At 31.2% G+C, this 115,343-nt stretch carries 112 protein-coding genes and 5 tRNA genes (2 of these 117 running past the window's edge); 49 read left to right on the top strand and 68 right to left on the bottom strand.

The window, feature by feature from the left end; translation table 11 throughout:
- The 10 genes in view from H3Z83_RS08145 to kynU are tightly spaced (at most 25 nt apart) and all read right to left on the bottom strand, a layout consistent with a single transcriptional unit that may run on beyond the window.
- On the bottom strand, positions 1 to 22 hold the 5' end (the start) of the coding sequence (locus H3Z83_RS08145) for a 3-hydroxyanthranilate 3,4-dioxygenase (protein WP_182124985.1). The gene continues 509 nt to the left of window position 1, outside the view; 22 of the gene's 531 nt are visible here — the first part of the coding sequence; its start codon is at positions 20 to 22; the stop codon falls past the left edge of the window.
- A 25-nt stretch (positions 23 to 47) separates the two neighbouring features.
- Positions 48 to 824, bottom strand: a complete 777-nt coding sequence (locus H3Z83_RS08140; RefSeq protein WP_182124984.1) for an SDR family oxidoreductase — start codon at positions 822 to 824, stop codon at positions 48 to 50.
- Positions 825 to 826: 2 nt separating this feature from the next.
- Positions 827 to 1,045: a DUF6500 family protein gene (locus H3Z83_RS08135; RefSeq protein WP_182124983.1), complete on the bottom strand. Its 219-nt coding sequence runs from the start codon at positions 1,043 to 1,045 to the stop codon at positions 827 to 829.
- Entirely contained in the window at positions 1,038 to 2,480 is a 1,443-nt protein-coding gene (locus tag H3Z83_RS08130) for an aldehyde dehydrogenase (RefSeq protein ID WP_182124982.1), read from the bottom strand. Before H3Z83_RS08130 ends, H3Z83_RS08135 begins: the two co-directional genes overlap by 8 nt.
- A 3-nt stretch (positions 2,481 to 2,483) precedes the next feature.
- Positions 2,484 to 3,134 carry a hypothetical protein gene (locus H3Z83_RS08125; RefSeq protein ID WP_182124981.1) on the bottom strand — a complete coding sequence of 217 codons (651 nt, stop codon included), beginning with the start codon at positions 3,132 to 3,134 and terminating at the stop codon, positions 2,484 to 2,486.
- Entirely contained in the window at positions 3,135 to 3,545 is a 411-nt protein-coding gene (locus H3Z83_RS08120; protein ID WP_182124980.1) for a RidA family protein, read from the bottom strand.
- A gap of 4 nt (positions 3,546 to 3,549) precedes the next feature.
- Positions 3,550 to 4,074 carry a DUF1697 domain-containing protein gene (locus H3Z83_RS08115; protein WP_182124979.1) on the bottom strand — a complete coding sequence of 175 codons (525 nt, stop codon included), beginning with the start codon at positions 4,072 to 4,074 and terminating at the stop codon, positions 3,550 to 3,552.
- Positions 4,075 to 5,469 carry an FAD-dependent oxidoreductase gene (locus tag H3Z83_RS08110; RefSeq protein WP_182124978.1) on the bottom strand — a complete coding sequence of 465 codons (1,395 nt, stop codon included), beginning with the start codon at positions 5,467 to 5,469 and terminating at the stop codon, positions 4,075 to 4,077. It abuts the gene before it with no gap.
- Complete coding sequence (locus H3Z83_RS08105) at positions 5,453 to 5,920, bottom strand: hypothetical protein (RefSeq protein WP_182124977.1); 468 nt, start codon at positions 5,918 to 5,920, stop codon at positions 5,453 to 5,455. The genes H3Z83_RS08110 and H3Z83_RS08105 overlap by 17 nt, the downstream gene beginning before the upstream one ends.
- Before the next feature lie 8 nt (positions 5,921 to 5,928).
- Positions 5,929 to 7,188, bottom strand: coding sequence for a kynureninase (gene kynU / locus H3Z83_RS08100; RefSeq protein WP_182124976.1), 1,260 nt, complete (start codon positions 7,186 to 7,188; stop codon positions 5,929 to 5,931).
- 148 nt (positions 7,189 to 7,336) lie between these two features.
- Here kynU and H3Z83_RS08095 point away from each other — a divergent pair, with 148 nt between their 5' ends.
- Positions 7,337 to 8,113, top strand: coding sequence for an IclR family transcriptional regulator (locus H3Z83_RS08095; protein ID WP_182124975.1), 777 nt, complete (start codon positions 7,337 to 7,339; stop codon positions 8,111 to 8,113).
- A 179-nt stretch (positions 8,114 to 8,292) separates the two neighbouring features.
- On the opposite strand, the gene H3Z83_RS08090 is transcribed toward H3Z83_RS08095, so the two are convergent.
- The 3 genes from H3Z83_RS08090 to H3Z83_RS08080 form a co-directional block, all read right to left on the bottom strand.
- The gene (locus H3Z83_RS08090; RefSeq protein WP_182124974.1) at positions 8,293 to 8,658 is read right to left on the bottom strand and encodes a hypothetical protein; all 366 of its coding nucleotides are present in this window, start codon (positions 8,656 to 8,658) and stop codon (positions 8,293 to 8,295) included.
- 33 nt (positions 8,659 to 8,691) lie between these two features.
- A complete protein-coding gene (serA, locus tag H3Z83_RS08085; protein WP_182124973.1) occupies positions 8,692 to 10,584 on the bottom strand; it encodes a phosphoglycerate dehydrogenase in 1,893 nt (630 codons plus the stop codon).
- Positions 10,585 to 10,777: 193 nt separating this feature from the next.
- On the bottom strand, positions 10,778 to 11,590 hold the full coding sequence (locus H3Z83_RS08080; protein ID WP_182124972.1) for a UbiA prenyltransferase family protein: 813 nt from the start codon (positions 11,588 to 11,590) through the stop codon (positions 10,778 to 10,780).
- A gap of 131 nt (positions 11,591 to 11,721) precedes the next feature.
- Here H3Z83_RS08080 and gcvP point away from each other — a divergent pair, with 131 nt between their 5' ends.
- The 6 genes from gcvP (at position 11,722) to H3Z83_RS08050 (ending at position 18,421) form a co-directional block, all read left to right on the top strand.
- Positions 11,722 to 14,577, top strand: coding sequence for an aminomethyl-transferring glycine dehydrogenase (gene gcvP, locus H3Z83_RS08075; protein WP_182124971.1), 2,856 nt, complete (start codon positions 11,722 to 11,724; stop codon positions 14,575 to 14,577).
- Between the two features lie 162 nt (positions 14,578 to 14,739).
- Positions 14,740 to 14,973: a thioredoxin family protein gene (locus H3Z83_RS08070; RefSeq protein WP_182124970.1), complete on the top strand. Its 234-nt coding sequence runs from the start codon at positions 14,740 to 14,742 to the stop codon at positions 14,971 to 14,973.
- 56 nt (positions 14,974 to 15,029) lie between these two features.
- A complete protein-coding gene (locus H3Z83_RS08065) occupies positions 15,030 to 15,632 on the top strand; it encodes a MarR family winged helix-turn-helix transcriptional regulator (RefSeq protein ID WP_182124969.1) in 603 nt (200 codons plus the stop codon).
- A 2-nt stretch (positions 15,633 to 15,634) separates the two neighbouring features.
- Positions 15,635 to 16,348: an AAA family ATPase gene (locus H3Z83_RS08060; RefSeq protein WP_182124968.1), complete on the top strand. Its 714-nt coding sequence runs from the start codon at positions 15,635 to 15,637 to the stop codon at positions 16,346 to 16,348.
- 10 nt (positions 16,349 to 16,358) lie between these two features.
- Entirely contained in the window at positions 16,359 to 17,099 is a 741-nt protein-coding gene (locus tag H3Z83_RS08055) for a YggS family pyridoxal phosphate-dependent enzyme (RefSeq protein ID WP_182124967.1), read from the top strand.
- 152 nt (positions 17,100 to 17,251) lie between these two features.
- Positions 17,252 to 18,421, top strand: a complete 1,170-nt coding sequence (locus H3Z83_RS08050) for a histidine decarboxylase (protein WP_182124966.1) — start codon at positions 17,252 to 17,254, stop codon at positions 18,419 to 18,421.
- 46 nt (positions 18,422 to 18,467) lie between these two features.
- Here the strand turns inward: H3Z83_RS08050 and H3Z83_RS08045 are convergent, their stop codons facing one another.
- The 3 genes from H3Z83_RS08045 to H3Z83_RS08035 all read right to left on the bottom strand — a co-directional run bounded on the left by H3Z83_RS08045 (position 18,468) and on the right by H3Z83_RS08035 (position 21,443).
- A complete protein-coding gene (locus H3Z83_RS08045; RefSeq protein WP_182124965.1) occupies positions 18,468 to 19,565 on the bottom strand; it encodes a class I SAM-dependent methyltransferase in 1,098 nt (365 codons plus the stop codon).
- Entirely contained in the window at positions 19,566 to 21,098 is a 1,533-nt protein-coding gene (locus H3Z83_RS08040) for an FMN-binding glutamate synthase family protein (RefSeq protein ID WP_182124964.1), read from the bottom strand.
- A 93-nt stretch (positions 21,099 to 21,191) separates the two neighbouring features.
- Positions 21,192 to 21,443: a type B 50S ribosomal protein L31 gene (locus tag H3Z83_RS08035; RefSeq protein WP_182124963.1), complete on the bottom strand. Its 252-nt coding sequence runs from the start codon at positions 21,441 to 21,443 to the stop codon at positions 21,192 to 21,194.
- Positions 21,444 to 21,628: 185 nt separating this feature from the next.
- Between H3Z83_RS08035 and H3Z83_RS08030 the strand changes: the two genes are divergently transcribed.
- Positions 21,629 to 22,690 carry a glutaminyl-peptide cyclotransferase gene (locus H3Z83_RS08030; RefSeq protein WP_182124962.1) on the top strand — a complete coding sequence of 354 codons (1,062 nt, stop codon included), beginning with the start codon at positions 21,629 to 21,631 and terminating at the stop codon, positions 22,688 to 22,690.
- A 35-nt stretch (positions 22,691 to 22,725) separates the two neighbouring features.
- The gene (locus H3Z83_RS08025; RefSeq protein WP_182124961.1) at positions 22,726 to 24,222 is read left to right on the top strand and encodes a hypothetical protein; all 1,497 of its coding nucleotides are present in this window, start codon (positions 22,726 to 22,728) and stop codon (positions 24,220 to 24,222) included.
- On the opposite strand, the gene H3Z83_RS08020 is transcribed toward H3Z83_RS08025, so the two are convergent.
- Both H3Z83_RS08020 and H3Z83_RS08015 read right to left on the bottom strand, forming a co-directional pair.
- Positions 24,219 to 25,226: a hypothetical protein gene (locus H3Z83_RS08020; RefSeq protein WP_182124960.1), complete on the bottom strand. Its 1,008-nt coding sequence runs from the start codon at positions 25,224 to 25,226 to the stop codon at positions 24,219 to 24,221. The genes H3Z83_RS08025 and H3Z83_RS08020 overlap by 4 nt on opposite strands.
- Positions 25,227 to 25,297: 71 nt before the next feature.
- Positions 25,298 to 26,581 (bottom strand): metal-dependent hydrolase family protein, encoded by a 1,284-nt coding sequence (locus H3Z83_RS08015; protein ID WP_182124959.1) that lies wholly within the window; start codon positions 26,579 to 26,581, stop codon positions 25,298 to 25,300.
- A 74-nt stretch (positions 26,582 to 26,655) separates the two neighbouring features.
- Here H3Z83_RS08015 and H3Z83_RS08010 point away from each other — a divergent pair, with 74 nt between their 5' ends.
- From H3Z83_RS08010 to H3Z83_RS07995, 4 genes are read left to right on the top strand one after another with little or no spacing between them, the layout of a single operon-like run.
- Positions 26,656 to 27,336, top strand: coding sequence for an SDR family NAD(P)-dependent oxidoreductase (locus H3Z83_RS08010; RefSeq protein WP_182124958.1), 681 nt, complete (start codon positions 26,656 to 26,658; stop codon positions 27,334 to 27,336).
- Positions 27,337 to 27,355: 19 nt separating this feature from the next.
- Complete coding sequence (locus H3Z83_RS08005) at positions 27,356 to 27,955, top strand: SprT-like domain-containing protein (protein ID WP_182124957.1); 600 nt, start codon at positions 27,356 to 27,358, stop codon at positions 27,953 to 27,955.
- 38 nt (positions 27,956 to 27,993) lie between these two features.
- Positions 27,994 to 29,055: a mannose-1-phosphate guanylyltransferase gene (locus H3Z83_RS08000; protein ID WP_182124956.1), complete on the top strand. Its 1,062-nt coding sequence runs from the start codon at positions 27,994 to 27,996 to the stop codon at positions 29,053 to 29,055.
- Between the two features lie 28 nt (positions 29,056 to 29,083).
- The gene (locus H3Z83_RS07995; protein WP_182124955.1) at positions 29,084 to 31,060 is read left to right on the top strand and encodes a GTP-binding protein; all 1,977 of its coding nucleotides are present in this window, start codon (positions 29,084 to 29,086) and stop codon (positions 31,058 to 31,060) included.
- Here the strand turns inward: H3Z83_RS07995 and H3Z83_RS07990 are convergent.
- Positions 31,057 to 31,518, bottom strand: coding sequence for a thioredoxin family protein (locus H3Z83_RS07990; protein WP_182124954.1), 462 nt, complete (start codon positions 31,516 to 31,518; stop codon positions 31,057 to 31,059). The genes H3Z83_RS07995 and H3Z83_RS07990 overlap by 4 nt on opposite strands.
- Positions 31,519 to 31,574: 56 nt before the next feature.
- On the bottom strand, positions 31,575 to 32,600 hold the full coding sequence (gene lpxK, locus H3Z83_RS07985) for a tetraacyldisaccharide 4'-kinase (RefSeq protein WP_182124953.1): 1,026 nt from the start codon (positions 32,598 to 32,600) through the stop codon (positions 31,575 to 31,577).
- Positions 32,601 to 32,650: 50 nt separating this feature from the next.
- Here lpxK and H3Z83_RS07980 point away from each other — a divergent pair, with 50 nt between their 5' ends.
- The 3 genes from H3Z83_RS07980 to H3Z83_RS07970 all read left to right on the top strand — a co-directional run bounded on the left by H3Z83_RS07980 (position 32,651) and on the right by H3Z83_RS07970 (position 35,388).
- The gene (locus H3Z83_RS07980; RefSeq protein ID WP_182124952.1) at positions 32,651 to 33,745 is read left to right on the top strand and encodes a Nif3-like dinuclear metal center hexameric protein; all 1,095 of its coding nucleotides are present in this window, start codon (positions 32,651 to 32,653) and stop codon (positions 33,743 to 33,745) included.
- A 3-nt stretch (positions 33,746 to 33,748) separates the two neighbouring features.
- Positions 33,749 to 34,519 carry a zinc ribbon domain-containing protein gene (locus H3Z83_RS07975; RefSeq protein ID WP_182124951.1) on the top strand — a complete coding sequence of 257 codons (771 nt, stop codon included), beginning with the start codon at positions 33,749 to 33,751 and terminating at the stop codon, positions 34,517 to 34,519.
- A gap of 170 nt (positions 34,520 to 34,689) precedes the next feature.
- Positions 34,690 to 35,388 carry a DKNYY domain-containing protein gene (locus H3Z83_RS07970; RefSeq protein ID WP_182124950.1) on the top strand — a complete coding sequence of 233 codons (699 nt, stop codon included), beginning with the start codon at positions 34,690 to 34,692 and terminating at the stop codon, positions 35,386 to 35,388.
- A 147-nt stretch (positions 35,389 to 35,535) separates the two neighbouring features.
- On the opposite strand, the gene H3Z83_RS07965 is transcribed toward H3Z83_RS07970, so the two are convergent.
- The 5 genes from H3Z83_RS07965 to H3Z83_RS07945 all read right to left on the bottom strand — a co-directional run bounded on the left by H3Z83_RS07965 (position 35,536) and on the right by H3Z83_RS07945 (position 44,575).
- Positions 35,536 to 37,380 (bottom strand): DUF349 domain-containing protein, encoded by a 1,845-nt coding sequence (locus tag H3Z83_RS07965; protein ID WP_182124949.1) that lies wholly within the window; start codon positions 37,378 to 37,380, stop codon positions 35,536 to 35,538.
- 90 nt (positions 37,381 to 37,470) lie between these two features.
- The gene (locus tag H3Z83_RS07960) at positions 37,471 to 38,229 is read right to left on the bottom strand and encodes a shikimate dehydrogenase family protein (RefSeq protein WP_182124948.1); all 759 of its coding nucleotides are present in this window, start codon (positions 38,227 to 38,229) and stop codon (positions 37,471 to 37,473) included.
- Positions 38,210 to 39,217, bottom strand: coding sequence for a DUF368 domain-containing protein (locus H3Z83_RS07955; protein WP_182124947.1), 1,008 nt, complete (start codon positions 39,215 to 39,217; stop codon positions 38,210 to 38,212). Before H3Z83_RS07955 ends, H3Z83_RS07960 begins: the two co-directional genes overlap by 20 nt.
- Before the next feature lie 32 nt (positions 39,218 to 39,249).
- Positions 39,250 to 40,173 (bottom strand): DUF368 domain-containing protein, encoded by a 924-nt coding sequence (locus H3Z83_RS07950; protein ID WP_182124946.1) that lies wholly within the window; start codon positions 40,171 to 40,173, stop codon positions 39,250 to 39,252.
- A gap of 10 nt (positions 40,174 to 40,183) precedes the next feature.
- On the bottom strand, positions 40,184 to 44,575 hold the full coding sequence (locus tag H3Z83_RS07945; protein WP_182124945.1) for a translocation/assembly module TamB domain-containing protein: 4,392 nt from the start codon (positions 44,573 to 44,575) through the stop codon (positions 40,184 to 40,186).
- 194 nt (positions 44,576 to 44,769) lie between these two features.
- Here H3Z83_RS07945 and tsaD point away from each other — a divergent pair, with 194 nt between their 5' ends.
- Together tsaD and H3Z83_RS07935 are read left to right on the top strand one after the other, a co-directional pair.
- The gene (gene tsaD, locus H3Z83_RS07940; RefSeq protein ID WP_182124944.1) at positions 44,770 to 45,798 is read left to right on the top strand and encodes a tRNA (adenosine(37)-N6)-threonylcarbamoyltransferase complex transferase subunit TsaD; all 1,029 of its coding nucleotides are present in this window, start codon (positions 44,770 to 44,772) and stop codon (positions 45,796 to 45,798) included.
- A gap of 116 nt (positions 45,799 to 45,914) precedes the next feature.
- Positions 45,915 to 46,346 (top strand): hypothetical protein, encoded by a 432-nt coding sequence (locus H3Z83_RS07935; RefSeq protein ID WP_182124943.1) that lies wholly within the window; start codon positions 45,915 to 45,917, stop codon positions 46,344 to 46,346.
- A gap of 179 nt (positions 46,347 to 46,525) precedes the next feature.
- On the opposite strand, the gene H3Z83_RS07930 is transcribed toward H3Z83_RS07935, so the two are convergent.
- The 3 genes from H3Z83_RS07930 to H3Z83_RS07920 form a co-directional block, all read right to left on the bottom strand.
- Positions 46,526 to 47,149, bottom strand: coding sequence for a thioredoxin family protein (locus H3Z83_RS07930; protein WP_182124942.1), 624 nt, complete (start codon positions 47,147 to 47,149; stop codon positions 46,526 to 46,528).
- Between the two features lie 6 nt (positions 47,150 to 47,155).
- Positions 47,156 to 47,665, bottom strand: coding sequence for a TlpA disulfide reductase family protein (locus H3Z83_RS07925; RefSeq protein WP_182124941.1), 510 nt, complete (start codon positions 47,663 to 47,665; stop codon positions 47,156 to 47,158).
- Between the two features lie 129 nt (positions 47,666 to 47,794).
- Positions 47,795 to 48,583 (bottom strand): S1/P1 nuclease, encoded by a 789-nt coding sequence (locus tag H3Z83_RS07920; protein ID WP_182124940.1) that lies wholly within the window; start codon positions 48,581 to 48,583, stop codon positions 47,795 to 47,797.
- 122 nt (positions 48,584 to 48,705) lie between these two features.
- On the opposite strand from H3Z83_RS07920, the gene H3Z83_RS07915 reads away from it, so the two are divergent.
- From H3Z83_RS07915 to H3Z83_RS07895, 5 genes are all read left to right on the top strand, one after another.
- A complete protein-coding gene (locus tag H3Z83_RS07915) occupies positions 48,706 to 49,566 on the top strand; it encodes an SPFH domain-containing protein (RefSeq protein WP_182124939.1) in 861 nt (286 codons plus the stop codon).
- 4 nt (positions 49,567 to 49,570) lie between these two features.
- A complete protein-coding gene (locus H3Z83_RS07910; protein WP_182124938.1) occupies positions 49,571 to 49,729 on the top strand; it encodes a DUF4177 domain-containing protein in 159 nt (52 codons plus the stop codon).
- Positions 49,730 to 49,731: 2 nt separating this feature from the next.
- Positions 49,732 to 50,232, top strand: a complete 501-nt coding sequence (locus tag H3Z83_RS07905; RefSeq protein WP_182124937.1) for a hypothetical protein — start codon at positions 49,732 to 49,734, stop codon at positions 50,230 to 50,232.
- A 67-nt stretch (positions 50,233 to 50,299) separates the two neighbouring features.
- A complete protein-coding gene (locus tag H3Z83_RS07900) occupies positions 50,300 to 50,464 on the top strand; it encodes an Arc family DNA binding domain-containing protein (protein WP_182124936.1) in 165 nt (54 codons plus the stop codon).
- Between the two features lie 92 nt (positions 50,465 to 50,556).
- On the top strand, positions 50,557 to 53,757 hold the full coding sequence (locus H3Z83_RS07895) for a VPS10 domain-containing protein (protein WP_182124935.1): 3,201 nt from the start codon (positions 50,557 to 50,559) through the stop codon (positions 53,755 to 53,757).
- 60 nt (positions 53,758 to 53,817) lie between these two features.
- On the opposite strand, the gene H3Z83_RS07890 is transcribed toward H3Z83_RS07895, so the two are convergent.
- Positions 53,818 to 54,564 (bottom strand): DUF3667 domain-containing protein, encoded by a 747-nt coding sequence (locus H3Z83_RS07890; RefSeq protein ID WP_182124934.1) that lies wholly within the window; start codon positions 54,562 to 54,564, stop codon positions 53,818 to 53,820.
- 59 nt (positions 54,565 to 54,623) lie between these two features.
- Between H3Z83_RS07890 and H3Z83_RS07885 the strand changes: the two genes are divergently transcribed.
- From H3Z83_RS07885 to H3Z83_RS07875, 3 genes are read left to right on the top strand one after another with little or no spacing between them, the layout of a single operon-like run.
- Positions 54,624 to 55,286 (top strand): DUF2490 domain-containing protein, encoded by a 663-nt coding sequence (locus tag H3Z83_RS07885; RefSeq protein WP_182124933.1) that lies wholly within the window; start codon positions 54,624 to 54,626, stop codon positions 55,284 to 55,286.
- Positions 55,287 to 55,318: 32 nt separating this feature from the next.
- Complete coding sequence (locus H3Z83_RS07880; protein WP_182124932.1) at positions 55,319 to 56,626, top strand: DUF819 family protein; 1,308 nt, start codon at positions 55,319 to 55,321, stop codon at positions 56,624 to 56,626.
- A 39-nt stretch (positions 56,627 to 56,665) separates the two neighbouring features.
- A complete protein-coding gene (locus H3Z83_RS07875; protein WP_182124931.1) occupies positions 56,666 to 57,370 on the top strand; it encodes a DUF4369 domain-containing protein in 705 nt (234 codons plus the stop codon).
- A 71-nt stretch (positions 57,371 to 57,441) separates the two neighbouring features.
- On the opposite strand, the gene H3Z83_RS07870 is transcribed toward H3Z83_RS07875, so the two are convergent.
- The 14 genes from H3Z83_RS07870 to H3Z83_RS07805 form a co-directional block, all read right to left on the bottom strand.
- Entirely contained in the window at positions 57,442 to 58,275 is an 834-nt protein-coding gene (locus tag H3Z83_RS07870) for a universal stress protein (protein WP_182124930.1), read from the bottom strand.
- 87 nt (positions 58,276 to 58,362) lie between these two features.
- Positions 58,363 to 59,061, bottom strand: a complete 699-nt coding sequence (locus H3Z83_RS07865) for a sulfite exporter TauE/SafE family protein (RefSeq protein ID WP_182124929.1) — start codon at positions 59,059 to 59,061, stop codon at positions 58,363 to 58,365.
- Positions 59,061 to 59,507 (bottom strand): FixH family protein, encoded by a 447-nt coding sequence (locus H3Z83_RS07860; RefSeq protein ID WP_182124928.1) that lies wholly within the window; start codon positions 59,505 to 59,507, stop codon positions 59,061 to 59,063. Before H3Z83_RS07860 ends, H3Z83_RS07865 begins: the two co-directional genes overlap by 1 nt.
- A gap of 15 nt (positions 59,508 to 59,522) precedes the next feature.
- Positions 59,523 to 60,944 carry a cytochrome c oxidase accessory protein CcoG gene (ccoG, locus tag H3Z83_RS07855; RefSeq protein WP_182124927.1) on the bottom strand — a complete coding sequence of 474 codons (1,422 nt, stop codon included), beginning with the start codon at positions 60,942 to 60,944 and terminating at the stop codon, positions 59,523 to 59,525.
- 34 nt (positions 60,945 to 60,978) lie between these two features.
- A complete protein-coding gene (locus H3Z83_RS07850; RefSeq protein WP_246337506.1) occupies positions 60,979 to 62,109 on the bottom strand; it encodes a cbb3-type cytochrome c oxidase N-terminal domain-containing protein in 1,131 nt (376 codons plus the stop codon).
- Positions 62,110 to 62,120: 11 nt separating this feature from the next.
- The gene (locus H3Z83_RS07845) at positions 62,121 to 62,288 is read right to left on the bottom strand and encodes a CcoQ/FixQ family Cbb3-type cytochrome c oxidase assembly chaperone (protein WP_182124926.1); all 168 of its coding nucleotides are present in this window, start codon (positions 62,286 to 62,288) and stop codon (positions 62,121 to 62,123) included.
- Positions 62,289 to 62,293: 5 nt separating this feature from the next.
- Complete coding sequence (gene ccoN / locus H3Z83_RS07840) at positions 62,294 to 64,495, bottom strand: cytochrome-c oxidase, cbb3-type subunit I (RefSeq protein WP_182124925.1); 2,202 nt, start codon at positions 64,493 to 64,495, stop codon at positions 62,294 to 62,296.
- A 26-nt stretch (positions 64,496 to 64,521) separates the two neighbouring features.
- On the bottom strand, positions 64,522 to 64,689 hold the full coding sequence (gene ccoS / locus H3Z83_RS07835) for a cbb3-type cytochrome oxidase assembly protein CcoS (RefSeq protein WP_182124924.1): 168 nt from the start codon (positions 64,687 to 64,689) through the stop codon (positions 64,522 to 64,524).
- A gap of 153 nt (positions 64,690 to 64,842) precedes the next feature.
- Positions 64,843 to 65,181 (bottom strand): EF-hand domain-containing protein, encoded by a 339-nt coding sequence (locus tag H3Z83_RS07830; protein WP_182124923.1) that lies wholly within the window; start codon positions 65,179 to 65,181, stop codon positions 64,843 to 64,845.
- A gap of 95 nt (positions 65,182 to 65,276) precedes the next feature.
- Positions 65,277 to 66,638: an oxygen-independent coproporphyrinogen III oxidase gene (hemN, locus tag H3Z83_RS07825; protein ID WP_182124922.1), complete on the bottom strand. Its 1,362-nt coding sequence runs from the start codon at positions 66,636 to 66,638 to the stop codon at positions 65,277 to 65,279.
- A 52-nt stretch (positions 66,639 to 66,690) separates the two neighbouring features.
- Positions 66,691 to 67,389: a purine-nucleoside phosphorylase gene (gene deoD, locus H3Z83_RS07820; protein WP_182124921.1), complete on the bottom strand. Its 699-nt coding sequence runs from the start codon at positions 67,387 to 67,389 to the stop codon at positions 66,691 to 66,693.
- 1 nt (position 67,390) lies between these two features.
- On the bottom strand, positions 67,391 to 68,056 hold the full coding sequence (gene deoC / locus H3Z83_RS07815; RefSeq protein ID WP_182124920.1) for a deoxyribose-phosphate aldolase: 666 nt from the start codon (positions 68,054 to 68,056) through the stop codon (positions 67,391 to 67,393).
- Between the two features lie 4 nt (positions 68,057 to 68,060).
- Positions 68,061 to 68,393, bottom strand: coding sequence for a cupin domain-containing protein (locus tag H3Z83_RS07810; RefSeq protein ID WP_182124919.1), 333 nt, complete (start codon positions 68,391 to 68,393; stop codon positions 68,061 to 68,063).
- Positions 68,394 to 68,399: 6 nt separating this feature from the next.
- On the bottom strand, positions 68,400 to 70,772 hold the full coding sequence (locus tag H3Z83_RS07805) for a heavy metal translocating P-type ATPase (RefSeq protein ID WP_182124918.1): 2,373 nt from the start codon (positions 70,770 to 70,772) through the stop codon (positions 68,400 to 68,402).
- A 104-nt stretch (positions 70,773 to 70,876) separates the two neighbouring features.
- Here H3Z83_RS07805 and H3Z83_RS07800 point away from each other — a divergent pair, with 104 nt between their 5' ends.
- Entirely contained in the window at positions 70,877 to 71,563 is a 687-nt protein-coding gene (locus H3Z83_RS07800) for a Crp/Fnr family transcriptional regulator (protein ID WP_182124917.1), read from the top strand.
- Between the two features lie 54 nt (positions 71,564 to 71,617).
- On the opposite strand, the gene H3Z83_RS07795 is transcribed toward H3Z83_RS07800, so the two are convergent.
- The 24 genes from H3Z83_RS07795 to H3Z83_RS07680 form a co-directional block, all read right to left on the bottom strand.
- Positions 71,618 to 71,926 (bottom strand): DUF3467 domain-containing protein, encoded by a 309-nt coding sequence (locus H3Z83_RS07795; protein ID WP_182124916.1) that lies wholly within the window; start codon positions 71,924 to 71,926, stop codon positions 71,618 to 71,620.
- A 55-nt stretch (positions 71,927 to 71,981) separates the two neighbouring features.
- On the bottom strand, positions 71,982 to 76,253 hold the full coding sequence (gene rpoC, locus H3Z83_RS07790; RefSeq protein ID WP_182124915.1) for a DNA-directed RNA polymerase subunit beta': 4,272 nt from the start codon (positions 76,251 to 76,253) through the stop codon (positions 71,982 to 71,984).
- Between the two features lie 108 nt (positions 76,254 to 76,361).
- On the bottom strand, positions 76,362 to 80,171 hold the full coding sequence (gene rpoB / locus H3Z83_RS07785; protein WP_182124914.1) for a DNA-directed RNA polymerase subunit beta: 3,810 nt from the start codon (positions 80,169 to 80,171) through the stop codon (positions 76,362 to 76,364).
- A 235-nt stretch (positions 80,172 to 80,406) separates the two neighbouring features.
- On the bottom strand, positions 80,407 to 80,778 hold the full coding sequence (gene rplL / locus H3Z83_RS07780; RefSeq protein ID WP_182124913.1) for a 50S ribosomal protein L7/L12: 372 nt from the start codon (positions 80,776 to 80,778) through the stop codon (positions 80,407 to 80,409).
- Positions 80,779 to 80,827: 49 nt separating this feature from the next.
- A complete protein-coding gene (gene rplJ, locus H3Z83_RS07775) occupies positions 80,828 to 81,343 on the bottom strand; it encodes a 50S ribosomal protein L10 (protein WP_182124912.1) in 516 nt (171 codons plus the stop codon).
- A 21-nt stretch (positions 81,344 to 81,364) separates the two neighbouring features.
- Positions 81,365 to 82,054, bottom strand: coding sequence for a 50S ribosomal protein L1 (gene rplA / locus H3Z83_RS07770; RefSeq protein WP_182124911.1), 690 nt, complete (start codon positions 82,052 to 82,054; stop codon positions 81,365 to 81,367).
- Between the two features lie 20 nt (positions 82,055 to 82,074).
- On the bottom strand, positions 82,075 to 82,512 hold the full coding sequence (gene rplK / locus H3Z83_RS07765) for a 50S ribosomal protein L11 (RefSeq protein ID WP_182124910.1): 438 nt from the start codon (positions 82,510 to 82,512) through the stop codon (positions 82,075 to 82,077).
- Between the two features lie 66 nt (positions 82,513 to 82,578).
- Positions 82,579 to 83,127: a transcription termination/antitermination protein NusG gene (nusG, locus tag H3Z83_RS07760; RefSeq protein ID WP_182124909.1), complete on the bottom strand. Its 549-nt coding sequence runs from the start codon at positions 83,125 to 83,127 to the stop codon at positions 82,579 to 82,581.
- A 3-nt stretch (positions 83,128 to 83,130) separates the two neighbouring features.
- Positions 83,131 to 83,328, bottom strand: a complete 198-nt coding sequence (secE, locus tag H3Z83_RS07755) for a preprotein translocase subunit SecE (RefSeq protein WP_182124908.1) — start codon at positions 83,326 to 83,328, stop codon at positions 83,131 to 83,133.
- 53 nt (positions 83,329 to 83,381) lie between these two features.
- Positions 83,382 to 83,454: transfer RNA gene (locus H3Z83_RS07750), tRNA-Trp, on the bottom strand.
- A 62-nt stretch (positions 83,455 to 83,516) separates the two neighbouring features.
- Positions 83,517 to 84,704 (bottom strand): elongation factor Tu, encoded by a 1,188-nt coding sequence (gene tuf, locus H3Z83_RS07745; protein WP_182124907.1) that lies wholly within the window; start codon positions 84,702 to 84,704, stop codon positions 83,517 to 83,519.
- A gap of 81 nt (positions 84,705 to 84,785) precedes the next feature.
- Positions 84,786 to 84,858, bottom strand: a tRNA-Thr gene (locus tag H3Z83_RS07740).
- A gap of 12 nt (positions 84,859 to 84,870) precedes the next feature.
- A tRNA-Gly gene (locus H3Z83_RS07735) sits at positions 84,871 to 84,943 on the bottom strand.
- A gap of 69 nt (positions 84,944 to 85,012) precedes the next feature.
- Positions 85,013 to 85,095, bottom strand: a tRNA-Tyr gene (locus H3Z83_RS07730).
- Positions 85,096 to 85,129: 34 nt separating this feature from the next.
- Positions 85,130 to 85,203: transfer RNA gene (locus H3Z83_RS07725), tRNA-Thr, on the bottom strand.
- Positions 85,204 to 85,301: 98 nt separating this feature from the next.
- Positions 85,302 to 85,610 carry an HPF/RaiA family ribosome-associated protein gene (locus tag H3Z83_RS07720; RefSeq protein ID WP_182124906.1) on the bottom strand — a complete coding sequence of 103 codons (309 nt, stop codon included), beginning with the start codon at positions 85,608 to 85,610 and terminating at the stop codon, positions 85,302 to 85,304.
- 13 nt (positions 85,611 to 85,623) lie between these two features.
- A complete protein-coding gene (locus H3Z83_RS07715) occupies positions 85,624 to 86,511 on the bottom strand; it encodes a tyrosine-type recombinase/integrase (protein ID WP_182124905.1) in 888 nt (295 codons plus the stop codon).
- Between the two features lie 82 nt (positions 86,512 to 86,593).
- Complete coding sequence (gene rpsU, locus H3Z83_RS07710) at positions 86,594 to 86,791, bottom strand: 30S ribosomal protein S21 (protein WP_182124904.1); 198 nt, start codon at positions 86,789 to 86,791, stop codon at positions 86,594 to 86,596.
- Positions 86,792 to 86,896: 105 nt separating this feature from the next.
- Complete coding sequence (locus H3Z83_RS07705) at positions 86,897 to 88,063, bottom strand: acyl-CoA dehydrogenase family protein (RefSeq protein ID WP_182124903.1); 1,167 nt, start codon at positions 88,061 to 88,063, stop codon at positions 86,897 to 86,899.
- Positions 88,064 to 88,090: 27 nt separating this feature from the next.
- Positions 88,091 to 89,017 carry a ComEA family DNA-binding protein gene (locus H3Z83_RS07700; RefSeq protein WP_182124902.1) on the bottom strand — a complete coding sequence of 309 codons (927 nt, stop codon included), beginning with the start codon at positions 89,015 to 89,017 and terminating at the stop codon, positions 88,091 to 88,093.
- An 8-nt stretch (positions 89,018 to 89,025) separates the two neighbouring features.
- Positions 89,026 to 90,612, bottom strand: a complete 1,587-nt coding sequence (locus H3Z83_RS07695; RefSeq protein ID WP_182124901.1) for an alanine/glycine:cation symporter family protein — start codon at positions 90,610 to 90,612, stop codon at positions 89,026 to 89,028.
- Positions 90,613 to 90,699: 87 nt separating this feature from the next.
- Positions 90,700 to 91,599: an SDR family oxidoreductase gene (locus H3Z83_RS07690; protein WP_182124900.1), complete on the bottom strand. Its 900-nt coding sequence runs from the start codon at positions 91,597 to 91,599 to the stop codon at positions 90,700 to 90,702.
- Complete coding sequence (locus tag H3Z83_RS07685) at positions 91,599 to 92,603, bottom strand: potassium channel family protein (protein ID WP_182124899.1); 1,005 nt, start codon at positions 92,601 to 92,603, stop codon at positions 91,599 to 91,601. Before H3Z83_RS07685 ends, H3Z83_RS07690 begins: the two co-directional genes overlap by 1 nt.
- On the bottom strand, positions 92,600 to 92,827 hold the full coding sequence (locus H3Z83_RS07680) for a PspC domain-containing protein (protein ID WP_182124898.1): 228 nt from the start codon (positions 92,825 to 92,827) through the stop codon (positions 92,600 to 92,602). Before H3Z83_RS07680 ends, H3Z83_RS07685 begins: the two co-directional genes overlap by 4 nt.
- A gap of 111 nt (positions 92,828 to 92,938) precedes the next feature.
- On the opposite strand from H3Z83_RS07680, the gene uvrA reads away from it, so the two are divergent.
- The 18 genes from uvrA (at position 92,939) to H3Z83_RS07590 (ending at position 111,198) form a co-directional block, all read left to right on the top strand.
- Positions 92,939 to 95,767: an excinuclease ABC subunit UvrA gene (gene uvrA / locus H3Z83_RS07675; protein WP_182124897.1), complete on the top strand. Its 2,829-nt coding sequence runs from the start codon at positions 92,939 to 92,941 to the stop codon at positions 95,765 to 95,767.
- 189 nt (positions 95,768 to 95,956) lie between these two features.
- On the top strand, positions 95,957 to 96,640 hold the full coding sequence (locus H3Z83_RS07670) for a response regulator transcription factor (RefSeq protein WP_182124896.1): 684 nt from the start codon (positions 95,957 to 95,959) through the stop codon (positions 96,638 to 96,640).
- 113 nt (positions 96,641 to 96,753) lie between these two features.
- Positions 96,754 to 98,340, top strand: a complete 1,587-nt coding sequence (locus tag H3Z83_RS07665; RefSeq protein ID WP_182124895.1) for a vitamin K epoxide reductase family protein — start codon at positions 96,754 to 96,756, stop codon at positions 98,338 to 98,340.
- 117 nt (positions 98,341 to 98,457) lie between these two features.
- Positions 98,458 to 98,616 carry a hypothetical protein gene (locus H3Z83_RS07660; protein ID WP_182124894.1) on the top strand — a complete coding sequence of 53 codons (159 nt, stop codon included), beginning with the start codon at positions 98,458 to 98,460 and terminating at the stop codon, positions 98,614 to 98,616.
- Between the two features lie 2 nt (positions 98,617 to 98,618).
- The gene (locus tag H3Z83_RS07655) at positions 98,619 to 98,807 is read left to right on the top strand and encodes a hypothetical protein (RefSeq protein ID WP_182124893.1); all 189 of its coding nucleotides are present in this window, start codon (positions 98,619 to 98,621) and stop codon (positions 98,805 to 98,807) included.
- Positions 98,808 to 98,874: 67 nt separating this feature from the next.
- A complete protein-coding gene (locus H3Z83_RS07650; protein ID WP_182124892.1) occupies positions 98,875 to 101,061 on the top strand; it encodes a peptidase domain-containing ABC transporter in 2,187 nt (728 codons plus the stop codon).
- Between the two features lie 93 nt (positions 101,062 to 101,154).
- Positions 101,155 to 101,376 (top strand): hypothetical protein, encoded by a 222-nt coding sequence (locus H3Z83_RS07645; RefSeq protein ID WP_182124891.1) that lies wholly within the window; start codon positions 101,155 to 101,157, stop codon positions 101,374 to 101,376.
- A gap of 167 nt (positions 101,377 to 101,543) precedes the next feature.
- Entirely contained in the window at positions 101,544 to 101,759 is a 216-nt protein-coding gene (locus H3Z83_RS07640; RefSeq protein WP_182124890.1) for a hypothetical protein, read from the top strand.
- Positions 101,760 to 101,784: 25 nt separating this feature from the next.
- A complete protein-coding gene (locus H3Z83_RS07635) occupies positions 101,785 to 102,030 on the top strand; it encodes a hypothetical protein (RefSeq protein ID WP_182124889.1) in 246 nt (81 codons plus the stop codon).
- A 79-nt stretch (positions 102,031 to 102,109) separates the two neighbouring features.
- Positions 102,110 to 102,331 carry a hypothetical protein gene (locus H3Z83_RS07630; RefSeq protein ID WP_182124888.1) on the top strand — a complete coding sequence of 74 codons (222 nt, stop codon included), beginning with the start codon at positions 102,110 to 102,112 and terminating at the stop codon, positions 102,329 to 102,331.
- Between the two features lie 10 nt (positions 102,332 to 102,341).
- The gene (locus H3Z83_RS07625) at positions 102,342 to 102,572 is read left to right on the top strand and encodes a hypothetical protein (protein ID WP_182124887.1); all 231 of its coding nucleotides are present in this window, start codon (positions 102,342 to 102,344) and stop codon (positions 102,570 to 102,572) included.
- Positions 102,573 to 102,629: 57 nt separating this feature from the next.
- Positions 102,630 to 103,919 carry an HlyD family secretion protein gene (locus H3Z83_RS07620; RefSeq protein WP_182124886.1) on the top strand — a complete coding sequence of 430 codons (1,290 nt, stop codon included), beginning with the start codon at positions 102,630 to 102,632 and terminating at the stop codon, positions 103,917 to 103,919.
- An 85-nt stretch (positions 103,920 to 104,004) separates the two neighbouring features.
- Positions 104,005 to 104,214 (top strand): hypothetical protein, encoded by a 210-nt coding sequence (locus H3Z83_RS07615; protein WP_182124885.1) that lies wholly within the window; start codon positions 104,005 to 104,007, stop codon positions 104,212 to 104,214.
- A gap of 159 nt (positions 104,215 to 104,373) precedes the next feature.
- Complete coding sequence (locus tag H3Z83_RS07610) at positions 104,374 to 104,643, top strand: hypothetical protein (RefSeq protein WP_182124884.1); 270 nt, start codon at positions 104,374 to 104,376, stop codon at positions 104,641 to 104,643.
- Between the two features lie 23 nt (positions 104,644 to 104,666).
- Positions 104,667 to 104,870 (top strand): hypothetical protein, encoded by a 204-nt coding sequence (locus H3Z83_RS07605; protein WP_182124883.1) that lies wholly within the window; start codon positions 104,667 to 104,669, stop codon positions 104,868 to 104,870.
- Positions 104,871 to 105,038: 168 nt separating this feature from the next.
- Positions 105,039 to 105,749 carry an LOG family protein gene (locus H3Z83_RS07600; protein ID WP_182124882.1) on the top strand — a complete coding sequence of 237 codons (711 nt, stop codon included), beginning with the start codon at positions 105,039 to 105,041 and terminating at the stop codon, positions 105,747 to 105,749.
- Between the two features lie 58 nt (positions 105,750 to 105,807).
- Positions 105,808 to 108,627 carry a gluzincin family metallopeptidase gene (locus H3Z83_RS07595; protein WP_182124881.1) on the top strand — a complete coding sequence of 940 codons (2,820 nt, stop codon included), beginning with the start codon at positions 105,808 to 105,810 and terminating at the stop codon, positions 108,625 to 108,627.
- Positions 108,628 to 108,744: 117 nt separating this feature from the next.
- Positions 108,745 to 111,198: an alpha-ketoacid dehydrogenase subunit alpha/beta gene (locus H3Z83_RS07590; RefSeq protein ID WP_182124880.1), complete on the top strand. Its 2,454-nt coding sequence runs from the start codon at positions 108,745 to 108,747 to the stop codon at positions 111,196 to 111,198.
- On the opposite strand, the gene H3Z83_RS07585 is transcribed toward H3Z83_RS07590, so the two are convergent.
- Positions 111,195 to 112,469 (bottom strand): DUF2851 family protein, encoded by a 1,275-nt coding sequence (locus H3Z83_RS07585; protein ID WP_182124879.1) that lies wholly within the window; start codon positions 112,467 to 112,469, stop codon positions 111,195 to 111,197. The genes H3Z83_RS07590 and H3Z83_RS07585 overlap by 4 nt on opposite strands.
- A gap of 37 nt (positions 112,470 to 112,506) precedes the next feature.
- On the opposite strand from H3Z83_RS07585, the gene H3Z83_RS07580 reads away from it, so the two are divergent.
- The 4 genes from H3Z83_RS07580 to H3Z83_RS07565 form a co-directional block, all read left to right on the top strand.
- On the top strand, positions 112,507 to 113,334 hold the full coding sequence (locus tag H3Z83_RS07580) for a peroxiredoxin family protein (protein ID WP_182124878.1): 828 nt from the start codon (positions 112,507 to 112,509) through the stop codon (positions 113,332 to 113,334).
- A gap of 88 nt (positions 113,335 to 113,422) precedes the next feature.
- Positions 113,423 to 114,052 carry an NAD(P)H-dependent oxidoreductase gene (locus H3Z83_RS07575; RefSeq protein ID WP_182124877.1) on the top strand — a complete coding sequence of 210 codons (630 nt, stop codon included), beginning with the start codon at positions 113,423 to 113,425 and terminating at the stop codon, positions 114,050 to 114,052.
- 114 nt (positions 114,053 to 114,166) lie between these two features.
- On the top strand, positions 114,167 to 114,322 hold the full coding sequence (locus H3Z83_RS07570) for a hypothetical protein (protein ID WP_182124876.1): 156 nt from the start codon (positions 114,167 to 114,169) through the stop codon (positions 114,320 to 114,322).
- Between the two features lie 109 nt (positions 114,323 to 114,431).
- Positions 114,432 to 115,343: the 5' portion of a sodium:solute symporter gene (locus H3Z83_RS07565; protein ID WP_182124875.1), read on the top strand. The gene runs 531 nt beyond the window's last position; 912 of the gene's 1,443 nt are visible here — the first part of the coding sequence; its start codon is at positions 114,432 to 114,434; its stop codon lies off the right edge, out of view.

Here is a 115,343-nt window from a genome sequence, read left to right as displayed (position 1 = left end):
AAGGTTGTACTAGCTTACTCATAGTTGTTTGTTTTAATTTTATAAATCTACAATGATTTTGTTCTTCCTCCGTCAACTGGAACATTAATTCCGTTGATAAAACTTGCTCTTTCGCTAGCTAAAAACACCACTGCATTCGCAATCTCTTCAGGTTTTGCAAAACGTTTTGCTGGTGAAGCGTTCATCATATTTTTTGAAACTTCTTCAACAGATAATCCTGTTTTCTTTGCTTTATTATTAATTATCTCATTTAAACGTTCTGTACCTGTTGCTCCAGGCAGTACATTATTTACTGTGATATTAAACTGGCCTAACTCGTTCGCTAATGTTTTAGACCAATTAGCAACAGCACCACGAATGGTATTAGAAACTCCCAAACCATCTAAGGGTTGTTTTACTGATGTAGAAATTACATTGATAATTCTACCATAACCAGCTTCTTTCATAAAAGGAACCAATGCTTGTACCAAAACGTGATTACATTTTAAATGTTGCGTAAATGCTCTTTCGAACTCGTCTAATTGTGCATTAAATACGGGACCTCCAGCCGGACCTCCTGTATTATTTACCAGGATATGAAAATTCAAGTTACTCGCTTCTAATTTTTCTTTTAACTCTAGTGGTTTTGAAAAATCAGCAACTATATAACTATGATTTTGATTATTATTTGGTAACTCTGTTAAAACCTTTTTCAGTTTTTCTTCGTTACGAGCAATCAATGTTACATTTACTCCTTCCAGTGCTAATTGCATTGCCGAAGCCTTTCCTATTCCTTGTGTGCTTCCGCAAACTAAGGCATTTTTATTTTGTATATCTAAATTCATTTTTAGTAGTTATTCTGAATCATCGTTTTAATCTTCATTGCTTTTTCAAAATGATCTAATTGATGTGTTTCAATCCACCATTTTGCAACTTCCATTAATAATTTTGGATTGTCGTTTTTATTCTTAAAAAAAGCATAGAACGACAATCCTACATTCTCACCTTTTTTAGCAATTTTATCATCGCAAATCTGGACGATTTTTTGCCTTATTTCTTTATTCATATTGAATACAAACATTTTTAGGTTCTGTAAAAAAGCGTAAAGCTTCAAAACCTCCTTCGCGTCCTACTCCACTTTCTTTTTGCCCACCAAAAGGAGTTCTTAAATCTCTCAACAACCATGTATTAACCCAAACAATACCTGCGTGAATTTCTTTCGATATTCGCATCGTTCTATTTAAATTGTTTGTCCATAAGGTTGCTGATAAACCATACTTTACATTGTTTGCTAATTGCAATGCTTTCTCATCATTTTTAAATGGCATAATCGTAACTACTGGCCCAAAAATTTCTTCTTGATTTAATTTACAATCATTACTTGTAACTTCTATAATTGTTGGTTGTAAATAATAACCTTTTTCACTTCCATTCACCTCAACTCTATCGCCTCCAAAAAGAATTTTTCCGCCTTCTTGCTCTGCAATATCAATGTAGGATTTAACTTTTTCTAAATGTTGTTTGGACACTAATGCTCCAACATTTGCATCGGCCTCTGATGGATTTCCAACTTTTAACTGAGATACTTTCTGAACAAAGTCTTTTTTAAATTGCTCGTAAATTGACTCTTCTACAAAAATTCTACTTCCGCATAAACAAATCTGACCTTGATTAGCAAATGAAGAACGAACCGTGGTATCTAACATCTTCTCATAATCGCAATCTGCAAAAATTAAGTTCGGATTTTTCCCTCCTAACTCTAACGATAATTTCTTAAACATAGGTGCAGCAACTCTAGCAATATGAGCACCTGTTGTTGTTCCGCCAGTAAACGAAATCGCTTTAATATTTGGATGCTCAACGATTGCTTGACCTGTTGAACCTCCTAATCCATGAACAATGTTTAACACTCCTTTTGGTAAACCAGCTTCATTACATATTTCTCCTAATAAATAAGCTGTCATTGGTGTGACTTCACTTGGTTTTGCTACAACACAATTACCTGCTGCTATTGCTGGAGCGATTTTCCATGTAAATAAGTACAATGGTAAATTCCATGGAGAGATACAACCTACGACTCCAATTGGTTGACGCAAAGTAAAATTAACGGCATTCAACCCTACACTTTCATGAGCCTCAGAAGAGAATTGCGTAATCGCGTTTGCGAAAAACTGAAAATTAGACGACGCTCTTGGTATATCAATCGCTGTTGCCAAACTTAATGGCTTACCGTTGTCTTTAGATTCGGCTTCTGCTAAAAAAGATAATTTGTTTTTTATGCCATCAGCTATTTTAGACAATATTTTGTGGCGTTCATCTAAAGTTGTATTGCTCCAAATTGGAAATGCTTTTGAAGCTGCTTGATACGCTAATTCAACATCCTCTTTTGATGAATTTGGAATTTGCCCATACACTTCACCAATTGATGGATTGTAATTATCAATCCAATTATTAGAAATTGGATTTACAAATTCGCCGTTTATGTAGTTTTGAATTTTCATATTTTATAAAGGTGAACAAACTGAAATTAAAAGAACTTTTTCTTTTAAAAGTTCCTCTCGTAATTGTTTAAAATAACTATAATAATTTTCATAATTATCTTCTTTCAAACCACCTAAATTTTTGATTTTATCTTTTATTAATTTCTCTATTGTTATTTTTCTATTCATCATAGAGTCAACACTTTCTAAACTTATTATTACATAAGAACAATTTTCAAAAAAACTAATTTCCCCTTCTTCTATAACAAATTTATAATTTACCTTACTACAATTAATTATTTCAAATTCTTTATTAGTTAGTTTAATCAACCTAGAATTTGGTAAAAAAATTAAAGTCTCTAATAATTCAATGTGATTTAAATCTTTTAATTCAAAGCTTAAATCAGAATCCTTTAAAGCAAAATCATAGTTCGAGTTTAAATTAACTGTAACTATCTCTTTAAAAATATTAATATCTCTATTATGAATTGTCTTTTTTAAATACTCATAAAAACTTCTATCTACATCAAATTTATCATAACTATAATGATAAAAATAACCTTTTACTTCTTTTCCTTTTACTTCTGCCTTTATATAAAAGCGATAAGCATAACCAGCATCAGCAAAAGTTTTAACTGATAAAAAAAATATAACTAAAAACAATAATTTCTTCATCTAACTCTTTTTAAATGCCACAACCTTAATTTCTATCAACAAATGTGGATGTGGTAACTGATGTACTGCTACTGTTGTACGCGTTGGTCCTTTATAATCAAAATATTCTGCATATACTTCGTTATATCCTCCAAAATCGTTCATATTAACTAAGAAAGAACTTACATCAACGATATCTTCTAAATCAGCTCCTACCTCTTGTAAAATCCCTCTAATATTTTCAATTACAGCTCTTGTTTGCTTCTTTATATCCAAGTTCGTTGTACCAAACTCATCTACCTCAACTCCTTCAAAAGAATTATCGGGTCTACGAGAACTGGTTCCTGACACATAGATAAAATCTCCTACTTGCTTTACATGTGGAAACTTACCTCTTGGTATTGCTTTTCCTTTAATTACTTTACTATCCATATTTTTATGCCTCTGTTACCATTTCAAGTAACTTAATTGTTGTTTTATAATTACGAGTAGTAGCTATTACATTTAACTTTTTCTCGATAGTATTATTTGTTAGTTTCGTTTTAGCAAAAGTTGACGGGCAATACAAATACACCACATCGTTATCTATTTTATATTGATCTTCGTTTATTCCTTTGATTTCAATTTCTGTTTGATCGATAATTTTACTTAAAAAAGAAAACGCTACTATTTTTTCATTTTCAACTGAAAAAGGATAATTATCTATTGCTTTTCTCCATTCTTTTGGAGTTCTTATCAATACAGGAACATCATATTCGAACTTTACTAAAATCTCATCTCTTATCTTTTTACAGATTACAGATTTACTTTCTTCTGAACTAAGTAGAATATTTCCACTTTGAATATACGTTCTTACATTTTGAAAACCTAAATCATTTAATAATTCACGTAATTCTGCCATAGGAAGTTTATTTTTTCCTGACACATTTATTCCACGAAGTAAAACGATATATGTTTTCATTTATAACCCAGCTATTTTATCTTCTTCTAAAATTTCGTTCGTTTCTTTTTGCACTCTTTTTAGTACCTCTTTTAAATCGGAAACATCCCTTAAATCATTATCTGCAACCATATTTAACAAAGCTTTGTCTTGTGCTCGTCCTTTAGTCATTGCTTCATGGTAACCAATGTTTTCATTAAATGTTACCATTGAGTATTTAGAGAAATATTCATTCGGAAAATTCTTCTCTAACTCCATTTCTAATTTTCTCTTTTCTTTAAACAAAGGATTTGCTACATGATCTCGCATTTCATAATAATTCTCAACCGCTAAATCTCCAATAGCATCTGCATCCTTCTTTCTTACTTTTTGATACCCTTTAAAAGTAGCATCCCAGCTTCCTAAATTTTGATTTAAAATTTCATCTAAAACCGTTACATCTTCAAACGAAGCATTCATTCCTTGTCCGTAAAACGGAACAACCGCATGTGCTGCGTCTCCCATTAACAGAGTATTACCCTTGTAATACCAAGGGGAACATTTTACTGTTCCTAAAGCTCCTGTTGGATTATTAGCAAACTCTTCTGCTATATTTGGAATTAACTTTAACGCATCAGGAAACTGAGCCTGGAAGAAATCTTTTATTTTTTCTTCAGAATCTAATCCTTCAAAGTGATACGCTCCTTCTTCATGTCCTAAAAATAAAGTTACTGTAAAACTACCATCTAAGTTTGGTAACGCAATTAGCATATAATCACCACGAGGCCAAATATGTAAATGATCTTTACTTATTTGATGCTTTCCATTTATATCAGCTGGAATTTCTAGTTCTTTATACCCATGTGTTAAATAATTTTGCGAATAACTAAACAAGAACTTTTTTTCTAAATAATAACTCTTGCGAAGTATTGAACCTGCCCCGTCTGTTCCAAAAATAACATCGACATTTACAGAAAATTCTTCTTTTGTTTCGTAACTCTTAAAATTAGCAATAGTATTTTCTATATCTACGGATGTACATTTTGAATTAAAATGAATCGTTACATTTTCGTGTTTCTCTGCTTCAGTTAACAAAATACCATTTAAATCTCCTCTTGATATTGAATTAATATACTCATTTTCTCTTCCTGAATAATTGGATGCAAAAGTATTTCCTTCAATATCGTGAATTAAACGCCCATACATTGGAATACAAATTTCACGTGCTTTCTCTTCTACTCCCGCTAATCGTAATGCTTTGAAACCACGATCAGACAAAGCTAAATTGATAGATCTACCAGCAGAAATATCTGTAGTTCGTAAATCTGGACGACTTTCGTAAACTTCAACTTTATAACCTCTTTGTGCTAAACGTAAAGCTAGTAAGCTACCGCATAAACCGGCTCCAATAATTAATATATTATCTTGTTTTTTCATTTTTTATTGACAATGTATCTTCTGTTTTATTCAACAACTCTCTTTTCAATACTTTATTCTCCTGCCTTAATTCAAAATTTTGCTTATCATTGGTTACATTACCTATTACAATCCCTAACCCAAACAACCCCGTCAAACTTAAAGACATAATCCAGTTAGGTATCTTAGAAAACCAATTTTCAGTTACCTCTTTTTTTAATCCTATATTCTTGATTGTACTAATACAATCATAAAGGAACTTCTCTATTGTTGGCTTATATATTTCTGGTTCACTTGCAATTCCTGGTTTCCAATTAAAATCTTTAAGAAATTGCAATTGCTCAGAATCCTCTCCAAAAAACTCTTTTAAATATGTTCTTGTTTCAATTGTCCACCTATGATTAAGATTCTCTTTTTTTCCTAATTTTTTAATCTGGTTTTCTAAAATAGAAATTGCTTTATTCTTTCTCATATTATTTTCTACAACAATCCTTTTAAAATCTCAACCATTCTAAATACATCTTCAAAACTGTTATACATCGGCACTGGTGCGCAACGAATTACATCTGGCTCTCTCCAATCGGTAATAATATTATTCTCAGTTAATTTGTGATGTAAACTTTTATCAGCATTTTTTACTTGAATTGATAATTGACAACCTCTTTCTTTTGGATTAGATGGTGTAATAATCTTAATTCTGTCAGTATCTATTTCATTGATTAAAAACTCAAAATACCCTGTTAACTTCTCTGATTTTCCTCGTAAAGCTTCCATACCAACTTTATCAAACATATCTAACGACGCTTTAATTGCTGCCATTGATAATATTGGTGGATTTGACAATTGCCAACCTTCGCCACCAGCCATAACATCAAAAGGTTGACGCATATTAAAACGTGTTTCTTTATTATGATTCCACCAACCTGAAAAACGTGGTAATTCTTTATTATGTGCGTGTTTTTCATGCACAAATAAGCCTCCTAAACTTCCTGGACCAGAATTCAAATACTTATAAGTACACCAAGCTGCGAAATCCACTCCGCTATCATGCAATTCTGGAGAAATATTTCCTGCTCCGTGCGCTAAATCGATTCCAACCATGCAATCTTTTGAATGTCCTATTTCTGCAATACGCTTTAAATCTAAATACTGACCAGTGTAATAATTTACACCTCCAATTAATAATAAAGCGATTTCATCGCCTTGTTCAGAAACTATTTGCTCTAAATCTTCAATATTTAAAAGCTCTTCTCCTTCGCGAGGCTTCCATTCGATTAAACCTTCATCTGCGTCAAATCCGTGAAATTTTAACTGTGATTGAACCGCATATCTATCCGAAGGAAAGGCATCAGATTCTATTACAATTTTATATTTCTTTTTTGTGGGTTGATAAAATGATACCATTAACAAATGAAGATTCGTTGTTAGTGTGTTCATCACCACAACTTCTAGTGGTTTTGCTCCCACGATTTTCGCCATTTTCTCTGTCAAAAACTCGTGATATGGCATCCAAGGATTTTTAGCTTCAAAATGACCTTCTACACCGTAGTTTGCCCAATCGTCTAATTCTTGTTGAATATACTTTTGAGTTTGCTTTGGCTGTAACCCTAAAGAATTTCCTGTAAAATATAACCAATCGTTTCCTTCTTTATCCTTAGGTATATGGAATTGCTCTCTTAAATAAGATAACTTATCTTCTTTATCTTGCTGTTGTGCGTAATCTAATGTTGCTTTGTGCATGTCTCTTTTGTTTCAAAAAACCATTTCTTGAGAACACTAAAGATACTTGATTTATTATCAAATTAAAAACTTTAGCGTTTCACTAAATGAAACGTTGTTTTATAAATCTACACTTTTTTAATATCTTAGCCAAAACGAATTGTAAAAAATGAGCTCTGACAATAAAACTTTAAACCAATCAATTATAAAAGCTTTCACAGTACTTGATGCTTTTACAAATGATAAAAAAGAATGGGGAGTTAGAGAGTTAGCTAATAAAACCGGCTATAACAAAAGCACAACCTATCGTTTGCTAAATACTTTAACTTCGTTAAACATTGTTCATCAAAATAGTAATGAAAAGTATAGTTTAGGCAGCAAACTATTTGAATTAGGAAACAGAGTTTCCATCTATAAAACCATAGCAAAATCGACTAACAACCCGATAAAGAATGTTGCTTTAGAAATTAAGGAAACCGTGTTACTTAGTATCTTAAAAGAACATCAAGTTTTTCATATTAATAAAGCAGATAGCTTACATGGTTTAAAGATTAATACTTCTATTGGTTCTTATCAACCTATACACGCTACCGCTTCAGGTAAATTACTTCTTGCTTTTTCTGATCAAACCACCCAAGAAGACATTCTAAAAAACATTCAACTTACCAAAGTTACTCAACATACTATTACAAACGTAAAAGCATTCAAAAAAGAATTAGCTACAACTGTAAATAGAGACTATGCTTTAGATATTGAAGAATTTGAACTTGGCTTAGTTAGCATTGCAATTCCTATTAGAAATAGACAACAGAATATTATTGCTAGCATTAGCGCTTCGGGTCCTTTAAGTAGGTTTAGAACTGAAAACATTCCTAACTATATTTCCATTTTAAAAAAGGGAGCTACTCTTATTGAAGAAGAATTTAAAGATTTTGATAGTTTGTAAAAAAAAAGAACCTCATTAAATGAGATCCTTTTTTTATAGTTTATAACGTATTTGTATATGATTTTTTGTGGGAAAAGTACTCTAGTCCTTTTCCGTTGCTGCGGAAGATAATTAATAAGATTGATTTTCCGCCGAGGAAATTCAGTCTAATTAATTATACACGTTGTTAACAGTTGTTCTTATTTTATATAATCATTTTTTTTATTTATCGGATCTTCTTTCAAAACTTCAACATAATTGATGGTTTTAATTTTGTAAAACAATATCCCTTTTTCATTTGTACCCTCCGTAACATCTTTTATGATGCTATCCTTATCTATAAATCGAGCATTTGAAATCATAATCAACTTTTCAGATTTCGTATTATCTCTTAAAAAACTTAAGTGCTTTTGAGATATTTCTCCATATACAGCATCGTTATTGGAATCCTCTTTTGATCCCATTTCAAGATAAATCCATGATTTAACTTCTATAGGTTTTTCCTGTTTTTCACTTTTGCATGAAAGTAAAATACTTAAAACAATAAGACAAAGATTTTTTTTCATTACATATTTTTTCAAATTACTGCCTACTTTCTATTAATACAATACCCTAAATTTAATTGTTCCGTCTACATTACGAAGTTTTGCAATTACTTCTTGGTTGTATTCTTTATCAACATCAGTAATTACATAACCTACTTTTTCATCAGTAGATAAGTATTGTCCAGTAATATTTAACTCATATTTAGCCAATACTTTATTAATTTTCGCCATTACACCAGGTACATTTTTATGAATATGTAAAAAACGATGTGCATTGGTTTGTCTAGGCAATCTGATATTTGGAAAATTAACAGCGTCAACTGTATTACCTGAATTGATGTAAGCCATTATTTTACTCGGAACAAAATCAGCAATATCTTTCTGAGCTTCCTCAGTACTACCCCCAACGTGCGGTGTTAATATCACATTATCTAACCCTTTTAATTCAGTATAAAAATCACCGTTTTTTCTTGGCTCTTCTGGATAAACATCTACCGCGCAACCAGCAATTTTACCTGATTTAATAGCAGTTACTAAAGCTTCAATATCAACTACAAATCCACGAGAAAGATTTACAAAATGAACACCATCTTTCATCTGTTCAATTTCTTCTTTACCTATATAATTTTTATTTGCAGCATTATCATCAATATGTAAAGTGACTACATCAGAAATATTTAGCAGTTCTTTTAAAGTTGATATTTTTGTTGCGTTTCCTAAAGCTAATTTGTCTTCAACATCATAATAATACACATTCATTCCAAGTGCCTCTGCTAAAACAGATAATTGCTTACCTATGTTACCATAACCAACAATTCCTAGTTTTTTACCACGAACCTCTCTTGAACCTTGCGCTGTTTTATTCCATTGCCCGTTATGCAATTCTGTACTACGCTGAAAAACACTACGCATTAACATAATAATTTCACCAATCGCTAACTCAACCACCGAACGCGTATTACTATAAGGTGCATTAAAAACAACTACCCCGTTTTCTTTTGCAGCTACTAAATCAATTTGTTTTGTACCTATGCAAAAAGCTGAAACTACCATTAATTTTTCAGCAGCTTCTATTACTTTTTTAGTTACTTGCGTTTTAGATCGAATTCCTAAAACATGTACATCTTTTAGCTTCTCAATCAATTCATCTTCTGATAAACTTCTTGAAACAGTTTCTACAGAAAAACCATCTCCAGACAATCTTGTAAACGCATCTGGATGCACGTTTTCTAATAATAAAATCTTTATTCTATTCTTTGGATATGATATATTTCTTGGCAATTTATTTACGTATAAAAATTCATCTAAATTTGGGGTAACATGATCTGCGTTTTCAACAGTTTTTTCTCTTGACACATTCTCTGTATAAGCAAAAAATTTATCAGCCACTCCAGCTTCTTTGGTTACAGCATCGCTATATCCATCTCCTATTACTTGAATTTCTCCTTCAAGATTTAAATCTTGTAAGCATTCAATTTTTCCATTATGTTTTGACAGAGGGTTTTCAGCATCGAAACCTATAATTTGATCATCAGAATCAAACTCAAAAGTATTTGCAAATACTCTTTCTGACGGAATGTTATATTCAGCAACAATAGGATCAATAAACTCTTTAAATCCTGCTGAAATTACATAAATATCATCGGAGAAGTTTTCAAAAAACTCCCTATTACTCTCAATAGAATGAGAAACTTTTTGTTTTAACTCTTTAATTAAAAAAGTTAAATCTGATTTTTTTGCATTCAATAACTGAATACGTTTCTTTAAAGATTGAGGAAAGGAAATATCACCATCTATTCCTTGATTGGTAATATTAATAATCTCTTGGATAATTTCCTCTTTTTTGGGATTTCCCGCCAGGGTGATTTCTGCTAAAACATCTAATGCTTCTACTCTTGTGAGAGTACTATCGAAATCGAAAACGAAATTTCGTTTTACTAAACTCATGTTGTTTTTACTCTTTTTGTTGTGTTGTTGTTGAGTGAACGAATGTACAAAGGTTTTTGTTAACTGCTTAATCGCTACATAATTTAGTTACAAATAGTAGTCAATTATAAATCCATTCTTTCTTATAACAATTAAACAATCATTTTCCCGAATGTTATTTATCATATCGTAATCATTCTAAAAACATTTTTTATCAGACAATTAACAACAGTATCCACCAAATAATTGGAAGCGCTTCCACAAAAAAGGAACTGTAATATCTAGATTGGTTTTCACTTGCCTTCATCAACAATATAAAAATCAATAAAGAGAAAACTATAAATAAGGTTCTATAACCAATATTTGAAGTTATTATAAACTCTAAAATTAGGCAGATACTTAATAAGACATATCCTAACATCTTTGTCTTTTGTATTCCAATTTTTCGAGGAATGGTTTGTAAAGAAATAGAATCGTATTTCATATCTCTAATATCAAAAGGTAAAATTAACACCACCACTAAAAAAAAACGTTGAACTGCCGTTAAGCACAATTGATTTGTAAATTCCTCTTTTACATCTAAAACAGGGACAAATACAGTTGCTCCTACCCAAACCAAGGCTACTATAATAATTTTTAGATACCCAATGCTTCTCAGGTTTTTTTGAAATCCACTTAAAAAAGGAATCGCATATAACAAAGTTAACACTCCCAAAGGCACAAACAACAAAAGTGTTTTTATAGATAATTGCCAAGCATAATAACACAATAACAAAAAGCAAATCAAAGAAAAAATCTGAATTACTTTTAAGTGTGTTGCTAAACTTCTATGATGCAATTTTGCAACACCAGCATATTTTACAAAATTATACCCCGTAATTGTTCCAAAAAAAATAAAATAATCTAATGGCACATTATATGGCAAATCAAAATATAAGGCTGTTATTCTAACCAAAGCATATACTGCTAAGGCTACATGAATACTAGCATTTATATAAAAGTTAAATAGTTGTTGTAAAAAGCGCATAAAACAAAAATAATCTTTCTGTTTATAACCTTAAGTTTTGGTTAATAAAATATTGTTTTTAAACAAAAAATATACATTTAAAAACCATTCAATTTCATTATTTTTGAGCCACTTTAAACAAACAGCACAAAATGAACACAAATTCATTTCAATTAAGACATATCGGTCCTCGCACTAAGGATCAAAAGCAAATGTTAGAAACTATTAAAGTTGATAGTTTAGACCAATTAATTTACGAGACTATTCCTGATGACATTCGTTTAAAAAATGAGCTAGATTTAGCTCCAGCAATGAGCGAATATGAATATCTAAATCATATTAACGAATTAGGTGCTAAAAACAAGGTTTTTAAAAGCTATATTGGTTTAGGGTATCATGAAGCTATTGTACCAAGTGTTATTCAACGTAACATTTTAGAAAATCCAGGTTGGTATACTGCCTATACACCATATCAAGCTGAAATTGCTCAAGGTCGTTTAGAAGCTTTATTAAATTACCAAACGATGGTTTGTGATTTAACTGGAATGGAGTTAGCAAATGCTTCTTTGCTGGATGAAGGTACAGCTGCTGCCGAAGCTATGGCTTTATTATTTGATGTTCGTGAACGTGCTCAGAAAAAAGCAGGTGTAAATAAATTCTTTATTTCTGAAGAAATTTTACCTCAAACATTATCTGTATTACAAACTCGTGCAATTCCAATCGGAATTGAATTAGTAATTGGAGATCATCAAGACTTTGATTTTTCTGAAGAATTCTTCGGAGCTATTGTTCAGTACCCAGGAAAACACGGACAAGTTTATGATTATACAGAGTTTGTTGCTAATTGTAACGAAAAGAACATAAAAGTAGCCGTTGCTGCTGATATTTTATCATTAGTAAAATTAAAAGCTCCAGCTGAGTTTGGTGCTGACGTTGTAGTTGGAACTACACAACGTTTCGGGATCCCGTTAGGTTATGGTGGTCCTCACGCTGGATATTTTGCTACCAAAGAGAAATACAAAAGAAGTATTCCTGGTCGTATTATTGGAGTAACTAAAGATGTTGATGGTGGTCGTGCATTACGTATGGCATTACAAACTAGAGAGCAACACATTAAACGTGAAAAAGCAACATCTAACATTTGTACTGCGCAAGTATTATTAGCTGTTATGGCTGGAATGTATGTAGTATATCATGGTAAAGATGGCTTACAATATATAACAGATAAAGTTCATTCTGCTGCAAATACATTAGCTAAAGCATTAAACGATTTAGGCTTTAAGCAAACTAATTCATCGTATTTCGATACCCTTACTATTAATGTTGAAGCAAACGTATTGAAACCTGTTGCTGAAGCAAACGGAATCAACTTTAATTATATTGATGACAATACGGTTTCTATTTCTTTAAACGAAACCGTTAGTTTAAAAGAAATAAATGCTATTGTAGATTGTTTCGAACAAGCATTTAATGTTCAAGATATTACTGTAACAGAATTCATCTCTGAAGATGTAATTCCTGAAAACGCTAAAAGAAATACTTCATTCTTAGATAACGAAATATTCAATACGTATCAATCAGAAACTGAAATGATGCGTTATATTAAAAAATTAGAGCGTAAAGATTTAGCTTTAAATCACTCAATGATTTCTCTAGGTTCTTGTACCATGAAGTTAAATGCAGCTTCTGAAATGTTACCGTTGAGTAATCCTCAATGGGGAAATATTCACCCATTTGTACCTTTAAATCAGGCAGAAGGATATCAAACGGTATTAAAAAATTTAGAACATCAATTAAATGTTGTTACTGGTTTTGCAGGAACTTCATTACAACCAAATTCTGGTGCGCAAGGGGAATTTGCTGGATTAATGACTATTAGAGCATACCATGAAGCTAATGGAGACGCTAATAGAAACATCTGTTTAATTCCTGCTTCTGCTCACGGAACAAATCCTGCTTCTGCAGTTATGGCGGGTATGAAAGTAGTTGTTACTAAAACAGACGAACGAGGAAATATTGATGTAGAAGATTTACGTGCAAAAGCAGAATTACATAAAGATAATTTAGCGGCATTAATGGTAACCTACCCTTCTACACACGGAGTATACGAAAAAGCTATTATGGAAATCACACAGATTATCCACGATAATGGCGGTCAAGTATATATGGATGGTGCAAATATGAACGCACAAGTAGGATTAACAAACCCTGCTACTATTGGTGCAGATGTTTGTCACTTAAACTTACATAAAACATTTGCTATTCCGCATGGTGGTGGTGGACCTGGTGTTGGACCAATTTGTGTGGCGCCACAATTAGTTCCGTTTTTACCAACAAATCCTGTAGTTGCTACTGGAGGTGAAAATGCAATTACCGCAATTTCTGCTGCTCCTTGGGGTTCTGCTTTGGCTTGTTTAATTTCTTACGGATATATTACTATGTTAGGTGCAGACGGATTAACAGATTCTACCAAAAACGCCATCTTAAACGCAAACTATATTAAAGAACGTTTACACGGACATTATGAGACGTTGTATTCTGGTGAAATGAACAGAGCTGCTCATGAAATGATTTTAGATTGCCGTGAGTTTAAACAAAACGGAATTGAAGTAGTTGATATCGCAAAACGTTTGATGGATTATGGTTTTCATGCGCCAACAGTTTCTTTCCCAGTTGCAGGAACAATTATGGTAGAACCAACAGAATCTGAATCTGTTGCTGAACTAGATCGTTTTTGCGATGCGATGATTTCTATTCGTAAAGAAATTTCTGAAGCGACAAAAGAAGATGCCAACAATCCTTTAAAGAATGCGCCCCATACGCAAGAAATGTTAACTGCAGATGAATGGAACTTACCATACACGCGTAAGCAAGCAGCATTTCCTTTAGAGTATATTGCAGATAATAAGTTTTGGCCATCAGTCCGTAGAGTAGATGATGCTTTTGGAGATAGAAACTTAATTTGTTCTTGTAACCCTATTGAAGATTATATGGATGTAGAAGCATAAAAAATATTTCTAAAACTTTTAAAACCTTACCGTTTTTGGTAAGGTTTTTTTATACTCCTTTTTTTATGTTTCAAAAATTATTCTCAAATTAATTTTTATTAGTTAGGAATCCTAATTATATTTGTAACGGTAATAATGCCAAGAAAATTTAATTTAATAAAAATGGAAAAATCAATTTTTTATCATGCAGGTTGTCCTGTTTGCATTAGTGCTGAACAAGACATTGTAAATCTTATTGGAGAAGGTAACGTACAAATCATTCATATAGGTGAAGATCGTTCTAAAATATTAACTGCTGAAAATTCAGGGGTAAAATCGGTACCTGCACTAGTAACTCCAAGCGGAAATGTTTTACATATTAATTTTGGTGCATCTATAGAAGATGTAAAAGGATAATATTTTTTTGCTTCATATAGTTAGGATTACTAACTTTGTGAAGCAAATTTTTTACTATGTCTTCATTCAATTTAAAAGAACAAGAAAATAATATTGACAATAAAATAGTGGTTGCACTGGAACGTATTTCTGAAGCGTTTAAAGTATTACTTTGGAAAGAAAGCAAAGAGAATTCGTTAAGTCCAATTCAAATTCAAGTTCTCATTTTTTTACTTTTCCATTCAGAAGAAAAATGTAAGGTAAGTTATTTAGCAGATGAATTTAATCTTACCAAAGCTACTATAAGTGATAGTATTAGAGTACTCCACAACAAGGAGTTAATCTTCAAAGCATATAACGAGACAGATAGCAGAAGTTACACTATACAATTAAGCACTAAAGGAAGGGGAATAGCTAAAAAATCAGCATATTTTACTACTTCTATAGAGAAACCAATTCAGCAATTTTCAGAAGAGCAAAAAGAAGTGGTTTTTAGCAGCCTTTTACAGATGATTAAAAGTTTAAATACTTCTGGGGTAATAACGCTACAACGTATGTGCTTTTCATGTACAAATTACAAACTTCAAAACAACCAGCATTTTTGCACTTTATTACAATCTAATCTTCAAGATTCAGAATTAAGAGTAGATTGTGAAGATCATGCTTTAAAAGTATCATAAAAATGAGTTTTATAAATATTGGTATTCAATCAAAAGAAGTAACTCTTGCTTTAGAAGAACTTCATTTAAGTAACGAAAACCAAGAAGCAATAAATCAATTATTAGATGAATTTACCTATTATGCTTCTTTGAAAAAATATAATTTACCAATAGACAATAAGATCTTATTTCATGGTCATACAGGCTGTGGGAAAACTGCTACAGCAAAGTCAATTGCAAAGGCACTCAATAAAAAAATTATTGTCTTGAACTTAGGAAATTTTGTTTCTTCTAAACTTGGAGAAACATCTAAGAATATTTCTGAAATTTTTAAAAGAGCTTCTCTAGAAAAAGCTGTGCTTTTTATAGATGAATTCGATTTTATTGGAAAGACTCGTGATTATGACACTAAAGATTCTGGTGAAATGAAACGTTTAGTAAATACCGTAATTCAACTAATAGATCATTTAAATAATGATGCCCTTTTAATTGCTGCTACTAATTATGTTCAAGTAATTGATTCAGCTCTTTTAAGAAGATTTGAACTTCGATTAAAGTTTGACTTACCTAAAAATAAAGAACTGGATGTATACTATAATGAATTAGTGAATAAGTTTCCTAAAGAATTTCAAAATATCAAAAGAGATTATAACATCTCTTATGCTGAAGCTAAAAACCTTACTTACCAACAAGTAAAAAGAAAGCTTATAGCCTTAGAAAAAACCAAAGAAACATAGCTAAAACAATATGCCACAAACAACCTTAGATAATCTAAAGGTAATTCAACAACGAATCGAAAATGCTTGTAGAAAAGCAAATAGAGAAGCTAATGAAGTTAAATTATTACTTGCTACAAAAACGGTAGATGCCAATCGTATTAAAACAGTTATTGAAAAAGGAGAAACCCTTATTGGTGAAAATAAAATACAGGAAATCAAGCAAAAGTACGATAATCTTAAAAACATCTCACATCAAAAACATTTTATTGGACATCTTCAATCTAACAAAATAAAAGAAATTCTTAAATATGACATTTCATGTATTCAATCATTAGATCGAATTTCTTTAGCTGAAAAACTGCAAAAAAGATTAGAAACTGAAGACAAAACTATCAATGCTTTTATCCAAGTTAATACCTCTGCAGAAGAAAGTAAATTTGGAATTCCTCCAAATGAAGCCATTAATTTAGCAAAAGAATTTGCTAGTTTTGATAGAATTTATATCAAAGGCTTAATGACTATTGGCCTTTTTAGTGCAGAAGCAGAAAAAGTAAGAGCATGTTTCAAGTTGTTAAGGTCAATTCAACAAGAAATAATTGCCCAAAATATTCCAAATATAGAAATGAAGGAACTTTCTATGGGAATGAGTAGTGATTTAGAAATTGCTATTGAGGAGGGTGCAACCATCATTAGAATTGGAACAGCTATTTTTGGAGAGAGAATATATCCTGATAGCTATTATTGGAATGAGAAAAACACCATTCGATAGCACTAATAAATTCGTTTTAAACATAGCAACCCCTATCTATTTAGACTATTTTTCTACATTTAAGATATAAACAGAAAAATAATCTACTTTAATGAAAAATAACTGACACATAATGCTAGTTCTATTACTTTTGCCCGCTAAATTTTATGACCATGGCAGAATTAAATGATACTTCTATAAAGATTCAACAAAAGTTAGATGCTCTTAAAAAACAATTAACTTCAGCTAGAGATAGTTTTCTAGGATACCCTGTATCTAAAGATTTTGATTATTCGGTATTGAACGAGTTTTTAAAATTCCCTATCAATAATCTAGGTGATCCTTTTGAACATGGAACCTATCGTGTTCAAACCCATGAAATGGAACGTGAGGTAATTGCTTTTTTTGCTAAATTATTTAGAGCAAATCCGAAAGACTTTTGGGGATATGTAACCAATGGAGGTTCAGAAAGTAATTTATACGGATTATATCTTGCGCGTGAATTATTTCCAAAAGCAATTGTGTATTATTCAGAATCTACACATTATAGTGTTCGTAAAAATATTCACTTATTAAACATTCCTAGTATAGTAATTAAGTCTCAACCTAGTGGCGAAATGGATTATGAGGATTTTAAAAATACCGTTCGTATGAATCGTCATAAACCAGTTATTGTATTAGCTACTTTTGGAACTACTATGAAAGAAGCAAAAGATGATATCTCTAAAATTAAAGGAATATTAGGAGACATGGCAATCCAAGATCATTATATACATTGTGATGCTGCATTGGCTGGAACTTTTGGTCCTTTTATGCAACCTAAATTAGCCTTTGATTTTATGGATGGAGCTGATAGTATCTCTATAAGTGGTCATAAATTTGTAGGTTCTCCAATACCAACAGGAGTATTAATAGCCAAACGTTCCAATAGAGATCGAATTGCAAAAGGCATTTCATATATCGGTTCTTTAGACACTACTATTACTGGTTCTCGTAACGGACATTCTCCTTTATTCTTATGGTATGCGTTAAAACAATTAGGAACAGAAGGATTGCGTGACAGATATTTACACAGTTTAGAAGTTGCTGAATATTGCGAAACACAATTAAAATCTATTGGTGTAGATGCTTGGAGAAATCCGAATGCGATTACCGTAGTATTACCAAAAACACCAAAGAGTATTAAAAACAAATGGCAATTAGCTACCGAGGGTGATGTTGCTCACATTATCTGTATGCCTAATGTAACTAAAACTCAAATTGATGAGTTTATTAACGATATGAAAAATTGTAGCGAGCCAATTATAGAAGATGAATTTTCATATGATTTCTCATTAAGCTAAAAATAATACTTTACTTAAGTTATAAATAAAAAGCCTAAGAATTCTCTTAGGCTTTTTTTATGCATTCTATTATTTGAAATTTTTTATTTTGTTTAACCACATTTACTTTATCAAAAAGCTTACTTAAATGCGTACTGTAGTTTAAATGCGAATTTGCCACTAACACTAATCTTCCGTTTGGTTTTAAAACTCTAAAAACATCTTTGAACAGAGATAATGTTATCTCAATATTATTTTCATATTCAAAATGAAATGGTGGATTTGAAACTACTAAATCAAAAGAATTATCATCTAATTTCTCTAATCTATCATTACAAACAAAATTCGTTTTCTGATTTTCTAAATTCAGTTTTGACGACTCAATTGCCAAATTAAAATCGTCAACTAAAGTAACTTCAGCTTCTGAATTTTGCTCATTTACCCAACGAGCTATAACTCCATTTCCAGAAGCTAAATCTAATACCTTTTGTTCTTCTTGTTGAATTTGCATGTTCTCTAGAAAAAATTGCGTTCCTATATCAATGTTTCCAGATGAAAATACTCCGTAGTATTGTTTATACTCTTTACCTTTCCATGTAAATGAATTGATTAGTTCTTCATACTTATTTATAGATTTCGGCTGTTTTAAAATTAACAATCGTGCTTTTTTCCATGCTTTAGATTGTTCTGTTACATCAAAATATTGTTCTGCTATTTTTAAATAAGAAGGAGAAAAATATTTGGTCATAAAACCACAGACAACTTCTGTTTTATCTCCAGATACTTTATGAATCTGTTGTAAAAATAGCTCAAACAATTCTAGTGATTTTGGAATTTTGATTAAGGCTAAATCAACCTTTACTAAATCATCTAAAGGAGTTTTATAAATTACCTCATCAGGAAAATTATTCAACTGTAAATTTTGAGCAATTGCTTTTTGCTGGCTAGCATATGTCCAAACTGTAGTTAGGTTTTTGTCGTTTAAAATAGAATTCCAAACCCCAAAACGATCATTAAACAAATGAATGTTTTCTACTTTTCTATCAGCTATATAATCTAACACCAATAGTTCAGCATTACTCCATGCACGCAACGATTTTTCGTCCGTTTTTGGGTAACGTTCTAAATGATACTCAATCGAGTTAAATTCTAGTTTTACACTCATCTAGCTAACTAAACTTTCTTCTTTTAAACCGTAAATTGTATCTAACGAATCAATATCTCCAGCTTTATTTCTTCTAAAAATATGTTTAGCTTTTACATCAGCAATTGAATCTTTTCCCATAGCTGCAACTACTTCTTTAACCGCTGCTACAGTTTTATCATGATAATTTTTAACACGAATATTTTTATCACCAACTACCAATGCTTCCACCAAATCTTCATCTTGTGTTGCAACTCCTACAGGACAAGTATCTAAATTACATTCGCGTGCTTGAATACATCCAATACTCAACATAAAGCTTCGTGCCATCGCAATTACATCAGCACCTAAAGCTTTGTATTTAATAATATCGAAAGCATCAATCGCTTTACCACTCGCTATAATTTTTATTTGATCTTTTAAATTGTATTTTTTTAATGTTTTGTTTACAAAAACTAATCCTTCTAACAAAGGAGTTCCTATATAATTAGAAAACTCTAAAGGTGCTGCTCCAGTACCACCTTCACCTCCATCAACAGCTATAAAATCTGGATAATTATTTGCTTCAGCAAAAGCGTTAATCATGTTTTCTATTTCTTCATTGTCTCCTACACAGAACTTAACCCCTACTGGTTTTCCTTCTGCTAAATCACGAACCCTTTGAATAAACACAATCATTTCATCAAAATTTGAAAAAGCTGAATGACCAGGAGGTGAATCTACAGTAGTATGTGGTTCTACAGCACGAATTTTTGCAATTTCCTCTGTATTTTTCTTTGCAGGTAAAATTCCTCCATGACCAGGTTTTGCTCCTTGAGAAAATTTAATTTCAATCATTTTTACTTCTGGACGAACCGCATTCTCTTTAAAAACTGCATCATCAAAAACACGCTTACCTTTCACACTTTTTCCTGCTCCAAAATAACCTGTTCCTACTTGGAAAATTAAATCACCTCCCTGTAAATGATAAGGTGAAATTCCTCCTTCACCTGTATTATGTGCAAATCCTGCCATTTTAGCTCCTTGGTTTAACGCCATAATTGCATTTTTACTCAACGAACCAAAAGACATTGCAGAAATATTAATAATTGAGGTATTATACTTCTGAGTACATTTATCTGAACCAATCAGTACTTTCTCTCCCTCTATATGATGATGATCTTTTGGAAATAACGAATGCTTTACAAACTCGTAGCCTTTTTCGTATAAATTGTGCTGTGTACCAAATGGTACAGTTTCAACTTCTCTTTTAGATCGCTGATACACGATACTTCTTTTTTCACGATTAATTGGTGTTCCATTTAAATCATCTTCAATAAAATATTGTTGAATTTTCTCACGTTCTTCTTCAAAAACCCAACGCAATCTAGCAACCACAGGAAAAGCGCGCATTAACGAATGCTTTTTCTGAATAAAAGCATCATATATTGCTAAAACAGTTACTGCTGTTGCAATTGTTAATAAAATGTAATTCCCCATATCAGGAATAAAATATGCTAACACTCCGCATAAAACATTAACAACAATAATAACAGCTAAAATAGTATCTCTCATTTTTGTGAATTTTACAGGCTAAAATACAAGATTTTTAACATAAAAAAAGCTCTAACATTTGTCAGAGCTTTTAGATATTGTATATACTTAAAATTACTTTTTGAATTTCGCGTATTTGTTTTTGAACTTATCAATACGTCCTGCAGTATCAACTAACTTAGACTTACCTGTATAGAAAGGGTGAGAAGTTCTTGAGATTTCTAATTTGATTAATGGATACTCAACTCCTTCTACGTCTAAAGTTTCTTTAGTGTTAGCAGTTGAACGAGTTAAAAATACATCTCCGTTAGACATATCTTTAAAAGCTACCATTCTATAATTTTCTGGATGTATTCCTTTTTGCATCTTAAATGACTTTTAAATATTGTTTTAATTATTTATCAAACATGTAAAAATGGTAAGGTTTTACACTAAAAAAATATTTTTAGCTGTTTGAGGGTGCAAATTTAACCATATTTTTTAATTTTCAAACAAATAAATTGTTTTAATTTGTAGAGAAATCGAATAAATTAGAAATCAAACTATAAAATATGCGTGTTTATACATACTTTGCTTTAGCTTTATCAATTATAACGATTACTTCTTGCAGCGATGCTGGATACAAATTTAAGCTAAACACCTCAAAAAAAACAACTTTAGGAAAAAAGGCTGCTATTAAATTTGAGCAACTTAAAGGTGATAAAATTGATTCTGTTCAAATATATGTTGATAATAAACGTGTAAATAAAAACGAAACTAGTGTAGCTATAAACACAGCTGATTTTGGTGTTGGTAAACATAGTGTTACTGCCTTAGCTTTTTACCCTAATAAATCTAAAAAAATCAATAACTCTATTGAAATTTTAGCAAAGGAAGCTCCAGCGGTTTATTCTTATAAAATCGTTAATACTTTTCCGCATGATAAAGATGCATACACTCAAGGTTTAGAATATAAAGATGGTTTTTTATACGAAACTACTGGACGTAGAGGGCAATCAACTTTAAGAAAAGTGGATTTAAAAACTGGTGAAGTTTTACAAAAAGTAGATTTAGACAAAAAATACTTTGGTGAAGGAATGACTATTTTAAACAATAAAATTTATTGGTTAACATGGCAAGCTCGTAAAGGTTTTGTGTACGATTTAGATACTTTTAAACAAGTTGGTGAGTTTGACTACAACAACAGTAACGAAGGTTGGGGATTAACTCATAATGATGCTGAATTAATAAAGTCTGACGGAACCAATAAAATTTGGTTTTTAGATGCAAAAAATCAAAAAGAAAAAAGAAACATTCAAGTTTACACTCATGATAGATCAATTAATAATTTAAATGAAATTGAATTAATAAATGGAAAAATTTATTCTAATTGGTGGTATACAGATACTTCTCGAGGTAAAATAAAATCAACTATTGTAATTATCAATCCAGAAACTGGAGTTGTAGAGGGCTTGATAGGTTTAGATGGTCTTAGAGAAATAGTATCTAAAGAACAAAAATTAGATTCTGACGATGTTTTAAACGGAATTGCCTATGATACAGAAAACAACCGCTTATTTGTTACAGGTAAACATTGGGGTAAGTTATTTGAAATTGAGTTGATTAAGAAATAAAATTTCTACCTTTAAATCTTTACTAAATTTCATTTATGAAAAATGCCCTTCTTTTTTTAGCCGCTATTTTATTAATATCGATCAGTTCTTGTAGAAAAGATTTTGATACCGTTCCTAGTTTTGGAAATCTTGAGTTTTCTAAAGACACGGTATTTTTAGACACTGTTTTCTCTAATATTGGATCTGCTACTTACAATTTAAAAGTATACAACCGAAGTAATAAAGCAATTACAATTCCTGAAATAAAATTAGAAAACGGACAAACATCAAACTATCGTTTAAATGTAGATGGAGAAAGTGGGAAAGAATTTAGAGACATGGACATTTTAGCTAACGATAGCATCTATGTTTTTATAGAAACAACTATTAATGCTACTACTGTAACAAACCCTTTATATACTGATAAGATATTATTTGATAACGGAAACAATCAACAAGATGTTGATTTAGTTACCTTAGTTCAAGATGCAAATTTTATTTTTCCTTCTAGAAATAGTACTGGTATTGAGACCTTAACGATTGATGGGAGAGATACAGAACTACAAGGTCGTTTTTTAACGGATGCTGAATTAACTTTTACAGATGAAAAACCTTATGTTATTTACGGATATGCTGCCGTTGCTGAAGATAAAGTTTTAACAATTAATGCTGGAGCTAAAATTCATTTTCATAAAAACTCAGGATTAATTATTGACAAAAAAGGAAGTTTACTAGTTAACGGAACGTTAGATAAAAAAGTAACCTTCGAAGGCGATCGACTAGAACATCGATTTAGTGAAATACCTGGGCAATGGGGTTTTATTTCGATGCGAGAAGATAGCAGAAACGAAATTAATTACGCAATTATTAAAAATGCTAGTGTAGGTCTTTTAGTAGACGATAATGAAAATACTACTGAACCTACTCTTACAATTAAAAACACTGAAATATACAATAGCTCTAATTATGGTCTCTTAGGGCGAAATGCAAATATCTTAGGAGAAAACGTTGTAATTGGAAACACTGGTCAATCTTCTTTAGCATGTACTTTTGGCGGGACTTACAATTTTACACATAGTACTTTTGCTAATTATTGGAGCAATAGTTTTAGAAACTTACCTGCAGTTATTGTAAACAATCACTTTACTCAAATTGATGCAAACAATAACGAGACAATTTTAACTAGAGATTTAACTGCTGCTAATTTTACAAATTGTATTATTAACGGAAATAATAACATCGAGTTCATCTTAGACAAAGTAGCTGGAAGCTCTTTTAATTATAGTGTAGAAAATTGCTTAATTCAATTTAACGACTTTAATAATTCGTTTGCTGGTAATACTGAATTAGACTTTGACGACACATCTCATTATCAAAACATCATTTTAAATGGAAATCCAAACTTTAGAGATACTTCTAAAAACGATTTTATTATTGGTAAAGAAAGTGATGTTATAAATAAAGCCAAAGCCTCATCGGTTTCTGAAGACATTTTAGGAGTAAACAGAACCATAAACCCTGATATTGGAGCTTACCAACATATAGAGTTTTAAATATGCTTCACTAAGCTTTGTCTAAATCCATTTTTATCATCTATAAAAATAGCTAAAGAACTAGCTTTTTTAGAAAGTCCATAAAAACTATTAAATTTAATTTCTTCTGTTAGATGTAAAACTAAATTATGCCCTCCTGAACTACCTAATGGAGAGAAATATTTTATTTGTGTTTTTTCTGACAACTCTTTCGTTGTTAACTCTACCTCTTTTATTTGATTAAAAGGAATAACGGCATTAGCTAATATTCCAAACTTAAGTATTAATTGTTTTTTATCCACATCAATGTAAACTGGTCTTTTAGCTAAAGAACGTAAAATAGCTATTACTTGCAAAGCCGTATATACACTAAGTACACCTAAAATAAATGAACCTTTTACATTTCCTTGTTTCATCATAGCATGAGTAACAAACATTTCTACAACTACTACTAGCAAAAAACCAAGTATAACACTTACCGCTGTACTATCTTTATGGTAACTATACTCATTTTTTTGAAGTGTTTTCTTTTTCCAATTAAACAATCCATAATAAATTACAGAAATCTCTGATGCAAAAACACTTCCAATTCCAGCTGGTAATATATCATTACAGACTTGTTGCATCACATCAAAAAAATCAAAAGAATCATTATTACTCTTTTTAACCTTTTTAATTATTTTCCTTCCTTTAACAAATACAAAACCAACTAAAAACAACTCTACCAAAGGCAACAAATACACTTTTATTTGCGACAACAACCATTGATTTTCTTTAGGAAGTACAATACCTGCAACTGCCAAACCTAAAAAAGCAACTGTAATTACAGTTTTATTTGTTATTTCTCTTTTTCTGATCAAGAAAAAATAAACTAAAGGTATAGTAATTAAAAAGTCTACAATTACGAATGGAGAAAGTTTAGGTATAAAAAAAGATGATTTCACCACAGCTATAAGTGATAAAATCATCAATAAAGGAATTCCGAAAACTATTAAATTACTTTGTAAATTAATTTTAGAATACATATACAAATCTTATTAAATTACTTCTATTCTATTAGTAGCTCATATTCAAGTTTTGTTACCTTTTATTGAAACTATTTTTTCTTATATACTTTTCCGTTTTTCATAACAAAAACAACATTTTCCATGGTATTAATATTTTTAGTTGGATCTTCATCTACTGCAATGATGTCTGCTAAAAAACCTATTTTAATTTGTCCAACCTCATTCTCCATCTTTAAAATTTTTGCATTGGTAATTGTAGCTGCTTGAATCGTTTCCATCGCTGGCATACCAGCTTCAACCATATAACCAAACTCTTTTCCGTTATTACCGTGTTTAAAAACTCCTGCATCCGTACCAAAAGCAATACCTACTCCTTTTTTATACGCTTTGGCAAATGTTCCTTGAATTTGAGGACCAACTGCTAATGCCTTAGGCACAACAATGTCTGGATAAAATCCTTTTACTTTTGCTTTCTCTTCTACTTCTTTTCCTGCTGTTATAGTCGGAACCAAATACGCATTGTGCTTTTTCATCAACTCCATGGTTTTATCACTCATATAAGTCCCATGTTCAATTGTTTTTACACCTCCTATAATTGCACGCTGCATTCCTTCGTCTCCATGGGCGTGTGCAGCTACATGCATTCCATAATCTTTTGCCATATCACAAATTGCTTTTACTTCTTCAATTGTAAACTGAGGGTTATCTCCACTTTTAGCAACACTTAAAACGCCACCTGTTGCTGTAATTTTAATACAATCTGCTCCGTTTTTATAACGTTGACGTACTGCTTTTTTAGCATCTTCAACAGAATTTACCACTCCTTCTTTTGGACCAGGGTTTCCTATTAATTTTCTACTACTTCCGTTGGTTGGATCAGCATGACCACCTGTAGTTGCTAAAGATTTTCCGGCAGTAAAAACTCTAGGTCCAGGTATCTTACCTGATTTAATTGCTTTTTTAATTGCAATATTAACGCCAGTACCTCCTAAATCACGAACTGTTGTAAACCCGTTTAACAAAGTAGTTTCAGCAAACTTTACTGAATTAAAAGCTATATCTGCTTCATTTAAAATGTACTTATTTAATCTTGCTTTTTTATCATATTCTAACTCAATATGCACGTGCATATCAATCAAACCAGGCATCACCACTTTATCTTTTAAATCTACAACTACAACATCTCCTCCTCTTGGTACAACATAACCGTTATAAAGGTGTGTAATTTTATTACCTTTTACTGCTATTGTTTGCTTCTCTTTTACAATTCCTTTTTCAGTATCTATCAACTTTCCGCAAAGTATATGAGTTGTTTGACTAAAAGATACTGACACCGAGAATAAAAGCACTATTAAAAGATTGATTTTCTTCATAATAAAAATTATAATTAGAACTATAAATGTATGAAAAATTAAGTAGCTTGCTCCTTATAAATTTTTACCATTCGATGAAAAACATTGTTATTACAGGTACTAGTAGAGGTATTGGTTTTGAGTTAGCACAATTATTTGCTAATGAAGGACATCATGTGCTTGCTTTATCTAGAAATATAAAACCTTTAGAAACTGTAAATCATAAAAACATTACAACAATTTCTGTTGATTTATCTAAAGACTCTGATATAAAAAAAGCTACTGATTTCATTAAAGACAAATGGAAAAAAGTAGATATTTTAATTAATAATGCTGGAAAACTAATTAATAAACCTTTTACTGAATTAACTACTACCGATTTTGAAGAAGTATACAAAGTAAACGTTTTTGCAGTTGCCGAATTAACCAAACAATTAATTCCGTTTATGCAAAAAGGTAGTCATGTAGTTACCGTTAGTTCTATGGGCGGAATTCAAGGGAGCATGAAATTCCCAGGATTAGCAGCTTATAGTTCTGCAAAAGGAGCAGTTATTACTTTGTCTGAATTATTAGCTGAAGAATATAAAGAACAACAAATTGCTTTTAACGTATTGGCTTTAGGTGCTGTACAAACAGAAATGTTAGAAGAAGCTTTCCCTGGTTATGTAGCTCCGTTATCTGCTAAAGAAATGGCTGATTATATTTTTAATTTTTCATTAACAGGCAACAAGTTTTACAACGGAAAAGTTTTACAAGTTTCTAGCTCTACACCATAAAAAATAGAACAAACTAAACTTGCATAGAACTCTTCTAAAATACATACCAGAAAAAGCTGTTCCGTTAGTTGAATATTTAATTAACGAGCATAAAGTACGTCTTAAAATCGTTAATCAACGACAAACAAAACATGGTGATTTTAGAACATTTCCGAACGGACAAACACAAATTACTGTTAATAATAATTTAAATCCTCATCAATTTCTATTAACTCTAGTTCATGAAATTGCGCATCATGTAACTCATAAAAAATTCGGACGTGTACAACCACACGGAAAACATTGGAAAACCGTTTTTCAACATTTAATGCTCCCTTTTTTACAACCAGAGATTTACCCAAAAGAAATCCTTCCGCATTTAGCAAACTATCTTAAAAACCCAAAAGCGAGTACTGATACAGATGTAAATTTGTCATTAGCTTTACGAGGCGGACAAGCAGAAAACGGAAAGAGTTTTATCTTTGAAATTCCATTTGAAAGTGTTTTTCAATTTAAAAACACTTTATATAAAAGAGGTAATAAGCGAAGAACTCGTTACGAATGCTTAAATTTAACCAATAAAAAAGTATATCTTTTTAATCAAAATGCGGAAGTGAAACTAATCACTTCAAACATCTAATTCAGATTCTACTCTTCCAAGAGTAACAATAAAGCTTTATGAATAACAATTATTACGCAGTAATTATGGCAGGTGGTGTAGGCTCAAGATTTTGGCCTGTAAGCACGCAAGAATATCCAAAGCAATTTCATGATATGTTAGGTACTGGCGAATCGTTGATTCAACGTACGTTTAATAGAATTAATCAATTAATTCCTTCTGATAATATTTTAATCGCTACTAATAAACGTTACGAAGATTTAGTTTTAAAACAACTGCCAAAAACTACACAACAGCAATTATTATTGGAGCCAGCAATGCGAAATACTGCTCCTTGTATTTTATATGCTGCTTTAAAAATATACGATCAAAATCCTGAAGCAGTTATGTTAGTTGCTCCTTCAGATCATTGGATAGAAAATGAAACTGAGTTTTTAAATAATATTAAAACTTCTTTTGATGCAACAGGGAAAGATGATATTTTAATGACTTTAGGTATTCAACCAGATGCACCAAATACTGGTTATGGTTATATTCAATTTGAGCAAAATTCATCAGTAATAAAAAAAGTAAAAAATTTTACTGAAAAACCTCATCTCAAAAAAGCTCAAGAATTTTTATCAAGCGGTGATTATTTATGGAATGCCGGAATTTTTGTTTGGTCGGCAAAAAGTATTATCAATGCTTTTAAAAATCATCTTCCAGAAATGGTTGACATTTTAGACGATGGAAATAATGTATATAATACCGATTTTGAAGATGATTTTATAAAATCTAATTACGAGAAATGTGAAAATATTTCTATCGATTTTGGAATTATGGAACGTGCTAAAAACGTACATGTTTTACCTGTAGATTTTGACTGGAACGACTTAGGTACTTGGGGTTCTTTATATAATAAATTAGAAAAAGACACTCAAGAAAATGCAATCGTTGGAGCTAAAACTATTTTTAGAGATGCTAGCGGAAATATGGTTAGAACTCAAAATGGTAAAAAAGTAATTATTCAAGGTTTAAACGATTTTATTGTTGTTGAAAAAGACGATGTTATTTTAATTTGCCCAAGAAAAGACGAGCAAGACATCAAACAAATTAGTGCAGTAGCAAAAGAGAAATTCTAACTATTTTAAAAAGCATCACTTCTAATTAATGGAGTATTCTAAAATTCTTAATATTGGTATTCTAGCCCATGTAGATGCTGGTAAAACAACTTTAACAGAACATTTATTATATCATGCTGGAGCTATTAGAAGTATTGGAAGTGTAGATAAAGGTTCAGCTGTTACCGATAATCTAACTTTAGAAAAAAAACGCGGTATCTCTATTAAAGCTGCAACTACTTCTTTTGTTTGGAAAAACACCAAGGTAAATTTAATCGATACGCCTGGTCACGTAGATTTTTCAAGTGAAGTTGCCAGAACTCTTTGTGTTGTTGACGCTGTTGTTTTAGTAGTCTCAGCTGTAGAAGGTGTACAAGCACATACCTTAACTATTGTTGATGCTTTACACAAACTAAACATACCTACACTTATTTTTATTAATAAAATAGATAGACAAGGTGCGGATACAGAAATAGTTTTAAAGCAAATAAAAAGTGAATTACAATTTAAAACTGTAGCTATATATACTAGTCATGATGAAGGATTACCATCTGCTCATATCAATCCTGTATTTAATAATTCAACTGTAAATAAAGAGGGAATTATTGAGGAATTAATTGAAACCGATGAAAACTTACTAACTCAATATTTAAATGGTGTTCATCTATCTGATGAAGTGTATTTAAAAACTATTACAAAAAACACTTCTAAAGCAATAATATCACCCGTTTTTACTGGAATTGCTAAAAATAACATTGGTGTTGAGGAATTACTTAATGGAATCATCCAATTTATTGAACCAAATAAAATAAGTGATACTAAAGAGACCTCTGCTTATGTGTACAAGCTAGAGCATCATAAAATACATGGAGCTATGGCACATGTAAAAGTTTTTTCGGGTGAGTTATCTTCTAAATCTGCTATTTACAATCACACACAAGATTTAGAAACGAAAATCAATCAATCAAAAACTTTTTACCAAACCAAACATATAGACACCAATATTAAATCTGGAGATATTGGAATTGTCACTGGTGTTTTAGGTACAAAAGCAGGCGATATTCTTGGAACATCAAAAGGAATTCCAAAGTTACCACAATTAAATATCCCTGTATTAAGCGTACAAGTAATAGCAATTAACGATAAAGATTATAATGCACTTGCACAAGCTTTACAAATTATAGACAAAGAAGATCCTAGTTTACAATTTAAATGGCATAAACCTGAAAAAGAGTTAATACTCTTATTAATGGGTGATATGCAAATAGAAGTACTTACCCACTTATTACAAGAACGCTTCAATATAGATGTACGTTTTACAGAACCTCAAATTGTATATAAAGAAACTATAAGTAAAGCTGCAGAAGGTTATATTCGTTATTGGATGCCTAAACCATGTTGGGCTATCATGACTTTTTTAATAGAACCAGCACCTTTAAATTCAGGAGTTACTTATCAATCTATTGTTTCAAAAAACGATGTTCATAATAAATATCAAAACGAAATAGCTAGAACAATTCCTAAAGCTCTAGAACAAGGTTTACTTGGTTGGGAAGTCACTGATGTAAAAATCACTTTAATTAAAGGTGAAGATCATAATGTACACTCAAGACCTGGAGATTTTAACCTCGCTACTCCTATGGGAATTATGAAAGGTTTACAAAACGGTGGCACTCATTTACTAGAACCTTTATTACGTTTTGAAATAAAAACAAATGAAGAATTATTAGGCAAACTAATTTCAGAACTAACCAATAGAAGAGCTTCTATAGAAACACCAATGTTTCAGCAAGATTTAGTTTCTCTTACAGGAACTATTCCCGTAGCCACTTCTTTAGATTTAAGTATTAAATTAAATGCTATTTGTAGCGGACGCCTTCGCTTACGCATGGTTTTTCATGAATACACAGTATGCCCAGAAGGAGAAGGTAAATCGAAAGAATTTAAAGGTGTAAATCCTTTAGATGAAGCCCAATGGATTTTACACCGTCGCGGTGCTTACAAAGCAGATGAAAGAGTTATTTAATTGTTTTTTACAATTTCTTCTAAAAAAGGATAGTAATATTCTGTCATATAAGCTCCTTTTTTTTGACCTAAAACATCACCTTCAGCATTTACAACAAGCATTGTAGGAAAAGAACTAACACCGTATTTAAACTTCAACTGTCCGTTTTCTTTTCTTGCAGATTCAGTAACTAAATCTCTATTTCTTGGAAAATCAGCTTTATATAACACTAAGTTTTTATCAGAAAAACCTTTAAACTTATCTGTTTCAATCAACTCTCTTTCTATCCTTTTACATGGAGGACACCAATCTGAACCTGTAAAAAATACTAACACAGGCTTCTTTTCTTTCTTTGCCTTTTTAATTGCTTTTTCAAAAGACATTTCCCACTTCACATTTTCATTAGCAACAACATGTTCTTGAGCAAAAGCTACATTCACTCCAAAAAACAGAACCAAAATCAAAAGTATTTTTCTCATTGTTATAATTGTTTACCGCTTCAAAAATATCAAAAATAATACCACAAATAAAAATTTTAACTTTTTATTTGACTGAAAATAAAGTCGTTAAATATTTCACTATTATTTAAAAACTCAGATTGTATCGAAATATAATACAGATTTTCAATTTTACCACTTAAACGCATAAAATCTTTTTCTGTTGTTAAAACAATTGATTTTGACGATGAAAGCTCTTGTTTTGTTTTAACCACTTTATCAATATCATCTTTTGTAAAGTTATGATGATCAGGATAGTTTAAGTGTTTATACTTAATTTCTTTAGCATCTAAATAATTAAGTAATGGCTTCGGGTTTGCAATACCTGTAACCAACAAAACTTCTTTGTTTTTTAGTTCAGAAATAGAAAGCTTACTCTCTCCTTTTAAATCCTCATTATAAGAAATCGTAGTAAAAAACACTTGCTGATTTTTCGCTGGCTTTATCTTTTTAAGAATATTCTTCTGATCTAGTTCTGATAAATCTTCAGGGCATTTTGTTACAATAATTACATCGGCTCTCTTCGCTCCTCTTCTATCCTCTCTTAAATTACCCGTTGGCAACATAAAATCATCAGAATATAGATCGTTGTATTTTGTTAGCAGAATATACGTACTTGCTTTTACTTTTCTATGCTGAAACGCATCATCTAATAAAACTACTTCTGCTGGATTTTTACTTTTTAATAATTGTTGAATCCCATTCGTTCTATTTGCATCAACTGCAACCGTAATCTTATTCCTAAACTTTTTATAAAACTGAAGTGGTTCATCACCAACATCAATAGCCTGATGGTTGTCGTTTACAATTTGAAATCCTTTTGTTTTACGCTTATACCCTCTACTTAAAACAGCAATCGAATAATCATCTTGTAGTAAACGTATCAAATATTCTATTTGAGGAGATTTTCCAGTACCTCCAACACTTAAGTTTCCAACGGCTATTACAGGAATATCAAAAGAAGTAGATTTTAAAATTCCGATATCGAAAAACCAATTACGAATCGTCGTAATTACATCATATAAAACTGCAAACGGAAATAATAAAAATCGAAGTAACTTCATTATATCAAAAGTAATAAAAATCTTAACTTTGATTCAAGATATTTTACACTATGCAAATAAAAGACGTTACAAGTTACATTGAGCAATTAGCTCCACTATCATATGCGGAAGATTTTGACAATGTTGGTTTATTAATAGGAAACTACAATACCGAAGTAAATGGAGTTTTAGTTACGCTTGATACTTTAGAAGAAACTGTAGATGAAGCTATTGCTAAAAATTGTAATTTAATTATAAGCTTCCACCCTATTGTATTTGGCGGATTGAAAAAAATTAACGGCAGTAATTATGTTGAACGTGTGGTTTTAAAAGCCATTCAAAACAATATTGCCATTTACGCAACACATACAGCTTTAGACAATGTTAACAATGGTGTTTCGGCTAAAATGTGTGAAGTTTTAGGTTTGCAAAATTGTAAAACATTAATTCCTAAAAAAGGAATTATAAAAAAGCTAACCACCTATGTTCCTTTTGCGGAAGCTAATAATTTAAGAAATAAACTTTTTGAAGCTGGAGCAGGAAATATTGGAAATTATGAAAACTGCTCATTTAATGTAGAAGGCAAAGGAAGTTTTAAAGGGAATGAAGATTCTAACCCTGTGGTTGGACAAAAAGGGGAATTACGCTTTGAAGAGGAAACTTGTATTTCGGTTACTTTTAATAGTTTTTTAGAAGGTAAAATATTAAATGCCCTGTTTAAAAACCATCCATATGAAGAAGTTGCTTACGAAATTATTACGTTAGACAACAGTAATCAAAATGTAGGTATGGGAATGATTGGTGAGCTTCCATCAGAAATGAACGAAAAAGACTTTTTACAATTTGTAAAAAAGACTTTTAAGACTGATTGTGTGCGCCATTCAGAACTACTAAATAAATCAATAAAAAAAGTGGCTGTTTTAGGAGGTTCTGGTAGCTTTGCTATTAAAAATGCCATACGTGCAAAAGCTGATGCCTATATAAGTGCGGATTTTAAATATCATGAGTTTTTTAAAGCTGAAAAAAGAATATTATTGGCAGATGTAGGACATTATGAAAGCGAGCAGTTTACAAAAAACCTTTTGGTTGATTATCTTAGTAAAAAATTTAGTACTTTTGCCATTATTTTAAGCGAAAAAAGCACAAATCCAATACACTATATATAACAGATGGCAAAAAAAGAAGTAACGGTAGAAGAAAAGTTAAGAGCGTTATACGATTTACAATTAATCGATTCTAGAATTGACGAGATTAGAAACGTGCGTGGTGAATTACCTTTAGAAGTAGAAGATTTAGAAGATGAAGTTGCCGGATTAAATACTAGACTTTCTAATTTAGGAGAGGATGTTAGTAATTTAGATACTGATATTAATAATAAGAAATTAGCTATTGAAGAATCTAAAACTTTAATTGCTAAGTACGAGGAGCAACAAAAAAATGTTCGTAACAATCGTGAGTTTGATTCTTTAACAAAAGAAGTTGAATACCAAGAATTAGAGATTCAATTATCTGAAAAAAGAATTAAAGAATACAAGGCTAAAATAGCTCAGAAAAATGAAGTTATTGATGCAACTAAAGAAAAATTAGCTCAGCAAGAAAACCACTTAACTCACAAGAAAAACGAGTTAGATGCAATTTTAAAAGAAACTGAGAAAGAAGAGCAATTATTAAAAGAAAAGTCTATTGAATTTTCAAAATCTATCGACGAGCACTTATTAAATGCTTACACAAGAATTCGTACTAAAGTAAGAAACGGATTAGCAGTTGTTGCTATTGAGCGTGGAGCTGCAGGAGGTTCTTTCTTTACAATTCCACCACAGGTACAATTAGAGATTGCAAATCGTAAGAAGATTACAATTGATGAGCACAGTGGTCGTATTTTAGTAGATGCTGCTTTAGCACAAGAAGAAAAAGATAAAATTGACAGCTTATTTGCTTAATATTTTTCTAACATATATAAAAAGCTCTCGATATCGAGAGCTTTTTTTATTATCTTTATTAAAAATAACGCATGAAACTAAAATCTTTCTCCAAAGAGCTACCTAATAGTTTTAAATATTTTAATTTTCTCGTTCTTCTACCTATTTTAATATGGCCTTTGATATTCTTTATGAGTATTTTTATTTTTGATGCTCCAAGTAGTAATTCTGAGATAAAAAACTATATCTTATTTTTTGGAATGAACTCTTACCCATTAATTCTATTATTAATTGCCGAAATTAATGCTAGAGTTTTTATAAAATTAAAATACGCAGCTTATATACTTCCTCTATCTTCTATAATTTTGATGTTTATTGGTTATTTAAATATTTTTGGTACAGATGAAAATTATCAATCTGAATTTTTGTCTGAATTAGAAAAGAAAAAGGAAAAAGGTTACATTGGCTTTTGCGATTCATACAGAATTAAAAATGACAGCGTTTTTTATAAAGACTTCTACTTAAAAAAGGCTAATTACAAAACATTTTTTTATTTAGATTGTAGCTTAGCAAAAGATAACAACTTTGTTTTTTTTGGAAGTGATATAATCAAAGATTGTGACCCTAATACTTTCCAGATCATTAATGAATTATGGGCTAAAGATGAGCGTAATTTTTTTTACGAAAACAAGGTTTTCGACGGTATTGATTACAATACGTTTAAAGTTTTAGAAGCAAATTACTCTAAGGATAAAAACAATGTATATTATCATAGAGAAATTATAAAAGATGCTGACCCTGACAGTTTTATAATTGACCCCACAACAGAAATTGCTTCAGACAAAATCAATCATTACAAGCAAGGCAAAAAAAAGAGAAAAAATCAATAAAGTTTCTGAACAGTAAATAACTTTTAAACATTTACTTCTCTAATACTTGAAATTCCCTTAGTAATAACAAGCATAAGGGAAGAAAAAACAATAAGCCTCCTGACATTATATAATCAAGAGGCTTATTTTGTCGTTTATTAAATTTTATTAATGATCTAATTTCTTTACATATTCTAGTTTCGCTTGCCAAACATCTAATTGGTCTTTAAACTCTTGAATTCCTTTACGTACGTTCTGTACTAGAGGATTATCTGCTGTTGCGTTAGAAATAAAACTTAAGTTATTTTCTAATTGTTGCATTTCACGAACAGTTTCGTCTATTCTTTTGCGGATAAAATATTGTTCTCCATCTAACTTTCTATAGTCTTCTTGCGCTAAATAAGTATCCACAACATTTTTAAACTTCATCATTTCAATGTCTGCTCTACTCATGTTTAATCCACCTAAATGAGCATCAATTGCTTTGTTAAATTTCTCATCTAAATGACGTGCATTTCTAGGTAAAGATCCTAATTCTCTCCACTTTAAAATAGCCTCTTTAACATTATCTAAAGTAAAACTTTCGCTAGCTTTAATTTGCTCGATGTATTCTTTCTTCGCTTCAACAACAGCTAATTGCTCTTTATTTTGCTCGTTTTTCTGAGCATGTAATCTATCAAAATAAAAATTACAAGCATTTTTAAAACGCTTCCAGATATCATCAGAAAATTTTCTTGGCACGTGTCCTATTTTCTTCCAATCAGCCTGAATACGCTTCATGGTATTGGTAGCCTCGTTCCAATCATCGCTATCTTTAATACTTTCTGCCAACTCAACCAATGCCATTTTCTTTTTTAAGTTGTCATTCTGAGCACTTTTTTCAAACTTATAAAAAGTATTTTTAGCAGTATTAAATTTTTTGGTAGCTGCTTTAAATTGTTGCCACACCGATTCGCTTTTACTATATGGAAGCTTACCAATATCGAAATATTTTTTTCGCATTGCTTCTATAGCTACAATACTTTTTTGCCAATCGTTATGTGTTTTATTATTAGATGTATCGTACGCATTAATTTCTGCAACAACTTCTAATTTAGCATCAATCATATCTTGATACTTCGATTTTAATTCTTTAAAATACTGGTGACGCTTGTCGTGTATTTTTTTAGTTGCTTCACTAAATTTTCCCCAAACTTCTTCTCTATGATCTTTACCTACAGGACCAATTTCTTCTTTCCACATACGGTGCAATTCCTGTAAATCTTTAAATGCTGCATTAACATCTGCTACTTCATTTAAAGCTTCTGCTCTAGAAATTAACTTTAATTTCTCTTCTAAATTATGTTTAAAATCTAGTTCTCTAAAATCTTTATTTAAATGTAATAAATCGTAGAAACGCTCAACATGGTGGTGGTAAATTTTCCAGGTATCATTGTATTTTGTTTTTGGAACCGCCCCAATAGATTTCCATCGCTTTTGTATTGCTTGAAAATCGTTATACATTGTTTTAGGATCCGCATTTGTAATTAACGACTTTAACTCATCAATTAAATTATTACGTTTCTCTAAATTATCTTTTAATTGACTTTCTAACTGAGAATAATACGCATCTCGCTTAGATTTATATTCTCCTAATAACTTATTGTATTCTGATTTTACTGGGCTAGAAAATTGAAAATCGATTGAATTACCTCCATCTGCTAAAAAAGCTGCTTTTTTCTCTGCTAACAACGCACCAAATTTTGTATTAAAAGCACTTTTAAGTGCTTCTACATTTGACTTTAATTGTTGAACAGGATGTCCTTTTAACAACTTGCTTAATTCATCAACCAAACTATCCAACTCCATTGAAGCGTAGTCAAGCATTTTTATTTCATGCTTCTCTTCAGCTTTTTCAGCTTCATTTGCTACTTCATTCTCAACTTCATTTACAGCACTTTCTATTTCTGAATTTGCTACTGTATTCTCCTCAACTATAGGTTGTTCTACTTTTTCCTCGTTATTTTCTAACATATATACAATGTTTAAGTTCCAATTAATTTAGATTATAAAGATACGGATTCTTATAAAATACCAAAGTTTATTTTAGGGCAATAATCTCTTTTATTCATTCCAAATTTCCCAAGCTTTTTCGGCTTGTTGCTCTAACATTTCTAATCCGTTTTTTATACTTGCCCCTTTTTCTTTTCCTTTTCTTAAAAAAGTGGTTTCAGATGGGTTGTATATCAAATCGTATAACAAATGATTTTCTGTTAAAAATTCATACGGAATATCCGGGCAACTATCAATATTTGGATGAGTACCTAACGGTGTGCAGTTAATTATTAAATGATGAGAAGCTATACTTTTTTGAGTTAGTTCTTTGTATGATATTTGTTTTTTACCTTCTGGATTTCTCGAAACAAATTTATATTTGATTTCTAATTTATCAAGCACGAATGCTACTGCTTTAGATGCTCCTCCTGTTCCTAAAATCAGCGCCTTTTTATGGTTGCTTTTTAATAAGGGCTTTAATGATCTTTTAAAACCATAAACATCGGTATTAAAACCTTTCAATCGTCCTTTTTTAGTAATCTTTATTGTATTAACAGCTCCAACTTTTAGGGCTTTCTTATCAATCTTATCTAAATAATTAAACACCTCTAGCTTATAAGGAATTGTAACATTTAATCCTTTTAACGACTTCTTATTTTCTTTTATTTTTTGAGGAAGCTCTTTAATATCCTGAATATCTAAATTGATATACTCATGAGTATTAAAATTTAGCTCTTTAAATTTATTCGTAAAATATCCTTTAGAAAACGAGTAAGAAATATTTCTACCCACTAAAGCAAAAAGCGCTTTATTTTTTTCTTTTCCCATAAAAATCAATAATTAAAATTAAAGCGATACCGGAGCATATAAATCCTATTGAAATCCATGTTTCGGTTGAAGAAAAATCTGGAATATAACGTTGATAATTTTCTACAACTTTATTTCCGTTTTGATCCAATAAAAAATTAGTCCCTTCTGTTTTATAAATTGTTTTTTTCCAAGGCCAAACTATTCCTAAAGATCCTGTAATAAAACCAATAATAACAGCCGTAACTATTTGATGCCATCTTTTTAAAACATATCCTAACACATGAGATATTGATACTAAACCAAAAGCTGACCCTGCTGTAAAAACGCCTATGATTTTCAGGTAACGTACTTTAGTTTGATCTTTCAATACTTCGAAGTCTCCTGAAAACAAACTTTTTATTACGCTACCAAAAACATTTACACTATCAACTAAAAGCAACACATAATTACCCAATAAAATCAAAATAAAAGAACCTGAAAGCCCAGGTAAAGTCATTCCAGAAACACCAATAATTCCACAAATAAAAACAAACCAAAGATTATCGTTTTCTTTAGCAGGAGTCATAAAACTAATAGCAATCCCTATAGAAGCTCCAATAATTAAAGCGAGTATGTTTTTAAGTTTCCAATCCCCGAAATCCTTAGAGATATAATAAATCGAACCGATTATCATTCCGAAAAACCACGCCCAAACATATAGCTCGTAATTCTTTAAAAAATAATCTAAAATTAATGAAACACTAAAATAACTAAACATGCTTCCTAGCATTACAAATGCTAAAAAGGATAGATTGGTATATTCAACAAAACTTTTAAATCGTCCGTTAAAAAGTAACTTAAACGCTTTGAGATTTATTTTTTGAAATGTGTAAATAAGTTCTTCGTAAAACCCCATTACAAAAGCAACCATACCTCCAGAAACTCCGGGTACTTTGTTTGCTCCTCCCATAGCCAACCCTTTTAAAAAAAGATTTACTTTTTGTAATAGTGTACGTTGCTTATACATACTGTTTCATTAGAAGACTAAGGTACTTATTTCTAGTGTTTCTTAACAGCTAATTTTTCTAATAATAAAATTAAACTGAATCCAACAATTGCTAATAAACTTGCATACAATAATTGTGAGTCTCCATTAAAATTTTGAGGCAGAATACTTTTTTCTAAAAGTGGTTTTACGACACCATGCCTATCAGTATACGTTGAAATTACACTTTTCCAAGGCCATACTTTATTCAATGACCCAATCATAAGACCAGTTAATGCAATCAACATTTCATTCTTGTAATTAGTAAATAACCATTTTAATAGTTTAGAGAATGTTGTTAATCCAATTATAACTCCTACTGCAATTGCTGAAATCACCTTCACGTCTCTATCAGATATTGCAGTCATTACCAATGGGTAAATTCCAATCAACAATAATATATAAGAACCTGAAATACCTGGTAATATCATTGCGCAAGATGCTATTGCCCCAGAAAAAACTAAAAACAAATAACTAACCTCTTGAGTGTTAACAGATGGAATAACTGTAATTAAGTATCCTAAAACAGCTGTTAAAACACCTATACCAATACTTAACACACTCCACTCTTTTACCTGTTTTACTATATAAATAATACTAGCTAATACTAAACCAAAAAAGAAAGCCCATAGTAAAATTGGCTTATACTCTAGTAGCCATTTAATCATTTTCGCTAACGAAACAATACTTATAAATATTCCAACAAAAAGAGAGGCTAAAAAATTACCGTTTAATTGTTTCCAAGCAGCTTTAAACCCGTCTTTTTTAAGCGTTTTAAAAAGATCTAAATTTATATTGCTAATTGAACCCAATAACTCTTCATAAATTCCTGAAATAAATGCTATTGTTCCTCCTGAAACTCCAGGAACAACATCTGCAGCTCCCATCGCAATTCCTTTTAACATTACTACTAAGTAATCTTTATTAGTTCTATTCATATAAGTTTGGTTATTCTTTCTTTTCTTCTTTAGTTTTAAACTTAATTAAATTGTTCTTTTTAGGCTTTAAAGTATCTTTTTTAACCTCTTTTTTCTTTTTCTTCTTCAGTCCAATTTTTTTACCTAGCTCAGATAAATTATTAAAGTTTACCTGATACGATATACCAACTCCTTGTGTGTATCCTTCTTCTTCTGTTGAATTCTGAATTTCATTTTGACGGTTAAAAACATTTGCTCTTAAATTTCCTTCTTCATTCAACAACACCTCAACTTTTACTTCACCTACCACACTAGTTTGTGTATTTGCTCCTACTGGAACTCCCACTTTTCCGTTTACTAAAACTCGATCTCCAAACTGGGTTGAAAAGGAAACATCTACCTGATCATCAGAATTTAAATCATCAACGTTACTTCTATCACCTTGTACATACCCTAATCCTAATTGAAATTTATTTCCTTTAGAGTTTAACATATTGGTTAAGATACTAGAAGCAATTTGAGATGCCGTTCCTGTTAATCCTGAAGCAGCACTATTACCGATAGTCTCTTGGTTATAAAAAGTACCAAATGCTAATAAAAATGAGAAATGCTGCATTTTAGTATTCAAATCATTTCCGTTTAAAATAAACTCTAACTCAGATGCTACAGTTGAGTTTGCATTAGGTATTTTAATATCAAATTCTTGCTTTGAATCGAATAAGCTTCCTGTAATTTTTGTATATAAATCTATAGGAATTTTACGATTAGAATTGATATTATCTAATAATTGTGCAGGATTTGCTTTTGTTCTATATATCGCTGTTAAATCTAACTCGGCATTATAAGGATCTCCATCCCAAGATATAGTTCCTCCTTTTTGTACTATAAATGGTTTCGTTATACCAGCATATTTAAAATTGTACAATCCGTTATCAATCTTAAAATTACCATACATATTAAACTTACCAAGCGTATTTATGTCAATTCTTAAATTACCTTCTCCACTACCTTTTAATTCACTTCCAGAAACTTTATCTATTACCACTTGAGCAACTGCATCTTTAGTAACATCTAAATTAATCTCTAGCTCTAAGCCTTTAATATCTTTAGTTTTTTTATTCTTTTCTTCATTTTCAGACTTTCCTGTTTTAAAACGAATTAATTTATAATTATCAATCGTTTTTACATCACTAAGAGGAATAACGAATTTGGTTCCTCTATTAGTTTTTCCATTTAAACGAATGAAAAGATTACTTGTTTGTCCAGTTATTTTTGCGATACCATCTAAAAATCCTGTGCCATAATATTGTACCTCTTCTTCTTCTTGTGTATCTAACACTAGTAAATTATTCGTATTAATTTTAAGATTTAAAAACCAGTCTTTAAAATTTTGATGTGCTATACTTCCTGACAAATTTCCTCTAGTTAAATATTTTGTATCTTCTAATACAATATTATTTAATTGAAATTCATTACGATTTAAAACAACACTTGTGTTTCCTTTTAAATTAAAATCAACGTTTAAATAAGGAAAAGTTAAACCAGCGTCTTCAAAATTTAAAACTCCTTGAAAATCAGGATTACTCAAAAAGCCTTTGGCTGTAAAATTACCCGTAACTTTTCCCCTAAGTTTATTTAAAACTTCTTCTCCTAACGGACTAAATGCTGCAATTTCATATTCTTTTAAAAAGACATCTAAATCAACAGTAGGTCTATCTTTTGAAAAATCAACTCCACCAACAGCCGAAATATTTTTAGCTCTATCGTTTGCTAAAGAAAGATTTACTTTAAACTTTTCGTATGAGTTATCTCCAGATACATTTAAAGCTAAATCACCTTGAGGTAAATCGTTTATTTTAAAGTTTTCGATTAATAAATTTCCTTTCGGAGCAAACCTTTTTCCTTCCTGTTTAAAATCAACAATTCCGTTTAAATTTCCGTTCAATTTTAAACTATCTACAGGCGGTAAAAAACTCGCTAATTTTACGTTCTCAAAATTAGCTTGTACATCTTTGTAAGTGCTATCTCTAACAATTCCTTTAAATCCTATTTTTTGATTTCCTGACTTGAATTCAAACGGACTTATCTCAAAATTATCTTCTTTTAAATTAAAAGAAACTTTATTATTTAAATCGCTTTTTGGATTGATGACCCAATCAAATCCTTTATAGTTAAAAGTTGATTTCTGTATCCCTACAACAGATTTTTGTAATTCGTTTATCGTATAGAAAAAATCGAGATCATAAGTTTCTGTATAATTCTTTCCTCCTTTAAAAACCGATTTAAAAAACAATGTATCATTTTTTGTACGGTTTAGTAAATTCAGTTTTTCAATATTATAATATTTTGTATTAATCTTACCTGCTGTTAAGTGGGTATTATAGAGTGGGTTTTTATTATCTAATCTCAGCACCATATTCTCAATAACATTCTTATACGCATCAATTTCAGGAGATGAGAATGTTAACTTAACAGAATTCTTATCTGAATTTATTCGTCCTTTTAATTTTGTGTTCTTTCCTATAGAAACTTCTGGTAAAAACACATCGATTATTTGATTGTAAATTGTAAAATCGAAATCTAAAAACTGATTAGGAGCTACCTTATGCGGTTGATAATTAGTATAAACACTACCCAAGGCATTTTGAGTAATTGGTATCAACTCATCAAAAGAAAACTTACCTTTTAATTGCCCTTTTACAATATCTTCAGAATCTACATTAATTGTTTTAATACTATCTTTTACAGATGAGTTTACCTCGAATCTTTTAAAGGCGTAGCTCTGCTTTTGATTTTTATATATTAAGTTTTTAAATGTTGCTTTACCAACGATATCATCAAAAGTATTTCCTGAGATATTTAAGTTTACATTTCCTTTTAACTCCGCAATACTATCACGAGTAAATAGATTAGTCTTTTTTAAATCTATTCGGTCGATATTGGCAACGAAATCAAACTTATTTATGGCTGATGAAAAATCTGCTAACCCTTCAAATTTCAATTTAAAATTGTCATCCTTAGCACTCAATAAACCATCAAATTTTTTGTTTTGAAACTGCCCATTTACATTTAACTCTTTATACTCATATTTATTAAATGTTAAGCTACTTACCTTACCAATAATTGTTGTGTTGATATTATCTACATTAAAACCGCTACCGTTTACATCAGCTTTTAATGAGATTTTTCCTAAAATAGGATCGTTGGTAAATACGCCTAAATCAAAATCTTTAAACTCTACTTCACCGATATAAGTAGCTTCATCAATATTATCGATATTGGTAAGTTGAAGGTCGGAAATTGTAGTTCCTATTTCTGAATCAACAGACAGCGTTGCATCCATTTGCTCAGGTGTAACTTTTACAATTCCTTGCATTGTAAAATTCCCTAATCGCTGAAATTCTGAAGGCAAACTTTTACCTAGTAGATTAGGTAACACACTTTTTAATTGTTGGTAATTGGCTGTTACGTTATCTAAGTCAGCATCAAAAACAAATCCTCTACTGGTTTTTATCGCATTAACAAATCCCATATCACCAATAATTCTCATTCCTCTTTTAGAATGTAATCTTATATCATTAGCACTAAAGTTATTTAGTACTCCGTTAATATTTCCAGTAAAATACAATACATCATTACCACTTAGTTCGCTATATAACTTGCTTAAATCTTTAACTGCGAGAGCACTCTTTACAAACTTCGCTTTAATCTTAACTTTATCATTAAAATTGGCTAAATCTTTACGGTTATATGTAAGCTTTATATCACCAATTATTTTAGATTTATTATCTGTTTCGAGCGTTGTTTTCTCAAAAAGCATTTGCTTTAGTGTGTAAGAGAAATCAGTAGATAAATTAGATACATTTACTCCCCTATTTTCAGTAAAGTGCATCCCTCTAATTTTCAGGGATACATCAGGACCAATAATTGAAAAATCATTCAGCTCTCCACCTGCCTTATAAGCCGCAAATTGAAGTGGGTCTTTTTTATTTTCGTCTAACAACTTAAAAGTTAAATCATCTAATGAAATCTTATCACTTCGTAAAATAAACGGATTAGATAAGCTATCTCTTGGTTTACCATCTTCAAAACTATCTATGAAGATTGACATATTATCGTTTTTTTCGCCTTTATATGTTTTCATATAAAAATGAATTCCTGACAAAGAAGCTTCTCCTAAATCAACTCTGTTTTCAATAACTCTTTTAGCATTTAAAAGCGAAGTACTTAAGTTTTTTACAAAAATAAGTGTGTCTTTATGGTGATCTCTAATTTCAATCTCTTTAAGTTGCAAAATACCTAACCACGATAGGTCAACTTTTTTAACAACAATATTAGTATTAAACTCTTTATTAAGTAAAGTTGTTGCTTTCTTCGCTATTCTAGTTTGAACAGCTGGTAGTGAAAGTAAAATAAAAAGCAAGAGTAAAAAAAGTAGTATATACTTTACAATTCTCCATATTATTTTACCTGTTTTTTTGATACTATTCCCCTTTATAAACTAACTAACAAATGTAATCAGCAAACTGCAAAAATGCTGCCTTATTTTAAAGAAATGTCAATTTTAACGAAAATCTAACGCAATATCGATATTTTTGCTGTCTAATTTGATATAAATTGAGTACAAAAAACATTTACATTTTAGGAATTGAAAGTTCTTGTGACGACACAAGTGCTTCGGTAATTTGCAACGGAAAGGTATTAAGTAATGTGGTTGCTAACCAAGAGATACATGCTAAATACGGTGGTGTTGTTCCTGAGTTAGCTTCGAGAGCACATCAACAAAATATTGTTCCTGTTGTACAACAAGCTATAGAACAAGCTGGAATTACAAAACACGATTTAAATGCTATTGCTTTTACTCGAGGTCCTGGTTTAATGGGTTCTTTATTGGTAGGTACATCCTTTGCTAAGTCGCTAGCATTAGGTTTAAACATTCCTCTGATAGATGTTAATCATATGCAAGCCCATATTTTAGCGCATTTTATTAAAGAAGAGGATAGCATAATTCCTCCTTTTCCTTTTGTTTGCTTAACTATTAGTGGTGGTCATACTCAAATTGTAAAAATTACCAACCATTTTGAAATGGAAATTTTAGGTGAAACAATTGATGATGCAGTAGGGGAAGCTTTTGATAAATCTGCCAAAATTTTAGGTTTACCATACCCTGGAGGACCTTTAGTTGACAAATACGCACAATTAGGAAACCCTAAAGCATTTCCTTTTACCAAACCTAAAGTAGGTGATTTAGAATTTAGTTTTAGTGGTTTAAAAACAGCCATTTTATACTTTATTAGAAAGCAAGAAAAAGAAAACCCAGATTTTATTAAAAAAAATCTTTATGATATTTGCGCTTCGATACAATACACTATTATCGAAATTTTAATGGGCAAATTAAAAAATGCTGTAAAACATACTGACATAAAACACATTGCTATTGCTGGTGGTGTATCTGCAAACTCTGAAATTAGAAAACGATTACAATTAGCTGAAAAACATTGGGGTTGGGCTACATACATTCCTAAGTTTGAATACACAACCGATAATGCAGCTATGATTGCTATTGCTGGATACTTGAAATACTTAAATAATGATTATTCTGATATCTCAGTTACTGCACAAGCTCGATTAAAAGTTACTGAGTAATTTAACTTGATTCTTAAACTAATTTCTAATACCTTTCGCTAACGCTGAATATAAATCATTAAAACGGATTCATATTCCCAAACTAGTTGTACGCAAGCTAAGAAAACCTATAAATAATGAATTATAAGCGAATTGAAATAATCTTTTTAGGAATAGTCTCTTTGATTAGTCTAGTTTTATCTCAATCTGTTATAATTTACAAAACTGAGTACATCGGATTATTTGGGCTTGATCAAAACGCTCCATTCATTTCTATTGTCTTAATAGTTGGAATAAGCTTTATAATGTTTAATCATCTGATTTTAAAAATTTCTGTTTTTAAGAATTTCTTTTATTCTTTAGTTGGAATTACTCTGACTTATATATTTGCAAAAATTATTTTTGGAATTATAATCGGTTTTTTTGTTCGACTAGATAACGGAAAAACACCATTAGGTTGGGAATTTCAATATATGTGGAGCGTGATTCCAATTATGACTGGACTTTTAATCATATTGACAAAATTTTATGGAAAGAGACTTAAAAAGCCAGTGAAAAAAAATGTATAACCGCAATTAAGGCGGATTCAACTACGCTCGGATCCACTCGGAATTGCTCAGACCTGAGCTAACCAAATATAAAAGAAACAAACCCGTAAAAGACGGTTATATGAACCGTTAGCGAAAACTAATAAAAAAAGCCCAAGTTTTAAATTTAAAACTTGGGCTTTTTATTGGTAAGAAGTAAATTACTTCCAGTTTCTTTTATCTTTAATAGAGCAACCTATAGCACGAGTATTATTCTTTTTAGGTTTTTTTCCTTTTATTAAAGCTTCCACTGCATCTTCAACAAAACGTTCTGATACACTATTCTCATCCCTAGAAGAATCATCAATTGCTCCAATATATGCTACCACCAACTTATCGTTATCTTTATTTAAAATGTATACATGTGGTGTTTTTGTTGCTCCATACATTGGATATACTTTTTGTCCCTCGTCAAACAGATAAGGAAATGTAAATCCTTTTTCTTTTGCTCTTGTTTTCATTCCTTCAAAACTATCTCCTCTAGACACTTTTGGGTCGTTAGGATTAATCGCTATTACAGGATACCCCTTTTGTTTATATTTTTTATCTAACGCTATTAATCTATCTTCATTTGCAACCGAGTATGGACACATATTACAGGTAAATACAACAATAAATCCTTTAGCTTCTTTAAAATCGGCCAAAGAGACCATTTTACCATCAATGTTTTTAAGTTTAAAATCAGAAGCGGTATCTCCAACTTTATATCCTTTCGAAGTATTTAATGTAAATGCAGAAATAGCTATAACTACGACTAGCATTACTACTGTTTTAAAAATTTTCATAATTAATTAGTTTAAAAAGGTTTGTAATTCGTTTTTTAACGTTTCGTAATGAAACGATTGCTCATAAAACTTTCTCTTTTTCGAATTATAAATAATTGTTGCAGGTATTGATCCTGACCAATTATCTGCAATATCTTGAATCCAAAATTGTTCATTTTTATCTTCAAAATGAATCACTTTAGATTTTATGTTCTTATTTTTTAAAAATGGAATTAGGTTCGTTTCTAACTGTCTTGAAAAATCTAAACTCACCAAAATAACCTCAACATTTTTATCTTTATACTCTTCATTTAACTTCTCGAAAGCTGGTAATTCTTTTACACACGGCAAACACCAAGTAGCCCAAAAATTAATTACATATGTTTTTTCATCATCCTTATGAAGTAATGGCTTTAACTGCTCATAATTCAAAGTCTCTAGCTTTGCTTTTTCAATATCTTTACTTGAAGCGTTCTCTTTATTTTTACAAGAAAAAGCAATAAAAACTAATAAAATTAATATTCGTAGTTTATACATTCATCAAATTATTTATCTCAAAATTAAGTGATTATCACATTCAAAAAACTGAATTAACGAAACATTAACAAGAAAAAAGTCCTAAAGAAAATTCTTTAGGACTTTAAATTTTTATTAATATACTTATAATTAACAGAAAATTTCGTTTAATAATTTTGCTAAACGTAAACCTCCTTTTTGTAATTGCTCTCTAACAATTGGAAAGTAATCGTAAGAATATCGGTAACGTAACTTATCTCCTGACTTAACTGAACCATATACTTGTTTCGTTAATTTGTGTGTATCGTACATCCAATCGATAACACTTCCTTTTTGAATTGCTTTAATTTGTTCTTTTGATAAATGCTTCGCGTTATCTGCTAACTCCACATAACTCATTCCCCATTTTTCAATTAAGTTTTCATCCCAAACTCTATGTAAGTTAGAACCTTTACCATGCCATTGTACTTGAATCGTATTCCCTCCTTTATCTTCAGATTGACCAATATGCATTGGTTGATGCATATCACCAACTAAATGCACCAACATTTTTAAGTAAAAACGTTTATCAGCAGTTGAACTATTTTTATCTTTTAAGATTTTAACACATTCATTAATTCCTGTGATTAAATCTCCTTTCGGATTTTTTTTCGAATCCTCATATTTTGTATCTAAAGGCATGTTTACATAATGCCAAGTATAAAACTTACCATACGTTTTTCTATCAGATTTTATTTCATCTGCATATGTTGATACAAAAGCTAAACTTTCACCTTGTAATAACTTTTCTATTTTCTTTTTTGCTGATTTCGTTAAATGTTTTTCTGCAATTTTACCTGTAGCTCTATGACCAGTTGGCCCCCAAACATCATTGTTATTTGCTATAGATGAAACACTTATAAAAAACACACTAAGCAATAATAAAACCTTGATTTTCATAAATAAATTTCTGTTAATTTTTCGCTAAAGTATAAAAATATTCATTCAAAAATTTGGTTTTAACATAAAATTACATATATCTTTGTGATATCATTTTAATATCACTTTAATTCAAAACAAACATGAAATCAGAAAAAATCATCAAACCAGCAAACGGTTATTTAATGTTCTTTATAGTATTAGTATTTATTGTAGGCGGTATTATTTTAACCATATCTAACGAAAACCCTATTTATCTACTATTTGTCTTAACAGGTTTTATTACTGCTCTTGGATTTATCTTGGTAAACCCTAATTCATCTAAAGTTTTATTGTTTTTTGGAAAATATGTAGGTACAGTAAAACAAAACGGATTGTATTGGGCGAATCCGTTATACAAAAAGAAAACAGTTTCTTTAAGAGCGAGTAACTTTGATAGTGAACGTTTAAAAGTTAACGACAAATTAGGAAACCCAGTGATGATTTCCACAATTCTAGTATGGCGAGTTACCGAAACATATAAAGCAGCTTTTGATGTAGATAATTACGAAAACTTTGTACGTGTACAAACTGATGCTGCGGTTCGAAAACTTGCAAGTATGTATCCTTATGACAATTTTGCTGATGAAGGTCATGAAGAAGATATTACATTACGTTCTAGTGTAAATGAAGTTTCTGAAGCCCTAGAAAAAGAATTAGAAGAACGTTTAGCAATTGCAGGAATAGAAGTATTAGAGGCTCGTATCGGTTACTTAGCTTATGCTCAAGAAATTGCCAGTGCTATGTTAAAACGCCAACAAGCAACAGCAATTGTGGCTGCTCGCCATAAAATTGTACAAGGTGCTGTAGACATGGTAGATATGGCTTTAGAAGAGTTAAATAAAAAAGAAATTGTTGAGCTAGACGAAGAACGTAAAGCAGCTATGGTTAGTAACTTATTAGTTATTTTATGTGGAGACAAAGAAGCTTCACCGGTAGTAAATACAGGAACTTTAAGTCATTAAGAATATGAAGGAATATAAAGTAGTAAGTTGGAAAGCCGGACTTACAAAGAATAACCAAAAATTAGAAGACACATTAAATCAATATGCTAGAGATGGATGGGTGGTTAAACATATTGCCGAACAATATCCAAGAATAGTTTTTGAAAGAGATAAAAATAGATAAATATGAAAGTTTTTAAAGAAGAACAACGGTTTACGCAAACTTGGTTAATTGCTTTATTAGGAATTAGTATTGTCATACCAATAATATTAATTACAAAGGAGTACTTAGAGAAAAACTCTAGTATGACAACCAATGAGTTTTTATTAACCTTAGGAGGAATTATCGTATCTCTTTCATTTATTTTCTTCTTTAAACTAACTACTAAAATTGACGAAACAGGTATTCATTATCAATTTTTCCCATTTCATTTTTCTTTACGATTGATTAAATGGTCAGAAATTGATAAAGCTTATGTAAGAACATATGACCCAATATCAGAATATGGTGGATGGGGGTTAAAAGGAGGTTCTCTTTGGAATAAAAAGAATGGAACAGCAATCAATGTATCTGGAGATATTGGAATTCAATTAGAACTAAAAAATGGAAAAAGAATATTAATTGGCACTCAAAAAGAAAATGAGGCTAAACGTGTTTTAGAAAACTATAAAAACAAATTATTATGATACGAGTTATAACATTCACTATCATTTACATTTTTAGTATTATTGTTTCTTTTATAAATTAAAAATAATGGCAAAAAAGAAAGCATTTGCACTTCGTATAAATGAAGACATGATAAAAGCCATTGAAAAATGGGCTTCAGACGAATTTCGTTCTACAAACGGACAAATCGAATGGATGCTTATGCAAGCACTTAAAGAAGCAAAACGCGAACCTAAAAAGAAAGAAGAGTAAATTTAATTTCTTAATAAAATGTTAAAAGCCATTCAGTAAATTATTGAGTGGTTTTCTATTTTGTACCTTGTCTTCTTATCAATAATATATCAATGAAAAAACTACTACCAATCTTTTTTTTACTTATAACTCCATTACTATTTTCTCAAGAATTCTCAATGGATTTAGTTAAAAAAATGAAACCAAGAAACATCGGCCCAGGAGGAATGTCTGGTCGTGTAACAACAATTGACGTTGTACAATCAAACCCAGATGTTATGTACGTAGGAACTGCTTCTGGCGGTATTTGGAAATCTACATCAGGCGGAGTTAAATGGAAACCAATTTTCGAAAAAGAAGTTACAGCATCTATTGGTGCTTTAGCTATTCAGCAATCAAACCCAAGTGTTATTTGGGCTGGTACAGGAGAAGGAAATCCTCGTAACAGTTTAAACGGAGGTTATGGAATTTATAAATCTTTAGATGCTGGAAAAACATGGAAAGCCATGGGGCTGGAAAAAACACGTCATATTCATCGTGTAATAATTGACCCTACAAATCCAAACATTGTTTATGTTGGCGCAATAGGCTCACCTTGGGGAGAACACAAAGAACGTGGTGTTTATAAAACTACTGATGGTGGTAAAACATGGAAACAAATTTTATACAACAACATAAAAACTGGAGCAGCTGATTTAATTATGGATCCAACAAATCCGAATAAATTAATTGCTGCAATGTGGGAACACAAACGTGATCCTTGGTTTTTTAATTCAGGTGGAAAAGGAAGTGGATTATATATTACTCATGACGGTGGAGAAAACTGGAAAAAAATCACAGATAAGGAAGGTTTTCCTAAAGGAGATTTAGGAAGAATTGGTGTTGCTATTTCTCGCTCAAACCCAAATGTAATTTATGCTTTGGTTGAAGCTAAAAAAAATGCACTTTACAAAAGTGAAGACGGAGGCTTTAAGTGGAAAATGATTAATAATAAATCAGGTAATAGAGGTATTGGAAACAGACCTTTTTATTATTCTGAAATCTATGTAGATCCTCAAAACGAAAATCGCCTATACTCTATTTACACCTATGTAAATGTTTCACAAGACGGTGGTAAATCTTTTAAACAATTAATGCCAGCTTATGGCGTAGACAACGGGGTTCATCCAGATCATCATGCTTGGTGGATAGATCCAAATAATGGTAAATATATGATTGATGGAAATGATGGTGGATTAAACATTACCAAAGATGGAGGAAAAACATGGCGCTTTATCGGAAATTTACCAGTAGCTCAGTTTTATCATATAAATGTTGATAATGAATTCCCTTATAATGTTTACGGCGGAATGCAAGACAATGGTTCTTGGCGTGGTCCAGCTTATGTCTGGAAAGCCCAAGGAATTCGAAATTCTTATTGGCAAGAAATTAGTTTTGGTGATGGTTTTGATGTAGTACCAGATAGAGATGACTCTCGCTACGGTTGGACAATGAGTCAGCAAGGATATGTTTCTCGTTATGATTATAAAACAGGTAATAATTATACAGTTCGTCCAACGCACCCAGATGCAAAAGTTAAATTGCGTTTTAATTGGAATGCTGCCATAAATATTGATCCATTCGATAATTCAACTTTATATTTCGGAAGTCAGTTTGTGCATAAATCAACCGATAAAGGATTAACTTGGAAAGTTATTTCTCCAGATTTAACAACCAACGATCCTAGCAAACAAAAACAATCAGAAAGCGGTGGATTAACAATGGATGCGACTGGAGCAGAAAATCATACTACTATTTTAGTGATTGAACCTTCTCCTTTAGAAAAAAACATGCTTTGGATAGCCACTGATGATGGACAAATACAAATCACAAAAAACGATGGTGCTACCTGGAAAAATGTTTCAAAAAACATAAAGGGTTTACCTACAAACAGCTGGATTACACAAATAAAAGCATCCAACAAAAACAAAGGTGAAGCTTTATTAGTAGCAAATGATTATCGTCGTTTTAATTATTCGCCTTATGTGTACAGAACCAAAGATTATGGAAAAACATGGGAACGAATTGTTGATTCTAACGATGTAGAAAGTTATACATTAAGTATTGTAGAAGACCCTATTGAAGCTAACTTATTATTTTTAGGTACTGATGATGGTTTATACATTTCTATAGATGCTGGTAAAAAATGGACAAAATGGACGCAAGGTTTTCCTACTGTTTCTGTAAAAGATTTAGTAATTCATCCACGTGAACACGATTTAGTTATCGGTACTTTTGGTAGAGCTGCTTGGGTTTTAGACGATATCAGTCCACTACGAGAAATCGCTAAAAATCAAAACACACTTAAAAATAAGTTAGAATTATTTAAACCTCCTACGACTTATATGACAGCTTATCAGCAACCTACTGGAAGTAGATTTGGTGGTGATGCGTTGTACAATGGTGAAAACAGAAAACGTGGTGCAGCGATTTCTTACTATATCAATAAACCAAAAAAGAAAATTGATACTTCAAAAAAAGTAAAAGAAGTTAAAAAAGAAGAGACTCCAAAAATAAAATACGATTCGATTAAACTTGAAATTTTTGATGGCACAAGATTAATTAGAACATTAAAACATAAAACTCCAAAAGAAAATGGTATTCATAAAACCTATTGGTATTTAAATGAGAAAGGTGTAGCAAGACCATCTAGAACTATTAGAAAACAAAAAAGAGAACCTAGTGGTGTTCGTGTAAAACCAGGGACTTATCGTTTAAAAATGACTTTCGGAGATCAAACTTCAGAGCAAAGCATTAAAGTTGAATCTGACCCAAGACTTACCACTTCTGAGGCCGCTATCAATCAAAAATATAATACCAGTAAAGAGTTACAAGAATATCAAAAAACTATAGCTGATGCAGTAAAACAATTAGTTGAGAGTAAAAAAATTGTTAAAGGCTATAAAACAAAGTTTACCAAAGAAGATAAAAAGAAATATAAAGAGCAAATAAAAGCATCTGCCGATATTACTAAAAAAATAGATACACTAATTGCCGTCTATTTAGGTAAAGTTGACAAGAGACAAGGGATTATTAGAAACCCAGAAGTTACAGTTAACCAACGTTTAGGAACTGCTCGCTGGTATGTTGGTTCTCGATTTGGAGAACAAACTGATACTGAAAAACAACTAATTGATCAATTAAAAATTTCTTTAAAAGAAGCACTTGAAAAAACCAATACGTTTTTTAATACTGATTGGAAGGAATATCAAAAATCTGTTGAAAATATAACTATTTCTCCTTTTAAGAAAACCAAAGTTTTTTCAATAAAATAAAAGTAAGTAATTTTTTATCTATAAAAAGAAATCTCCTTTTCAGGAGATTTCTTTTTATTTTTAAGTAAATAAAAGGTAATAAAAAAATATAGCTAATAAATAAACCTGTGTAACGATCATAAAAATGAATGCCAAGAGTATTTGAACACCAATAGCTGTTATCCATTTAATTTGATAAATATGCTTCATCAAATATACAATGAGCATAAAAGTGATTATCATTAAAAACAACATAAAACCTCCTGAAAAATTAAAAAGCAATGTTATTAATACTAATAGTAAACTTGTCCAATTTGCAGTTCCGAATAAGTAACAATGTATGGCTAAATTCTCTGCATAATTATATTTTTTTCTAAAAAACAAATAAGTCACTAGCCCTACAACAGGTACAGCAAAAAGATAAATTATATTCATCGAAGACATATAAAACTCTTGAGCTAATAAGAATTTTTCGAAAAGTTCAGCATCGAACATTTTTTCAAGTCCTTCAAACATCTTTTTATTCCCTTTATTAGCATTAGTCATAAAGTCTTTAAATCCTTTATGATAATTAACAAACAAGGTATAAACTGCTACACTAAACAATAAATATTTTAATGGATTAGTTAAATATTTTCTATCTTTTGAAGTGTACGTTTTTATTGCTTGAAACGGTTTCTTAAATAATGTAATATAGGTAAACGGAATTCCTTTCTCTAAATTTAAAAAAGCAAATAATTCAGTTTTTAACTCCGCAATTGATAAATTTTCAATCTCTTCTTCCATAGTTTTTTCATAAATAAATGTAGGTAAATGTACTATTTTCATATAAGTTTTAAAAAATTCTTCTTTTCCTTACTTTTGCACTCTTAATACAATATCTAAAAATGAAAAAAACAATAACCTTTTTATTATTCTTATTAACCATTAGTAGTCATGCTCAATCAAATCCAGAAAAAGAATTTGGAGCTTGGTATATGTATAATGGCTCACATAAAGTCGCATATAAATTCAGCTTAAAAACTATGGCACATTTCCGTTTTTTTGAAATTGGTGATGACATGCAACAATTTATTGGTCGATTAGGTGGTAACTATCAATTTAATAAAACTGTTAGTGCTACTATTGGGTATGCTTATTTGAGCACCGACCGTACATTTAATGTTTCGAAAGGTGATTTTAGTGATCATCGTATTTACGAAGATTTAAATGTAAAACATAAATTATCAGATTTAGGTATTGCTCATCGTTTAAGAGCTGAGCAACGTTTTTTTGAATCAAGAACAGGTCATTTTATTCGTTATCAATTAGGTTTAAGTTATCCATTATCTAAAAAATGGTCAACTTATTTATATGACGAAATCTTCTTTGATTTTGACGGACAATCTTACAATCAAAATTGGTTTGGAACTGGTTTTAAATATAAACTTTCTGATGTTGTAAAATTACAAGTTGGTTATATGAATATTTCAAATGACGCTAGTAGAAGCTTTGACAGAATTCAATTAGGAATTGCTATAAGTACTGACCACAGAAAAAAGACTAAGTAATTTTCATACTTTAGCAAAAAACTAACATTAAAATGACTGCACCTACTTTTACAAACGATGCTATTGTATTCGGAATCTTGATGATATCGTTAGGATTTGTATTTTATACTGAATCTAAAACTTCAGGCTTTTGGCATAAATTCTATAAAATAGTTCCAGGATTATTCATGGCTTATTTTATTCCTGCAATATTCACTACTCTTGGAGTTATTGCTCCTGAATGGGAAACATTGAATACAGCTGGCGAAGCTGTAAAAGGGAAATCTCAATTATACTATGTTGCTAGTAGATTTTTATTGCCTGCTGCTTTGGTTTTAATGACCTTAAGCATCGATTTAAAAGCAATATTTAATCTAGGTTCAAAAGCATTAATTATGTTTTTTACAGGAACTGTAGGTATTATTATTGGTGGCCCTTTAGCAATTTTATTAATTTCAATATTTTCTCCAGAAACAGTTGGCGGAGTTGGGTTTGATGCTGTATGGAGAGGTTTATCAACTCTAGCTGGAAGCTGGATTGGTGGAGGTGCTAACCAAACTGCGATGTTAGAGATTTATCAATATAATCCAGCAAAATATGGAGGTATGGTATTTGTTGATATTGTAGTTGCTAATATTTGGATGGCTATTTTGTTAATCGGAATTGGTAGAAAAGATAAAATTAATAAATGGTTAAAAGCAGATACTTCAGCTATTGAAGAGTTAAAAGAAAAAGTATCTAGCTTTACACAAAGTGTAAAAAGAAACCCTTCGTTAACAGATTTAATGATTATGCTTGCCATAGCGTTTGGAACCGTTGGTTTTGGCCATTTTGCAGCTTCTTACTTAAGTTCTTTATTTAGCGATCTAGTTGCCGGAATTGAATCAGAAACTTGGAAAAATGTTTTCACCTTTTTAGGGTCTAGTTTCTTTTGGTTAATTAGTATTTCAACAATTATTGCAATTATTTTATCGTTTACAAAAGCTAAGAACTACGAAGGCGCTGGTGCTAGTAAATTAGGAAGTGTATTTATTTACATCTTAGTAGCTACTATTGGAATGAAAATGGACTTAGCAATGATTTTTGATAATTTAGGCTTAATCGCAATTGGTCTTGTTTGGATGAGTATTCATGCTGGTTTATTAATATTAGTCGCTAAACTAATTAGAGCTCCTTACTTCTTTTTAGCAGTTGGTAGTCAAGCAAACGTTGGTGGTGCTGCTTCTGCTCCTATTGTAGCTTCTGCATTTCACCCATCTTTAGCAACTGTTGGTGTTTTATTAGCCGTATTTGGTTATGCTATTGGAACTGTTGGAGCTATCTTGTGTACAATTTTAATGGAAATAGCCTCTAAAGTTTAGTAGATTTCTGCATATTTGCAATTCAAAATTTTATTTCAGATGAAAAAACTTTTAGCCATTTTCGTATTGGCAATTATAGCTATCGCATGTTCTTCTAAAAAAGAAGGAAACATGATTGTTAAAGGTCAAATTAAAGGATTAAAAAAAGGTACGCTTTATCTTCAAAAAATGAATGATACCCTTTTAGTGTCTGTCGATTCTATGGCTTTATTAGGTAGCGATAAATTTACATTAACAGATAATGTAGACACTCCTGTTATGTATTACTTAACTTTTGATGGTAATACTAAAGACAAACACTTAATGTTTTTTGGAGAAAAAGGAGAAATTACCATTAATGATGATGTTGAAAACTTTGGTGTTAATCCAGAAATAAAAGGATCTAAAAATCAAGAAGTAATGGATAAGTTCCGTGAAATTGATGCTAGGTTTAGAGACCAACGTTTAGATTTTATTAAAAAAGATCTTGAAGCACGTCAAAGTGGTGATGAAGAATTAATAAAACAACTAGAAGCTGATTATAAAAAAATGATGCGTCGTCGTTTCTTATTCTCAACAAACTATGCTATTGCAAATGCTGATAGTGAGGCTGCTCCTTACATTGCTTTATCAGAATTATTTGATGCTAACATTCAATTATTAGATACTATTAATAATAGTTTAACTGATAAAGTTAAAGCTTCAGATTACGGTAAACGTTTACAAAAGTTTGTAAGCAATATTAAGGCTAAAGAAGCTAAGTAATTTTACTTTTCACATAAAACAAAAAACTCGATACAAATTGTATCGAGTTTTTTGTTCTATAATTATTGATATTAAATTTTAAATGAAAGTACCGGTAACTTACTGTGATTCGCAATGTCCTCTGAAATACTTCCTTCAAAAAAGTGAGAAATTCCTTTTCTACCATGGGTGGCTACAGCCAAAATATCCGACTCACTTTTGTTGGTATAATATAACACTCCCTTTTCTACTGAATAATCAGAGATTACTTTTACTTTAGAAACTTCATTTATATCTTCATTAGTTTTATTAAAAAACTGAACCATCTTTTCTTCAATCTCTTTTGTACTTTTAAACTTTGTATTTGGTGTACTAACATACACTAACTGTAAACTGCAATTCAATTTTTCGAAAAAAGTTTTCGCTTCTAAATAAGGACTAACATCATCATCAGAAAAATCACATGCGAAAACTGCTTTCTCTAATTTACTAACTATCGGAGTGTCTTTTACCACTAATACAGGTACATGAGCGTAACGAATTACCTTTTCGGTATTAGAACCAATAAACATTTCTTTTAGTCCGCTAGTTCCTTTAGATCCCATAACTATTAAATCGGCATTCTCTTCTCTTGCTAGTTCATCTAATTCACTAAAAATTTTAAAGTGTTTTATAATTGGTTTTACCTTTACTTCTGATAAATAATCTTTTTGCAAAAATTTATTAAACCTCTTTTCAGCTAGTTTTAAATAGAACACAGTTTCTTGCTGAGCGTAACTTTCTGATTGACTTATAATAGCATTCGAAAGTTCTAGCATATGAACAACTAAAACCTCAGCATCAGATTGTTTTGCTAAAAAAGCAGCGGTTTGTAAAGCGTTTTCTGAATATATTGAAAAGTCGACTGGTACAATTATTTTTTTCATAATAGGGTAATTTATTGGTTTAACTTCTAGTATAAAGTTACTTTACATTCTTAAAAAATAGTATGATTTATATCATGTTAAAAAGTATTAATGGCATCCTTCTACTGAAGTTGCTAAATCCGAAACTGGCACTGGAGACACATAAGGAATTCCTAACCCTAAACCACGAAGCACAAATAAAACTCCTATAAAAACTACTACAAAAGGTATTATTTGTTGAATCCTTTTTCTTACCAATCCGTTAGCGAAATTACCAACATACACTACAGTTGTCATTAATGGTATGGTTCCTAATCCAAAGATGAACATATATAAACTTCCTGAGAACGAATTTGTGGTTGCTAAAGCGCCGAAAACAGCCATATAGACCAACCCACAAGGAAGAAATCCGTTTAAAAAACCAATCGTAAAAAAAGTATCGTTTCCTCTTTTCTTTAATTCTTTTCCTAAAGCTGATTTTACTTTCATTACCAATCTATTAATCGATTTTGAAAAATTATATTTCTGAAAAGTTTTAGGTAAAAGAATAACCAAGATCATTAAAACTCCGACAATGATAGAAAGCTGTTGTTGAAATCCGAAGAAATAAAACCCTTTTCCTAAAAGCCCAAATAACAACCCTATTAAACTATACGTAAATAAACGACCTAAATGATAACTTACTATTTGTAAAACTTGTTTTGCTTTATTAGTTCTATCTACCGGTAACATAAAAGCTATCGGTCCGCACATACCTATGCAATGAAAGCTTCCTAATAAACCAAATATGAGTGCCGAAATAAACATTAGTAAATCAACTCTTTCTGATAAAAATAAGCTGTATTATTGTAGTTCCAAGAAACACTAATGTTCCAACGACCACCCAATAAACGTTTCTCAGGCACGAGCAAATATGTTTTAGATAGTGAAATAGGAATTTCAAAATCTAATTGTTTATTAGATGGTCTGTATAGGAACACTTTTCCTGAGATTTTGGTATAATCAAAATCTTTTGGGAAATTTACAATCAGTCCCCCGATTGATTGTTCTATTGATATGTTTTCTTTTAATGCTTTTGCATTTTTAGTAGCTGTTATTGTTTCTTGATATTCTAGTTCTTTTTGATAATATTTATCAGAGACTAAATCGTGATTATAACTTTTACCAGTACTCATCGATATAACGAAATACATGATAAAACTTATAAATCCAATAATTGCAATTACTATACCCGTGCCCCAGTTTAGTTTCATTTTTATTGTTTTAAATTATCTATAACTTCTTGGTCCTAAAAAATTAGTTTTAGTAGTTTCTATTAATCTATCGCCACTATAAACTCCTATTTTTAAGTCTATTTTTTCTTTTTTCATTTCAGATTGATGTACCTCTATGAATAAGGTTCCTTCTGCCAATCCTTGTTTTGGAATTTCAAAATTTTGATGTGTTACCGTTTCTATTTTTCCTTTATGTGAGACCAACTTAAAACTAACATCATCAAACTGTCTTGTAGTTTTATTGATTACTTTGTAGGTGTAAATATTACTAATAATTCCGTTTTCTTTATGCTGATATAATTGCCCTGGTAATCGTAAAATAGTTGCTTCAACATCATTTCTTAAGAATAACATTCCGATTAACACCGTTATTAAAATTCCTAATACAGCTGAATATCCTTTCATTCTTGCTGAAAACAGAAAAGGTGCTTTCTTTACAATGTTCTCTTCACTAGCATAACGAATTAATCCTTTTGGTAATCCAACCTTTTCCATCATATGATCACACTCATCGATACAAGCGGTACAGTTTACACATTCTAACTGCGTACCGTTACGAATATCAATTCCAGTAGGACATACATTTACACACTGAAAACAATCGATACAATCTCCTTTTCCAGTGGTTGCTCTCTCTTCTTTTTTATTGAATTTTGCTCTCCCCTTTTCTCCTTCTCCACGAACATGATCGTACGCAACATTAATGGTTTTATTATCAAGCAAAACTCCTTGTAATCTACCATACGGACAAGCGATAATACATACTTGCTCTCTAAACCACGCGAAAATAAAATAGAAAACTCCTGTGAAAATTAATAAGGAAATTAACGTATTTAAATTATCAAAAGGATTTCCTGTTACATATTCAATTACAGTATCACCTCCTATTAAATACGCCAAAAACACATTGGCAATTAGGAACGAAATAATGAAAAAGATAAACCATTTTAATAATCTCTTTCTAATTTTCTCTGCATTCCACTTTTGTTTTTCTAAACGAATTTGTTTTCCTCTATCACCATCAATCCAGTATTCAATCTTTCTAAAAACCATTTCTAGAAATATCGTTTGCGGGCAAATCCATCCACAAAAAATACGCCCAAAAACAACAGTAAACAGAATAATAAAAACAACTCCTACAATCATTGAAACCACTAACAAATGAAAATCTTGTGGCCAAAAAGGAAATCCGAAAATATTAAACTTACGTTCTAAAACATTAAACAGTAAAAACTGATTTCCATTAATTTTAATAAAAGGAGCTGATAATAAAAATGCTAATAAAAAGTAGCTTACATAGCTTCTATATTTATAGAATCGTCCGCTTGGTTTTTTAGGATACACCCAAGCACGTTTACCTTCTTTTGTAACAGTACCAATACTATCTCTAAATTGTTCGTTCTCGGGTGTTTCCATGATCAACTATTAAAAACCAAACCAATGTTCAATATTATTGAACACTATCTTTTACTTGTTCTATAATTTCTTCTTTTACTTCTTGAGTTTCGTCTTTATACAACTCTCCTTGTGGTGGTTTTGGTTTTGCAGGTGTAGTACCTTGCATACCCATAATATAACTTGCCACTTTTTGGATGTCTTTTGGCTTTAAAGTTTTACCCCAAGCAACCATTCCTTTTCCGTCACGACCTCCATTGGTAATTGTTGTGAAAACATTTTTAATACCTCCACCTAAAATCCAATATTCATCGGTTAAATTAGGTCCAATACCTCCACCTCCATCAGCTATGTGACAAGCGGCACAGTTTAAATTATATACTGCTTTACCTCTATTTAAATCACTTTCATCGGTTAAAATCGTTACTGTTTCAGCATCGATAATTGCTTCTTTAGAGGTTGATCTAAAAGCTGCTAATTCTCTCTTAGCTTGTGCTACAGACTGTGCATATTCCATATCTTGATTTGGAGCTCCCATCATTTCGTATTTTACTAAATATACTACTGCGAAAATGATTGTTGCATAGAACATATACACCCACCAAGGCGGTAAATTGTTATCTAACTCTTTAATTCCATCGTAATTATGATCTAAAACAATCTCTCCTTCTTCTTCAATAGCTTTGGCTTCAGTCCATTTATTAATTAGCTTTTTAGCCCAAGCCCAATGATCTACTTCTTCAGGATTAATTCCTGCTTTAATCATTTCAGCTTTTTCAATTTTTGCTACTCCAGTTATCGTTAGCATTTCTTTTGCTAATACTACTAAACCAAAAGCTATCAAACCAATCCATATTAATGGATTTTCTAAAAAGTTAAACGGATTTTGATATGAACTAATCGCTTTTGCTAACGCCAAAGGTGTTAAAAACAAAAACAAAAAAGAAATAACTGTTTGTACTCTTGTGTAATTTTTCGGCATTAATTCATTCGCCTTATTTACAACTGTAGCTGCTAAAACTTCTTTTAAAAGCACTACTAAACCAAATCCTATAATTACAAACCAAACTACCGGGTTTTCATATAAACTAAATGGATCTTTATATGCCATAAAAGCTTTCGCTAAAATAAATGGCATTGAAAAAACAAAAAGAAATGATACTATAGATTGAATATATTTTTTCATCTTATTTTATTTTAATCGTTTAATGGTATATCGCTTACTCTACTGATGTATTCTTTTTTAGCGGTAAACACCCACCAAAACAGTACTACAAAAAATGTAAAGAAAATAGTTAGTGAAATGATTGGATATATTTCAATACCTACAATACTCTCCATATGATTTTTTACGAACTTTAACATAATTTCTAGTTTTTAGCGCTTAATTGTTTTTGAACATCTTTTACTTTAATGTCTGTTCCTAATCGTTGTAAGTATGCAATTAAGGCAACAATCTCTCTATCCTTCATTTCTATAAAAGTCTGTCCGTTTTCTTGAGCATACTTTTTATCTGCTTCATAATTGGTAGCAAAATCAGGATCTTGTTTTAAATTCTCTTGAATTTTTGCTCCTTGTGCATCCATACTGGCTTGCGCATTTGCAATCTCATCTTCAGTATATGGAACACCTAATGTTACCATGGCTTCCATTTTTCCTTCAGTATCACTTTTGTCAAGCTTATTTCTAACTAACCATTGGTATGCTGGCATAATAGAACCTGGTGATGTACTTTGTGGATCATACATATGATTTAAGTGCCAACTGTCAGAATACTTTCCTCCAACTCTTAAAATATCTGGACCTGTACGTTTAGATCCCCATAAGAATGGATGATCGTAAACAAACTCTCCTGCTTTCGCATATTCTCCGTAACGCTCAACCTCTGATCTAAATGGACGCACCATTTGCGAGTGACATCCTACACATCCTTCACGGATATAAATATCACGTCCTTCTAACTCTAAAGGTGAATATGGTTTTACGCTTGAAATCGTTGGAATATTAGATTTTACTAATAAGGTTGGTACAATCTGAACAATACCTCCTATTAAAATAGCTACTGTTGCATAAATTGTTAATTTGATTGGTTTTCTTTCTAACCAAGTATGCCATCCTTCTCCTTTAGTCCTATGCTTAGAAACTTTTGTTAATGGTGCTGCTTCTGCTAAATCATCAGTAACCTCAGTACCAGATTTAACCGTTCTAATCATATTGTATAGCATTACAAATGCACCGATAATAAACATACTTCCTCCAATAGCACGCATCCAATACATTGGTACAATTTCGTTTACTGTTTCAAGGAAGTTACCGTAAGTTAAAGTTCCGTCTGGATTGAATTGTTTCCACATAGATGCCTGTACAAATCCTGCAACGTACATTGGTAACGCATACATAATGATACCTAAAGTACCAATCCAAAAATGGAAATTTGCTAATGCTCTAGAATATAATTTTGTTTTAAATAATTTTGGAACCATCCAGTAAATCATACCAAAAGTGAAAAATCCGTTCCAAGCTAACGCTCCTACGTGAACGTGTGCAATAATCCAATCACTAAAGTGAGCAATTGCATTTACATTTTTTAATGATAACATTGGTCCTTCGAAAGTTGCCATACCATAACCTGTAATAGCTACTACAAAGAATTTTAAAACAGGGTCTGTACGAACTTTATCCCAAGCTCCACGCAGTGTTAATAATCCGTTTATCATACCACCCCAAGATGGTGCTAATAGCATAATAGAAAATGCAACTCCTAGGTTTTGCGCCCAATCTGGTAATGATGTATATAGCAAGTGGTGAGGTCCTGCCCAGATATAAATAAATATCAGCGACCAAAAGTGTACAATTGATAATCGATAAGAATATACAGGTCTGTTTGCTGCTTTAGGAACGAAATAATACATCAATCCTAAAAACGGTGTGGTTAAGAAAAATGCTACCGCATTATGACCGTACCACCATTGTACCAAAGCATCTTGAACTCCTGCATAAACCGAATACGATTTTAAGAAACTAACTGGTAATTCTAAACTGTTGAAAATATGTAATACTGCTACCGTAACAAATGTTCCTAAATAAAACCAAATAGCTACATATAAATGACGTTGCCTTCTTTGAAGAATTGTCCAAATCATGTTTACACCAAAAGCTACCCAAACTAAAGCAATGGCAATATCAATTGGCCATTCTAATTCTGCATATTCTTTTGATGTTGTATAACCTAAAGGTAATGTTATAGCTGCTGCAACAATAATTAATTGCCATCCCCAGAAATTAAAATTACTTAAAAAATTACTCGCCATACGTGCTTTTAATAGTCGTTGTAACGAATAATACACACCGGCATAAATTGCGTTACCAACAAAAGCAAAAATTACTGCGTTGGTATGTAGCGGACGTAAACGACCAAAACTTAACCACGAAATTCCGTCAGTAATGTTTGGGAATAAAAACATGAAAGCCAACAATAATCCTACTGAGAAACCTACGATTCCCCATAGAAGTGTGGCGTAGATGAATTTTTTTACGATTTTATTATCGTAATAAAATTGTTGCATTTCCATAATCTATTTGAATTTAATATCTATTGTTAGTTGTTAATTTTATCCTCTTTTACTAGTTCATCATCAAATAACATACGAACTGAAGGTGTGTACGAATCATCGTACTGCCCTTTTTTTACCGAAACGATAAATGCAATAAAAAAAACAATTGCCACTAAAATACTTAGTGTAAGTAGTAAGTAAATAACGCTCATATCTTGCCTGATAATTATAGAACAAAGATAGATTTGAGTGTTTTCTTAAAATATGATAATTGTCATGTTTCAAGATTTTTTTGAAGTTTTGTGCATAAAAAAATGAGTCTCATTTTTACATAAAACTCATTTCTTTATTAGAAATATACACTTTTAATTAAAAAGTCTTTTTAACCCTGTCATTAAGTTTCTTTCTAATATTTCATACTTTCCATCTGACAAGAATAACTCTTTAATTTCATCAAATAGAGTCTTTATTTCTTCTTCAGAATAATTTAATTCATTAATTGATGTTTGGAGCTTTTGAATACTAACGTAATCATTATCTTTTTCAAATTCTGAATGCATTTTTTCATATACAGCTTCATTACTTTTTACTGATATAGTTTTAAGCTCTTCTTTAGTTTCTTTATAATCTGCATTCATACAAAAAATAAAAAGATACGTTTGAAATTCTTGTTTTGTCCAATTTGTTTTAACTGTTGATTTCATGATACCTGAGTTTTAAGTTATTATCAAAGCTATTAAGAAATTGAATTAAAAAACATGATAAAAATCATAACACACTGATAATCAATAACAAAACATTAGATAGTCATAGAAAATAATTTCGTTTCTGGTTGTTTTTGATGCAATTTTTTATCGAAAGCCATACAAACATTTCGTACATAAGGTCTTGCTTTTTCTGGAACAGATAAACTATCTCCATCAACATAAACTAAGCCGTCATCAATCATTTCTTGTAATTTTAAAATATGGTCTTCTATATTTTCTATTTCTAAGGATTCATCGCTCCATGAAGTAGAAAAGTGACACATAATATTTAAAATATGCTTTCTGATAATTAAATCTTCTTCTGATAAAATGTGTCCTCTAAATACTGGAATCTCACCTTCATTCACCAACTTTTCATATTCCTTTACTGTTTTTACATTTTGTGCAAAACCATACCAAGAATCAGAAATTGATGACATACCTAACCCAATCATCAATTGGGTTTTATTTGCTGTATATCCCATGAAATTTCGGTGTAGTGTTTTTTCATCTGTAGCTTTATAAAGACTATCGGTTGGTAATGCAAAATGATCCATCCCTATTTCTACATATCCCATTTCTGCGAATAATTCTTTTCCTATTTCGTACAGTTCTCTTTTTTCTTCATTCTTTGGTAAATCTTGCTCATTAAATCCACGTTGACCAACACCTTTTACCCAAGGCACATGTGCGTAACTATAAAACGAAATTCTATCAGGTTGTAATTCTTTGGTTTTATTAATCGTGTGAATTACATTCTCTTTAGTTTGAAACGGAAGTCCAAAAACCAAATCGTGACTAATTGAAGTGTACCCTATTTCTTTAGCATAATTATGAGCTTTCTCAACATTTTCAAAAGGTTGTACTCTATGAATTGCTTCTTGTACTTTTGGGTTATAATCTTGTACACCAAAACTTACACGAGTGAAACCTAAATTATATAAACTTTGTAAATGTTCTTTGGTTGTATTATTTGGGTGCCCTTCAAAACTAAATTCATGATTTTCATGTTTTTTAGCTCGCTTTAGAATCCCGTTAATTAGTTTTTCTAATTGCTCTACTGAAAAGAAAGTTGGTGTTCCACCCCCCAAATGAATCTCTTTTATAATTGGAGTTTCATCAACTAAATCAACATATAAACCCCATTCTTTTAAAACTGTTTCTATGTACGGATTTTCAACTTCATGACGTTTAGTTATGTGTTTATGACACGCACAAAACGTACACAAGCTTTCACAAAATGGTAAATGGATATACAAACTAATTCCCTCTGATGAATTACTTTCTATAAACGATTGCTTAAAAGTTTTAATCCAATTTTCTTTTGAAAATGTTTCGTTCTCCCAGTACGGAACTGTTGGATAACTTGTATATCGAGGTCCTGGAATATTATATTTTTGAATGAGTGTGTTCATGTTTTGGTTTTTGAGATGAGATTTCTCTCTATCGCTAGTAATAACAATGATATTATGCCAATTCTAATGCGATTTCAATCATTTCTTTAAAGGTTTGTTCTCTTTCATCAGCAGTAGTTCTTTCTCCAGTAACTAAACTATCAGATATTGTTAAAATAGATAAGGCATTTACTTTATGTTTGGCTGCTACTGTATATAAGCCATTGGTTTCCATCTCTACACATAATACGCCATAATCTGCCCATTTTTTATAACTTTCAAATTCATCTGCATAAAATTCGTCTGAACTTAAAATATTTCCAGCTTTAATTGCAATACACTTTTTATTAGCGGTATGTAATGCTTTTTCAAACAATTCAAAACTAGCAGTTGGAGCATAATCAGCTCCGTTAAATCGAATAGTATTTAGCCCTGAATTTGTTGAAGCAGCCATCGCAATTACAATATCACGGATTTTCACTTCTTTTTGATAAGATCCAGCAGAACCAACACGAATCAAATTTTCAACTCCGTATTCATTAATTAGTTCGTGTGCATAAATCAACGTTGACGGAATTCCCATTCCTGTTCCTTGCACTGAAACCTTCTTTCCTTTATAAGTTCCCGTAAACCCTAGCATTCCACGTACATCATTATAACAAACTGGGCTTTCTAAAAATGTTTCAGCAATCCATTTTGCACGCATTGGATCTCCTGGTAACAAAACCGTTTCAGCAATCTCTCCTTTTTTTGCTTCTAAATGAACACTCATCTTAATATTGATTTTTATCTGAAACTCCTTTAGTAACTAATGAAACTCCTGAAGAGGTTCCTAAACGGGTTACTCCCATTTCAATGTATTTAATAGCAGTTGCTGTATCTCGTACTCCTCCAGCTGCTTTTATTTGAGCATTCTTTTTTACTACATCTTTCATTAATTGAACATCCTCAAAAGTTGCTCCGCCTGTTCCAAATCCTGTAGATGTTTTTACAAAATCTGCCCCTGCATTTATAGCTAATTGACTTGCTGTTTTAATTTGTTCTTTTGACAAATAGCAGTTTTCAAAAATTACTTTTAAAACACTCTCTCCTATAGTTTGTTTTATCAATCGGATTTCATTTTCTACATACTCATTTTCACCATCTAATAACTTTCCGATATTGATAACCATATCTATTTCTGAAGCTCCGTTTTCAATACAATTTTTAGCTTCAAAAACTTTAGCTTCAGTAGTCATCGCACCTAATGGAAAACCTATTACTGCTGCTACTTTTACATCAGAGTTTTCTAATTCTTTTGCCGCCAATTCAACATAACCACCATTTACACAAACTGCGTAAAAATTATACTCTTTGGCTTCAGCACATAATTTTACAATTTGCTCTTTGGTTGCTGTTGCTTTTAATAATGTGTGATCTATATATTTATTGATTTTCATAAGTCTATACGTTTTTTACTCTTTTTAAAGTATCCGATTTTGATAAAGACAAACGTACAATACTTTCTTCAGTAGCTGTTAAATTATGTACTACTTGTGGTTTTAATGAAATGATATCTCCCGTGTTCATTTGTTTCACTTCTCCTTCTACTCCAAAATCAATACTTCCCTTTATCACCTGAACAATAATTGCAAACGGAGCTTGATGATCTTCCATTGTTTGCCCTTTTTTAAAGACAACTCGTATTTCTTTTGAAAAGTCTGTATCTAATAATAATGAAACTGCTGGTTTCATTTCGTTAAACTTTATATCTTCTAAAAATGAGGCTACTTTCATAATTTTTTATTTAATTTTTCTTGCTAATAAATTAGTTGCTATCGTTGTAAAAACTACAATACTAATTGAACTTAAAGGCATTAATATTGCTGCTATTACAGGCTTTAATTGTCCTGTTGTTGCAAAATACAACCCGATAACATTATATAATAAAGATAATACAAAACAATATTTTATTATCTGAACTGCTTTTTTTGAAACGTTAATATATGATCCTATTTTACTAAATTTTGATGCATCTAAAATGGCATCACAAGCTGGTGAAAACACATTAATATTTTCTGACAATGCTATCCCAACATTACTTTGTGCTAAAGCACCTGCATCGTTTAATCCATCCCCAATCATAATTACACTTTTCTTACCCTTTTGTAACTCTTCAACGTACTCTAACTTATCATTAGGTTTTTGGTTGAATAAAAATGATGTCCCTTTAGGTAAAATTTCTTCTAAATATTTCTTTTCTCCTTCATTATCTCCAGAAACAACTGCCAAATTATAATTAGATTTTAATTCAGAAAACAAACTTTCTACTCCATCTCTGTAGGCATTTTTAAAAACGTATTTCCCTTTGTATTCATTATCAATGCTGATATGAACAGAAGTATCTAAATTCGTTTTTTCAGATTCATCTTTTACAAATGATGAAGAACCAACCTTAATTTTAGTTTCTAAATACTTGGCTTCAATCCCTTTTCCTGTATATTCTTTAAAATTTTCTATTTCTAACGATTTCTCTTTTAAAGAACTATATAGCATTCTACTCAACGGGTGATTAGAAGCTCTTAAAGAACTCTTCAAAATTGACTTTTCGTTAGAATTCAACTCTTCTCCTTGATAAACAATCGAACTCTCTTTACTAGTTGTTAAAGTTCCTGTTTTATCAAAAATTACCGTATCAATTGCGGCTAATTGTTCAACAACCGTCGCATTTTTTAAATAGAATTTCTTCTTACCGAAAATACGCAACATATTACCTAAAGTAAACGGTGCTGCCAATGCAATTGCACAAGGACACGCAATTATCAATACAGCGGTAAATACGTTTAAGGCTTTGCTAGAATCTACATATAACCAAAATACTGTAGCTACAAATGCAATTAATAAAACTGTAATTGTAAAATGCTGACTTATGTTATCTGTTAAGGTTTTAAAACTTGAATTTTTATCTTTCTTAAAAACATCATTACTCCAGAGTTGAGTTAAATAACTTTGTGAAACTGAACTCAATACTTCCATTTCTATAACTCCTGCCAATTGTTTTCCTCCAGCAAATAATTTATCTCCAGACTTTTTTGAAACAGGAACTTCTTCACCAGTAACAAAGCTATAATCTATTTTAGCTTCTCCGTTGATAAGAATTCCATCTACAGGAATTAATTCTTGGTTTCTAATTAACAATCTATCTCCTTTTTCTACCTCATAAATCTGAGTATTCTCTTCTTCCCCATCAGAAGTAATTCTAGTAACAGCTATTGGGAAATAGGATTTATAATCACGTTCAAATGATAAAAAATTATAGGTTTTTTGTTGAAAGAATTTCCCTAGCAATAGAAAAAAAACTAATCCTGTTAATGAATCGAAGAATCCTGTTCCTAAATCAAAAATGATTTCTGCAGAACTTCTAATAAACAATACTGTTATTCCTAAAGCAATAGGTACATCAATATTTAAAATTTTAGAACGTAGTCCTTTATAAGCAGAAATAAAATAGTCTTGAGAAGCATAAAAAACAACTGGTAGAGAAAAGAAAAACATTAACCAACGGAAGATTCCTTTGTATTGTTCTAACCAAAATCCTGACACTTCGAAATACTCTGGAAATGATAAAAACATCACATTACCAAAAGCAAAACCAGAAATTCCTAATTTATAAATTAAACTACGATCTACTTTCTTTTTTCCAACTTCATAATCCTCTAAAGAAATATAAGGTTCATATCCTATAGAGCTTAATAACAACACAATCTCTTTTAATGAAGTAATATCAGAATTAAAAGTTATTCGAACTGTTTTCTTTGGAAAATTAACTTGTGATGAGGAAACATTTTTTTGCAGTTTATGCAAATTTTCTAACACCCAAATGCAAGAACTACAATGAATATGTGGAATATATAAATTAACTACTTGAACATTACCATCGTTGAACTCTAGTAATTTATCAACAATAGGTTCATTCTCAAGAAAATCATATTTTCCTTGAATCTCTTCTGGAATTGCTCCAGGGTTATTTTGAAAATCGTAGTAACAAGTTAAATCGTTTTCAGAAAAAATTTCGAAAACGGTTTTACAACCATTACAACAAAAAGATTTCTCCTTTATTGTAATTATTTCAGTATCGCACTCGTTACCACAGTGAAAACATTGTGTGCTTTCCATATTTACTCTTTTGCCTAGTGCAAATATCTAATAAGAATATATTTAAAAATATGATATTTATCAGCTTTTGGTTATCTTTGAAGTATACACAAAAGCACGATTTTATGAGCAAATGTGAACAATGTATTGTTCGTCAATTTAATTCTTTAAAAGCACTTACAAAAGATGAATTGGTTAGAATTTCTAGTTGTAAAACCTCTAAAACTATAAAAAAAGGTGAAATACTTTTTGAAGAAGGAGAACATATTAATGGTGTTTTTTGCGTGAAAGATGGAATTTGTAAAGTTTCTAAAATGAGTGATAATGGTCGCGATCAAATTGTTAATTTAATTAAAAAAGGAGACTTATTAGGTGAGCGAAGTTTGATAAATGATGAAGTTTCAAACTTAAAAGCTATTGCGGTCAACGATATGGAAGTTTGCTTTATTCCAAAAGAAGAAATTGTTCGTGATTTAGAAAAGAATCCAAAATTTACCATGGATATTCTTAAAAACATGGCTTCTTCACTTAAAAATGCAGATAATGTAATTGTTGATATGGCACAGAAAACTGTAAAACAAAGACTAGCTGCTACACTTCTTTATTTAGATGGTAAGTTTGAAAAGGATGCTGATGGTGCGATAGATGTTAACTTATCAAGAGAAGATATTGCTAATATTATTGGTACTGCTACTGAAAGTGCTATTCGTTTACTTTCTGAGTTTAAAAAGAAAGGACTTATCAATTTAAAAGGAAAACAAGTTTTTATACTCGATACTCAGAAGTTAAAAGATATTTCTACTGGTTTTTAATTAAACCTAAATATTACTCATAAAAAAAACGTCTATAATAGACGTTTTTTATTTTTAAGCTTCTCCTGTAGTTCCTCCAAAATTCATTGGAATAGGCACTTGCTCGTAATCTTTTATTTCACCATGAGCTTGTTCGAATCTACGAACATTCTCAGCTAATGCTTTTGTTAGTCTTTTAGCATGTTGCGGTGTTAAAATAATTCTTGATTTTACTTTTGCCTTGGGTACTCCTGGCATAATGTTAATAAAATCAACAATGAATTCTGATACCGAATGATTAATAATTGCTAAGTTACTATACGTACCTTCTGCAACTTCTTGATCTAATTCGATATTTAATTGTGGGTCTTTTTTATCTTCCATTTATACGAATTTAAAAAGAAAGACCTCTAAAAATTTAGAGGTCTTATCTTAGAAATTATAAACTTTGTTCCATTTCATCTTTAGGTCCTACGATTTGATCATCGTAAGATCTCATTCCTGTACCAGCTGGTATTCTCTTACCAACAATTACATTTTCTTTCAATCCTTCTAATGTATCAACTTTACCATTTACAGCGGCTTCGTTTAATACTTTAGTAGTTTCCTGGAATGACGCAGCCGAGATAAATGATTTCGTTTGTAACGAAGCTCTAGTAATACCTTGTAATACTTGCTCAGCTGTTGCTGGTTGAGCATCACGTGCTTCTACTAAATTCTTATCTGATCTACGTAATAATGAGTTTTCATCTCTTAACTGACGAGCAGAAATAATTTGCCCTTCTTTTAAGTTATCAGAATCTCCAGCGTTTTCAACAACTTTCATTCCGTAGATAGCATCGTTTCCTTTGATAAAGTCATTCTTATGAGCTAATTGATTCTCTAAGAAAAGAGTATCACCAGAATCGATAATTTTAACTTTACGCATCATTTGACGTACTACTACTTCGAAGTGCTTGTCATTAATTTTCACCCCTTGTAAACGATATACTTCTTGAATTTCGTTTACTAAGTATTGTTGTACTGCAGATGGTCCTTGAATATTTAAGATATCAATCGGAGTAATTGCTCCATCTGATAATGGCATACCTGCTTTAATGAAATCATTTTCTTGAACTAAGATTTGATTAGATAACTTAACTAAGTATTTTTTAATCTCACCTGTTTTAGATTCAATAATAATCTCACGATTACCACGCTTAATTTTACCGAAAGATACAACTCCATCAATTGCAGCAACTACTGCTGGGTTAGATGGGTTACGTGCTTCGAATAATTCTGTTACACGTGGTAAACCTCCTGTAATATCTCCTGCTTTACCAGACTTACGTGGGATCTTAACTAAAGTATGACCAGACTCTACTTTATCACCATCATTTACCATTAAATGAGCTCCTACTGGTAAACTGTACGAACGTAAAGCATTACCATCAGCATCTTCAATAATTAATGAAGCAATAATTTTTTTGTTTTTAGAGTCAATCATTACTTTCTCTTGGAAACCTGTTTGCTCATCAATTTCAACAGAGTAGTTAATACCTTGCTCTAAATTATCGAACTTAACTCTTCCTCCAAACTCAGAAACGATAACTCCGTTAAATGGATCCCATTGACATACTGCATCTCCTTTCTTAATTGTCTTTCTTTTCTTATCGAAAATAACAGAACCATAAGGAATAATGTTAGTACTTAATGTAATACCTGTCTTTTTATCTGTAATTTTAATTTCAGCTGTACGAGAGATAACGATTTCAATTTCTTTACCTTCTTTATCTTTCCCTATTACAGTACGTAAATCTTCAATCTTAACATTACCGTCGAACTTAGCGATTAGCTTGTTATCTTCAGAAATGTTACCTGCTACCCCACCAACGTGGAACGTACGTAATGTTAACTGTGTACCAGGCTCTCCAATAGATTGTGCTGCAATTACACCAACTGCTTCACCTCTTTGAACTTTTTTACCTGTTGATAAAGATTGACCGTAACATTTTTCACATATTCCTCTTTCAGATTCACATGTTAATGCTGAACGAACTTCAACTTTATCGATACCTGATGCTTGAATTTTCTCTGCTAAAACTGGTGTAATTAATTCACCAGATGCAACTAATAATTCTTCAGAATTAGGTACGAATACATTATGTAATGCTGTACGACCTGAAATTCTATCGCTTAAAGATTCTACGATTTCATCGTTTTTCTTTAATGGTGCAACATCTAAACCTCTTAATGTACCACAGTCTACTTCGTTTACGATTACATCTTGAGATACATCAACTAAACGACGCGTTAAATAACCTGCATCGGCTGTTTTTAATGCCGTATCTGCTAAACCTTTACGAGCACCGTGTGTTGAGATAAAGTATTCTAAAATCGATAATCCTTCCTTAAAGTTAGATAAAATCGGGTTTTCAATAATTTCTCCACCACCAGCAGTCGATTTTTTAGGTTTTGCCATTAATCCACGCATACCTGTTAACTGACGAATCTGTTCTTTCGATCCACGTGCTCCAGAATCTAACATCATAAATACAGAGTTAAATCCTTGTTGATCTTCACGTAAACGTTTCATCGATAGCTCAGTTAATCTGTTGTTGGTAGATCCCCAAACATCAATTACCTGATTATAACGCTCTTTCTGCGTTAACATACCCATGTTATAGTTTGCAACAATACCATCTACTTCCTTATTTGCTTCAGCAATCATTGATTGTTTTTCAGCAGGAATAATGATATCTCCTAATGAGAATGATAAACCTCCTTCGAAAGCGTATCTATACCCCATGTTTTTAATTTCATCTAAGAAATTTCCTATTGCAGGAATATCAGTAACTTTTAAAATATTACCAATAATACCTCTTAATGACTTTTTAGTTAAAACCTCATTAATATAACCAGCAGCTTTAGGTACTTTTTCGTTAAATAAAACTCTACCAACTGTAGTTTCTATAATTCTAGTTACAGCCTCACCATCTACTACATCATGCGTACGAACTTTAATACCTGCATTTAAGTCTACTCTTTCCTCATTTAAGGCAATAATTACCTCTTCTGGAGAATAGAAAGTTAATCCTTCACCTTTTACAGGTACTTCAGGAGTTGACTTTCTTTCTTTTGTCATATAGTAAAGACCTAATACCATATCCTGAGATGGTACCGTAATAGGCGCACCATTTGCAGGATTTAAGATATTATGAGATCCTAACATTAATAACTGAGCTTCTAAAATAGCTTCTGGTCCTAATGGTAAGTGAACCGCCATTTGATCCCCATCAAAATCGGCATTGAAGGCAGAACATGCAAGTGGATGTAGTCTAATTGCTTTTCCTTCAATTAATTTTGGTTGGAATGCTTGAATACCTAAACGGTGTAACGTAGGAGCACGGTTTAATAAAACTGGATGTCCTTTAATTACGTTTTCTAAAATATCCCAAACAACTGGTTCTTTTCTATCTATAATCTTCTTTGCAGATTTTACAGTTTTAACAATACCTCTTTCAATTAACTTACGAATAACGAAAGGCTTGTATAATTCTGCTGCCATATCTTTTGGCAATCCACATTCAAATAATTTTAACTCTGGTCCAACAACAATTACCGAACGTGCAGAATAATCAACACGTTTACCTAATAAGTTTTGACGGAAACGTCCTTGTTTACCTTTTAAACTATCAGATAAAGACTTTAATGGTCTGTTAGATTCAGTTTTTACTGCTGATGATTTACGCGTATTATCGAATAATGAATCTACAGATTCTTGTAACATACGCTTTTCGTTACGTAAGATAACTTCTGGAGCTTTAATCTCCATTAATCTCTTTAAACGGTTATTACGGATGATTACACGACGGTATAAATCATTTAAATCAGAAGTAGCGAAACGACCACCATCTAATGGAACTAATGGACGTAACTCTGGTGGAATCACCGGAACTGCTTTCATTATCATCCACTCTGGGTTGTTTTCTCTATTCTTTTGAGAATCTCTGAATGCTTCAACAACATTTAAACGCTTTAATGCTTCGTTTTTACGTTGCTTAGAAGTTTCAGTATTTGCTTTGTGACGTAATTCAAATGATAAGGTGTCTAAATCGATTCTTTCTAATAAATCAATTAAACACTCAGCTCCCATTTTAGCGATGAACTTGTTAGGATCTGTATCATCTAAATATTGATTGTCTTGAGGTAATTCCTCAGCAATGTCTAAATATTCTTCTTCAGTTAAGAAATCCATTTTTTGTAATGGTTCTCCTTCACCGTTTTTAGCGATACCTGGTTGAATTACTACATAACGCTCGTAGTAAATAATCATATCTAACTTCTTAGATGGTAACCCTAAAAGGTATCCCATTTTGTTAGGTAACGATCTAAAATACCAAATATGAGCTACAGGTACTACTAAGTTAATGTGACCTACTCTATCTCTACGTACTTTTTTCTCAGTAACTTCAACACCACATCGATCACAAACAATACCCTTATATCGGATACGCTTATATTTACCACACGCACACTCATAATCTTTTACAGGTCCGAATATTCTTTCACAGAATAATCCGTCACGCTCAGGCTTATGAGTACGGTAGTTTATTGTTTCTGGTTTTAAAACCTCACCTCTTGAAGCTTCTAAAATAGATTCAGGTGACGCTAAACCAATTGAGATTTTGTTAAACTTCTTAACAGTGTATTTTTCGTTTTTTCTTGCCATAATAAGTAATGGATTCGAATTAAAAATTTGTCTCTAAAGAGACGTATATTTAAAATGATTTATCATTAGGTAGAAAATCAATTCTACCTAATGATATTTCACTGTTTATTATTCTTCTAATTTAACGTCTAATCCTAAACCTTTCAGTTCGTGCATTAATACGTTAAATGATTCAGGTAATCCTGGTTCTGGCATAGTTTCACCTTTAACAATACTTTCGTATGTTTTAGCTCTACCTAATACATCATCAGATTTTACAGTTAAGATTTCTCTTAAGATACTAGATGCACCATATGCTTCTAGTGCCCAAACTTCCATCTCTCCAAAACGCTGACCACCAAACTGAGCTTTACCTCCTAATGGTTGTTGTGTAATTAATGAGTAAGGTCCGATAGAACGCGCGTGCATCTTATCTTCAATCATGTGACCTAACTTAATCATATAAATTACCCCTACCGTTGCTGGTTGATCGAAACGCTTACCTGTACCTCCATCATATAAATATGTATGACCATATCTTGGAATACCTGCTTCGTCTGTTAAAGCATTGATCTCGTTAATGTTTGCTCCATCAAAAATTGGTGTTGCATACTTTTGATCTAATTTTTGACCTGCCCATCCAAGAACTGTTTCATAAATCTGACCAATATTCATACGAGATGGTACCCCTAATGGGTTTAATACGATATCTACTGGTGTTCCGTCTTCTAAGAAAGGCATATCTTCTTGACGTACAATACGTGCAACAATACCTTTGTTTCCGTGACGTCCTGCCATCTTATCTCCTACTTTTAACTTACGCTTTTTAGCAACATAAATTTTAGCAAGTTTTAAGATTCCTGCTGGTAATTCGTCTCCTACAGAAATTGTAAACTTCTCACGACGTAAAGAACCTTGTAAATCGTTTACTTTAATTTTATAGTTATGAACTAATTCAACAACTAATTTGTTTAAATCTTTATCAGTAGTCCAAGTACCATGTAAGTGTGTAAAATCTTCAACAGAATTTAACATCTTTTGAGTAAACTTTTTACCTTTTGGTAATACTTCCTCCTCTAAATCGTTAAATACTCCTTGAGAAGTTTTTCCAGCAATTAAGTTGAATAACTTTTCTACTAATCTGTCTTTTAAACTTTCAAACTTATGTACATAAGATGCTTCTAAAGTTGCAATTGCTTCTTTATCGCGAGCACGCTTAGTTTTATCTTTTACTGCACGTTTGAATAACTTTTTATTAATTACTACCCCTCTTAATGATGGAGAAGCTTTTAATGATGCATCTTTTACATCACCTGCTTTATCACCAAAAATAGCACGTAATAATTTTTCTTCAGGTGTCGGATCAGATTCTCCTTTTGGTGTAATTTTACCAATTAAGATATCACCTGGATTCACTTCAGCACCAATACGAATCATTCCATTTTCGTCTAAGTCTTTTGTAGCCTCTTCAGAAACATTTGGAATATCGTTTGTTAATTCTTCAGCTCCTAATTTCGTATCACGAACATCTAATGAATATTCATCGATATGGATAGAAGTAAAGATATCTTCACGAACAACTTTTTCAGAAATTACAATCGCATCCTCAAAGTTATACCCTTTCCAAGGCATAAAGGCTACTTTCATATTTCTACCTAAAGCTAATTCTCCTTTTTGTGTTGCATAACCTTCACAAAGAACTTGACCTTCTTCAACTCTATCACCAGCTTTTACAATTGGCTTTAAGTTAATGTTTGTTCCTTGGTTGGTTTTTCTAAACTTAATTAAGTTATATGATTTTTCGTCTGAATCGAAACTTACTGTACGCTCATCTTCAGTTCTATCATACTTAATTGTAATTTTATTTGCATCAACATATTCAACAACTCCTGCTCCCTCAGCATTTATTAAGATACGAGAATCTTTTGCAACTCTACGCTCTAAACCAGTACCTACAATTGGAGATTCTGGACGTAATAATGGAACTGCTTGACGCATCATGTTCGATCCCATTAACGCACGGTTGGCATCATCATGCTCTAAGAAAGGAATTAATGACGCTGATATAGATGCAATCTGGTTTGGAGCAACATCCATATAATTAATTGCTTGAGGAGTTTCAACTGGAAAATCTCCTTCTTCACGAGCAATTACTCTATCTGCTGTAAATGCACCTTTAGTGTCTACTTCTAAGTTAGATTGTGCAATTTTCATTCCTTCTTCCTCCTCAGCAGATAAATAAATTGGATCCTGGTCTAATACAGTACCTTCTTCTACTTTCTTATAAGGAGTTTCGATAAATCCTAAATTGTTCACCTTAGCAAAAACTGCTAATGAAGAAATTAAACCAATATTTGGTCCCTCTGGTGTTTCAATCGGACATAAACGACCGTAGTGTGTATAGTGAACATCACGAACCTCGAATCCTGCTCTTTCTCTAGATAAACCTCCAGGTCCTAAAGCTGATAAACGACGTTTGTGTGTAATCTCTGCTAATGGATTCGTTTGATCCATGAACTGAGATAATTGGTTGGTACCAAAGAATGAATTAATTACTGAAGATAATGTCTTCGCATTAATTAAGTCGATCGGAGTAAATACTTCGTTATCACGAACATTCATTCTTTCACGAATAGTACGTGCCATACGAGCTAAACCTACACCAAACTGACCTGCTAATTGTTCACCAACAGTTCTTACACGACGGTTAGATAAGTGATCGATATCATCTACTTCAGCTTTAGAATTGATTAACTCAATCAAATACTTGATAATAGTAATAATATCAGTCTTAGTTAATACTTTTTGGTCTATATCTTCATTAAGACCTAACTTCGTATTCATTCTAAAACGTCCTACCTCACCTAAAGAGTAACGTTGCTCTGAGAAGAATAATTTTTCAATAATTCCTCTTGCAGTCTCCTCGTCTGGCGGTTCAGCATTACGTAATTGTCTATATACATGTTCTACTGCCTCTTTTTCAGAATTGGTAGGATCTTTTTGTAATGTATTGTGAATGATTGCATAATCTGCCATGTCATTATCTACCTTATGTAATAAGATAGTTTTTGCACCAGCTTCGATTATTTCATCAATATGCTCTTTTTCTATAATTGTATCACGGTCGAAAACTATTTCGTTACGCTCAATAGATACTACTTCTCCAGTATCCTCATCTACGAAATCTTCATGCCAAGTTTTTAAAACTCTTGCTGCTAATTTACGCCCTAATACTTTCTTTAATCCTGCTTTAGAAACTTTTACTTCTTCAGCTAAATCAAAGATCTCTAAAATATCTTTATCTCTTTCAAAACCTATGGCTCTGAATAACGTTGTTACTGGTAATTTTTTCTTACGATCAATGTAGGCATACATTACCTGATTGATGTCTGTTGCAAATTCAATCCAAGAACCTTTAAAAGGAATTACCCTTGCAGAGTACAATTTAGTACCGTTTGCGTGGAAAGATTGCCCAAAGAATACACCTGGTGAACGGTGTAATTGTGATACCACAACTCTTTCTGCTCCATTAATAATGAAGGTTCCAGAATTTGTCATATAAGGAATTGTACCTAAATATACGTCTTGAACGATTGTTTCAAAATCTTCATGTTCAGGATCTGTACAGTAAAGCTTTAATCTAGCCTTTAAAGGAACACTATGTGTTAATCCTCTTTCTATACATTCTTGAATGCTATATCTTGGTGGATCTACAAAGTAGTCTAAAAATTCTAATACAAATTGATTACGGGTATCTGTAATCGGAAAGTTATCCATAAAGGTTTTATACAAACCTTCTTCTCCTCTTTCTTCTGCCTTAGTTTGCAATTGGAAAAAATCTTGGAAAGATTTTACCTGAATATCTAAAAAATCTGGATAATCAGCTCCTAAGCGCGAAGATGCGAAGTTAATCCTTTCAGTAGTGTTTATCGTTGCCAAAAGAGATGCTATTTTTAAATTAAAAATATATTTTCTGAAACTTCCTAGTTTCTATACTGCAATTTTAATTGCTCTTACTGATTAAAAATCAGCGCTTTATAATCGTATTTTCACGATTTAAAAAAAGTGAAAAAATAAATAACGAATATATACACAAAATGGTTTAGGACTAAAAACTTACGTTTCTAGTACCTAAACCTTAATTGTTGTTTCCCGTTTTAAATCGGGAGTATGCTTACTTAAGCTCTACTTCAGCTCCAGCTTCTTCTAAAGACTTTTTAAGACCTTCAGCCTCATCTTTAGATACACCTTCTTTTACTGCTGCAGGAGCGCTATCTACGATACCTTTAGCTTCTTTTAATCCTAAACCAGTTAATTCTTTAACTAATTTTACAACAGCTAACTTAGAACCACCTGCTGCTTTTAAGATTACATCAAATTCAGATTTTTCTTCTGCTGCATCTCCTCCTGCTGCTGGACCTGCTACTGCTACTGCTGCTGCTGCTGGCTCGATACCATACTCATCTTTTAAAATAGTAGCTAATTCATTAACCTCTTTTACTGTTAAGTTAACTAATTGCTCTGCGAAATCTTTTAATTCTGCCATTTTAATTGTTTTTTGAAATTTTATTTATTTAGTTTATTAGTGCGCGTAATTATTTTTCTGATAAAGTTTTAACAATACCTGAAAGTGTTTGACCTCCTGATTGTAACGCTGAAATAACGTTCTTAGCAGGCGATTGTAATAATCCAATAATGTCTCCAATAAGTTCTTCTCTAGACTTAATGTTAACAAGAGCGTCTAATTGGTCATCTCCAACATAAACTGCCTCTTCTACAAAAGCACCTTTTAATAAAGGCTTATCAGATTTTTTACGGAACTCTTTAATTAATTTTGCTGGTGCATTTGCTGCTTCAGCAATCATTAATGAAGTATTACCTTTTAATACATCTTGTAATTCTCCAAACTCTTTATCAGAAGCTTCCATTGCTTTTGCAAGCATGGTGTTCTTTACAACAGCCAATTGTACGTTTGCTTTAAAGCAAGCTCTACGTAAGTTAGAAGTAGTTACAGCATCTAAACCAGAAATATCTGCTAAATAGATGGTATTTGTATCTGCTAACTGTGCTGTTAAATCTTGTATTACTTGTGATTTTTCCTCTCTAGTCATAATGAATAAGTTTTAACTGCCTTACAATATAGATTTTTCCTCTACAGCAATACTTGGACTCATTGTTGAAGACATAAAAATACTCTTAATATATGCTCCCTTTGCCGCTGTTGGCTTTAATTTTAATAACGTTTGAAGTAATTCGTTTGCGTTCTCTTGGATTTTTTGAGCATCAAAAGATACTTTTCCAATTGCTGCATGTACGATACCAGTTTTATCAACTTTAAAATCGATCTTACCAGCTTTTACTTCTGTAACTGCTTTTGCAACGTCCATAGTTACTGTACCAGTCTTTGGGTTAGGCATTAAACCTCTTGGTCCTAAAACACGACCTAAAGGACCTAACTTACCCATAACACTAGGCATAGTAATAATAACGTCAACGTCAGTCCATCCTCCTTTAATTTTTTGAAGGTATTCATCTAATCCAACATAATCAGCACCAGCTTCTTTAGCTTCTGCTTCTTTATCTGGAGTAACTAATGCTAATACTTTAACATCTTTACCTGTTCCATGTGGTAATGTAACAACTCCACGTACCATTTGATTTGCTTTACGAGGATCTACTCCTAAACGTACTGCTAAATCTACAGATGCGTCAAACTTTACATTTGTAATTTCTTTAACTAAAGCTGATGCCTCATTTAAGCTATAAACTTTAGAGCTATCTATCTTAGCACGAGCTTCTTTTTGCTTTCTAGTAATTGCCATTTCTAAATATCTTTTAAAGTTTAAGCAGGTGCATCACCTGTTACTGTTAATCCCATAGAACGAGCAGTTCCGGCGATCATTCTCATTGCAGACTCAACTTTAAAGGCATTCATATCTACCATTTTGTCTTCTGCAATTGTTCTGATTTGATCCCAAGAAACTTTCGCTACTTTTTTCCTATTTGGTTCTCCTGAACCTTTCTTAATTTTGGCCGCTTCTAATAATTGTACTGCAGCTGGTGGTGTTTTTACAACAAACTCGAAAGATTTGTCTGTATAAACTGTAATAACAACAGGTAATACTTTACCTTGTTTGTCCTGTGTACGAGCATTAAATTGCTTACAGAACTCCATGATGTTAACACCGGCAGCACCTAAAGCGGGTCCAACTGGTGGCGACGGATTCGCAGCACCTCCCCTAACTTGTAGTTTAACTAATTTACTTACTTCTTTTGCCATTGTTTAAGTTTTAATCAATATGTTTAAAATGGAAGCTTTAAACACATCTAAATATAGGTGTAACAATTATATTTTCTCTACTTGTGTGTAACTTAGTTCTAATGGTGTTTTTCTTCCAAAAATCTTAACCATTACCTCTAACTTACGTTTTTCCTCATTTACTTTTTCGATTGTACCATCGAATCCGTTAAAAGGACCATCAATTACTTTTACTGTTTCTCCAACATTATAAGGAATTGCAACATTTTCATCTCTAACAGAAAGCTCATCTACCTTACCTAACATTCTGTTTACTTCAGATTTACGCATTGGTACTGGCTCTCCTCCTTTTGTTTCACCTAAAAAACCAATAACATTAGTTACCGATTTTATTACGTGAGGAACTTCACCTGCTAAATTAGCTTCTATCATTACGTAACCAGGAAAGTAAACTCTTTCTCTGTTAACTTTTTTACCGTTTCTTACCTGAATTACTTTCTCGGTAGGAACGATTACTTGATTTACATAATCAGATAATCCAAAACGAGCAATTTCAGTCTCGATATAGGTTTTCACCTTATTCTCTTGACCTCCAACAGCTCTAACTACATACCACTTCATCACCGACTCAGCCATAATCTAGTTATTAAACATTTGGAAAAAATTATCTAATCCTGTTTGAAAAACTTTATCTATAGCTGCAACTGCTAACGCAAAAGCAACAGTAAATGCTGCAACAACTACAGTTGACTTTTGAGCCTCTTCACGAGAAGACCAAGTCATGTTTGTGTTTAATTCTTCAAAAGAATCCTTGATGTATTGTATAAAGTTGTTCATGTTTTTATCCTTTTAACGAGTTGTGATTAATATCGCAACTCGCTTTAGTTTTGCACGGATTGAGGGACTCGAACCCCCGACACCTGGTTTTGGAGACCAGTGCTCTACCAACTGAGCTAAACCCGTATTTCATTTTAAAAGGAGTCTTTCGAAAAAGACTCCTTTTTTATATGATATAAACTAATTAATTAGTCTAAAATTTCAGTTACCTGACCTGCACCTACTGTTCTACCTCCTTCACGGATAGCAAACTGTAAACCTAAGTTTAATGCAATTGGCTGGATTAAATCAACTGTAATAGTTAAGTTATCTCCAGGCATTACCATTTCTACTCCATCAGGTAAGTTAATGTTACCAGTTACGTCAGTTGTACGTACGTAGAACTGTGGACGGTAGTTATTATGGAATGGAGTGTGACGTCCACCTTCTTCTTTCTTTAAGACATAAACCTCAGCTTTAAATTTAGCATGTGGTGTTACAGATCCTGGCTTAACGATTACCATTCCTCTTTTAATATCTTCTTTTGCAATACCTCTTAATAAGATACCAGCGTTATCTCCAGCCTCACCTCTATCTAAGATTTGACGGAACATTTCAATACCAGTTACTGTAGAAGTTAATTTCTCAGTACCCATACCGATGATCTCAACAGGATCTCCAGAGTTGATGATACCAGTTTCAATACGACCAGTAGCAACAGTACCACGACCAGTAATAGAGAATACATCTTCGATTGGCATTAAGAAATCTTTTTCAGTTTCTCTTGGCGGCTCTTCGATCCACTCATCAACTTGGTTCATTAATTCTAAAACAGTGTCAACCCATTTTTGCTCACCATTTAAAGCTCCTAAAGCAGAACCTGCAACTACAGGACCATTATCTCCATCATACTCATAGAAAGATAATAATTCTCTAACTTCCATTTCTACTAATTCTAAAAGCTCTTCATCATCAACCATATCAACTTTGTTTAAGAAAACAACGATACGAGGAATACCTACCTGACGACCTAATAAGATATGCTCACGAGTTTGTGGCATTGGACCATCTGTAGCAGCAACTACTAAGATAGCTCCATCCATTTGAGCAGCACCAGTTACCATGTTCTTTACGTAATCGGCGTGACCTGGACAGTCTACGTGCGCGTAGTGACGGTTTGCTGTTGCATATTCTACGTGAGAAGAGTTAATTGTAATACCTCTTTCTTTTTCTTCAGGAGCGTTATCGATTTGATCGAAATCTCTTTGTTCTGAAAATCCTGCATCTGCTAAAACCTTAGTGATTGCAGCAGTTAATGTAGTTTTACCGTGATCTACGTGACCGATAGTACCAACATTTAAGTGTGGTTTCGAACGATCATAAGTTGCTTTTGCCATGATTATTAATTTTAATTCTTAGTTAAATATATTTAGTGTTACTTTTAAAAATTCTTCTATACTCTTTTTCACTAAAAAAAGAGCCAATGACCGGATTTGAACCGGTGACCTCATCCCTACCAAGGATGCGCTCTACCAACTGAGCTACACCGGCTTGGAATTTTAGAGCGAGAGACCGGGTTCGAACCGGCGACATTCAGCTTGGAAGGCTGACGCTCTACCAACTGAGCTACTCTCGCGTATTTTAAAACCTTTTTCTAATAGTCAAAAATTGAAGCTTAACATATTAGATACTCAGTTTTAAAAAGTGGGGAGAGCAGGATTCGAACCTGCGAAGTCGTAAGACAACGGAGTTACAGTCCGTCCCATTTGGCCGCTCTGGAATCTCCCCAATACTTTAATAAATTAAAGAACTTGTTTTTTTGAGCCGATGAGAGGACTCGAACCTCCGACCTGCTGATTACAAATCAGCTGCTCTAGCCAGCTGAGCTACATCGGCAATTGCTTATAAAAAAACAATCCGCTATTTCTAACGGACTGCAAATGTATAAAGTAATTTTTAATTTTTAAAACTTTTTTAAATTATTTTTCTTCTTTTTACGACACTAAAGAATCTCTATGTTTCTCTTTTGATTTTTTTAGACTTCTTTTTAATGAATCTACCGCAATACTAACACCCTCTTCAAAGGTTTTAGTTACCTTTTTTACCATCAACTCATTCCCTGGAATATTAATCTTAACCTCTGTAATTTTATTTTCTTTTTCGCTTGTTTTTTGAACTTTTAAAAAAACCTCTGCATCAACAATTTTATCATGAAACTTCTCTAACCCTTCAATCTTTTTATCAATATAATCTAATAACTTTTTATCTGCCGTAAAGTTTACTGATTGCGTGAATACTTTCATAATTATTCCATCTTTATTTTGACTCTCTAGGATGAGCCTTGTTATACACTTTTTTTATCTGCTCCAAGCTATTATGCGTATACACTTGGGTCGAGGCTAAACTTGAATGCCCTAGTAATTCTTTAACCGAGTTTAATGACGCACCATTATTTAGCAAGTGTGTTGCAAAAGCATGCCTTAATATATGTGGGCTCTTTTTCACCTTTGAAGACACCCTACTAAAGTACAAATTTATTATTCGATAAACAAGAGTTTCATAAATTTTAACGCCCTTTTTAGTCACTAAAAGCTCCTCCACACCTTCTATTTCATATTCTTTTTTTAGAGCCAAATACTTAACTAAAGTATTTTTAACAGATGGTAATAACATTACAAACCTTTCTTTGTTTCGTTTTCCTAAAACTTTAATCACTCCTTTGTTACAATCAATATCTTTTTCTTTGATATTAATTAACTCCGTTCTCCTAATTCCTGTTGAATACAACAACTCCACAATCAACCTATTTCTAACAGACTCAAAATCGAGATCATTACTCATACCTTTTATTACTTGCTCTATTTCATTTTCATCAAAAGGTGTTTGTATTTTTTTTTTAATTTTTAATGCTTTATGCTTTGCTAATGGATTTACCTCTATCTCATTAATTTTCTGTAAAAACTTATAAAATGACTTTAACGACGAAACCTTTCTATTAACACTTCTATTTACGACTCCTCTATTAACCAAATCAACAATCCACGTTCTAATTTGATTATAATGAATATTTTCAATATCATCTTGATCAAACTGAACATCACAGAAATCTTTAAATTCTACTAAATCTGTTTTGTAAGCCAATATGGTATGCTTAGAATATTTTTTTTCATATTCTAAATAATCTAAAAAAGCTTGTATAAGCATTAACTCTTAATATTTAATTTGAAGATACAAAAAAACCTGTATTGAAAAACAATACAGGTTTTATATTTTTAGTAAATTATTTCTAACCTACTTCTTCTTGTGTTCTTAATCTCTGAACGTAAGATGCTTTGATATTTTGAGCTCTTTTTACTACAGATGGCTTATCAAATTGCTTTCTGCTACGTAATTCTCTCATCGTTTTAACATCTCTAAACTTTCGTTTATAACGTTTTAACGCTCTATCGATATTCTCTCCTTCTTTAACTGGAATGATTAACATGTATTAGCACCTCCCTTCATTGTAGTCTCTAAATTTTGTTTTTAGGACTGCAAAGATACTGAGTCTTTTTCAATTAACAACCTAATAAATAATAATTTTTATACTTTAAGTTGCTGGCTTGTACTCTTTCTTGTCAATTACCATTTTAGCGATAATCTCTTTTAAGATTTCTGAAGTACCTCCACCTATTGGACCTAAACGACTATCACGTAATAAACGCGCCATTGGATATTCCTCCATATAACCGTAACCTCCTAATAACTGAAGCGCTTCGTAAATTACCTCATCTGCCATTTTAGTTGACAACAACTTAGACATACTTGCTTCTTTAACTACATACTGACCATCATTTAATCGCTTAGCAATTGAGTAATTGTATTCTCTACACATATCTACCCTACTCGCCATTTCAGCAATCTTATGACGTAATACCTGAAACCTATCTAAAGATTTACCAAAAGCCACACGCTCTTCCATATACTTTACCGCATAATCTACCGCGTATTCTGCTCTAGCATGTGCATTAATTCCCATTACTAATCTTTCTAAAGCGAAATGTTGCATGATATAAGGAAATCCTTTCCCTTCTTCTCCCATTAAGTTTTCAGTAGAAATTTCTACATTGTCAAATGCAATTTCAGCTGTGTCAGATGCTCTCCAACCCAACTTATCTAATTTAGTTGCAGAAATACCAGGTGTATCTCTATCCATTACAAAAATAGACATCCCCTTATACTTATCTTCTGGATTTGTTTTTGCCGCTACAATTAAGTAATCTGAATACACTCCATTTGTTATAAAAGTTTTAGATCCGTTTATAACATACTTATCTCCTTTTTTAACAGCAGTTGTTCTCATTCCTGCAACATCAGACCCTCCGAAAGGCTCTGTAATACATAAACATCCTATTTTATCACCATTAATACTTGGTGTTAGATATTCTTTCTTTATGCGATCATCACCTTCTTTATTTAAGTGTGTCATTGCTAAGTAAGCATGCGCCCACATATTGGCTGCAAATCCTCCTGAATTTACTTTTTGTAATTCTTCTAAAAAGATAACTGTATAAAAAAGATCTAATCCTAAACCTCCATATTCTTCTGGTTGATTTAATCCAAAGTATCCCATTTCACCGAATTTCTTCCAAATAAAACGCTCTACGGTTCCTTCTTTTTCCCACTTATCTATATGTGGCACTACTTCTTTTTGTAAAAACTCCTTGAAACTTTGACGAAAAGACTCATGTTCTTCTGTAAAATACATACTATTCATTAGTCGTAAACTTAATTTGTTGTTTGTTTATTTTGCATCCAAATATAAAACTATTCTCTCGTATTTATCTAACGGAAAATCTTTAATATTTCTTAATTCTGATATTTGCTGTAATTCAGCAACTTCATCTCTGTATTCAAATATCTTTTTACATAGTTCGTAATCTATATATGGATTTTTAAGAACTTGTTTAAAAGTAGCTGTATTTACATTTATTTTTTGAATTGTTGGCTTTTGGTAAATTTTAAAAACTTTTAAAATTTCTTTTATTGTTGATTTTTCTAGTCTCGAAACTTCATACAATTGACTCGAATATGAATATCCTTGTAATTTATTCCTGTATTTTATTATTCTTTCAGAAATTACTTCACCTACTCCATTTACAGTTTCAAAATCTTGCTGAGTTGCTTTATTTATATCAGAAGTAGAAATCGTTCTACTCTCTTTTGAAATTTCTTTAAGAAAATCTTTTTTTGACTCAATTGAAATATTGGATTTTAAGCTTTGTTTCTTTTTTTGATTTTGCTGATTACGTTTTACAACCCAATCTGGAAATTTAAAATAAGGAGATATTTTATTCAGTAGAGTATCAGATACTTTAGTAACCTCCTGAAATTCCTTTATAGAGTTTACATATCTATTCTTCTTTCTGAAGGAATGCAATCTGTCAATTTCTTCAATCGACATTCCTAATTGATACCCTTTAAAATCTGTTATGAAATTTGGGTTAAAAGGATATATCTTAGGTTTTCTTTTTTCTAACTCAATTCTTTTTAAACTATCTAATTCTTCTGTAAAAGCAAGCAACTCTTCTCCTTCAATAGCTATTTGATTCTTTGAAAAGAAATCTACATAAACATAAATAGCTTGCAAGATTACAATGAGTAGTAATAAAAAGAAAATCCCATTTCTTTGGCGTTTGTTATACCAGAAATGGGATTTAAATATTTTCATTTTTTCTTTTAGCTCTTTATAGCCTCAAGATAACGTTTTAATTGCTTTTTAACAACTGGCATTAAGAAATACAATCCAATCATGTTTGGAAACACCATTGCAAAAATCATAGCGTCTGAGAATGCCCAAATTGAACTCATACTTGCAGCTGCACCAATTACAACAAAAGTTAAGAATAAAACTTTATATGTTAAATCTGCTTTTTTACCTCTACCAAATAAAAATTTCCACGATTGTAATCCATAATAAGACCAAGAAATCATTGTAGAAACTGCAAATAAAACCACTGCCACAGTTAAAAATATATTTGAGAATGGAATGTATTGAGCAAAAGCTCTAGATGTAATTCCAGCTCCTTCATACGCCACTCCATCAATAAATACAGATCCAGATCCGTCTCCTCCATATTCGAAAGCTCCTCCAAAATTAAAAATAACAATAACTAAAGCAGTCATTGTACATATTAATACTGTATCAATAAATGGCTCTAATAATGCCACTAATCCTTCTGAAGCAGAATACTTAGTTTTAACCGCAGAGTGTGCAATAGAAGCAGATCCTGCACCCGCCTCGTTAGAGAACGCTGCTCTTTTAAACCCTACTAATAACACTCCTATAATACCACCAACTCCAATTGCCGTTGGATTAAAAGCTTCACTTATGATTAGAGAAATTGCATCATCCACTAATGAGAAGTTTACTCCTAAAATATAAATACACGCTAATAAATATAGTACAGCCATAAAAGGAACCACCTTTTCTGTTACAGTAGCAATTCTCTTAATTCCTCCAATAATAATAATTCCTACTACTATTGCTAACACAACTCCAATCATTGCTCCAGCACCAGCACTTTCTAAACCTAATAACTCTTTAATTACAATAGTAGCTTGATTAGACTGAGCAGCGTTACCACCACCAAAAGATCCACCAATACAAAAAATTGCAAAAAATACTGCAGAAATTTTACCTAATGTCTCGAAGCCTTTTTCTTTAAGTCCTTTCGATAAATAATACATTGGACCTCCGTACACAGTTCCATCTTCACCAACATCACGATATTGAACTCCTAATGTACATTCAACAAATTTCGTTGACATACCTAACAATCCACAAACTATCATCCAAAATGTTGCACCTGGACCTCCTAAAGCAATTGCCAAAGCAACCCCTGCTATATTCCCATTACCAACTGTACCAGATACGGCAGTTGCTAACGCCTGGAAGTGAGAAACCTCACCTTCTTGACTTTCATCTCTAATTGTTTCTATTGAATCTCCTCCTGGAGTTACATCACCATAAGCAGGCTCTACAATTGCATGATCCACATGATCATACTTCCCTCTTACAACATTAATAGCTGTAAAAAAGTGACGGATATTTGGAAACCCAAAATAAATTGTAAAAAACAAAGCACTTGCTACTAATAAAATCAACACAAATGGAGTGCCGAACACTGGAAAGAAAATAACATTGCTAAAAAAATCTGATATTGGCTTAAAGGCTTCGTCAATCTGTTGATCTAAACCTTTTTCTTGTGCGAAAGTAAACATCGGTGTTATTAATAATAACAACGTTAGTAGTCTTTTATTCATAATATAAACTGTTTGTTTTTTGAATTTGATAGCGCAATATCCTAAAAAATTGCACTTTCAACAAGTTTTAATCGTTAAATGTAATTTTTACGCTAACTTTTCTTTAAATCTTTGCAAATCCTCTTTAAAGGATTCTGGATAAAAGTTCAATTCTGCATTCGTTTTTGTTAAATCAAAACCTGTTACTGGGGGTCTTAATGCTTTTTGATTTAATGCTTTTGTAGAAATTGGTTTAATTAAGTTTTTATCCAATTCAAAAACCTCAGCTACTTGTTGAGCTATTTCATAGATGCTTAATAACTTATTAGAAGATATATTGAAAACACCAATAGATTTCTTGTCTATAGCAATTCTACAAGCCAATGCTAAATCATTTACATAAGTAGGCATACGAAACTGATCGTTAACAATAGTAATTTCTTTTTTCTCTTCTAACGATTTTTTCACCCAAAGAACAATATTGTTACGAGTCATATCATATACTTTTCCGTACACCAAAATTGTTCTTAAAATCGTAAAATCAATTTTGGATGTAGTTAAAATGTTTTCCGATTTCAATTTTGATAGCCCATAGTAACTTAATGGATTCGGTGCATCTGTTTCTTTATATGGCCCATCTTTTCCATCGAAAATAAAATCAGTTGATATATGTACCAAATGTGTATTATTTATTTCGGAATACTCTTTTAAATATTTTACAGTTTCAATATTTAAAACATCACATGCTGCTTTATTTTCCTCACAAGCATCAACATTTGTCATCGCCGCTGTATTTACAATTACATCAGGCTTATATTTATTTAATTCTTCAAATAGTAAATCTTTATCTGTAATATCAATCGATACAAATTCAAAATCATTTCGTCCGCTTCTATTTAATCCTCGAGAAAAACCTATTACTTTATATTTTTCATTTTCCTCCAACAATAAATTAGTTAGAGTTTGACCGAGCAATCCATTACTTCCAGTAATTACAATCTTTTTCATTAAAACAACTCTCTCAATTTAGTTATTTGTTCAGGTTTACCTAAAACAATTAAGTTAGCTCCTGCTGTTAACGTTAATGAAGCATCAGGATTTATAACATACTCTTTTTCTGGTGTTCGATAACCAATAACAGTACAACCTGTTTTCTTTCGTAAATCTAAATCTAAAATCGTTTTATCCAGGTATTCTTTAGGTAAATTATCAATCGCTATTTCTTCAAGATTTGCAGTTGTATCTCCTTCAATTGTTAATCTATCTACAAACTCAATAACATCTGGAGTAACAACCAAAGAAGCCATATGTGCTCCACCTAATTTATCTGGCATAATTACATTTTCGGCTCCAGCAATTTTCAATTTATTATATGAAGTTTCTTTTGATGCTCTACTTATTATCTTACATTTTTTATTTAACTGACTCGCAGTTAACACCACAAACAAGTTGTCGGCATCTGAAGGTAATGCTGTTATTAAATAATCAGCATTTAAAATACCCGCTTTAATTAATGTTTCATCAATAGTAGCATCGCCTTCTATATTTAAAATTTCTTTTTCATCTAAGTGTTTTATAATAGCCTGATCTCCTTCAACTACTACAAATTTTTTATTGTAACTATTTAATTTCGAAATGGCTTGTTTTCCGTTTCTACCATAACCACAAACAATAGTATGCCCCTTTAACTGATCTATTCTTTTTTGCACTCTTTTTATTTTTAGTTGATGAAAAAATTGTCCACTTATTAAATATTCTGAAAAAGAAGATACTGCATATCCAAATATAAATAAGCTTGATAATATAAGTCCGATTGTAAACACTTTCTCTCCTGTTCCAAACGGATGCACTTCACCAAAACCAATTGTAGTAATGGTAATAATTGTCATATACAAGGCGTCAATAAAAGAATATCCAAATAGTAATAAATATCCTCCTACTCCGATTAATAAAATTAAAACCGAAAAGAATATAGCCTTATATAATCTTGATTGAAATACGGTCTTTATCATAAATCGAAAACAGAAGTTCTTTTAGTATAAAACATATCTTTTAATCGCAGTAAAAATGCAAGCGTTAAATACAACCCAAAAGACAACCCTACAGTTACAAAAGAGATGTAGATAAAAAACAAACGTACATTAGTTGCACGCATCCCTAAACGGTCTGCAAAACGTGAAGACACATTAAAACCATGACGTTCAAAAAAATGTCGAACCGAATGAATAAGTTTCATATTTACCTATTTTTAACTGCAAGATACCAATTTACACTCATTTGTTTATAACATGAGCTTTAAAATAAATTTGGTTTTGGTAACTTTGCTTTTTTCTGTAAAATACTGACCTTGAAAGAGCAAGAATATATTGAAGTATACGGAGCTAGAGCTCATAATTTAAAAAACATTGATGTTAAAATACCTCGCGAAAAACTAGTAGTTATTACCGGTTTAAGCGGAAGTGGAAAATCCTCTTTGGCTTTCGATACTATTTATGCTGAAGGACAGCGTCGTTATATAGAAACTTTTTCCGCGTATGCACGTCAGTTTTTAGGAGGATTAGAAAGACCTGATGTTGATAAAATTGATGGATTGTCTCCTGTAATTTCTATAGAACAAAAGACCACAAATAAAAGTCCACGTTCTACCGTGGGTACTATTACAGAAATCTACGATTTTTTACGTTTGCTTTTTTCAAGAGCTTCAGATGCTTACTCATACAACACCAATGAAAAAATGGTAAGCTACTCGGATGAACAGATCAAAGAACTTATTTTAAAAGATTTTGATGGAAAACGCATTGCAATTCTTGCTCCTTTGGTAAAATCTAGAAAAGGTCATTATCGAGAGCTTTTTCAGCAAATATCAAAACAAGGTTTTGTTCGCGTTCGTGTAGATGGAGAAATCCGAGAAATTGAAAAAGGCATGAAACTAGATCGATATAAAACACACGATATTGAAGTTGTTATTGATCGATTAGTTGCAAATCCATCAGCAGAAAAAAGGTTAGAAGAAACTATTAAAACAGCGCTGTATACTGGTGATAATATTTTAATGGTTATTGATGTTGATGATGAAAAACCTCGTTATTTTAGTCGTGAATTAATGTGCCCTACAACAGGAATTGCTTATCCGAATCCTGAACCTAATACATTTTCATTTAACTCACCAAAAGGAGCTTGTTCAAAATGTAATGGTTTAGGGATTACAAATGAGATTAACGAACAAAAAGTAATTCCAGACACATCTAACTCGATAAAAAGTGGAGGAATTATTCCTTTAGGAGAACAAAAAAATAGTTGGATATTTAAGCAATTGCAAACTATTGCTGATCGATACGAATTTAAACTTACCGACCCTATCAGCAAGATTCCATCAGAAGCTATGGATATTATTTTACATGGTGGAAATGAAAAGTTTGAAATTCAATCTAAAAATTTAGGCGTTACTCGTAATTACGAAATAGACTTTGAAGGAATTGTTGCTTTTATCGAAAACCAATACAAAAACTCAGACAGCACATCAATAAAACGCTGGGCTAAAGATTTTATGGACGAAGTTACGTGCTCTTCCTGTGAAGGAAAACGTCTTAAAAAAGAAGCCTTGCACTTTAAAATCACTGATAAAAATATTAGTGATTTAGCAATGATGGACGTAGTAGAATTGGCTACTTGGTTTAAAAATATTGAAAAACAACTTTCTGAAAAACAACTTACCATTGCTTCAGAAATTTTAAAAGAAATACGAACTAGAATTCAGTTTTTATTAGATGTTGGCTTAGATTATTTAACGTTAGACAGAACTTCAAAATCTTTATCTGGTGGAGAGGCGCAACGTATTCGATTAGCAACTCAAATAGGATCTCAATTAGTAGGAGTTTTATATATCTTAGATGAACCAAGTATCGGTTTACATCAAAGAGATAATCAGAAATTAATTGACTCTTTATTAAAACTTAGAGACGTAGGTAATTCAGTCTTGGTTGTAGAACACGACGAAGACATGATTAAAAAAGCTGATTTTGTATTAGATATTGGTCCTGGAGCTGGAAGACACGGTGGAGAAATTGTTAGCGAAGGTACTTTTGATGACTTAAAAGACCATGATACTTTAACTGCTGATTATTTATCGAAAAGAAAAGAAATTAAAGTTCCTAAAAAACGAAGAAAAGGTAACGGGAATAATATTAAATTATCAGGTGCTACTGGAAACAATTTAAAAAACGTAACGGTTGAATTTCCTTTAGGTAAAATGATTTGTGTTTCTGGTGTTTCTGGAAGCGGAAAATCCACTTTAATTAACGAGACTTTATACCCTATTTTAAATGCTCACATCTATAGAGGTGTAAAAAAACCAATGCCTTATAAAAAGATTAGTGGTTTAGAACATATCGATAAAGTGATTGACATAGACCAATCTCCTATTGGTAGAACACCACGCTCAAATCCTGCTACTTATACTGGTACTTTTGGTGAAATTAGAAGTCTATTCGCAAAAACTCCAGAGGCTGCGATTCGTGGCTATAAACCAGGGCGATTTAGTTTTAATGTTAAAGGAGGTCGTTGTGAAACTTGTCAAGGTGGTGGAGTTCGTGTGATAGAAATGAATTTTTTACCAGATGTTCATGTTGAATGTGAAACTTGTCAAGGAAAACGTTTTAATAGAGAAACTCTAGAAATTCGTTATAAAGGAAAATCTATTTCTGATATTTTGAAAATGACTATTAATGAAGCTACTGACTTCTTTGAAAATATTCCTAAAATCTATCGAAAATTAAAAACTATTCAAGATGTTGGTTTAGGATATATTACTCTTGGGCAACAGTCTACCACGCTATCTGGAGGTGAAGCACAAAGAATAAAATTAGCTTCAGAGTTATCAAAACGAGATACCGGTAATACTTTTTACATTCTTGACGAACCTACTACCGGGCTTCATTTTGAAGACATTCGTGTTTTAATGGAGGTTTTAAATAAATTAACAGACAAAGGAAACACCGTGTTAATTATTGAACATAATATAGATGTAATAAAACTTGCCGATCATATTATAGATGTTGGTATGGAAGGCGGAAAAGGTGGGGGAGAAATTTTAGCAACAGGAACTCCTGAACAAGTTGCTAAACATAAAACAAGTTATACTGCTAAATTCCTGAAGAAAGAGTTAATAGACTCATAGTCAAACAACCAACTCACAACCTTTTTAAACCCTTAGCTAAAGTGTTAACAAAATGTTAAAGGAAATAGGGTTACCCCTATCTTCTAAGGGTTACCCCTAACTTTCAAATAGGGGTATTGGGTATTGACCAATGATTTATTTTCTTCTAGTTTTACCATATTAAAAATTATTTGCTATAAGTTTTTATATATGAAAAAAGAAAAAAAATCAATTCTAATTATTGATAGTTGCCCATTAATTTGTGAGGCTTATAAAAGTGTAATCAACTCGACAAATAAAAATGAAGATTATTTATTTGACATTAATTTGGTACACTGTGGAAAGCAAGGTCTTGAAATAATCAATAATGCATCTAAAAATAAAACCTTCTTTAATCTAATAATTTTAGAATTAAAATTTTCTATAAACTACCAAAAAGAAAGATTATCTGGCGAAGATTTAAGCATGACCATTAGAAAAACGTTTCCTAATACAAAAATAATAATATCAACTGCTTTAGATGATAATTTCAGGATTCATAATATATTCAAAACAATAAATCCTGAAGGTTTTATTTTAAAAAAAGATTTAACTTCTAAAGATTTTAAAAATGCTATTTGTTCTATTTTTAATAACGAACCTTTTTATAGCAAATCAATTCTTAAACTTTTAAGAAAAGAAATCTCATCAACCTTATTAATTGACCGCATAGACAGAAAAATTTTATACGAACTATCTATTGGTGCAAGAATGAAGGACATGCCTAATTACGTTCCTTTATCAGCTGCCAGCATTGAAAAAAGAAAACGCCACTTAAAGAAAATATTTAATGTAAAAGATAAAGGCGGAGATAGAGAGTTAATACTTGTAGCTAAAGAAAAAGGGCTTATATAAAACAAAGAGTAAGGGTATGCCTTACTTTTTTTACGGTTTTTTCTCACTTTTTTAATTCTTAAAAAAATAGCTTTGGAGGAAACTAAAATTAGCTATTCTAAAAAATATAACTTTTGAAAGACACATTAATCAATTTAGTAAGTAGATTATTAAAACAAAATAGAATATCATTTGATAAAGAAGAGTTAGCTTTTCAAATTCAAAGTCATCCTTCATACCCTAGCTTACATGCTATTACAGGAGTGTTAGATCATTTCAACATAGAAAACGTAGCAGCTGATGTACCTACAAATACAGAAACACTTTTACAGTTACCTGACTGCTTTATAGCACAAGTAAATAATGAACAAGGTAAAGATCTAGTTGTTGTAGATCGAAAAAAATTAGACTACAACATTTATAATACTGAAAACAAAAAGGAAAAACTTACAGAAAAGGATTTTCTTGGAAAATTTACAGGGATTATAGTCGCTGTTGAACAATCTCAAGAAAATTCACAAACAAAATCTAAATCTAAAATAACAAGGTTTGTTGCTTTAGCTCTTTTAACTCTTTTTGCTTCCTTCTTAATTTATAACAATTCAACTTCTTGGTATAATATTGCATATATAGCTTTATCAATTTTAGGAATAATAACAAGTATAGCAATAGTAAAACAAGAGTTAGGGTTAAAAACTGCTATAGGTGATGCGTTTTGTTCTGGCTCAGATGATAAAAAAGATTGTGATGCTGTACTAACATCTAAAGGAGCTGAGTTAATTAAAGGATACAAATTAAGTGATTTAAGTATTTTATACTTTTCAGGACTAACATTATTAACACTATCTCAGATTACCAATCCTGTACACTCTTATACTATTAGTCTTTTAGCTATCCCTATTACCTTATACTCGTTATACTACCAATACGCTGTTGTTAAAAAATGGTGTTTGTTATGCCTGAGTATAGTTGGCATATTATGGTTGCAAGCGGTAGTTCCGTTAATTACAAGTACATTTATAGAAAGTTTTTCTATAGTTGATTTTACTACACTTGGATTGATAACATTAGTAACTTGGCTTACTTGGAATTATTTAAAGCCTTTAATACATCAAGTAACAGAATTAAAAAAAGAAAAAATAGAGAATGTTAAATTTAAACGTAACTATACTTTATTTAGTAGTCTTCTACAAAAATCTCCTCAGATAAACACTCAAATTGAAAATAGTGAAGAAATTGTTTTTGGTAATCCAAATTCACCACTAGAATTAACCATTATAACTAACCCTTTTTGTGGACACTGTAAACCTGTCCATATACATATTCATGATATTTTAAACCGGTATAACGATAATGTGAAGATTAAAATTCGTTTCAATGTAAATACTGAAAACATTGAGAATGATCTTTTTAAAATAACAAATAGTTTACTTTCTATTTATCACACCAAAGGAGCACAAAAATGCTTACAAGCTATGGATGAAATTTATAACGGTGAAAAACCTGATAAATGGCTTAATAAATGGGAAGATAACACTAAAAAAGATTTGTATAAAAAAGAGCTAGAAAGAGAAAGCTCTTGGTGTAAAGAAAACGCTATCAATTTTACTCCAGAAATTTTAGTAAACGGAAAATCATTTCCTAAAGAATATAATAGAACAGATCTAATCTTCTTTATTGAAGAACTTGAAGAAAACTATCAACAATTAGTAACTGTATAAAAGCAACAAAGCCCTAAAAAGGGCTTTGCTTTTTGAACAATATTCTCTCGCGAAGAATAGACACATAGGTGAGTGTCTTTAAATGTTCGCCGCAAAAGTAACCTTAATATTTTAATTATGAAAAAATCAATCTTAAACTTGGGTAAAGCTTTAAATAAAGCGGAGCAAAAAACAGTAAACGGAGGTAGAAAACAATGTGATTCAAACGGTGACAGAATATGTGAAGACAGAGGAAGACATTGCGCAGAGTTTTACTGTCAGTTAATGCCTTTTTAATTATGAAAAAACAAATTTTAAACTTAGGAAAAGTTCTAAATAAGGTAGCGCAAAAAGAAATATCTGGAGGTAAAGTTGGAGGTCAATGTAGAACAGCAAGAGATTGCTGGCACGCAACAGGCGGGATAGGTTCAATAAATGACTATTTATGCACAAATGGTCATTGTACTTTCAGCCCTAATCCTTTTTAATATCAAAATAGCGGGTCGATCTAACCCGCTATTTCTTATTTATTAGCTTAAAAACAAAATCTACTACTTGAAAAAATTTCCAAATTACAAACAAACAGAGGCTAAAGATTGTGGGCCTACGTGTATTAAAATCATAGCTAAACACTATGGCAAAACAATTAATACCCAACAACTACGTAGCTTAAGTGAAACTACCCGAGAAGGTAGTAGTCTTTTAGGCTTAAGCGAAGCTGTAGAATCTATGGGATTCAAATCTTTGGGTATAAAACTAAGCTTCAATAAATTATTGGAAGCTCCGCTACCTTGTATTATACACTGGAATAAAAATCACTATGTAGTTCTTTATAAAATTAAAAAGGACACTGTTTATATTTCTGACCCTGCTCATGGATTGATCTCTTTTACCAAAAAAGAATTTATTCAACATTGGATTGGAAATAATGCTGATGAAAATACTGAAGAAGGAATTGCTCTATTAGTAGAACCAACTCCTCGTTTTTATAGTGAAGAATTTGAGGAAGATGAAAAATTTGGGTTTGGTTTTATTTTCAAATATCTTTTTAAGTATAAAAAATTTATAGTCCAATTGATAATTGGATTACTGGCTGGAAGCTTACTTCAATTAATTCTACCTTTCTTAACACAAAGTGTCGTTGATGTAGGGATTAAAAATCAAGATTTAAATTTTGTGTACCTTATCCTTTTTGCGCAATTATTTCTTTTCATAGGAAAAGCTTCTCTTGAAATTATTCGTAGTTGGATTCTTCTACACCTTAGTACACGAATCAATATATCATTAATCTCTGATTTCTTTATCAAATTAATGAAACTACCTATCTCCTATTTTGATGTACGCATGACAGGAGATTTATTACAAAGAATAAACGACCATAAACGTATTGAACGTATTCTAACCACCTCTTCTTTAACTGTTTTATTCTCTTTTTTTAACCTGATTATCTTCAGTTTAGTTTTAGGATATTATAGCTTACAAATCTTTGGAGTATTTGTTTTAGGAAGTGTTTTATACTTCGGATGGGTATTATTCTTCTTTAAAAAACGTAAAGAATTAGATTATAAAAGATTTTCACAAGTAAGTCAAGAACAAAGTAAAGTGATTGAACTTATCAATGGAATGCAAGAAATTAAGCTGCACAATGCAGAACGTCGTATGCGTTGGAATTGGGAATATGTACAAGCCCGATTATTTAAAGTCGCTACTAAAAGCTTAGCATTAGAACAAACTCAGAGTGTAGGTTCAAACTTTATCAATGAACTTAAAAATATGTTCATTACCATTCTATCTGCAAAATTAGTTATCGATGGTGATATTACTTTAGGTATGATGATGGCCATTAGTTACATTGTAGGTCAATTAAATGGACCAATAACACAACTAATCAACTTTATGCGTGATGTACAAGATGCACAAATATCTATTGATAGATTAGGAGAAATTCATAATATGGAAGATGAGGAAAAACCTGGAGATGAAAAAGTAAATCATATTCCAGAAAATGCCTCTATAAAATTAAATAATATTTCATTTAGATACACAGGAGGTTTAGAACCTGTACTTAACAACTTATCCTTAGAAATACCAGCAAATAAAACTACTGCCATCGTTGGTGTTAGCGGAAGTGGGAAGACAACTTTAATGAAATTATTACTTGGTTTTTATCAAGTAGACAAAGGAGATATTATGATTAATAATTTCAATCTAAAAAACATCTCTCAAAAAGAATGGAGAAGAAACTGCGGTGTAGTAATGCAAGAAGGATATATTTTTAATGATTCTATTGCTAAAAATATCGCTGTAGGTGAAGATTATGTTGATAAAGAAAAATTGGCTCATGCTATAGATGTAGCTAATATAGGTGATTATATTGAAGCACTACCTTTAGGTTATAACACTAAAATTGGTAGTGAAGGAAATGGACTTAGCACTGGTCAAAAACAACGATTATTGATTGCTAGATCTGTATATAAAAACCCTAAATTCTTATTTTTTGATGAAGCAACTAGTGCCTTAGATGCTAATAACGAAAAAGTAATCATGGGAAAACTAAACGAATTTTTCTCTAATAAAACAGCAGTAGTTATTGCTCATCGATTAAGTACGGTTAAAAATGCACATCAAATTGTTGTGTTAGAAAAAGGAAAAATTATTGAAAAAGGATCCCATGAAGAACTTATAAAATTAAAAGGAAGTTACTATCACCTAGTTAAAAATCAACTTGACTTAGGTAAATAAAATATATAAAACATTCTCTCGCGAAGAATAGACACAACCCTTGAGTGTCTTTAAACCGTTCAAGGGTTTAATTAAATTTAAATCATTAAAAAAATGAAAAAAACAATTTTAAACTTAGGTAAAAACCTAAACAAATCAGAGCAAAAAAACGTTTTTGGTGGAGGGTTTAAAAACCCATGTCCTTGTTCTTCTGAGTATACTAACGATGGAGCTGGTACATGTTCATACCCTGCAAACGGAACAATTTTCGGAGCCCCTTTTCCAGGAGGTAGATGTTCAGGGCAAATTCAAAATGGATTATGTTGTGTAAATTAAAATACAGAAATATGAAAAAATCAATTTTAAACTTAGGGAAAACTTTAAATAAAACTGAACAAAAATCTGTTGCAGGCGGTCGGTTTAAATGCTTCATAAATGGTGAATGTATAAAGACTAGCCATTTATGTGCCGAATTTCAATGTAGATAATATTAAAATAACAAAATGAAAAAATCAATATTAAATCTAGGAAAAGCTCTTAATAAATTAGAGCAAAAAATAATTAATGGTGGTAGAGAGCGTGGTGAAGGAGAGAATAATGATGGACCTAACAGCAAAGGTTGTTATGAACAACCTGTCGCTAATGTAAATTGCATAAGTCCTTGGGTATATGTTGCTGGTTGTGGGTATACTTGTATGACAGCTCCAATGAATCCATAATTATAACTTTTAAAAATAACTCAAGATGAAAAAATCAATTTTAAACTTAGGAAATGTCTTAAATAAAACTGAACAAAAAGCAATTAACGGTGGTGGGCCTATAGGATTTTGTGATGCAGACGGAGATTGCCCTTCTGGAAGCTATTGCTCCAATCATTTTTGCCACTCAAATGGATCTGGACCTGGACCTGGATCAGGTAATGGTGGAGGATGCACTATCCCTACAAGATTTTGTATTGATGAACATGACACTTGCTGTATATACATTTAACAACAAGTTTCTAATAAATACATATACACCTTGAACATCTTAAACCTTTCAAGGTTTTAATAAATTTTAAATCAAAGAAATGAAAAAATCAATTTTAAATTTAGGTAAAGCTTTAAATAAAGCGGAGCAAAAAGAAGTTAACGGAGGGAAAGTTTTTGGTCCATTCTGTAAATCAGGAGCATGTTATTCAAATAATTGGGTGTCTGCTGGGAACGAAAACGGAGATGTATGCGCTGTCCTATTTGGATACGGAGATCATTGTAGAGGGACTATAAATAATAATCAATGTTGTCTTAATTAATACTAAAATTATGAAAAAATCAATTTTAAATTTAGGAAAAGCTTTAAATAAGGTAGAGCAAAAACAAATTAACGGAGGAACTGACCCTATATCAGGCGACGGCGGAGGCTCTGGAGGTGGAAGCGGAGACTCAGGTAATTGGGGTGTTTGTAGAGAATATGGAAAATTCGGAGGCTTCTGGGTAAGAACTCATTGTGATGACCTGTGTTCTAATGGAACACAACCTATTTGCGCTTTATAATTTCAACACATAATCATAAGGGAGTTAGTTAATTTATAACTCCCTTTAAATAAAAATATGCCACATACTAGTCAAGATATAGAAATACGCAGCGAAGAAGTACAAGAAATTTTAAGTCATGTTCCCAATTGGATGATTCGTTGGGGAAATACTTTATTCTTAGGATTAATTGTGATGCTTTTATTCATCTCATGGTTTGTAAAATATCCAGATGTTATTTCTACTCAAGTAATGGTAACAACATCTTTTCCTCCTGAAAAAATATATGCTAAATCTACTGGGCAATTTCAAACTTTTTTAACTACTGATGAAAAGAGCGTTTCAAAAAATGAAGTATTAGCTATTATAGAAAATAGTGCATCCTACAAAGATGTATTACTTTTAAAAAGTATTACCGACACTATAGAAATTCATCAAGAAAACTTTTCTTTTCCTATCGAAAAACTACCTTTTCTTATCTTAGGTGATATTACTTCTAGCTTTTCTCAGTTTGAAAATGATTATTCTGAATACACATTAAACAATAAACTAGCACCCTATAAATCGGAAACTTTTGCTAACAGAATGTCAGTTATTGAAGCTCGTGGAAGATTACAAATTTTATTATCTCAAAAAGATTTAAACAAAAAAGAATTAGAATTTAAAGAAATAGACCGTGAACGTAGTATAAAACTATATGAAGAAGGAGTTATTTCTGCTAAAGAAAAAGAATTAAAAGAAATCGAATTATTACAAGCAAAAAGATCTTATAAAAGTTTAGAGAACTCCATTTCTCAAATGAGAGAGCTAATTAATAACTCTTCTAAAAACCTAGAAGGTACTTCTATTAAAAAAACTCAAAATGATAGTAGGCTTAAAAAGAAAGCTATTCAATCGTTTTTATATTTAAAAAAGGCCATTAAAGATTGGGAAAAACAATATGCTTTAATATCATCTATAAACGGAAAAGTATCTTTTTTATCTTTTTGGAGTAAAAATCAAACAGTAAAATCCGGTGAATTAATTTTTACCATTATTCCTGATGAAGAGAATTCATTTGTTGGTAAAATAAAAGCGCCTGCTGCTAATTCAGGAAAAATAAAAAAAGGACAAAAAGTGCAAATAAAATTATTGAATTATCCTTCTGATGAATTTGGTGAACTTAACGGAAAAGTAAAATCAATTTCATTAACTCCAGATGAAGAAGGTAATTATTTAATTGATGTAGAACTACCTCAAAACTTAAAAACTACCTACGATAAAACAATTGCATTTAGACAAGAAATGAAAGGTACAGCAGATATCATAACTGAAGATTTACGGTTGATAGAACGTTTTTTCTATCAACTAAGAAATATTGTAAAATAAAAATATTTTCTCGCGAAGAATAGACATAAACCTTGAGTGTCTTTAAATGATCAAGGATTTAATCAATTTAAATTATTTTAAAATTATGAAAAAATCAATTTTAAACTTAGGAAATGCTTTAAATAAAGCGGAACAAAAATCAATTAACGGAGGAATGTTTATAAATCCTTGTAACGGTTCTAGTATTTATAATGATATTGGTGGTGGAGAGTGCACATATACTCCAAAAGGAATGGATACTAGAAAGTTATGCTTAGGGCAAATTTCTAACGGGTTTTGTGCTCCTTTAATTTAAATTATTTTAAAATGAAAAAATCAATTTTAAACTTAGGGAATGCTTTAAACAAGGCTGAACAAAAAGCAGTTAATGGTGGCTTTTTTAGATGTACTAGCTCTGAACAATGCTCTGGAAGGTATGATTGTTGCTCTCAAGGAACTTGTATAGATACTACTCATGCTTTTTTCCAACCATACTGCTCATAAAATGAAAAAATCAATTTTAAATTTAGGAAAAGCTTTAAATAAAGCTGAACAAAAAAGCATTAATGCTGGAGACGGTACTCTACCTAGCGATTCACTAATTGACTGCCTTGAAACAATGTGCATTAATATGCCAAATCCTGACTATAACATGGGACCTTTTGATCCTCTTGGTGGGCCAGATCAAAATGGATTAGTTTTTGTTACAGGTGTTTGCAGAGATGGTAAATGCTATTATGTTTAGATTTAAAAATCATTTATAGTAAAATGAAAAAGTCAATTTTAAACTTAGGAAAAGCTTTAAATAAAGCTGAACAAAAAGAAATTAACGGAGGTTTACGCCCTCCTACTGGACCTTGTACAGATTCTTACAAACCTTGTTCTGGGAATCACGATTGCCCTAGAGGTCAAGGACGTTATATTATGTCTGATAACATACCTGTAGAGGCTGTGTGTTTGTGTCTTATTTAAAGACCTATTAAACAGCATTAATATATAAAAGCGAAAGGTTACTTTCGCTTTTTTAATTTTATACTATTATTATTTCATCTATCATTAAAAAAAACTAAATTAGCAGGCTTGCTAAAAAAGTAAATTTAGCAAGATAAATTGTTTAAATTAATATAAAAAGTTTGAGATATGAGTCCGAATGATGATAGAAAAATAAAAGAAAAATTACAGACAAAAACCTGGAACGAAATAAAAACAAACGACTCTTGGGCGATATTTAAAATTATGGCTGAGTTTGTTGAAGGATATGAAAAACTAAGTAAAATAGGACCTTGTGTTTCTATTTTTGGTTCTGCACGTACAAAAACAGATCACCCATATTATAAATTAGCTGAAGAAGTTGGTTATAAATTAACTCAAAACGGATTTGGAGTTATTACCGGTGGTGGGCCAGGTATTATGGAAGCAGGTAATAAAGGTGCAGATAGAGGAAAAGGAACTTCTGTTGGATTAAACATCGAGCTACCTTTCGAGCAGCACGACAATCCTTGGATTGATCATGACAAAAACTTAAACTTCGATTACTTTTTTGTTCGTAAAGTAATGTTTGTAAAATATTCACAAGGATTTGTAGTAATGCCAGGAGGTTTTGGAACTTTAGATGAACTTTTTGAGGCAATCACTTTAATTCAAACGAATAAAATAGGACGTTTCCCGATTGTTTTAGTAGGTAAAAAATTCTGGGGTGGTTTAATCGACTGGATTAAAAATACTTTATTAGAAGAAGGAAATATTAGCGAAAAAGACTTAAATTTATTTAGAGTTGTAGATACTGCAGATGAAGCTGTTGAACATTTCAATAAATTCTATGCTAAATACGATTTAAAACCAAATTTCTAAAAATAACTCTTATATTTAAAGCTCGTTGAATATTCAACGAGCTTTTTTTATTTTTAAATTGAAACAATTAAAACTCCTCTTCTTATTTCTTTTACTGTGCTGTTTACATGCAACAGCGCAAACCAATTCAATTGAAATAAACGCAAAATTAGACGTTGAAAACGATCTTTTACACATTCAACAAAAAACAGTTTATTTCAATAATTCCTCTTCTAATCTTACAAGCTTATTCTTACATAATTGGGCAAATAGCTATAAAAACAATAACACTCCCTTAGGTAAACGATTTATTGACGACTATAGAAAAGATTTCTATTTTTCTGATGCAAAAGATCGCGGATATTCTAAAATTAAAAATCTAACTATAAACTCTAAACAAGTTTCTTTTAAAGAGAAAAAAAATCAATCTGACATTATTGAAGTAATACTAAACAAAACTTTACTACCTAAAGATAGTTTGGTTTTATCTACTACGTACACTGTAAAAATTCCTAATGCAAAATATACCGGATACGGAAAAATTAAAAATGGTTATCATTTACGTTTTTGGAATATAGTACCAGCTATTTTTAAAGAAAAATGGCAAACAATGAGCAATTTAAACCTTAACGATTTATACCAAGAACCTGCTAATTACAGCATAAACATTGATGTTCCTAAAAACTACACTGTTGAAAGCAATCTATATCAATACAAAACAAAAAGAGAAAATGATATCAATTACTTTCTTATTGGAACAAAGAAAAAAGATATTATCCTAAACATAAGTACTCAAGGAAGGTTCACCTCTTTTAAAATCAAAAACAAAGAAATTAAAACCGATGCTTACATAAAGAGTATCCCAACTAAAGTAACTACAGAAATAATTAATCAACAAATTAATTTTATTGAAAGTTATTTAGGAAAACACCCGCTTCCTGAAATTTTTGTGGATGCAAGAACCGCTAATAAAAATTCATCTCATGAAATTTACGGGTTACCAAGTTGGTTAAAACCATTTCCTAAAAACTTTAAATGGGAAATAAAACTCTTTAAAGCTCTAACTCAAAAATATACCGATGATGTATTTACAGTAAATAAAAGAACCAATTACTGGCTTATTGATGGGTTACAAACTTTTTTAATGATGGAATACATTAAAAAACACCATCCTAATGTAACTGTTTTAGGAAAGTATTCTAAATACTGGCCTATTAGAATTTACAATATTTCTAAACTAAAACAGAACGATAAATTCGCTTTTGTTTATCAATTTAGTGCTCGTAAGTTTTACGACCAAGCTCTAAACACCCCTTCTGATTCTCTTTCTAATTTTAACAGAAGAATTGTAAGTAAATACAAAGCAGGTTTGGGCTTACTCTATCTTCAAGATTATTTGGGTGATGATGTTTTAAAAAAATCAATAAAAGAGTTTTATACAGAAACAAATTTCAAAACAAGTAATAGTGATATTTTTGAAAAAATCCTTAGAAAAAATACATCAAAAAATTTAGATTGGTTTTTTAACGATTACATCAAAACAAGTAAAAAGATAGATTATAAAATTAAAAAAGTAAAGTATTCAAAAAATAAAGATTCACTAGAAGTTACGATTAAAAACAAAAGAAGCTTTTCTGCTCCTGTTGCTTTATACGGGATTCATAAAAAGAAAATAAAATATAAAACCTGGATAGACGGAACAGATTCTACCAAAACTATTAAAATTAAAAGAGGTGACTTTAATAAGCTTGCATTAAATTACGAAAGCATTTACCCTGAATACAATTCATTAGATAATTTTAGAAACGTAAATAATAGTTTAATTAACAAACCGTTACAATTTCGCTTCTTTAAAGACGTAGAAAACCCTTATTATAATCAACTTTTTTATTACCCTGATTTAAAATACAATTTATATGACGGACTTATATTAGGTGTAAATATTAATAATCAATCAGTAGTAAATCATAATTTTGAATTCAGCTTAACACCTAATTACAGCACAAAAAGCCAAAACTTTACAGGTTCTTATTCATTTGCCTATAATCACTTTTTTAAAGAATCTAGTATTTACAAAATACGTTATGGTATTGGAGGAAGTAATTTTCATTACGCTCCTGAACTCGAATATAATACGCTTACACCTTTTGCTAGTATTCAATTTAGAAGGAATACTCTTAGAGATAATGGTATAAAACTTTTAATTGCCAGATTAATTAGAGTAGATAAAGAGCTCGCTCCTGATGCTATTAAACAAGAAAGCGACAAATACAATATTTTTAATTTAAGATATATTCAATCTAAGTTTGATGCAATTAATAGAACATTGTACGCTGTAAATACTGAGTTCCATTCAAATTTCTCAAAAATAACTACAGATATTCGTTATCGTAGATTTTTTAAAGCCGATAAAAGTTATGAAATCCGATTTTTTGGAGGTTACTTTTTATCAAACAAAACAGAAGGAGACTATTTTAGCTTTGGATTAAATCGTGGATCTGATTATTTATTTGAACAAAACCTATTTGGTCGTTCAGAAAATGAAGGAATTTTCAGTCAACAATTCGTTGTTGGCCAAGGTGGTTTTAAATCTAAATTTAATGAACCGCAATTTTCTAATCAATTAATCACTTCTATAAATACAAGTTTTACTGTATGGAAATCATTAGAAGTATATAACGATTTTGCCATGCTAAAAAATAAAAATACTTCACCAAAGTATTTTTACGAAAACGGAATTCGACTAAATTTTCTACCTAATATTTTCGAATTTTACTTTCCAATTTATACAAATGAAGGATTTGAAGTTACAAAACAAAGATATCCTTCAAAAGTTAGATTTATAATAACCACAGACATCGACCGAATCTATAATTTTTTTAGAAGAGGATTATTATAGATACTTCAATAATTTTCATTTTTTTTCTATTTTTTTGAAGATAATTCAGTAAAAATTGAAATTTTTAAATTTCAACTAAAAAAACTATCTTTGTAACCATACCAAAAATAGATGATTATGACGCAAAAGACCGAAGTAGCTAACACTCAACAACTTTCTTTTCAAGATTTCAAAAATGAAGTTTTAAACGATTATAAAATTGCTCGTATTAGTAGAGAATGTAGTTTGCTAGGACGAAGAGAAGTTTTAACAGGTAAAGCGAAGTTTGGAATTTTTGGTGATGGTAAAGAAGTACCTCAATTGGCAATGGCAAAAGCTTTTCAAAATGGTGATTTCCGTTCAGGTTATTACCGTGATCAAACTTTTATGATGGCCATAGATCAATTAACACCTCAACAATTTTTTGCAGGGTTATATGCGCATACAGATATTGAGATTGAACCAATGTCAGCAGGTCGTCAAATGGGAGGGCATTTTGCTACTCATTCAATTGATGAAAATGGAAATTGGAAAAATTTAACTGCTCAGAAAAATTCATCAGCAGATATTTCTCCTACAGCTGGTCAAATGCCTCGTTTATTAGGTCTAGCACAAGCTTCTAAAATTTATAGAAATGTTGAAGATTTAGAGAGTTTTACAAATTTCTCAAACAAAGGTAACGAAGTAGCTTGGGGTACTATTGGTAATGCAAGTACAAGTGAAGGTTTATTTTTTGAAACCATCAATGCGGCTGGGGTTTTACAAGTACCTATGGTAATGAATGTTTGGGATGATGAGTACGGAATTTCGGTACACGCAAAACATCAAACAACTAAAGAAAGTATTTCTGAAATTTTAAAAGGGTTTCAAAAAGAAAACGATACAAACGGATACGAAATTTTTGTAGTTAATGGTTGGGATTATGTACAACTGATAGACACCTATAACAAAGCTTCAAAAATTGCTAGAGAACAACATATTCCTGTTTTAATTCACGTAAAAGAATTAACACAACCTCAAGGGCATTCAACTTCTGGTTCACACGAAAGATATAAATCTCCAGAGCGTTTACAATGGGAACAAGATTTTGATTGTATTGCTCAAATGCGTAAGTGGATTTTAGAGTTTGAATTGCAAGATGAAAATGGCGACACTTTAAAATTTATTGATTCTGAAGAAGAATTAATAGCAATTGAAAAAGAATCTAAAAAAGAAGTTAGTAAAGCAAAACGTGCTGCTTGGAGTGCTTTTACTAATGAGATAAAAGCTGAAGTTGCTACCGCTGTTAACCTATTAGAAAGAGTAGCTCAAAAAAGTAATAATGGCTCATTCATTACTAAATATAAAAATGATTTAGCTACTATCGACGAACCTATTCGTAAAGATATTTTAGTAGCTGCACGTAAAAGTTTACGCTATTTAAAAGATGAAAATTTTGCAGAAAAAGTTGAGTTGCAAAATTTCATTAAAACATCTATTGATAATGCTGCTGTAAAATATTCTGCTCATTTATTAAGCGAAACAGAGCAAGCCACACAAAATGTTACTGCAGAATTACCTACATATGCTTCTGAAAAGAACATGGTAGATGCACGTATTATTATGCGTGATAATTTTGATGCTATTTTTAGCAAATATCCAGAAACTTTAATCTTTGGTGAAGACGCTGGTTATATTGGTGATGTAAACCAAGGATTAGAAGGCTTACAAGAAAAGCATGGGGAATTAAGAGTTTCAGATGTTGGAATTCGTGAAGCTACTATTTTAGGGCAAGGTATTGGAATGGCTATGCGTGGTTTACGTCCGATTGCTGAAATTCAGTATTTAGATTACTTATTGTATGCTTTACAAATTATGAGTGATGATTTAGCAACACTTCGTTACCGTACATTTGGTAAACAAAAAGCTCCGTTAATCATTCGTACTCGTGGACATCGTTTAGAAGGGATATGGCATTCAGGTTCTCCAATGGGAGGAATTATAAATAACATCAGAGGTATTCATGTTTTAGTTCCTAGAAATATGACTAAAGCTGCTGGATTCTATAACACTTTATTAGAAGGTGACGACCCTGCTTTAGTAGTTGAATGTTTAAATGGTTATCGTTTAAAAGAAGAGTTACCAACAAATTTAGGTGAATTTAAAACACCTATCGGGGTTGTAGAAACCATAAAAGAAGGAACTGATATTACCATTATATCTTATGGTTCAACTTTAAGAATTGTAGAAGAAGCCGCTAAAGATTTAGCTCAAGTAGGTATTGATGTAGAAATTGTAGATGCACAAAGTTTATTACCTTTCGATATAAATCACGATACAGTTAAATCGGTTGCTAAAACGAATCGTTTATTAGTAGTTGATGAAGATGTTCCTGGGGGAGCTTCGGCATATTTATTACAAGAAATCGTTGAAAATCAAAATGGATATAAGCATTTAGATAGCAAACCTGAAACTTTAACAGCAAAAGCACATAGGCCTGCTTACGGTACCGATGGAGATTATTTCTCTAAACCATCAGCTGAAGATATTTTTGAAAAAGTATACGAGATTATGCACGAAGCAAATCCTGCAAAATTTAAGAGTTTATACTAGTTAGTTTTTCTTAATAAACTATTACCTATTGCGCACTGTAAACAACGTTTCTTTGCGCAATAATTGCTTTTAAGCTCCAATAAAGCTTGACTTTCGAAAGCGTTTTTTGCTTTTATCTTTAAATCTAAAAATTTCGAAATAATTGAATTCTTCTCTGGTTTAAATTGCTGAATCAACTTTAATATTTTTTCTTGATCTTCCTCTCCTCTACTTTTATAATAAACAAACTTTAATGGAATAATTGTATTTATTATCAACAAATCAATAAACGATTTTGTGAGTTTCTTATTCGATTTTTTTGATGCAGTTTCAAACGTGTAATGTGTTTTCCAAAAATCATTAACCTCAACAGAAAGTAACTTATAAAAATCTTCTAATTTTTCTAACTCCATCAACTTCGAAAACAAATTTTGATGCTTATGGAGTAACGCAACCAACTGTGCTAATCTTATGGTTGGAAAATTATTTGGTCGCATTCTAAAAAATTGAAAGCCATTAGCAATAACATGCAAGCTATATTTATGTTGTAAATATTTGTACTCTTTCTTTAATTGTAATTGATCTACATTTTGAACATCTCCATCTAAAAATCCTGCTTGCCCAAACAACAGAGCTTCTAACTGTAATTTATTAAATCGAACCTTTCTTAAAATTGAAAAATCAAAAGAAGTAGCTAATTGCAAAAACGCTTCTCCGTTCACTTTTAACCCAAAGTTTTTAGCTAATAACTGAAACAATACAGCTTCATAATCATTATTCGATTGTTCTAATAATTCTTTAATTAAAACAGACTTACTTTCTAATCGCTCAAAATATAATCGCTCTAACCAATTTTTTATCACAAAAACATCAACTTCTTTAATCTGATTTTCACAAGGAATCCAACGTTGTTGTTTAGAAAATAAATTATGATAATTACCTAGCAATTCTTTGCTCACAAAATGCTTCAATTCTAAAGTTGGTATTGGTTTATTATTTTTCATAAACACATCTACATCATTACTCCAAACTACATGTAAAATTACTGCGTCGTAATTTTCATCTCCTTCATGTTTGTGTAAATACCAATCTGAAGAGTTTATATGAATTTCAACATTCCCAACCCATAATTGATTGTTTATTCTTACTTGAGAGTTAAAAAAATCAGGTCCCGAATTTTTATTATAATTACCAGATTTTAGAATTTGTACATCTTCATTCTTCGTTGTTTTTAATACGTTTACATCAAACAATTTGTATTGCCATAAAAAATGTAGAAATTCTTCTTTCATAACCGTAAATTAGCAATTCTTTTACGACTATTAAGATATGAAAAATTTCACTAAATCACTTTTCATCAGCGGATTCCCTGTTGTTGCATTAATCATTTTTGTAAAAACAGTTATTGATGCTAATTTCAACATTAGCAATATTGGTATATTAATCTCATCAATTACTGTTGTTGTATTTTTTAGTATGCTTTTTATAAAACCTGTTGCAAGAACAACTAAAACATTAACCTTCTATTCTACTTTAATTGTAATCGGATTAGCTTTAAACCTTTTTAATTTTGAGCAAAGATCATTATTAATTTCTGTAGGATTAGCTTTAGGCTGGCTAGCTTATTTAACTTGGTACTCTTCTTTTAATTCAAGAAATACTGCTGTTTTAGATTTTGGAAAAACACTTCCTAATTTTACTCTTGAAAATGGTGAAAAAGAAAAAATTTCACTTAACGATTTATCTGGTGATTTTAAGATATTCATATTCTATCGTGGTAATTGGTGTCCTTTGTGTATGGCACAAATAAAAGAAGTGGTAAATGAATATAAAGAACTTGATAAACGAAATGCGGACATGGTTTTGGTGAGTTCTCAACCTCATAAATTCACTAAAAGTTTAGCTAAGAAACATAAAGTTCCTTTTCATTTTTTAGTTGACTCAGAAAACAAAGTCGCTAAAAAATTAGGAATTCTTCATGAAAACGGATTACCAGCAGGATTTCAAATTTTAGGTTATGAATCTGATGTGGTATTACCCACTGTAATTATTACTGATAAAAACAACAAAATTATTTTTGCTGACTTAACAGATAATTATCGTGTTCGCCCAGAGCCAGAAACGTTTATGAAAATAATTGACAACTATAAAGGTTAAATTGATTGAACCATCAATTTTTACAATTATTAAACATTTATCATTCTTAAAAGCAATTGTATTTTTGTTGCATAAATAAATTCAAAAGATGAATAGTATAGAAAGTTTACAATGGCGTTATGCTGTTAAAAAATTCGACGAAAATAAATCACTTTCAGCAACTCAAATAAATACTTTAAAAGAAGCTTTTAATTTAACCGCTACTTCATACGGTTTACAACCAGTTAAAATGGTTGTGATACAAAATAAAGCAATTCAACAGCAATTAGTTAAACATTCTTGGAATCAGCCTCAAGTAGCGCAAGCATCACATGTATTAGTTTTATGTATTCCAAAAGAATACACGGTAAAAGATGTTGAAAATTATTTTTCTTTGGTAAAAAACATCAGAAATACACCAGATGAAATTTTAGATCCTTTTAAAATAATGCTTACTTCTTCTATTGGCAACAAAACGCAAGAAGAATTAAGTAACTGGAACAAAAATCAAGCTTATATTGCTTTAGGAAATTTAATGACAGTTGCAGCAAATGAACAAATTGATTCTTGCCCTATGGAAGGTTTTGTTCCTGAGAAATATAATGAGATTTTAGAATTAGAGAAACACAATTTAACATCTGTTTTAGTATTACCTGTTGGTTTTAGAGCTGAAGATGATTATATGAAAGATTTGAAAAAAGTTCGTAGAGAAACTTCAGAAGTTATTATCGAATTATAAACTACTTCTTATAAAATTTCATTTTTACGTTTTCACCATACTTTTTTTATGGTTTTTTCAAGTCTAACTTGTTTTTAAGTATTTAGATTTGAGAAACTTAAAAAAAATTAAATTATGCTAAAGAACATTTCAAAATTAGGTACTACACTTAACAAAACTGAACAAAAAACTATTAATGGTGGAGGAGCTGGTAAGTATTGTACAAAGAAACAAACTAGTCTAGGATGTGTAGATGTATTCTCTCAACGAGTATGTCTTTGTCCATTTTAATTTCAAGCGACCTTCGGGTCGTTTTTCTTTTTTTCCTTTATTCCATCTATTTTAAATTATAAATTACGAATAAGAAATTTAGTACATTCGTAATTCATAATTTAACTGTATGCAACCACTACATATATTACTCCTTATCCTTGCTTATTTCGGTGTATTAATTCTTATTTCTTACCTCACTGGAAAATCAGCAAATAACAACACCTTTTTTAAAGCAGATAATTCATCCCCTTGGTATTTAGTTGCCTTTGGTATGATTGGAGCTTCGCTCTCTGGAGTTACTTTTATTTCGGTTCCAGGTTGGGTAGAAGGACAACAAATGAGCTATATGCAAATGGTACTAGGTTATGTTGTTGGATATGCAATTATAGGTTTAATATTACTCCCACTCTACTATCGACTAAACCTAACGTCTATTTATACCTATTTAGAAGATCGTTTTGGTAGATACTCTTATAAAACAGGAGCTTCATTCTTTCTATTATCAAGAACAATTGGTGCCGCTTTCCGATTATTTTTAGTAGCCGATGTCTTACAAGATATTTTATTCAATGCCTACGGAATACCGTTTTGGTTAACCGTAACCATTACTATTTTACTCATTTGGTTATATACTTTTAAAGGAGGAATTAAAACTATTGTATGGACAGACACATTACAAACTCTATTTATGCTAATTGCTGTAGGAGTTTGTATTGTGATGATTAAAGATGCAATGCAAATAGACAGTTTGTTCTCTTATATTACTGACAATAAACTATCAAAAATGTTCTTTTTTGAAGACATAAAAGCAGGAAGTTATTTTTGGAAACGCTTTTTTGCAGGAGCTTTTATTGCCATTGTAATGACCGGATTAGATCAAGACATGATGCAGAAAAACTTGACCTGTCGTAATTTAAAAGATGCTCAAAAAAACATGTTTTGGTTTACTATCGTATTGGTAATTGTTAACTTTTTCTTTTTAGCTTTAGGAGTTTTATTAACTGACTATGCAGCTATCAATGGAATCGATGCTCATAAA

Source organism: Tenacibaculum pelagium, assembly GCF_014062345.1.
GTDB classification, from domain to species: Bacteria; Bacteroidota; Bacteroidia; order Flavobacteriales; family Flavobacteriaceae; genus Polaribacter; species Polaribacter pelagius.
This window is presented reverse-complemented; position numbering and strand designations above follow the sequence as displayed.

Bases quoted from the DNA above. Each gene is read 5' to 3' on its own strand.
- H3Z83_RS07970 (WP_182124950.1), top strand. From the start codon at position 34,690: ATGAGTATTTTTATTTTTGATGCTCCAAGTAGTAATTCTGAGATAAAA.
- H3Z83_RS07660 (WP_182124894.1), top strand. From the start codon at position 98,458: ATGAAAAAATCAATCTTAAACTTGGGTAAAGCTTTAAATAAAGCGGAG.
- rpsU (WP_182124904.1), bottom strand. From the start codon at position 86,791: ATGTTAATCATTCCAGTTAAAGAAGGAGAGAATATCGATAGAGCGTTA.
- H3Z83_RS07590 (WP_182124880.1), top strand. From the start codon at position 108,745: ATGACGCAAAAGACCGAAGTAGCTAACACTCAACAACTTTCTTTTCAA.
- H3Z83_RS07955 (WP_182124947.1), bottom strand. From the start codon at position 39,217: ATGTATAAGCAACGTACACTATTACAAAAAGTAAATCTTTTTTTAAAA.
- H3Z83_RS07935 (WP_182124943.1), top strand. From the start codon at position 45,915: ATGAATTATAAGCGAATTGAAATAATCTTTTTAGGAATAGTCTCTTTG.
- H3Z83_RS08120 (WP_182124980.1), bottom strand. From the start codon at position 3,545: ATGGATAGTAAAGTAATTAAAGGAAAAGCAATACCAAGAGGTAAGTTT.
- tuf (WP_182124907.1), bottom strand. From the start codon at position 84,704: ATGGCAAAAGCAACTTATGATCGTTCGAAACCACACTTAAATGTTGGT.
- H3Z83_RS07805 (WP_182124918.1), bottom strand. From the start codon at position 70,772: ATGGAAAGCACACAATGTTTTCACTGTGGTAACGAGTGCGATACTGAA.
- H3Z83_RS07880 (WP_182124932.1), top strand. From the start codon at position 55,319: ATGACTGCACCTACTTTTACAAACGATGCTATTGTATTCGGAATCTTG.
- H3Z83_RS08020 (WP_182124960.1), bottom strand. From the start codon at position 25,226: ATGTATTCTAAAATTAATTTACAAAGTAATTTAATAGTTTTCGGAATT.
- H3Z83_RS08060 (WP_182124968.1), top strand. From the start codon at position 15,635: ATGAGTTTTATAAATATTGGTATTCAATCAAAAGAAGTAACTCTTGCT.
- H3Z83_RS07895 (WP_182124935.1), top strand. From the start codon at position 50,557: ATGAAAAAACTACTACCAATCTTTTTTTTACTTATAACTCCATTACTA.
- H3Z83_RS08105 (WP_182124977.1), bottom strand. From the start codon at position 5,920: ATGAGAAAGAATAAAGCAATTTCTATTTTAGAAAACCAGATTAAAAAA.
- H3Z83_RS07850 (WP_246337506.1), bottom strand. From the start codon at position 62,109: ATGAAAAAATATATTCAATCTATAGTATCATTTCTTTTTGTTTTTTCA.
- lpxK (WP_182124953.1), bottom strand. From the start codon at position 32,600: ATGAAGTTACTTCGATTTTTATTATTTCCGTTTGCAGTTTTATATGAT.
- secE (WP_182124908.1), bottom strand. From the start codon at position 83,328: ATGAACAACTTTATACAATACATCAAGGATTCTTTTGAAGAATTAAAC.
- H3Z83_RS08140 (WP_182124984.1), bottom strand. From the start codon at position 824: ATGAATTTAGATATACAAAATAAAAATGCCTTAGTTTGCGGAAGCACA.
- H3Z83_RS07860 (WP_182124928.1), bottom strand. From the start codon at position 59,507: ATGAAACTAAACTGGGGCACGGGTATAGTAATTGCAATTATTGGATTT.
- H3Z83_RS07640 (WP_182124890.1), top strand. From the start codon at position 101,544: ATGAAAAAATCAATATTAAATCTAGGAAAAGCTCTTAATAAATTAGAG.
- H3Z83_RS07585 (WP_182124879.1), bottom strand. From the start codon at position 112,469: ATGAAAGAAGAATTTCTACATTTTTTATGGCAATACAAATTGTTTGAT.
- kynU (WP_182124976.1), bottom strand. From the start codon at position 7,188: ATGCACAAAGCAACATTAGATTACGCACAACAGCAAGATAAAGAAGAT.
- H3Z83_RS07685 (WP_182124899.1), bottom strand. From the start codon at position 92,603: ATGATAAAGACCGTATTTCAATCAAGATTATATAAGGCTATATTCTTT.
- H3Z83_RS07610 (WP_182124884.1), top strand. From the start codon at position 104,374: ATGCTTTTTTCCAACCATACTGCTCATAAAATGAAAAAATCAATTTTA.
- H3Z83_RS07795 (WP_182124916.1), bottom strand. From the start codon at position 71,926: ATGGAAGATAAAAAAGACCCACAATTAAATATCGAATTAGATCAAGAA.
- H3Z83_RS07690 (WP_182124900.1), bottom strand. From the start codon at position 91,599: ATGAAAAAGATTGTAATTACTGGAAGTAATGGATTGCTCGGTCAAACT.
- H3Z83_RS07720 (WP_182124906.1), bottom strand. From the start codon at position 85,610: ATGAAAGTATTCACGCAATCAGTAAACTTTACGGCAGATAAAAAGTTA.
- H3Z83_RS07670 (WP_182124896.1), top strand. From the start codon at position 95,957: ATGAAAAAAGAAAAAAAATCAATTCTAATTATTGATAGTTGCCCATTA.
- nusG (WP_182124909.1), bottom strand. From the start codon at position 83,127: ATGGCTGAGTCGGTGATGAAGTGGTATGTAGTTAGAGCTGTTGGAGGT.
- H3Z83_RS07680 (WP_182124898.1), bottom strand. From the start codon at position 92,827: ATGAAACTTATTCATTCGGTTCGACATTTTTTTGAACGTCATGGTTTT.
- rplJ (WP_182124912.1), bottom strand. From the start codon at position 81,343: ATGACTAGAGAGGAAAAATCACAAGTAATACAAGATTTAACAGCACAG.
- H3Z83_RS08040 (WP_182124964.1), bottom strand. From the start codon at position 21,098: ATGAGAGATACTATTTTAGCTGTTATTATTGTTGTTAATGTTTTATGC.
- ccoG (WP_182124927.1), bottom strand. From the start codon at position 60,944: ATGGAAACACCCGAGAACGAACAATTTAGAGATAGTATTGGTACTGTT.
- H3Z83_RS08130 (WP_182124982.1), bottom strand. From the start codon at position 2,480: ATGAAAATTCAAAACTACATAAACGGCGAATTTGTAAATCCAATTTCT.
- rplK (WP_182124910.1), bottom strand. From the start codon at position 82,512: ATGGCAAAAGAAGTAAGTAAATTAGTTAAACTACAAGTTAGGGGAGGT.
- H3Z83_RS07645 (WP_182124891.1), top strand. From the start codon at position 101,155: ATGAAAAAAACAATTTTAAACTTAGGTAAAAACCTAAACAAATCAGAG.
- H3Z83_RS07615 (WP_182124885.1), top strand. From the start codon at position 104,005: ATGAAAAAATCAATTTTAAACTTAGGAAATGCTTTAAATAAAGCGGAA.
- H3Z83_RS07960 (WP_182124948.1), bottom strand. From the start codon at position 38,229: ATGGGAAAAGAAAAAAATAAAGCGCTTTTTGCTTTAGTGGGTAGAAAT.
- H3Z83_RS07810 (WP_182124919.1), bottom strand. From the start codon at position 68,393: ATGAAAGTAGCCTCATTTTTAGAAGATATAAAGTTTAACGAAATGAAA.
- H3Z83_RS07700 (WP_182124902.1), bottom strand. From the start codon at position 89,017: ATGAAAATATTTAAATCCCATTTCTGGTATAACAAACGCCAAAGAAAT.
- H3Z83_RS07885 (WP_182124933.1), top strand. From the start codon at position 54,624: ATGAAAAAAACAATAACCTTTTTATTATTCTTATTAACCATTAGTAGT.
- H3Z83_RS08125 (WP_182124981.1), bottom strand. From the start codon at position 3,134: ATGAAGAAATTATTGTTTTTAGTTATATTTTTTTTATCAGTTAAAACT.
- deoC (WP_182124920.1), bottom strand. From the start codon at position 68,056: ATGAAAATCAATAAATATATAGATCACACATTATTAAAAGCAACAGCA.
- H3Z83_RS07950 (WP_182124946.1), bottom strand. From the start codon at position 40,173: ATGAATAGAACTAATAAAGATTACTTAGTAGTAATGTTAAAAGGAATT.
- H3Z83_RS08050 (WP_182124966.1), top strand. From the start codon at position 17,252: ATGGCAGAATTAAATGATACTTCTATAAAGATTCAACAAAAGTTAGAT.
- H3Z83_RS07930 (WP_182124942.1), bottom strand. From the start codon at position 47,149: ATGAAAATTTTTAAAACAGTAGTAATGCTAGTCGTAGTTATAGCTATT.
- H3Z83_RS07865 (WP_182124929.1), bottom strand. From the start codon at position 59,061: ATGTTTATTTCGGCACTCATATTTGGTTTATTAGGAAGCTTTCATTGC.
- serA (WP_182124973.1), bottom strand. From the start codon at position 10,584: ATGAGTTTAGTAAAACGAAATTTCGTTTTCGATTTCGATAGTACTCTC.
- H3Z83_RS07705 (WP_182124903.1), bottom strand. From the start codon at position 88,063: ATGAATAGTATGTATTTTACAGAAGAACATGAGTCTTTTCGTCAAAGT.
- ccoS (WP_182124924.1), bottom strand. From the start codon at position 64,689: ATGAGCGTTATTTACTTACTACTTACACTAAGTATTTTAGTGGCAATT.
- H3Z83_RS08010 (WP_182124958.1), top strand. From the start codon at position 26,656: ATGAAAAACATTGTTATTACAGGTACTAGTAGAGGTATTGGTTTTGAG.
- H3Z83_RS07630 (WP_182124888.1), top strand. From the start codon at position 102,110: ATGAAAAAATCAATTTTAAATTTAGGTAAAGCTTTAAATAAAGCGGAG.
- H3Z83_RS08035 (WP_182124963.1), bottom strand. From the start codon at position 21,443: ATGCAAAAAGGAATACATCCAGAAAATTATAGAATGGTAGCTTTTAAA.
- H3Z83_RS07870 (WP_182124930.1), bottom strand. From the start codon at position 58,275: ATGAAAAAAATAATTGTACCAGTCGACTTTTCAATATATTCAGAAAAC.
- H3Z83_RS07800 (WP_182124917.1), top strand. From the start codon at position 70,877: ATGAGCAAATGTGAACAATGTATTGTTCGTCAATTTAATTCTTTAAAA.
- H3Z83_RS07925 (WP_182124941.1), bottom strand. From the start codon at position 47,665: ATGTATAAACTACGAATATTAATTTTATTAGTTTTTATTGCTTTTTCT.
- H3Z83_RS08115 (WP_182124979.1), bottom strand. From the start codon at position 4,074: ATGAAAACATATATCGTTTTACTTCGTGGAATAAATGTGTCAGGAAAA.
- H3Z83_RS08110 (WP_182124978.1), bottom strand. From the start codon at position 5,469: ATGAAAAAACAAGATAATATATTAATTATTGGAGCCGGTTTATGCGGT.
- H3Z83_RS08095 (WP_182124975.1), top strand. From the start codon at position 7,337: ATGAGCTCTGACAATAAAACTTTAAACCAATCAATTATAAAAGCTTTC.
- hemN (WP_182124922.1), bottom strand. From the start codon at position 66,638: ATGAACACACTCATTCAAAAATATAATATTCCAGGACCTCGATATACA.
- H3Z83_RS07890 (WP_182124934.1), bottom strand. From the start codon at position 54,564: ATGAAAATAGTACATTTACCTACATTTATTTATGAAAAAACTATGGAA.
- H3Z83_RS07900 (WP_182124936.1), top strand. From the start codon at position 50,300: ATGGCAAAAAAGAAAGCATTTGCACTTCGTATAAATGAAGACATGATA.
- H3Z83_RS07655 (WP_182124893.1), top strand. From the start codon at position 98,619: ATGAAAAAACAAATTTTAAACTTAGGAAAAGTTCTAAATAAGGTAGCG.
- H3Z83_RS07605 (WP_182124883.1), top strand. From the start codon at position 104,667: ATGAAAAAGTCAATTTTAAACTTAGGAAAAGCTTTAAATAAAGCTGAA.
- H3Z83_RS07845 (WP_182124926.1), bottom strand. From the start codon at position 62,288: ATGTTAAAGTTCGTAAAAAATCATATGGAGAGTATTGTAGGTATTGAA.
- H3Z83_RS07905 (WP_182124937.1), top strand. From the start codon at position 49,732: ATGAAAGTTTTTAAAGAAGAACAACGGTTTACGCAAACTTGGTTAATT.
- H3Z83_RS07625 (WP_182124887.1), top strand. From the start codon at position 102,342: ATGAAAAAATCAATTTTAAATTTAGGAAAAGCTTTAAATAAGGTAGAG.
- H3Z83_RS08065 (WP_182124969.1), top strand. From the start codon at position 15,030: ATGTCTTCATTCAATTTAAAAGAACAAGAAAATAATATTGACAATAAA.
- H3Z83_RS07575 (WP_182124877.1), top strand. From the start codon at position 113,423: ATGAATAGTATAGAAAGTTTACAATGGCGTTATGCTGTTAAAAAATTC.
- H3Z83_RS08080 (WP_182124972.1), bottom strand. From the start codon at position 11,590: ATGCGCTTTTTACAACAACTATTTAACTTTTATATAAATGCTAGTATT.
- H3Z83_RS07875 (WP_182124931.1), top strand. From the start codon at position 56,666: ATGAAAAAACTTTTAGCCATTTTCGTATTGGCAATTATAGCTATCGCA.
- H3Z83_RS07620 (WP_182124886.1), top strand. From the start codon at position 102,630: ATGCCACATACTAGTCAAGATATAGAAATACGCAGCGAAGAAGTACAA.
- H3Z83_RS07830 (WP_182124923.1), bottom strand. From the start codon at position 65,181: ATGAAATCAACAGTTAAAACAAATTGGACAAAACAAGAATTTCAAACG.
- H3Z83_RS08015 (WP_182124959.1), bottom strand. From the start codon at position 26,581: ATGAAGAAAATCAATCTTTTAATAGTGCTTTTATTCTCGGTGTCAGTA.
- gcvP (WP_182124971.1), top strand. From the start codon at position 11,722: ATGAACACAAATTCATTTCAATTAAGACATATCGGTCCTCGCACTAAG.
- ccoN (WP_182124925.1), bottom strand. From the start codon at position 64,495: ATGGAAATGCAACAATTTTATTACGATAATAAAATCGTAAAAAAATTC.
- H3Z83_RS08090 (WP_182124974.1), bottom strand. From the start codon at position 8,658: ATGAAAAAAAATCTTTGTCTTATTGTTTTAAGTATTTTACTTTCATGC.
- H3Z83_RS08070 (WP_182124970.1), top strand. From the start codon at position 14,740: ATGGAAAAATCAATTTTTTATCATGCAGGTTGTCCTGTTTGCATTAGT.
- deoD (WP_182124921.1), bottom strand. From the start codon at position 67,389: ATGAGTGTTCATTTAGAAGCAAAAAAAGGAGAGATTGCTGAAACGGTT.
- H3Z83_RS07910 (WP_182124938.1), top strand. From the start codon at position 49,571: ATGAAGGAATATAAAGTAGTAAGTTGGAAAGCCGGACTTACAAAGAAT.
- rplA (WP_182124911.1), bottom strand. From the start codon at position 82,054: ATGGCAATTACTAGAAAGCAAAAAGAAGCTCGTGCTAAGATAGATAGC.
- H3Z83_RS08030 (WP_182124962.1), top strand. From the start codon at position 21,629: ATGCGTGTTTATACATACTTTGCTTTAGCTTTATCAATTATAACGATT.
- H3Z83_RS07980 (WP_182124952.1), top strand. From the start codon at position 32,651: ATGCAAATAAAAGACGTTACAAGTTACATTGAGCAATTAGCTCCACTA.
- H3Z83_RS07920 (WP_182124940.1), bottom strand. From the start codon at position 48,583: ATGAAAATCAAGGTTTTATTATTGCTTAGTGTGTTTTTTATAAGTGTT.
- H3Z83_RS07965 (WP_182124949.1), bottom strand. From the start codon at position 37,380: ATGTTAGAAAATAACGAGGAAAAAGTAGAACAACCTATAGTTGAGGAG.
- H3Z83_RS07570 (WP_182124876.1), top strand. From the start codon at position 114,167: ATGCTAAAGAACATTTCAAAATTAGGTACTACACTTAACAAAACTGAA.
- H3Z83_RS07990 (WP_182124954.1), bottom strand. From the start codon at position 31,518: ATGAGAAAAATACTTTTGATTTTGGTTCTGTTTTTTGGAGTGAATGTA.
- rpoC (WP_182124915.1), bottom strand. From the start codon at position 76,253: ATGGCAAGAAAAAACGAAAAATACACTGTTAAGAAGTTTAACAAAATC.
- H3Z83_RS07915 (WP_182124939.1), top strand. From the start codon at position 48,706: ATGAAATCAGAAAAAATCATCAAACCAGCAAACGGTTATTTAATGTTC.
- H3Z83_RS08025 (WP_182124961.1), top strand. From the start codon at position 22,726: ATGAAAAATGCCCTTCTTTTTTTAGCCGCTATTTTATTAATATCGATC.
- H3Z83_RS08000 (WP_182124956.1), top strand. From the start codon at position 27,994: ATGAATAACAATTATTACGCAGTAATTATGGCAGGTGGTGTAGGCTCA.
- H3Z83_RS07975 (WP_182124951.1), top strand. From the start codon at position 33,749: ATGGCAAAAAAAGAAGTAACGGTAGAAGAAAAGTTAAGAGCGTTATAC.
- H3Z83_RS07995 (WP_182124955.1), top strand. From the start codon at position 29,084: ATGGAGTATTCTAAAATTCTTAATATTGGTATTCTAGCCCATGTAGAT.
- H3Z83_RS08055 (WP_182124967.1), top strand. From the start codon at position 16,359: ATGCCACAAACAACCTTAGATAATCTAAAGGTAATTCAACAACGAATC.
- H3Z83_RS07635 (WP_182124889.1), top strand. From the start codon at position 101,785: ATGAAAAAATCAATTTTAAACTTAGGAAATGTCTTAAATAAAACTGAA.
- H3Z83_RS07600 (WP_182124882.1), top strand. From the start codon at position 105,039: ATGAGTCCGAATGATGATAGAAAAATAAAAGAAAAATTACAGACAAAA.
- H3Z83_RS07695 (WP_182124901.1), bottom strand. From the start codon at position 90,612: ATGAATAAAAGACTACTAACGTTGTTATTATTAATAACACCGATGTTT.
- H3Z83_RS07715 (WP_182124905.1), bottom strand. From the start codon at position 86,511: ATGCTTATACAAGCTTTTTTAGATTATTTAGAATATGAAAAAAAATAT.
- rplL (WP_182124913.1), bottom strand. From the start codon at position 80,778: ATGGCAGAATTAAAAGATTTCGCAGAGCAATTAGTTAACTTAACAGTA.
- H3Z83_RS08135 (WP_182124983.1), bottom strand. From the start codon at position 1,045: ATGAATAAAGAAATAAGGCAAAAAATCGTCCAGATTTGCGATGATAAA.
- H3Z83_RS08045 (WP_182124965.1), bottom strand. From the start codon at position 19,565: ATGAGTGTAAAACTAGAATTTAACTCGATTGAGTATCATTTAGAACGT.
- H3Z83_RS07580 (WP_182124878.1), top strand. From the start codon at position 112,507: ATGAAAAATTTCACTAAATCACTTTTCATCAGCGGATTCCCTGTTGTT.